Below are 115,343 nucleotides of genomic sequence, written 5' to 3'. Positions count from 1 at the left end.
GAACGGATCTCACCGGTCTGGATACTGTGAGTATTCGTTGGATCGTTCGGATCCGCCGTCAGGTTTTTATCCTTCGTCAGCTGGAACAGCGACGCGGTGACCACAACCGGCAGGTCTTTCGGCGCGTATTTCACACCCGTTTCATACTGCTTACCGCGGGAAGGGTCGAACGGTGTGCCGTTACGATCGGCGCCCGATACCGGCTCAAACGACTCGCTGTAGCTGAAGTAAGGTGAAATACCGTTATCAAAGAGATAGTTAATTCCCCCGCGCCAGGTGAAAGCCTGGTCGTGGTTTTCAGCCAGCGAATCGGCCGTACCGCGCGTCAGCGTTGAGGCCATCACGTAGTCGTAGCGTCCGCCCAGCGTCAGCACCCACTTATCCCACTCCGCCTGATCCTGAGCATAGAGCCCGGTCTGTTCATTACGGTTAACGACGGAATAGTTAGACCATGGCAGGTTGGTGTTGATGTTCGCGTTGCCGTAATCCGGGTTCTGGATATCAATAGGGTCGGCGGAACCGTACAGCGCATTGATATCATTACGCATACGCGAGTAATCAACGCCCGTCAGCAACGTGTGGTCTACGGCGCCCGTCGCGAATGTCGACTGCAGCTGAGTATCCACGGTGAACATATTCAGATCTTCATCTGAACGCACATAAGCGCGGTTAATTTTGCCAGGCTCAGCGTAGCCATTGCCGTAAACAGAGCGGTAGAGCGTATGAACTTTTGCGTAACGCAGATTCTGACGCACGGTGAACGTGTCATCAAACTGATGCGAGAAGCTGTAACCAATCAACTGCTGGCGACGAGCCATCTTATTATCCGCTTCACCTTCGTTGAAATCGGTTGGGATCTTATGCTCATTGCCGTTTGCGTCACGGTATGGCACCACGGTCCCTTCCCGTGGCAACCAGCCGTAGTAGCCCGCTTCCGGATCGTTCTGGAAATTGCTCAGGAAGGTGAAATCGGTTTTGTCATCCGGACGCCAGCTAAAGGAGGGCGCAATCGCATAGCGGGTTGATTTTGACATCTCCTGCTGTGCGTTCTGACTACTGCCAAGACCGGTCAGGCGGTACGACCACACGCCATCTTCATCGATTGCATCACTGAAATCGAAGCCCGTTTGCCACAGGTTATTGGTCCCCATTTTAAACTGGACTTCTTTCAGCGGCTCGGTCAGTGGGCGTTTGCTCACCATACTGACGATACCGCCTGGATTGCTGTTGCCGTAGAGCACAGACGTAGGTCCGCGCATCACTTCTACGCGCTCAAGGAAGTACGGATCCATGGAAGCTTCGGAGTAGTTATTCCCCATCAGCTTCATGCCATCGAGATACTGGTTGGTGTTCACCGTCGAAGGCGCGGTAAAACCACGAATTGAGACCACATCATAGGTGGTGGAGCTGCCGCGGGTCGCAAACACGCTCGGCGTATAGCCCAGCGCCTCTTTTACGGTCGCTGGCTGGCGGCGTTCCATTTCATCACGCGTTACCACGGAAATAGACTGCGGGGTCTTTTCAATCGCGGTATCGGTTTTGGTCGCCGTTGCCGTGCGTTTTGCTGCGATCGTTGGCGCAGGCCCCCACGGACTTTCCTGGGCGGCAGGCGCGGCAGTGACGGTGATGGTTTCTTCTTTTTTCTGGGTTTCAGCCGCATGTGCATACGTAGACATGCCGGCAACCGCTGTGGCTACGACGACCGCGATTTTTCGCAGCGACGTGTGAATTGGCTGAGCAGTATTGGAAAGCGCCATGTTTATCTCTGATGGAAAAGTGAATGATAACGTAAACGAGAATTATTATTATGACCGCAGAATAATATGCGAAACGCTGGCTGCATAGCAAGCAGTAAGCAGCCCTACGAGAATTAAGGGTTTAAGAAATAAACAAGAGAAAACGAAGGGTTAATCAGAATGAAAACGAGGGTTAAGGAAATGGAAAGTACAGGTAAAAAAATCCCCCCTTTCGGGGGGATGTGAAGCGTTAGTTACCGCCGAACATATCTTTAATCCAGCCCGCGACACCGTCGCTGTCTTTTTTCTCATTCTGCTGCTGCGGCTGTTGTTGCGGCTGCTGCTGAGGCTGAGAAGACTGCTCGAACGGATTACCCGTCGGTTGCTCTGGCTGGCTTTGCTGGCACAGCGAATCCGGGTTGGTGGTCCAGACAGGCAAGGTACGCATACCACCGCCACAGACAAAGTTACCGGAACCGTCCACGCCCATATCGACGATATCTTCCGGCGCCACCAGATTCAGCGGTACCGGAGACTGATTCGCCAGATAGCGCTGGTAAATCGACATCGCCCCGCTTGCACCATACAGTTTGGTTGGCTGGTTGTTATCGCGACCTACCCAGGTGATCACCACTTCACGGCCATCGATACCGGCGAACCAGGTATCCACGTTGTTGTTGGTGGTCCCGGTTTTACCTGCCAGATGCAGGCCCGGATACTTCGCGCCCAGTTGACGTCCGGTCCCCCGCTGCACAACCTGCTGCATCGTCCACAACGTCATATAGGCCGCCTGCGCTGGCACGGCACGTTCCGCTTGCGGGAAGCTCTGATACAGCACGGAGCCATCCTCAGCAATCACCGAACGCAGAGCAGAGAGCGGTGCACGGTTACCCCCGCTGGCAATGGTCTGGAACGCCTGAGCCACTTCGATCGGCGTCAGGTTAAGCGCCCCCAGGATCATCGCCGGAACAGGATGGAGCTGATCTTTCGGCACACCCAGTTTCTGCCAGGTGTCGACAATCGCCGGCAGACCGAGCGCCATACCCAGGTTCACCGTTGGCACGTTCATCGAGCGGGTCAACGCATCCACCAGCATGACCTGGCCGCTGAACTGTTTATCGTCGTTCTGCGGAGACCATACCTGGCCGTTAGGCTGGCGCAGGGAAATCGGCGCATCGGCAATCCAGGTATTCAGGCGATACTGGTTAGGCTGACTCAGGGCGGTAAGATAGGTTGCCGGTTTTGCCAGTGAACCAATCGAACGTCGCGCCTGCATTGCACGGTTGTAGCCTGCGAACTGCGGCTCAGCACCGCCCACCATGGCGCGAACTTCACCGGTGTTACGGTCAACCACCACCATCGCGGTTTCAAGATCGCTCAGCTTACGCTGTTTCTTCAGCGCCGGGATGCCTTCCACCGCAGCTTTTTCAGCGGCTTCCTGCGCCACGGAATCGAAGGTAGTAAAGATCTTCACGCCGGAGAGATCTTTCACCTTATCACCGAGCTTGCTTTGCAGCTCCTGACGCACCAGCTGCATAAACGCAGGCTGAGGTGAGATCACGCCACCGCGCGGCTGAACGCCGAGTGGACGTGCGCTCAGCATGTCGTAAAGCTCCTGGTCAATCACCTGCTGCTGTTGCAGCAGACGCAGCACCAGGTTACGACGTTCCAGCGCCAGTTTCGGGTTACGCCACGGGTTATAAATGGACGCCCCTTTCACCATGCCCACCAGCAGCGCCTGCTGGTCAAGGCTCAGCTCTTCCACCGGACGACCAAAGTAGTACAGACTTGCCAGCGGGAAGCCGCGGATTTCGTTATCCCCGCTCTGACCGAGGTACACCTCGTTCATGTACAACTCAAGGATACGATCCTTGCTGTAACGCGCATCCATTAATACGGCCATGTACGCTTCGTTGGCTTTACGCCAGTAAGAGCGTTCACTGGAGAGGAACAGGTTCTTCACCAGCTGCTGGGTCAGAGTACTTGCCCCCTGCACCGTCCGTCCGGCGGTCAGGTTAGCCAGCACCGCACGGCCAATCGAGTAAAGGCTGATGCCATCATGCTCATAGAAGTGGCGGTCTTCGGTTGCCAGCAGGGTATCAACCAGCAGGTCCGGGAAGCCGTTACGGGCAACGAACAGACGTTGTTCGCCGTTCGCCGACGAGAGCATGGTGATCAGACGCGGATCGAGACGGAAGAAACCGAACTGACGGTTGTTATCCATGTTCTCGATGGTGTCCAGACGATCGCCGTCAAAGGTCAGACGCGCACGCACCTGGCCCTCTTTGCTGTCCGGGAAATCAAACGGACGGCGGATCATCTCAATGCTTTTCGCCTGCACGGTAAATTCGCCAGGACGCGTCATTTTCGACACCTGACGATACTGGGTGGCTTCCAGCAGTTTCACCATCTCGTTCTTGCTGATGGACATATCTGGCTCAAGGTTCACCATGCGGCCATACACCGCCGCAGGCAGTTGCCAGACTTTTCCGTCGATACGGCTACGGATCTTCTGATCCAGATAGACGCCGTAAATCGCCATCAGCACAACAAATACAATGAACAGCTTCAGCAGCAGCCAGAACCAGCCGCGCTTGCCCCGAGGCTTACGCCCTTTGCCTTTCCCTTTACGCGGCATCGGTTCTTCATCCTCATAATCGTCTTCATAGTCATCGTCATAGTCCTCATCTCTGAGGCGACGACGGCTTACCTTTTCTTTCGCCGGACGCGTTGGTTTTCCCTTACGTCCTATTGGCTCGCGGTCATTCCCCGCCATGCTTTTTCTCCGCAACTTTCAGGCGCAAGGGCCCGATTCTCTTTTCTTCCACTGGCCTGTGAAAGAAGAAATCTCTCAAAGTAAACAGCAAGACCTTCCAGACAGGAACGTCTTTAGTATTTTCTCCCGCACCCTGCGGGTGAGGGCATCAAGCCGCACGTTCCCAGCCACACCCGTCACGAATACTTCTTCGTCCGTCGTGTCGGTGCCGTATTTGCCGGATCCTCCGGCCAGACATGTTTGGGATACCGCCCCTTCATCTCTTTTTGCACGTCACGGTAGCTCCCCGCCCAGAATGCCCCCAGGTCGCGGGTAATCTGTAACGGGCGATGGGCTGGCGACAACAGCTCCAGCACCAGAGAGACGCGCCCTTGCGCCACAGAAGGCGTGGTGGCCTCTCCAAACATTTCCTGCATACGTACCGCCAGCGCCGGAGGATTATCCTCGTGATAACGAATGGCAATCCGGCTTCCGGTCGGCACAGTGTAATGCCCTGGCAGTTCACTATCCAGACGTTGACGTAATGACCAGTCCAGTAAATTCTGTAACGCGACCTTAACATCAAGCGCTTTTAGCGCACGCAGCGAGTGTACACCGTGCATTTGCGGCAGCAGCCAGCGTTCAAGCGAGGCCAACAATGTCTCATCATCGACCGCGGGCCAGTCATACTCTGGTAGCCAGCGCGCGGCACAGTGAAGACGAATACGGTACTGTTCCGCCTCTGGCGTCCAGTTCAACACCCCTAAACCTTTGTCCCGGATGCCGTTCAGCATGGCCAGATGCAGCACCTCTTCCGACGGTTTTGCCAGCGGCGTGGTGCCGAGGATCAGTTTACCTGTCTGGCTGCGACGAAACGCCTTCAGCGTGCCCTGAGCCTCATCCCATTCCACGGTATCGGATTGCTGGACCAACTGCGGACAGGCACGCGTCAGGGCGTCAATATCCACCGCGATAGCCTGTAAAATACGCGCGTCCGGGGAGTGGCTACCCTGTAACAGTAACGGCGCAATCAGCCATTCGTGACGCGTCATGGCGTCATCGCTGTCCAGCATGGCCCCCATGCCATTGGCCAGTTGATATCGCCCGTCCAGACCGCGACGACGTGCGATCCTGTCGGGAAACGCCTGCGCTAACAGAGGCGCGATAGCCGCGCTGTCTGGCGACCCGGCTTTGCCGTTGAGTCGCCGGCAAAGCTGCTGCGCCCGCTGCTGCCAGTTCCCCTGATTGCGGGAAAAGGCCTGCGCCAGATCGCTGCTGCCACCGCGCGGTGGCTCCTCAAGAATAGCCGCCAGTTTCGCCGCCGTAGCAATTTCATCCTCCCCCTGCGCGGCCACCAGCATCGCCGCCAGGCGAGGGTCATTGCCCAGCGCGGCCATTTTTTGCCCGCGGGATGACAATCGCTCACCATCAAGCGCCCCCAGGCGGTTCAGTAAGGCCCGGGCAGCAGCAAGGTTCGCGGCGGGTGGAGGATTAAGCCAGGTCAGCTGTGCCGGATCCGGGCATCCCCACTGCAAAAGATCCATCACCAGCCCCGCCAGATCGCTGTGTAAAATTTCCGGCGTGCTTTGCTGTGCAGCGCGCTCAGCCTGCTCTGCGCTGGTCAAATGCAGGCAGATACCGGGCTCAAGACGTCCCGCACGGCCTGCACGCTGGACCATCGACGCCTGGCTTATGCGCTGCGTCAGCAGTTTAGTCAGCCCGGTGCGCGCGTCAAAGCTCGCCCCCCTCTCCTGCGCACTGTCCACCACCAGGCGAATGCCTTCTATGGTTAAACTGGTTTCGGCAATATTGGTTGCCAGCACCACTTTACGCTGCCCCGCGGGCGCGGGCAGGATTGCTTTACGCTGATCCGCCAGCGACAGCGCGCCGTAGAGCGGGCAAAGCAGCACGTCACTTCCCACCCGGGAAGCCAGTTGGTCCTGCACGCGCTGGATCTCGCCTACGCCTGGCAAAAACAGCAATAGCGATCCTGATTCCTGGCGGAGCAATTCGGCGGTTGCGATGGCTACCGCGTCGTCAAAACGCTGATGGGCAGGCAACGGTTGATAGCGACGCTCAACGGGAAATGCTCTGCCTTCGGAGGCGATAACCGGCGCGTCGGGCAACGTCTGCTGCAGTCGCTCGTTATCCAGCGTAGCGGACATGATAAGCAACCGGAGGTCGTCGCGTAGCCCTTGCTGAACATCAAGTAACAGCGCCAGTGCCAGATCTGCCTGCAGGCTACGCTCGTGGAATTCATCCAGAATCACCAATCCGACGCCGTTTAACTCCGGATCGTTTTGCAGCATGCGGGTCAGGATCCCTTCGGTCACCACCTCAAGGCGCGTGGACGGGCCAACGCAGGTTTCGGCGCGCATACGGTAACCCACCGTCTCGCCCGGCTTTTCACCAAGCAGTTCCGCCAGGCGCTGCGCCACGTTCCGTGCGGCCAGCCTGCGCGGCTCCAGCAGGATAATTTTCCCGCGGACAGTGCCCTCTTTGAGGATCTGCAGCGGCAGCCAGGTAGATTTACCTGCGCCCGTCGGGGCGTTAAGTAAAACCTGCGGGGCATGGTGTAAGGCAGCAAGAAGCTCAGGAAGGACGACGGCGACCGGCAATGAGGACACTAACAACTCCAGAGGGTTAACATTAGTCGGCGTACATTGTAGCATCGGCGCATACCATTACCGAGTCCCCTGTATGTCTGAGTCGAAACGGCTGTTTTTTGCCATAGAATTGCCCTCCACGCTGCAGCGAAAAATCGTTCGCTGGCGAGCCAGCCATTTTCCCCAGGACGCAGGCCGTCCGATCGCGGCGGCAAACCTGCACCTGACGCTGGCCTTTCTGGGCGATGTCAGCGCCGAAAAACAGCGCGCGCTGGCAGCAATGGCTGGCCGCATTTCTCAGCCAGCGTTTACGCTGCACCTCGATGACGCGGGCCAGTGGCTGCGCTCACGCGTGGTCTGGTTGGGCACGCGCCAGCCGCCCCGCGGACTTTTACAGCTTGCCAGTATGTTGCGCGCCCAGGCGGCTCGCAGCGGGTGTTACCAGAGTCCGCAGCCGTTTCATCCGCATATCACCCTGCTGCGCGATGCCGGTCAGGCCGTTGCCATTCCGCCACCCGGCTTTCACTGGGACGTTGAGGTCAATACCTTCGCGCTTTACGAATCGGTCTTTACCCAAGGACGCACCCGTTACACGCCGCTACAGCGCTGGTCGCTGGGCGATACCCTAAGGAATTCTGATGAAGTTTAGTCCTGCCCTGCAGCACGCCACGCTGGTTCAGCGCTACAAACGCTTTCTCGCTGATGTGATCACCCCCGAAGGTGAACAGCTCACGCTGCACTGCCCGAACACCGGTGCCATGACCGGCTGTGCGACGCCGGGTGACACGGTCTGGTATTCCACTTCAGAAAATACTAAACGCAAATATGCCCATACCTGGGAAATGACCGAGACGCAAAACGGGGCATTTATTTGCGTGAATACCCTGCGCGCCAATCAATTAGTTAAGGAAGCATTGACCCTTGGCACCCTGCCCGAACTGGTGGGATATGGCACGCATAAAAGTGAAGTTAAATATGGCGATGAAAGCAGCAGAATTGACTTCATGTTACAGGCGGAAGACCGGCCCGAGTGCTATATTGAAGTAAAATCAGTGACGTTAGCGGAACAGGAAAACGGCTACTTCCCGGATGCGGTCACGCTACGGGGGCAGAAGCATCTGCGAGAGCTGATGAGTGTTGCGGCGGCGGGCAAACGCGCCGTATTGCTGTTTGCGGTTTTACATTCAGCCATTGAACGATTTTCTCCAGCCCGCCATATTGATCTCAAATACGCGCAATTGTTGAATGAGGCACAAAAGCAGGGGGTGGAGGTTTTGGCTTATAAAGCGGAACTTTCTGCCGATAATATGACTCTGAGATCCTCTCTTCCCATTGTCTTATAAGGGATTAGACGATTGACTATTAAGTGTTCTGGCCGCGTGCGCAAATACGCTTTTCCTCACAGGCTTGTCAAGTGTTACGTTTAGATAATTGCCATACGGAAAAGCATCTGCTATTTATAGCGACCTGATTTTTCCCCCAACACGGGGATCGATAGTGCGTGTTAAGGAGAAGCAACATGCAAGAAGGGCAAAACCGTAAAACATCGTCCCTGAGTATTCTCGCCATCGCTGGGGTGGAGCCGTATCAAGAGAAGCCGGGCGAAGAGTATATGAACGAAGCCCAGCTGTCGCACTTCAAGCGTATTCTTGAAGCATGGCGTAATCAACTCAGGGATGAAGTCGATCGCACCGTTACTCATATGCAGGATGAAGCTGCTAACTTCCCGGACCCGGTAGACCGTGCCGCTCAGGAAGAAGAGTTCAGCCTCGAACTGCGTAACCGTGACCGCGAACGCAAACTGATCAAAAAGATCGAAAAAACGCTGAAAAAAGTCGAAGACGAAGATTTTGGCTACTGCGAATCCTGCGGTGTTGAAATCGGAATTCGTCGCCTGGAAGCGCGTCCAACCGCCGATCTGTGCATCGACTGTAAAACGCTGGCAGAAATCCGCGAAAAACAGATGGCCGGTTAATACCAGCGCTGTTTACACACTCCAAAGGCGGGAGTTTCTCCCGCCTTGTTACTGTTGATATGTCTGAATCACACTATATTGGGCGCTTCGCGCCATCCCCTTCTGGTGAATTACACTTCGGCTCATTAATTGCCGCCCTCGGCAGCTACCTGCAGGCTCGCGCCCGTCACGGTAAATGGCTGGTCCGCATTGAAGATATTGATCCTCCGCGTGAAGTTCCCGGTGCAGCAGATACCATTCTGCGTCAGCTGGAACATTACGGTCTTCACTGGGACGGTGACGTCCTCTGGCAGTCAAGGCGACATGATGCCTACCGGGAACGCCTGGCGTGGCTCCACGCACAAGGGCTCTCCTACTACTGCACCTGCACCCGCGCGCGTATTCAGAGCGTGGGTGGCGTCTATGACGGCCACTGCCGCACGCGCAATAACGGCCCAGAATTGGCCGCCGTGCGCATAAAGCAGCATGCCCCGGTGATGCACTTTACTGATTTACTCTCCGGCGAGATCCAGGCGGATGAACGTCTTGCACGCGAAGATTTTATTATCCACCGCCGTGACGGCCTGTTCGCCTATAACCTGGCGGTAGTGGTTGATGACCATTTCCAGGGCGTGACGGAAATTGTGCGCGGGGCTGACCTGGTGGAACCTACCGTGCGACAAATATCGCTCTATCACCAGTTTGGCTGGAACGCGCCGGATTACATTCATCTGCCGCTGGCGCTCAATGAACAGGGCTTTAAACTGTCAAAACAAAATCATGCGCCCGCCCTGCCAGACGGCGATCCGCGCCCTGTTTTGATCGACGCACTGCGATTTCTCAACCAGAATGTAACCAACGAATGGCAGGATTTGCGAATTGACGAACTGCTGAAAATGGCGATCGCCAACTGGACGCTGACGACCGTGCCAAAAATCCAGCATTCTCAAATGCGTTGCGCTGAGCTATGATTAGCCGCTTTTTTCATAACAAAACACACTACGAGGTGTACTATTTTTACCCGAGTCGCTAATTTTTGCCGTAAAGTGCTAAGCCGCGAAGAGAGCATGGCGAACGACGCTATTGCGCAAAACCGCATGTCGGTTATTCCACGTGAGCAGCACAATATTTCCCGCAAAGATATCAGTGAAAATGCCCTCAAGGTGCTCTATCGTCTGAATAAAGCAGGCTACGAGGCCTATCTCGTTGGCGGTGGGGTGCGTGATTTACTGCTGGGCAAAAAACCAAAAGATTTCGACGTGACGACCAGCGCCACGCCAGAGCAGGTGCGCAAATTATTCCGTAACTGTCGCCTTGTTGGCCGTCGTTTTCGTCTTGCTCACGTCATGTTTGGGCCGGAAATTATTGAAGTGGCGACCTTCCGCGGTCACCACGAAGCGGGCGAATCCGATCGCACCACCTCCCAGCGCGGCCAGAACGGCATGCTGCTGCGGGACAATATCTTCGGCTCTATCGAAGAAGATGCCCAGCGTCGCGATTTCACGATCAACAGCCTTTACTACAGCGTGGCAGATTTCACCGTCCGTGATTACGTCGGCGGCATGCAGGACCTGAAAGAGGGTCTGATTCGCCTGATCGGCACGCCGGAAACGCGTTATCGTGAAGACCCGGTGCGTATGCTGCGCGCCGTACGTTTCGCCGCCAAACTCTCAATGCGCATCAGCCCGGAAACCGCAGAGCCGATACCGCGTCTGGCGACGCTGATTAACGACGTGCCGCCAGCCCGTCTGTTTGAAGAGGCGCTGAAGCTGCTGCAGGCCGGTTACGGCTACGAAACCTACAAGCTGCTACGCGAATACAGCCTTTTCCAGCCCCTGTTCCCGACCATTACGCGCTGCTTTACCGAAAACGGTGACAGCCCAATGGAACGCATGATTGCGCAGGTGCTGAAGAATACCGATACCCGCATTCACAACGATATGCGTGTGAACCCGGCGTTCCTGTTTGCTGCGATGTTCTGGTATCCGCTGCTGGAAGCGGCGCAGAGAATTGCGCAGGAAAGCGGTCTGGCCTACTACGATGCGTTTGCGCTGGCCGCAAATGACGTGCTGGATGAAGCCTGCCGCACGCTCGCCATTCCAAAACGTATTACGACGCTGGTGCGTGATATCTGGCAGCTTCAGCTGCGCATGTCTCGTCGTCAGGGTAAACGCGCCTGGAAGCTGATGGAACATCCTAAATTCCGCGCTGCGTTCGATTTACTGTCGCTGCGTGCTGAAATTGAACGGAACCAGGAACTGCAGCGTCTGGCGCAGTGGTGGGGAGAATTCCAGGTTTCCGCACCGCCAGAGCAGAAAGATATGCTCGTCGACCTCGATGACGAACCGACGCCGCGTCGTCGCCACCGTCGTCCGCGCAAACGTGCGCCGCGCCGTGAAGGTACGGCATGACCCTGGCGTACATTGCCATCGGCAGCAATCTGGCCTCTCCGCTGGAGCAGGTTAATGCTGCCGTTCAGGCGCTGGGTGAAATCCCACAAAGCCGTATTGTGGCGGTCTCTTCTTTCTACCGGACACCGCCGCTGGGGCCACAGGATCAGCCTGATTACCTGAATGCCGCCGTGGTGCTGGACACTGCGCTGAATGCCGACACGCTGCTGGATAATACTCAGCGAATCGAACTGCAGCAGGGCCGCGTACGCAAAGCCGAACGCTGGGGGCCGCGCACCCTCGATCTCGACATTATGCTGTTTGGCCACGAGGTGATTAACACCCCCCGTCTCACCGTTCCGCACTACGACATGAAAAATCGCGGCTTTATGCTCTGGCCGCTGTTCGACGTTGCCCCTGACCTCACCTTCCCTGACGGCCTCTCGCTGAAGGCAGTGCTGGATAGCCTCGACGCAGAAAAACCTGCCCGCTGGTGATCCGCGTTTTTACCGGTTAACCCTCACGGAATTGTGGTTAATCGGTTGCCTAAAATCATTGTTCCCTCAAATGTTACTGTTAGAATGCGCAAAGATTCGCTTTTGGGCTATCAGGAAACAGTATGAAACCAACCACCATCTCCTTACTGCAGAAATGCAAACAGGAAAAGAGACGCTTCGCCACCATTACTGCGTATGACTACAGCTTCGCTAAGCTTTTTGCCGAAGAGGGTATCACTGTCATGCTGGTCGGAGATTCGTTAGGGATGACGGTACAAGGCCATGATTCCACCCTGCCGGTGACGGTCGAAGATATTGCCTACCATACCCGTGCCGTGCGCCGCGGAGCACCTGCCTGTCTGCTGCTTTCCGATCTGCCTTTTATGGCCTACGCGACCCCAGAGCAAGCGTTCGAGAATGCGGCAACCGTCATGCGTGCCGGGGCCAATATGGTCAAAATCGAAGGCGGAGCCTGGCTTGCAGAGACCGTGAAAATGCTCACCGAACGTGCCGTGCCGGTCTGCGGTCATCTGGGTCTGACGCCACAATCCGTCAATATTTTTGGCGGCTATAAGGTGCAGGGCCGCGGTGATGCAGCACAAACACTGTTTGAGGATGCCCTGGCGCTGGAAGCCGCTGGCGCACAGCTGCTGGTGCTGGAGTGTGTGCCGGTTGAACTGGCGAAACGCATCACCGAAGCGCTGTCGATTCCGGTGATTGGCATTGGCGCAGGCAACGTTACCGACGGTCAGATTTTAGTGATGCACGACGCCTTTGGTATTACCGGCGGTCATATCCCTAAATTCGCCAAAAATTTCCTGGCAGAAGCAGGCGACATGCGTGCTGCTGTGCGGCAGTATATTGCCGACGTTGAATCCGGTGTTTACCCGGGTGAAGAACACAGTTTCCATTAAGGAGTCTTGTTGTGCTAATCATTGAAACCCTGCCGCTGCTTCGCCAGCATATCCGTCGTGCACGTCAGGAAGGTAAACGTATCGCACTGGTTCCCACGATGGGTAACCTGCATGACGGCCATATGAAGCTTGTCGATGAAGCCAGAGCGCGTGCAGATATCGTGGTGGTCAGTATCTTCGTGAACCCCATGCAATTTGACCGTGCCGACGACCTGGCGCGCTATCCGCGCACCCTGCAGGAAGATTGCGAAAAACTCAAAAAACGCCACGCGGACATCGTCTTCTCTCCGGCACCTGCAGACGTCTACCCGCAGGGGACCGAGGACGCGACCTACGTGGACGTGCCGGGCATTTCAACCATGCTGGAAGGCGCCAGCCGTCCGGGCCATTTCCGCGGCGTTTCAACCATCGTCAGCAAGCTGTTTAACCTGGTGCAGCCCGACGTTGCCTGCTTCGGTGAGAAGGACTTCCAGCAGCTGGCGTTGATCCGTAAGATGGTCGCCGACATGGGTTATGATATCGAGATCGTGGGCGTGCCGATTGTGCGTGCCAAAGACGGTCTGGCGCTCAGTTCCCGTAACGGGTACCTTACCGCGGATGAGCGTAAAATCGCGCCGGGATTGAGCAAGGTCATGAATACCATGGCGGAACAGCTTGTGGCTAAAGAGCTGAGCGCAGAAGAGATCGTTGCCCTCGCCGAACAGGCGCTGAACGACAAAGGCTTCCGCGCTGACGATATCCAAATCCGTGATGCCGATACGCTGCTTGAGCTGACCGATACCAGCAAGCGCGCGGTGCTTCTGGTGGCTGCATGGCTCGGTCAGGCACGCCTTATCGACAATAAAGTGGTTGAGCTGGCATAACTCTCTACCTCCCCTCGTTCGCGGGGGGTTAACGCATGATGATTAAAGGTAAACGTAATGATTCGCAAAATGCTGCAAGGTAAGCTTCACCGTGTGAAAGTCACTCAGGCCGACCTGCACTATGAAGGCTCCTGCGCCATTGATCAGGATTTTCTTGATGCAGCGGGCATCCTTGAAAACGAAGCCATTGATATCTGGAACGTGAATAACGGTAAGCGCTTCTCTACCTATGCGATCGCGGCGGAACGCGGCTCCAGAATTATCTCCGTGAATGGCGCTGCCGCTCACTGTGCTGACGTCGGTGATATCGTTATCATCGCCAGCTTCGTGATGATGTCTGACGAAGAAGCCCGTCGCTGGCAGCCAAAAGTGGCGTACTTTGAAGGCGACAACGAAATGAAACGCACCGCGAAAGCCATTCCGGTCCAGGTTGCCTGATATCCTGAAGGCTGTGAACCGTTCACAGCCTTCTCTCATCTCATCCCTGCGGCTGATTACTGATAAGCCGCGACATCGTCTCCAGCGAATCCGTCCTTAGAATATACAGTCGCTTAAGCAGGAACGGATTGTCCCCGGGTTTCACTTTGCCTTTTACCGTTGTCACCGCCAGGTGGAACCCTGCGTCATTCGCCGCTTTTACCGCTTTGTCGTCATAGGCGCCAAACGGATAAGAGAGATAGAGCACGTGCGGGTTAAATTGCGCCAGCGCCCGGCGTGAACGCGCGAAATCGAACAAAATCACGTGATGGCTACGGCTCAGTAAGATCGGGTGTTTATTGCCGTCCACCCGATGCAAGAAGTGAGTATGGGACTGGATATCAAACACATCCTGGATCTGCTCAAGCTCAGAGACACTCATAAACTGCAGGTATTTCGGCGCCCACTTCTGCGGATGACGTTTTATACGCGACGAGATGATAAACGCCGTCGCCTTGAATCCATACGCTTTGAGGACGGGATACGCATAGCGGCTCACCGACTTCAGCCCGTCATCAAAGGTGATCACCACAGACTTCGCCGGCAGGTTCATTTTGTTACGCACATACCCTTCAAGCTGAGCCATCGTCAGCGTGGTATAGCCCTGATCGCGAAGCCAGGTCATCTGGTTGCTGAACGCACGCACGCTGGTGGTCGTGGAGGTATGTCGGAAACGGGTGTTCTCTTCATCACGCAGGATATGGTGATAGGTCAGGACCGGGATGCCGTTATCTTCCTGCGCATCCAGGCTGCTGATCCACGCCAGACGATTGCCGATGCGGATCTGATACCAGGTCTGGTTCAGACGGTCTTTAAGTTTATTCAGAATCGGGTAGCGAAGGTTAGCGCTCATCGTGCCGAAAGGGGCGCTTCCGCTGCTGGGGGCGTTAAAGACAGGCGTGTCTTTCCAGGTTATCAGGTTCTGGTTACTCAGCGGTTTATTCAAATCGCCAAGACTGTCTTCCACGCGCTGTTTGCCCTGCACGTCTTCCAGGTGCTCTTTATCAATAAAGCCCGTGCCGAAGCCAAAACGAAACTCGTAGTAATCAGCGGATGTGGGGACGACGGCCAGGATCTGCCCGGCACGGATATTGCCGACATTGACCACATTGTTACCTACTTGCGCCCAGATAGCCGCATCTTCGGTGGTTTGCATATATCGGGCGGGAAGCCCTTGCTGAGCGATCAGGCTGGCAGATGCGCCGCCGGAAACCAGCAGCAACAGAAGGAACACAACGCGCATGAACATGGAATATTAATCGACACGAAAAATCAGCCACCATTGTAACAAAAGCAGCATCAATACCAATGTTTAATTCTTATACAAATCATGGAGCAAGACAAAGGGAGGATTTTTTTGCTGCTGATGCCACAGGCTGCTGACGCCGGCCACTTTTTTGTCGACGATCGCATGACGGAATTCAGCGCTGCTTAAGGTTTCCCGGAAGGGATACATGGATTCCAGCAGCAAAAAGTTAATGCCTGATATCACTTCACAGTTGTCGTGCTTGTGGCTCAACAATGCCGCAGAGCGATAAGGTGCCGCGCCGGATTTATCGGTCAGGAAGATGACGCCGTCACCGGTGTCGGTTTCATGCAGGGCATCGCACATCATGCGGCTGAGCATGTTGGTGCTCAATCCACGCCAGTAGTTAACCGCACGGCATTGCGCCAGCGGACCAAATCTGGCCTCCAGTTTATCCAGCATATCCTGCGCCTGTTCATCATGGCAGGCGATCACCCATCCCAGCATCACTCTCTCCTTAGCAGGCAAGTAGTTTAGCGGAGTGAAGGTTAGCGTACGGTGATAACAATCAAAGAAAAGCGCCCGGCAAACAGAATGTCGCCGGGCGGGAGATTAGCTGCGCAGACCGCGTCCACGCTGAATCAGAGACCAGCACAGCAGGTAGAAGGCGATAATAAACACCACCAGCACCGCAACCGTGGTAATCAGTGGCACATCCGTAATGCCGAGGAAACCAAAGCGGAAGCCGCTGATCATATAAACAATCGGGTTCAGGTGTGACAGCGCCTGCCAGAACGGCGGCAGCAGCGTCAGGGAGTAGAACACCCCGCCAAGATAGGTCAGTGGCGTCAGCACAAAGGTCGGGATCAGGCTGATATCATCGAACGTTTTAGCAAACACCGCGTTCAGCAGACCGGCCAGCGAGAACAAGATGGCCGTCAACAGTAACGTGAGCGCCACGAACAGCCATGAATGCACCTGGAACGGCACAAAGAACAGGGAGATCGCCGTCACCAGAATCCCCACGCAGAGACCGCGCGCCACGCCGCCGCCCACATAACCCGCAATGATCACATGCGTTGGTACCGGCGCGACCAGCAGCTCTTCAATGTTACGCTGGAACTTGGCGCTAAAGAATGACGATGCCACGTTAGCATAGGCGTTGGTGATCACCGCCATCATGATCAGGCCCGGCACAATAAACTGCATATAGGTAAAGCCGTGCATTTCACCAATGCGGGAACCGATGAGGTTACCGAAGATGATGAAGTAGAGCGTCATGGTGATCACCGGCGGTACCAGAGTTTGCACCCAGATACGCATAAAGCGGTTAATCTCTTTCGCCCAGATGCTTTTCAGCGCGACCCAATAAAGATGCGTCATGCCTTGTCTCCTTGTTTATCCTGCACCAGAGAGACAAACAGCTCTTCCAGTCGGTTCGCTTTGTTACGCATACTTAATACCTGAACACCCTGCGCGCTCAGCTGTGAGAACACGCTGTTGATGCCCTGCTCGCGCAGCACTTCCACTTCCAGCGTTGAGGTATCCACCAGACGATAGTTATAGCCTTCCAGCGTCGGCAGCGGGCTTTTCGCCGCCAGGTCGAGAATGAAGGTTTCGGATTTTAGCTTGGCGAGCAGGCTCTTCATCGAGGTGTTTTCCACCAGCTCACCGTTCTGAATGATGCCGATATTGCGACACAGCATCTCCGCCTCTTCAAGGTAGTGCGTGGTCAAAATAATGGTCGTGCCTTTGTCGTTGAGGTCCTTCAGGAAGCCCCACATTGAACGACGCAGTTCGATATCCACGCCCGCGGTGGGCTCATCAAGGATCAGCAGCTTTGGCTCATGCATCAGCGCACGGGCAATCATCAGACGGCGCTTCATCCCGCCAGACAACATGCGCGCACGTTCATTGCGTTTTTCCCACAGATCGAGCTGTTTGAGGTACTTTTCGCTGCGCTCCACCGCTTCTTTGCGCTCAACACCGTAGTAACCCGCCTGATTAACCACGATTTGCTGCACTGTCTCGAACGGGTTGAAGTTGAACTCCTGCGGTACCAGTCCGAGCTGGCGCTTGGCATTCACCACATCTTTTTGCAGGTCGTAACCAAACACGCTCACCCGGCCGGACGTTTTGTTGACCAGCGAACTGATAATGCCAATGGTGGTGGATTTCCCCGCCCCATTCGGCCCCAGAAGCGCGTAGAAATCCCCCGCTTCCACTTTGAGATCTATCCCACGCAGCGCCTGAACGCCGCCTGGATAGGTTTTTTTGAGCTGCTCAAGCTCCAGTGCAATCGCCATGAATTAAACTTACCTTAGGTTCTGACACACGTTGTGTGGTTTCATTAAAAGTCGAGTTACCCTATATTAGCGCAACGCAATCACTCGGTTACAGGTCGCTAACCTCCATGAACGACATAGATACACTCATCAGCAACAATGCACTATGGTCAAAAATGCTGGTGGAGGAAGACCCCGGATTTTTTGGAAAGCTCGCGCAGGCGCAAAACCCACGCTTTCTCTGGATTGGATGTTCCGACAGCCGCGTTCCGGCAGAGCGCCTGACAGGTCTCGAGCCTGGCGAACTGTTTGTGCACCGTAATGTTGCCAACCTGGTGATCCATACCGACCTCAACTGCCTTTCGGTTGTTCAGTACGCCGTTGACGTTCTGGAGGTCGAGCACATCATTATTTGTGGCCACTATGGCTGCGGCGGTGTGCAGGCCGCGATTGAAAATACCGAACTCGGGTTAATCGATAACTGGTTGCTGCATATCCGCGATATCTGGTTCAAACATAGCTCACTGTTGGGTGAAATGCCGCAGGAGCGTCGTCTCGATACCCTTTGCGAGCTGAACGTGATGGAGCAGGTTTATAACCTTGGCCATTCCACCATCATGCAATCGGCGTGGAAACGCGGGCAAAAAGTCTCGATCCACGGCTGGGCCTACGGTATTCACGATGGTCTGCTTCGTAACCTGGAAGTGACCGCCACCAACCGTGAAACGCTGGAGCAGCGCTATCGTTCCGGGATCGCCAACCTGAAGCTTAAGCACGTCAACCATAAATAGCTGCCTGTAAGCGGTTCAGATAAAAACAAAACGGCAACCCGGGTTGCCGTTTTTACTGTGTGTCCCCTCGTCAGAGGGCAACAGACCGCACATCACAAACCTTACTCGTCGAGCAGGATCACTTTACCCACATACGGCAGATGGCGGTAACGCTGCGCGTAGTCAATGCCATAGCCCACGACGAACTCGTCAGGGATAGAGAAGCCGACAAACTCTACCGGCACCTGCACTTCACGGCGGCTGGGTTTATCCAGCAGGGTGCAGATCGCCAGGGATTTTGGCTCACGCAGGCTCAGGATCTCGCGCACTTTAGAGAGCGTGTTGCCGGAGTCGATGATGTCCTCAACGATCAACACATCTTTGCCACGAATATCTTCATCCAGATCTTTCAGGATTTTCACATCACGGGTTGTGGACATGCCGCTGCCGTAGCTGGAGGCGGTCATAAAATCGACCTCATGGGACACCTGCACTTCACGGCACAGGTCTGCCATGAACATGAAAGAGCCACGTAAAAGACCGACCAGCACCATTTCGCTGCCGCTGTCCTTGTAATGTTCGGTGATTTGACGACCCAGTTCGGCGATACGCGCTTTGATCTCGGCTTCCGGGATCATCACTTCAACAGTATGTTTCATATTACTAACCATATGATTTTAATGAAAATCTCTCAATGCGGATGAATGTTACTCCGGCATCGATACGCAAGCCAGCCATTATATCAGTAAATGGATACACCTGGCGCATGAGTTATAAAAAGCAAATATTGTGATTCCGATCACACTTGTTAATACCTATAATTAGTTGCTAGCAAATAATTAACAAAACTGACGAGTACACTTTCTATGGCTGAAATAAAAACTCAACAGCCACGTCTACTGGTGACATTAACAGCGCTATTCGCCGCCTTCTGCGGCTTGTATCTGTTAATCGGTGGCGTCTGGCTGGCCGCAATTGGCGGCTCCTGGTACTACCCTATTGCGGGTCTGGTTATGCTTGGCGTAACCGTCCTGTTGTGGCGTAGAAAACAATCCGCGCTATGGCTTTATGCTGCTTTACTCCTCGCAACCATGATCTGGGGCGTCTGGGAAGTCGGTTTCGACTTCTGGGCACTGACGCCGCGCAGTGACATCCTGGTCTTCTTTGGTATCTGGCTGATCCTGCCGTTCGTATGGCGTCGCCTGATTGTTCCTTCAAGCGGTGCCGTTGCGGCGCTGGTGGTTGCCCTGCTGATCAGCGGCGGCATTCTCACCTGGGCCGGTTTTAACGACCCGCAGGAGATTAACGGTACGCTGAATGCCGAATCCACCCCAGCTGCAGCTATCTCGCAGGTCGCGGATGGCGACTGGCCAGCTTATGGCCGTAATCAGGAAGGTCAGCGCTACTCCCCGCTCAAGCAGATCAACGCGGACAACGTTAAGAACCTGAAGGAAGCCTGGGTATTCCGTACCGGCGACCTGAAGATGCCAAACGATCCGGGTGAACTGACCAACGAAGTGACGCCGATTAAAGTCGGTAACATGCTTTATCTGTGCACCGCGCACCAGCGTCTGTTCGCGCTTGACGCGGCCACCGGTAAAGAGAAATGGCACTTCGATCCGCAGCTGAACTCCAACCCGTCGTTCCAGCACATCACCTGCCGTGGCGTCTCTTACCACGAAGCGAGTGCTGATAATGCGAGCCCTGAAGTCATTGCCGACTGTCCTCGCCGCATCATGCTGCCGGTAAACGATGGCCGCCTGTTCGCGATCAATGCCGAAACCGGTAAGCTGTGTGAGACCTTTGCCAACAAAGGTATCCTGAATCTGCAGACCAACATGCCGGACACCACGCCGGGTCTGTATGAGCCAACCTCACCGCCGATCATCACCGATAAAACTATCGTGATTGCCGGCTCGGTAACCGATAACTTCTCCACCCGCGAAACCTCTGGCGTTATCCGTGGTTTTGACGTGAACACCGGTAAACTGCTGTGGGCCTTCGACCCGGGCGCGAAAGATCCAAACGCGATCCCATCGGACGAACACACCTTTACCTTTAACTCACCTAACTCCTGGGCACCGGCGGCGTATGACGCGAAGCTGGACCTGGTCTACCTGCCGATGGGCGTCACCACGCCAGATATCTGGGGGGGTAACCGTACGCCTGAGCAAGAGCGTTATGCCAGCTCTATCGTGGCGCTGAACGCGACCACCGGTAAACTGGCCTGGAGCTACCAGACTGTTCACCACGACCTGTGGGATATGGACATGCCGTCCCAGCCGACGCTGGCAGACATTACCGTTAACGGCAAAACCGTTCCGGTGATTTATGCACCCGCGAAAACGGGCAACATCTTTGTGCTGGATCGCAGCAACGGTAAGCTGGTTGTCCCGGCACCAGAGAAACCCGTTCCGCAGGGCGCTGCCAAAGGCGACTATGTCACCAAAACACAGCCGTTCTCTGAACTGAGCTTCCGTCCGAAGAAAGATCTCAGCGGTGCAGACATGTGGGGTGCCACAATGTTTGACCAGCTGGTGTGCCGCGTGATGTTCCATCAGCTGCGCTATGAAGGTATCTTCACGCCACCTTCTGAGCAGGGCACGCTGGTCTTCCCGGGTAACCTGGGCATGTTCGAATGGGGTGGGATCTCCGTTGACCCTAACCGTCAGGTGGCGATTGCCAACCCGATGGCCCTGCCGTTTGTTTCTAAGCTTATTCCACGCGGTCCAGGCAACCCAATGGAGCAGCCTAAAGATGCTAAAGGCAGCGGTACTGAAGCGGGTATTCAGCCGCAGTATGGCGTGCCATACGGCGTCACGCTGAACCCGTTCCTGTCGCCGTTTGGTCTGCCGTGTAAACAGCCTGCCTGGGGTTATATCTCCGGCCTGGATCTGAAAACTAACCAGATCGTCTGGAAAAAACGTATTGGTACGCCTCAGGACAGCATGCCGTTCCCGATGCCGGTTCCTGTCCCGTTCAATATGGGTATGCCAATGCTGGGTGGTCCAATTTCTACCGCCGGTAACGTGCTGTTCATCGCGGCAACCGCCGATAACTACCTGCGCGCGTACAACATGACCAACGGTGAAAAACTGTGGCAAGGCCGTCTGCCAGCAGGTGGACAGGCAACGCCGATGACCTATGAAGTGAATGGCAAGCAGTACGTTGTCATCTCTGCGGGTGGTCATGGTTCGTTTGGTACGAAGATGGGCGACTACATTGTGGCTTATGCTTTACCCGACGACGCTAAATAACTAACACCGCCAACGGTAAAAAAAACGGCAACTTCGGTTGCCGTTTTTATTGCTTATCCCCTCTGAACCAAGGTCTGGGCATCAGGCCACACGATATTAAACCGTGAACCCCAGCATCATGCCCGTATCTTCATGCTCCAGCAGATGGCAGTGCGCCATATAGGCAAACGCCTTCGGTGCCTCGTGGTCAAATTTCACCAGCACCTCACTGACGCCACCTTCAACCCTGACGGTGTCTTTCCATCCCGCGCGATGCGCCTGTGGCGCGTTACCGTTTTCAGAAAGGATGCGGAACTGGGTACCGTGAATATGGAACGGATGCAGCATCATGTCGCCTTCGCCTGAAATCACCCAGCGTTCAAACTGCCCTTTTGTGGCAGCAAACATTGGCGTGTTCATGTCAAACGCTTTGCCGTTGATCATGTTGGCATTGTGGAAATCGAAATCATGGCCACCGTGCCCCATGCCGCCCATTTTACCGTGGTCCATATTCATATGGCCCATCATCTCTCCGTGGTGCATACCCGCCATCGCCTGATTGCCATATTTCGCCATCAGTGCCTGCATGCCCATCATGTCGAGCATCGGGTTCATGGACAGTTGCAGCTTGCGTTGGGTCAGGCCCTCGAGAGAAGGTAGCGCCGGGAGCGTGGTCAGGGTATCCGGCAACATGCCCGAAGCCGTGACCTGCAGCGGCTGGATCTGCAGCACCGGGTGCGGCTTGTCAAAGGGTGCAACCGCCATTCCCATCTGACTGACCGGTAGCGTGACCAGGTCAAACGGTTTGCCGTCGCTGATATCCACCAGCACCTCAAAACGCTCCCCCATCAGCATCGGTAGCGTATCCACCTTCACCGGTTCAGGCAGCAGCCCCCCGTCGCTTGCGACCACGTACAGAGGGCGTTTATCGCTGGTGGCGAAATTCAGTGAGCGGGCGTTACAGCCGTTGAGCAGGCGTAAGCGCAGCCAGCCTTTCGGTGCCGCATGCTGCGGGTAAATGGCACCGTTGGTCAGCAGGGTGTCGCCAAACCAGCCTACCGCCGCGCTCATGACGTCCAGCTGGTAATCAATTTGCCCGTCAGCGGTGAATTTTTTGTCCTGCACAATGACCGGCACATCGTCGATGCCCCACTGTTTGGGCAGGCGCAGCAAACGGCTTTCGTCATCTTCGATCAGCACCAGCCCCGCCAGCCCCATCGCCACCTGATGGCCCGTTTTGCCATGCTGATGGGGGTGGAACCAGCAGGTCGCGGCGCGCTGGTCCGGGGTAAAGGTCACGCTTCGCTTACCGCCCGGTTTTATGATGCCCTGCGGCCCCCCATCCACCTCGCCCGGCACTTCCAGTCCGTGCCAGTGCAACGTGGTCTCCTCAGCCAGCGTGTTATGGATATCCACCGTCACCGCTTTCCCTTTACGTAACTGAAGTGCCGGGCCGAGAAGATTGCCGTTATAACCCCACGTTGTCGCGCTGTGTGCGCCAAAGGTCGTTTTACCGGACTGGACAACAAGCTGGATGCGGCTACGGGCATCCGCGGTGAGTAAATCAGGGATCGGTAAGGCAGGTCTGTCGGCCGCAAAAGCCGCGCGGCTCCACAGCGGTAAAGCGCTGGCTACGCCAAGCGCAACGGAATATTTTAAAAAATCACGGCGTTGCATGTTCATTTCCTTATTTCCAGCAGGCGATCTTTTGAGCATAAACCCTCCCCTTACCGGAAGGTCAAGTGAAGCGGCAATAATAAAGATCGTCGGCCTGGCATCAAGTATGCTAACGTTAATTTTCCGTGATGCAGTGGTAGAAGCAATGAAGACGTTTTTCAGAACAATTTTGTTCGGTAGCCTGATGGCGATGTGTGCGAACAGTTACGCGCTGAGTGAAAATGAAGCGGAAGATATGGCCGATCTGACGGCAGTTTTTGTCTTTCTGAAAAACGATTGTGGTTACCAGAATTTGCCCAACGGGCAGATTCGTCGCGCACTGGTCTTTTTTGCCCAGCAAAACCAATGGGATCTCAGCAACTACGATAGCTTCGACATGAAGGCGCTCGGCGAAGACAGCTACCGCGATTTAAGCGGTATTGGTATCCCTACCGCCAAAAAATGCAAAGCGCTGGCTCGCGATTCACTCAGCCTGCTCGCCTACGTGAAATAACCTTCCCGACGCCCCCTTGTTGAGCCTATAGCCGTGCAACCACGGTTATAGTTAGCTATCATGTTTCGCTCATTTTTTGTGAGCGTAACGGATGTTAACAAAGGAGGAGTCCGCGTATGGCCGACCACACGTTGTGGCATGAAACACTGCATGACCAGTTTGGTCAGTACTTTGCCGTTGATAACGTGCTCTATCATGAGAAAACCGATCACCAGGATCTGATCATCTTCGAGAATGCCGCCTTTGGCCGCGTGATGGCGCTGGATGGTGTCGTGCAAACGACCGAGCGCGACGAGTTTATCTACCACGAGATGATGACCCACGTTCCGCTGCTGGCACACGGGCATGCGAAGCATGTTCTGATTATCGGTGGTGGTGATGGCGCAATGCTGCGTGAAGTCTCCCGCCATCAATCCATCGAAACCATTACGATGGTGGAAATTGATGCCGGCGTGGTCTCTTTCTGTCGTCAGTACCTGCCGAACCATAACGCCGGTAGCTATGACGATCCGCGCTTCAGTCTGGTCATTGATGATGGGGTTAACTTCGTTAATCAGACGACCCAGACCTTCGACGTTATCATCTCCGACTGTACCGACCCGATCGGTCCCGGCGCGTCGCTGTTTACCTCCGATTTCTACGAAGGCTGCAAGCGCTGCCTGAAGCCGGGCGGGATTTTTGTGGCACAAAACGGCGTCTGCTTCCTGCAGCAGGATGAAGCCCTCGACAGCCACCGCAAACTGAGCACCTATTTTGGCGATGTCAGCTTCTATCAGGCCGCTATTCCGACGTACTACGGCGGGATCATGACCTTTGCCTGGGCAACGGATAACGACGTACTGCGCCATCTTTCCACCGAAATTATTCAGGCCCGCTTCCACCAGGCCGGTCTTACGTGCCGTTACTACAATCCGGCAGTTCATACCGCAGCGTTTGCCTTACCGCAGTACCTGCAAGACGCATTATCCACTAAGGGGGTGAGCTAATTGAAAAAGCTTAAACTGCATGGCTTTAACAACCTGACCAAAAGCCTGAGTTTTTGTATTTACGATATCTGCTATGCCAAAACAGCGGAAGAACGCGATGGTTACATCGCCTATATCGATGAACTCTACAATGCCAACCGCCTGACCGAGATCCTGTCAGAAACCTGTTCGATTATTGGCGCGAATATCCTGAATATCGCCCGTCAGGATTATGAACCTCAGGGTGCCAGCGTCACGATTCTGGTCAGCGAAGAGCCGGTCGACCCTCAACTTATCGATAAAACAGAACATCCGGGCCCGCTGCCGGAAGTGGTCGTCGCCCATCTCGATAAAAGCCACATCTGCGTGCACACCTACCCGGAAAGCCATCCTGAAGGCGGGCTGTGTACCTTCCGTGCCGATATCGAAGTGTCGACCTGCGGTGTGATCTCCCCGCTGAACGCGCTGAACTATTTAATCCACCAGCTGGAATCCGATATCGTGACGATTGATTATCGCGTGCGAGGCTTTACCCGTGACATTAACGGCATGAAGCACTTTATCGATCACGAGATCAATTCCATTCAGAACTTTATGTCCGACGACATGAAGTCGCTGTATGACATGATGGATGTGAACGTGTATCAGGAAAATATCTTCCATACCAAGATGTTACTTAAGGAGTTCGACCTTAAGCACTACATGTTCCATACCCGACCAGAAGATTTAAGCGAAGAAGAGCGCAAGGCCATTACTGACCTGCTCTGGAAAGAGATGCGCGAAATCTACTACGGCCGCAATATTCCGACCATGTAAGCCGCGCTGGGAGCAAGGACGCTCCGGTGTGCTATTTCTGTTTCATGAACGCCCGGTACGCCGTCACGACTTGCAAAAAGTCTTCTACGCCGCACAGCGACAGACTCTCTTCATCGTAGTAGCTCATCCCCTCTTCCATCACATCACCGGAGAATTCAAGCTGGTTGGCACGCACCATCACCTCTTCGCCATCCATCCACAGCGTGTATTCGTGCCCGGCACGTTGCCAGGAGCGTTCACTGCCTTTCACCGTATTTGCCGCCTGTTCAACTTCGTCCAGAAGGGCGAGATTCTCTTTCACCTCTTCGTTGAACCAGTGTCCAACCGCTTCGTGGCCCATCGACATACGCACTTTCACCACTCCGGTGATGTCGCGCAGAAATTCGTAATCCATAGTATTTTCCTCTGCAAAGCCATTACGCTAATTATCGCAGCAGAGAGGAAGAAAAAAAGCGTGGGAGGCAGGAGGAATGAAAATAAAAAGGTGAGAGCAAGACCTTGCGGTCTGATGCCCCCACCCTGTCCCTCTCCAGGGGAGAGGGTGCAAACACAAAACCGCCTCCGCGGAGACGGTTTAGCTGTTTATACTGCCGTCTGGAAGATAACCCCGTCAGCCTTCTCGGTGTACTGAGAGAGCTGGTCGAAGTTCAGATAGCGATAGGTATCTACCGCCGTCTTATCCACCTGAGCCACAAAGGTCTGGTACTCTTCCGGCGTTGGCAGTTTACCAATCAGTGCCGCAACCGCCGCCAGCTCCGCAGAGGCCAGGTAGACGTTAGCACCGGTACCTAAACGGTTCGGGAAGTTACGGGTAGAGGTGGAAACCACCGTCGCACCGTCAGCCACGCGCGCCTGGTTACCCATACACAGGGAACAGCCAGGAATTTCGATACGCGCACCGCTCTTACCGAACACGCTGTAGTAGCCCTCTTCGGTCAGCTGAGCCGCATCCATACGGGTTGGCGGAGCCACCCACAGACGCGTTGGCAGCTGGCCTTTGTGGGTATCCAGCAGCTTACCGGCAGCACGGAAGTGGCCGATGTTGGTCATACAGGATCCGATGAACACTTCGTCGATCTTGTCGCCCTGAACGTCTGAAAGCAGACGCGCATCGTCCGGATCGTTTGGTGCACACAGGATCGGCTCTTTGATATCCGCCAGATCGATGTCGATCACTGCCGCGTATTCTGCGTCAGCATCGGCTTCCAGCAGCTGTGGATCCGCCAGCCATTTTTCCATGCCCTGGATACGGCGCTCCAGCGTACGACGGTCGCCGTAGCCTTCTGCAATCATCCACTTCAGCAGCACGATGTTAGAGGTCAGATACTCAATAATCGGTTCTTTGTTCAGCTTGATGGTACAGCCAGCAGCAGAACGCTCCGCGGACGCATCGGTCAGTTCGAATGCCTGCTCGACTTTCAGATCCGGCAGACCTTCAATTTCCAGAATACGGCCAGAGAAGATGTTTTTCTTCCCTTTCTTCTCAACGGTCAGCAGACCCTGTTTGATGGCATACAGAGGGATAGCATGCACGAGGTCACGCAGGGTGATACCCGGCTGCATTTTGCCTTTGAAGCGCACCAGAACCGATTCTGGCATATCCAGCGGCATCACGCCGGTCGCAGCAGCAAACGCCACCAGCCCCGAGCCCGCCGGGAAGGAGATACCGATTGGGAAACGGGTGTGGGAATCACCACCGGTACCGACGGTATCAGGCAGCAGCATACGGTTCAGCCAGGAGTGAATAACACCGTCACCCGGACGCAGCGACACACCGCCACGGTTCATGATGAAGTCAGGCAGCGTGTGGTGCGTGGTCACGTCAACCGGCTTCGGATACGCGGCAGTGTGACAGAAGCTCTGCATCACCAGGTCAGAAGAGAAGCCCAGGCACGCCAGGTCTTTCAGTTCATCACGGGTCATTGGGCCAGTGGTGTCCTGAGACCCCACAGAGGTCATCTTCGGTTCGCAGTACGCGCCAGGACGGACACCGGCGACGCCGCAGGCGCGACCCACCATTTTCTGCGCCAGGGAGTAACCACGATTGCTTTCCGCCACATCTTTCGCATGACGGAACACGTCGCTGTGCGGCAGACCCAGCGCTTCACGCGCTTTGGTCGTCAGGCCACGACCGATGATCAGCGGAATACGGCCACCGGCACGCACTTCGTCAATCAGCACGTCGGTTTTCAGCTCAAAACTCGCCAGCAGTTCGTTGGTTTCGTGGTTGCGCACTTCACCTTTGAACGGGTAAACGTCAATCACGTCGCCCATATTCAGGTTAGAGACATCCACTTCGATCGGCAGTGCGCCCGCATCTTCCATGGTGTTGAAGAAGATAGGCGCGATTTTGCCGCCCAGCACCAGGCCGCCGCCACGTTTGTTAGGCACATGAGGGATGTCATCGCCCATAAACCACAGTACGGAGTTGGTCGCGGACTTACGGGACGAACCGGTACCCACTACGTCACCGACGTATGCCAGCGGGAAACCTTTTTCCTGCAGGGCTTCGATCTGTTTGATCGGGCCAACGCTGCCCGGCTGATCCGGCTCAATACCTTCACGGGCGTTTTTCAGCATCGCCAGCGCGTGCAGAGGAATATCAGGACGAGACCACGCATCCGGTGCCGGAGAGAGGTCATCGGTGTTAGTTTCACCGGTCACTTTGAAGACGGTAACGGTGATTTTTTCAGCCAGTGCAGGACGGTTCAGGAACCATTCGGCATCGGCCCAGGATTGCATAACCTGTTTCGCGTAGGCGTTGCCGGCTTTGGCTTTTTCTTCCACATCGTAGAAGTTATCGAACATCAGCAGCGTTGAGGAGAGCGCTTTGGCGGCAATCGGTGCCAGCGTGTCGTTATCCAGTGCGTCAATCAGCGGATGAATGTTGTAGCCACCCTGCATGGTACCGAGCAGTTCAATAGCTTTTTCAGGAGTAACCAGTGGGGAGGTTGCTTCGCCTTTGGCGACGGCGGCAAGGAATCCGGCTTTTACGTAGGCAGCTTCATCTACGCCAGGCGGTACACGGTTGATCAACAGATCTAACAGGAATTCTTCTTCGCCCTTAGGCGGGTTCTTCAGCAGCTCGACGAGCGCGGCCATTTGGGTTGCATCTAAAGGTTTGGGTACAATTCCCTCGGCGGCACGTTCTGCTACGTGCTTACGGTATTCTTCTAGCACGACGGTTCTCCTCGCTCTCATTGTCATATGCGGCGGGCGTTCTCTTCACGCTCCTGTGAGACAGCAGTTTGTAGGGTAAATGCCCGATACCGCGTCGGGCAGCATAGCAGGATTTCTGCACAGTGTTAATCCGTTTACAAAAAAGCAACATTAAAAAATTTGCTGAATCGTTAAGCATGGTGTAGCGGGCAGGTGCAACGAATTCTGACTGCAAAAAACCGTGAGTGCGACCTTCTGAATATTCCGGCGGCATTTCAGCCATCCGATATAATTGTGTAATAAATACTCACACTCTTTATCCGGACGTACCGGATGATTCCCCACAAAAGTCAAAACAGTAAAAGACGGGTGATTGATACTCACGCCAACCGTAACGCCTCACGGCACAGCGCTTGTCTCGTTGGAGTCATTTTATGAAGTTGCCCTTTAAGCCACAACTGCTTGTCCTTCTGTGCAGTGCCGGGCTGTTTGCCGCCTCAGGCGTCATGTTCGTTAAAAGCCGCGCAACGGAGCCTGTGTCTCCTGCCCCTGCCCCCGTCGCACAACAACCGGCTGCGCCGCCTGCCGCTCAGCCAGCACCGGTCGTCGCGCCAGCCTACACGGCCGCGCAAATTGATCAGTGGGTTGCCCCCATCGCGCTCTACCCGGATGCCCTGCTATCGCAAATTTTGATGGCTTCGACTTACCCGGCCAACGTCATCCAGGCGGCACAGTGGTCAAAAGACAACCCTAAACTGCAGGGCGATGCCGCCATTCAGGCCGTGGCGAATCAACCCTGGGATCCGAGCGTAAAATCACTGGTGGCGTTTCCTCAGCTGATGTCCCTGATGGGCGAAAATCCACCCTGGGTGCAGAGCCTGGGCGACGCGTTTCTCGCGCAGCCGAAAGATGTGATGGATTCCGTGCAACGTCTGCGTTTGCTGGCGCAGCAAACCGGTGCATTGCAATCAACACCGCAGCAAACGGTCACCACCGAGACAAAACCGGCCCCGGCGAAAACGGCCACCGGCCAGACAACAAGCAACGCCACGACGTCAGCCCCGACGGTCATTAAAATTGAGTCTGCCGACCCGCAGGTGGTTTACGTTCCCACCTACAACCCGAATACCGTGTATGGCACCTGGCCGAACACCGCTTATCCGCCCGTCTATTTACCGCCCTCCCCGGGAGAGCAGTTTACGGACAGCCTGGTCAAAGGCTTAGGGTTCAGCCTGGGCGTGGCGACCACCTACGCTATTTTCAGCAACATCGACTGGGATGATGACGATGACTGGGATCACCACCATGATGACGACTGGGATCACCACGGCGGCTATAACCGCAACGGTGATAACAACATCAATATCAATGTTGAGAACTTTAATAAAATCAGCGGCCAGCGCCTGACGGACGCCAACCGCACCTGGCAGCATAACCCGGCCTATCGTGAAGGAGTGCCCTATCCCACTAACACGCTCAACAATCGCTTCCACTCAACGAACACGGCAACGGGGCTAAGCGCGACGCAGCAAAAACCGGTCAACCGGGACAGCCAACGGCAGGCTGCGCTGAGCCAGATGGAGAAATCAACGGGAAAAACCTTCCCGCAAACCGCGCGTCCGGGCACCAAAGATGCACAGCGTCAGGCGTCAACCGACCAGCTGAAGCAAATTTCCCAGCGCAACAACTACCGGGGCTACGACACCAAACCGCAAACGGCACAGCGGACAGCCGCTAAGACGCGAGACAGCCGCCCGACCACCACGCAAAGGCAAGAGAAACGGGTTTCGCAGCCTGCGCGGAGTAGCCAGCCGCGCGCCAATGCGCTCAGCGGTAACGACAGTCGTTCCGCCAACTGGCAAGCCCAGCAGCAGCGAGGTGCCCAGAGCCGGCAACAGGCTGCCCGCCATCAGCAACCGCGCCAGACGTCTACCGGGCGTGCTGAACACCGTGAATTCCGTCACCGTTAAGGAAGCCGACATGAAAAGCAAATTACTCAGTGGGATCGCGTTATTCATGCTGTCGGCCGCCGCAATGGCGCAGCAATCTTTCAGCACGCCAGACCAGGCAACCGATGCGCTGGCCAGCGCCATCAGTGAGCAAAATGAAAGCGCGATGAACACCCTGCTCGGTGAGAACTGGCGTGATTTTCTGCCGCCGGAAGGGGTGGATCCTGATGCCGTGGATCGCTTCCTGCGCGACTGGAAAGTTCGGCACAATACGGTCGTTGACGGGAATAAGGCACATCTGGTGGTCGGTGCCAGCGACTGGCAGCTACCGATTCCGGTGATCAAAACCGCCTCTGGCTGGCAATTTGATATCAAAGAAGGGGCTGAAGAGATCCTGACCCGCGAGATTGGCCGCAACGAGCTCGCCGCCATCGAGGCGCTGCACGCGTATGTGGATGCACAGCAAAGCTATTTTGCGCTGAACCAGAAATATGCGCAGAGGATTGTCAGCTCAGCCGGCAAAAAAGACGGCTTATACTGGCCGGCCTTGCCCGGCGAAGCCCCCAGCCCACTCGGTCCGGCCTTCAGCCCGAAAGAACCCGGCACTGGCTATCACGGCTACCGCTTTCGCATCCTGCCGGATAAAAACGGTTTTGCCATGGTGGCCTGGCCAGTCAGCTACGGCCAGACGGGCGTGATGAGCTTTGTAATAAACCAGACCGACAAGGTGTACCAGTCGGACCTCGGCAGCGAGTCAGAGAAGAAAGCGCAGGCGTTACCTGCTTATCACCTGGATCACACCTGGCAACCGGTCGCCCCATAACGCAGGCAAAAAAAACGCCTCCGGAGGAGGCGTTTCGCAATCATGAAGAAACTTATTTCTTCTTCGCTTTCGCGTTAGGCAGGTCGGTGATGCTACCTTCGAACACTTCTGCCGCCAGGCCAACAGACTCGTGCAGAGTCGGGTGAGCGTGGATGGTCAGCGCGATGTCTTCAGCGTCACAACCCATTTCGATAGCCAGACCGATCTCACCCAGCAGCTCGCCGCCGTTGGTACCAACAATCGCACCACCGATCACACGGTGAGTCTCTTTGTCGAAGATCAGTTTGGTCATACCGTCTGCGCAGTCGGAAGCGATAGCACGGCCAGAAGCAGCCCACGGGAAGGTGGCGGTTTCGTAGCTGATGCCTTTCTCTTTCGCTTCTTTCTCAGTCAGACCCACCCATGCCACTTCTGGCTCGGTGTAAGCGATAGATGGGATCACTTTCGGATCGAAGTAGTGTTTCATGCCGGCGATAACTTCAGCGGCAACGTGACCTTCGTGAACACCTTTGTGCGCCAGCATTGGCTGACCGACGATATCGCCGATAGCAAAGATGTGCGGCACGTTGGTGCGCAGCTGTTTGTCAACGCGGATGAAGCCACGGTCGTCCACTTCCACGCCAGCTTTGCCCGCGTCGAGGTTTTTACCGTTCGGCACACGGCCGATAGCCACCAGCACGGCGTCGTAACGCTGTGGTTCGGCAGGGGCTTTTTTGCCTTCCATGGAAACGTAAATACCGTCTTCTTTCGCTTCAACGGCAGTCACTTTGGTTTCCAGCATCAGGTTGAATTTCTTGCTGATACGTTTGGTGAAGACTTTAACGATGTCTTTATCGGCCGCCGGGATTACCTGGTCGAACATTTCAACCACGTCGATCTCTGAACCCAGCGCATGGTACACGGTACCCATTTCCAGACCGATGATACCGCCACCCATAACCAGCATACGCTTAGGTACGGATTTCAGCTCCAGCGCATCGGTGGAATCCCACACGCGTGGATCTTCATGTGGAATGAATGGCAGCTGAATTGGACGGGAGCCCGCAGCGATGATCGCGTTGTCGAAGTTAATAACGGTTTTGCCGTTTTCGCCTTCCACTTCCAGGGTGTTCGCGCCGGTGAATTTACCCAGACCGTTTACCACTTTCACTTTACGGCCTTTGGCCATACCTGCCAGACCACCGGTCAGCTGAGTGATAACTTTCTCTTTCCAGGTACGAATCTTGTCGATATCGGTTTTCGGCTCGCCGAAGACGATACCGTGTTCAGCCAGTGCTTTGGCTTCTTCGATAACTTTCGCAACGTGCAGCAGAGCTTTAGAAGGGATACAGCCTACGTTCAGGCAAACACCACCGAGGGTGTTGTAGCGTTCTACGATTACGGTTTCCAGACCTAAATCAGCGCAACGGAAGGCAGCAGAGTAACCCGCCGGGCCTGCCCCAAGTACCACGACCTGAGTTTTGATTTCAGTACTCATCATGACCTCTTATTGATTTCCGGCGGTCCAGGTACTTGTCGCCCTTCATCCACCGGGACGTTCTATCCGCCCGCAGTTTACAAAATTGTTAACAATTTTGAAACAACAAACGGCTCACGAATTGTCGCTTTTCGCCAATAACCTCACAGACCACATGAGATTAACAGAAAAAAGCCGGCCGACTGGCCGGCTTTTCGATTACATCACCAGGCGGCGAATGTCGCTCAGGGTGTTGTTGATGATGGTGATGAAACGCGCACCATCAGCACCGTCGATCACGCGGTGGTCGAAGGACAGAGAGATTGGCATCATCAGACGCGGCACGAACTCTTTGCCATTCCATACCGGTTCCATCGCGGACTTGGACACACCGAGGATAGCCACTTCCGGCGCGTTAACAATCGGTGCGAAGTGGGTAGTACCCAGGCCGCCGATGCTGGAGATAGTGAAGCAGCCGCCCTGCATTTCGCCAGCAGTCAGCTTACCATCACGCGCTTTTTTGGAGATGGTGGTCAGTTCACGGGACAGCTCAGTGATGCTCTTCTTGTTCACGTCTTTAAAGACCGGAACAACCAGACCATTTGGCGTATCAACCGCAACACCGATGTTGATGTATTTCTTCAGCGTCAGCTTCTGCCCATCTTCGGACAGGGAGCTGTTGAAGCGTGGCATCTGCTCAAGCGCCGCAGCAACGGCTTTCATGATGAAGACGACTGGGGTGAATTTCACGTCCAGTTTACGCTTCTCAGCTTCGGCATTCTGCTGTTTACGGAACGCTTCCAGATCGGTGATATCCGTTTTGTCGAAGTGCGTAACGTGCGGGATCATCACCCAGTTACGGCTCAGGTTGGCACCAGAGATTTTCTGGATACGACCCAGTTCCACTTCTTCGATTTCACCGAACTTGCTGAAGTCCACTTTCGGCCATGGCAGCATGCCCGGGATACCGCCGCCAGCGGCAGCAGCAGGGGCAGCTTCAGCGCGTTTCACCGCGTCTTTCACATAGGCCTGAACGTCTTCGCGCAGGATACGACCTTTACGGCCAGTCCCTTTCACTTTCGCCAGGTTTACACCGAATTCGCGCGCCAGGCGACGAATCAGTGGCGTAGCGTGAACGTAAGCGTCGTTCTCAGCGAACTCAGATTTACCTTCTGCTTTTGCAGCAGGGGCAGCAGCAGGTTTAGCCGCCTGAGCCGGTGCAGCGGCAGGTGCTGGTGCAGCAGCGGCTGCCGGAGCAGCAGCTGGCGCAGCGCCTTCCACTTCGAAGACCATGATCAGAGAGCCCGTAGACACTTTGTCGCCGGTGCTAATTTTGATCTCTTTAACGGTACCCGCGAATGGCGCGGGTACTTCCATAGACGCTTTGTCGCCTTCAACGGTGATCAATGACTGTTCAGCAGCAACTTTGTCGCCCACTTTTACCATCACTTCGGTGACTTCAACTTCGTCACCACCGATGTCAGGTACGTTGACATCTTTCGCACCGCCAGCAGCAGGTGCAGCGGCCGGCGCTGGCGCAGCAGCCTGAGCAGGTGCGGCAGCAGGTGCAGCACCTGCCACTTCGAAGATCATGATCAGAGAGCCGGTAGAAACTTTGTCACCGGTGTTGATCTTGATCTCTTTAACCGTACCTGCGAATGGCGCCGGCACTTCCATAGAGGCTTTGTCGCCTTCTACGGTGATCAGGGACTGCTCAGCCGTAACGGTATCGCCCACTTTCACCAGGATTTCAGTGACTTCTACTTCGTCACCGCCGATGTCAGGCACGTTGACTTCTTTTGCCGCAGCAGCTGCTGGTGCAGCAGCCGCAGGAGCAGCTTCTTTCTTCTCTTCCTGCGCAGGTGCAGCAGCTGCTGCACCGTCGGCGGAATCGAAAATCATGATCAGTTTGCCAGTCTCGGTTTTATCGCCAACAGAGACTTTGATCTCTTTAACGATGCCAGCCTGAGGAGACGGAACTTCCATAGAGGCTTTATCGCCTTCTACAGTGATCAGCGACTGTTCAGCTTCAACTTTGTCGCCCACTTTGACCAGGATCTCGGTGATTTCAACTTCATCAGCCCCGATGTCCGGTACTTTGATTTCGATAGCCATTCTTCTTTTACCTCTTACGCCAGACGCGGGTTAACTTTATCTGCATCGATGTTGAATTTGGTGATTGCGTCCGCAACCACTTTCTTATCGATTTCGCCACGTTTAGCCAGTTCGCCCAGTGCTGCTACAACCACGTAAGATGCATCCACTTCGAAGTGGTGACGCAGGTTTTCGCGGCTGTCAGAACGACCGAAGCCGTCAGTACCCAGTACGCGGTAATCATCAGCCGGTACGTAAGTACGAACCTGCTCAGCGAACAGTTTCATATAGTCAGTAGACGCAACCGCAGGCGCGTCGTTCATCACCTGAGCGATGTATGGAACGCGTGGCGTTTCCATTGGGTGCAGCATGTTCCAGCGCTCACAATCCTGGCCATCACGCGCCAGTTCAGTGAAGGACGTTACGCTGTACACGTCAGAGCCAACGCCGTAGTCGTTCGCCAGGATCTGTGCCGCTTCACGTACGTGACGCAGGATAGAACCGGAGCCCAGCAACTGAACTTTACCTTTGCTACCTGCAACGGTTTCGAGTTTGTAGATACCTTTACGGATACCTTCCTCGGCACCTGCTGGCATGGCCGGCATGTGGTAGTTTTCGTTCAGCGTGGTGATGTAGTAGTAAATGTTCTCTTGCGCTTCACCGTACATGCGATGCAGACCGTCATGCATGATGACTGCCACTTCGTACGCGTAAGACGGGTCGTAAGAGATACAGTTAGGGATAGTCAGAGACTGAATATGGCTGTGACCATCTTCGTGCTGCAGACCTTCACCGTTCAGGGTCGTACGACCAGAAGTACCACCGATCAGGAAGCCGCGAGCCTGCTGGTCGCCTGCCTGCCAGCACAGGTCACCGATACGCTGGAACCCGAACATGGAGTAGTAAATGTAGAACGGGATCATCGGCAGGTTGTTGGTGCTGTAAGAGGTCGCAGCAGCCAGCCAGGATGCGCCTGCGCCCAGCTCGTTGATACCTTCCTGCAGGATCTGACCTTTCTCGTCTTCTTTGTAGTAAGCAACCTGCTCACGGTCCTGCGGGGTGTACTGCTGGCCGTTCGGGCTGTAAATACCGATCTGACGGAACAGACCTTCCATACCGAAAGTACGCGCTTCGTCGGCAATGATTGGAACCAGACGATCTTTGATCGACTTGTTCTTCAGCATCACGTTCAGGGCACGAACGAAAGCGATAGTGGTAGAGATCTCTTTGTTCTGCTCTTCAAGCAGCTGAGAGAAATCTTCCAGCGCTGGCAGTTCCAGCTTCTCGGTGAAGTTAGGCTGACGAGCTGGCAGGTAGCCTTTCAGCGCCTGACGACGTTCGTGCAGGTACTTATGCTCTTCAGAACCTTCAGGGAAGGTGATGTAGGACAGGTTTTCTACCTGCTCATCGGTCACTGGAACGTTGAAACGGTCGCGGATATAACGCACGCCGTCCATGTTCATTTTCTTAACCTGGTGAGCGATGTTTTTACCTTCTGCGGTATCACCCATGCCGTAACCTTTGATGGTATGGGCCAGGATTACAGTCGCTTTACCTTTGGTTTCACGCGCTTTTTTCAGTGCAGCGTAAATTTTCTTCGGATCGTGGCCGCCACGGTTCAGAGCCCAGATCTGTTCGTCAGTCCAGTCTGCAACCAGTGCTGCGGTTTCAGGATATTTACCGAAGAAGTGCTCACGAACGTAGGCACCGTCTTTGGATTTGAAGGTCTGGTAGTCACCGTCAACGGTTTCGTTCATCAGCTGGATCAGTTTACCGCTGGTGTCTTTACGCAGCAGTTCGTCCCAACGGGAACCCCACATCACTTTGATCACGTTCCAGCCAGCACCTGCGAAGATGCCTTCCAGTTCGTTGATGATCTTGCCGTTACCGGTTACCGGACCATCCAGACGCTGCAGGTTACAGTTGATGATGAAGCACAGGTTGTCCAGTTTCTCACGGGTCGCAATGGTGATTGCGCCTTTCGATTCTGGCTCATCCATCTCGCCATCGCCCAGGAAGGCGTAGACGGTCTGTTCAGAGGTGTCTTTCAGACCACGGTGTTCCAGATATTTCAGGAATTTAGCCTGATAGATAGCACCGATTGGGCCCAGACCCATGGATACTGTCGGGAACTGCCAGAATTCTGGCATCAGTTTAGGGTGTGGGTAAGAAGACAGACCTTTACCGTGAACTTCCTGACGGAAGTTGTTCATCTGCTCTTCAGTCAGACGACCTTCCAGGAATGCACGTGCATAGATGCCCGGAGAGATGTGGCCCTGGAAGTACACCAGATCGCCGCCGTCTTTCTCGTTAGCTGCACGGAAGAAGTGGTTGAAACACACTTCGTAAACGGTCGCAGAAGACTGGAAGGACGCCATGTGGCCACCCAGCTCCAGGTCTTTCTTGGACGCGCGCAGAACGGTCATGATGGCGTTCCAGCGGATTGCAGAACGGATACGGCGTTCCAGATCCAGATTGCCCGGGTATTCCGGTTCGTCTTCAACGGCAATCGTGTTTACGTAGTTGCTAGCCCCTGCACCTGAAGCAACCTTCACACCGCCTTTGCGGGCTTCAGAAAGCAGCTGATCAATCAGATACTGAGCACGCTCAACACCTTCTTCACGGATGACCGATTCGATCGCCTGTAGCCAGTCGCGAGTTTCGATCGGATCCACGTCATTTTGGAGACGTTCTGACATGGGGGTATTCCTTATCTATCTAATACGTTGATTTGTCTGGAACCTGTCCCATTGTGCTCTTGGGCAAGAACACAATAAGACAGGTTCTGCGTTTAGTTGCCGCGCTCTAAAAAACCCTGGCGCTTAATCCTTTCGTTGCTGTATGCGGCGTAATGAACGTTCGCGACGCGATTGTTCACGGCTGCGGTCCAGCAAGATTTCCTCAATGAAAGCCAGATGTCGGTGCGACGCTTCGCGCGCCTGCTCCGGTTCCCCGGCCATTATCGCCTCGAATACTCGGGTGCGATGGTTGCTTACCAATGGGAGCATGTCCCGACGGGCATACAACAATTCAAAATTCTGACGAACGTTCTGGGCCAGCATCGGCTCCATGCAGCGTAGCAGATGGAGGAGCACAACATTGTGTGCAGCTTCGGTGACGGCGATTTGATACTGGACAACGGCATTGGACTCGGCGTCTAAATCGCCGGATTGCTGTGCCCGTTCAATGGCCTGATGAAGTTCGCGGATACGCACGCGATCTTCATCAGTGCTACGAAGTGCGGCGTAATAGGCCGCGATACCTTCTAGCGCGTGACGGGTCTCAAGCAGATCAAACTGGGATTCTGGGTGGTCAGAGAGAAGTTCTACCAGCGGATCGCTGAAGCTCTGCCACAGGCTGTTTTGCACAAAGGTTCCGCCGCCCTGGCGACGAAGCAGCAAGCCCTTTGCTTCGAGACGTTGAATCGCCTCACGCAGAGAGGGACGTGAAACGTCGAACTGTTTTGCCAGCTCGCGTTCTGGCGGAAGTTTCTCACCCGGGCGCAGTGTCCCTTCGAGGATTAAAAACTCCAGCTGCTGCTCAATCACATCAGATAGTTTTGGTTGGCGAATTTTGCTGTAGGCCATATTCCCTGTCTTACGCCTTTTTGCCCGGAGTCAATTGGTCTTACCAATTTCAAGTTCGTATCGCTAAAGTAACAAAGTATTCACCTTCTGTCCATATTGGTTTTGATTGAAATCAGTAAACCCTGCACATTTTAACAACCTTACAGAAATAACGTTTCAGAAATGTAACTTCGCACAAATGAGTTAGTTACTCCCATAGTGGGAGTTTTAACCTTAATGAAACGAGGGCTTTTGCAATCTGAAGCGATTCAACAACGCAAAATATGAAATTTTGCCCACTTACGGAGCATTTCTATTCTATAGGTTGGGGTAAGAAGGGTTAGCGGGGTGATTTACAAATGCTTTCTTTTTATTCAACTCGTCATCGCCCCGTCATAAAGCAGGTGCATTCGCTGGCGCTTACCACTATTCTGGCGCTTACGGAAGACATCTCCGCTTTTTTCGGTCTCATTGACCGTAAAGAAATAAATACAGAAAACGGATATTCATAATTACACACGCGTCGCGTGAACATAACAACCACACACGAGGTTTCAAATGGAAGCTCAACAGCACGGCGATCAGCTAAAGCGCGGTCTGAAGAACCGCCATATACAGCTAATCGCACTGGGCGGTGCTATTGGCACTGGACTGTTTCTGGGAAGTGCATCCGTTATCCAGTCTGCCGGTCCCGGCATTATTTTGGGTTACGCCATTGCCGGTTTTATCGCTTTTCTGATTATGCGCCAGTTAGGTGAAATGGTCGTTGAAGAGCCGGTTGCGGGCTCTTTCAGCCACTTTGCCTATAAGTACTGGGGCAGTTTCGCCGGTTTCGCGTCAGGCTGGAACTACTGGGTGTTGTACGTTCTGGTTGCCATGGCTGAACTGACCGCCGTCGGGAAATACATTCAGTTCTGGTACCCGGAGATCCCCACCTGGGCTTCTGCTGCGGCCTTCTTCGTCATCATTAACGCCATCAACCTCACCAACGTTAAAGTCTTCGGTGAGATGGAGTTCTGGTTTGCCATCATCAAAGTGGTTGCCGTCGTGGCGATGATCATCTTTGGCGGCTGGCTGCTGTTTAGCGGCAACGGTGGCCCGCAGGCCACGGTACGCAACCTCTGGGAACAGGGCGGCTTCCTGCCTCACGGCATGACGGGCCTCGTGATGATGATGGCAATCATTATGTTCTCCTTCGGTGGTCTGGAGCTGGTCGGCATCACCGCAGCTGAAGCTGACAACCCGGAGCAGAGCATCCCGAAAGCGACCAACCAGGTTATCTACCGTATTCTGATTTTCTATGTGGGCTCACTGGCCGTTCTGCTCTCTCTGCTGCCGTGGACGCGCGTTACTGCCGACACCAGCCCGTTTGTCCTGATTTTCCATGAGCTGGGCGATACCGTCGTGGCGAATGCGCTCAACATCGTGGTGCTGACAGCGGCGCTGTCGGTCTATAACAGCTGCGTATACTGCAACAGCCGTATGCTGTTCGGCCTGGCCCAGCAGGGTAACGCGCCGAAGATGCTGCTCAACGTCGATAAGCGTGGCGTTCCGGTGAACACCATCATCGTTTCGGCGATCGTAACGGCGCTGTGTGTCCTGATTAACTATCTGGCCCCGGAATCGGCGTTTGGCCTGCTGATGGCGCTGGTGGTCTCTGCCCTGGTTATCAACTGGGCGATGATCAGCCTGGCACACATCAAGTTCCGCCGTGCCAAGCATCAGCAGGGCGTGAAGACTCGCTTCCCTGCCCTGCTCTATCCGCTGGGCAACTGGATCTGCCTGCTGTTTATGGCGGGAGTGCTGGTCATCATGCTGCTGACCCCAGGTATGGCAATCTCGGTGTACCTGATCCCAGTCTGGGTTGCCGTTCTTGGCATCGGCTATCTGTTTAGCCAGAAAAGCCGCAACGCCCTGAAAGCTCACTAAGTCTCCCCCGCGGTATCTGCGTTTTGCAGGTACCGCGTGTTGTTACCTCCCTCACAGTTTCACGCCAACAGCGCATTTATCCATATCACCGCCCTGATACTGCAACGCATATATTCGTTTGCCAGCAAATAATTCTCTCCATACCGTAACCCGGAGAGCAGTCTATGGATAACGCTAAACTGTCAGTAAAAGAAAAGATCGGCTATGGGATGGGCGATGCAGGTTGCAACATCATCTTTGGCGCCATCATGTTGTTTGTTAATTATTTTTATACCGATATTTTTGGCCTGGCACCTGCACTGGTCGGCGTACTGCTGCTGTCTGTCCGCGTAATTGATGCCGTAACGGATCCGATTATGGGGGCCATCGCCGACCGTACCCGCAGTAAATATGGCCGGTTTCGTCCATGGCTGCTGTGGATTGCCTTTCCCTATGCGCTGTTCAGCATCCTGATGTTCACCACGCCAGAGTGGAGCTACAATAGCAAAGTTATCTATGCCTTCGTCACCTATTTCCTGCTCTCTTTAACCTATACGGCAATCAACATTCCTTACTGCTCGTTAGGCGGCGTGATTACCAACGATCCGCAGGAACGTGTTGCCTGCCAGTCCTATCGCTTTGTGCTGGTAGGTATCGCCACGCTGCTGCTGTCGCTGACGCTGTTACCGATGGCCGACTGGTTTGGTGGTGACAACAAAGCCAAAGGCTACCAGATGGCAATGACCGTGCTGGCGCTGATTGGTACCGGTATGTTCCTGTTCTGCTTCTATACCGTTCGCGAGCGTGTACGCCCGGCGGTACAGACTCATGACGAGCTGAAAAACGACCTGAAAGACGTGTGGAAGAACGACCAGTGGGTGCGCATTCTGCTGCTGACCCTGTGCAACGTGTGCCCGGGCTTTATCCGCATGGCGGCCACGATGTACTATGTGACCTGGGTTATGGGCCAGAGCACCCATTTCGCCACGCTGTTTATCAGCCTGGGCGTGGTTGGCATGATGCTCGGCAGTATGCTGGCGAAAGTCCTCACCGACCGCTGGTGTAAGCTGAAAGTGTTCTTCTGGACCAACATCGTGCTGGCGATTTTCTCCTGCGCCTTCTATTTCTTCGATCCGAAAGCCACGGTCACCATTGTGGTGCTCTACTTCCTGCTGAACATCCTGCACCAGATCCCGTCTCCGCTGCACTGGTCGCTGATGGCCGACGTCGATGACTACGGTGAGTGGAAAACCGGTAAGCGCATCACCGGAATCAGCTTCTCCGGTAACATCTTCTTCCTCAAACTGGGGCTGGCGATTGCCGGTGCGATGGTTGGTTTCCTGCTCTCCTGGTACGGTTATGACGCGGGGGCGAAAGCGCAAAGTCCGGATGCCATCAACGGCATTGTATTGCTGTTTACCGTGATTCCGGGCGTCGGGTATCTCATTACCGCAGGCGTGGTACGTCTGCTGAAGGTTGACCGCGAAACGATGAAGCAGATCCAGGAAGACCTCGAGAAGCGCCGCAACAATTATCGCGAGCTGAATAATTATCAGGAACTCAAAGCCGCTGAGACGAAATAAGGAAAGCCGAATGCACACCTGGCCAAACCCGTTTATTGAACAACGTGCCGACCCCTATATTCTGCACCACGAGGGGCTGTACTACTTTATCGCCTCCGTGCCGCAGTACGACAGGCTCGAGATCCGCCGCGCCGACTCGCTGGAAGGACTACGCGATGCCGAAGAGGTCGTGGTCTGGCGTAAACCGGAGACCGGGCCGATGAGCCAGCTGATCTGGGCACCGGAACTGCACCACATTGACGGTAAGTGGTATATCTATTTTGCCGCCACCCATACCCAGGCGCTGGACAGCCTCGGTATGTTCCAGCACCGCATGTTTGCGCTGGAGTGTGCGGACCACGATCCCCTCACCGGGACGTGGATCGAGAAAGGCCAGATTACCACCCCGTTCGATACCTTCGCACTGGACGCCACCACGTTCGTTCATCAGGGAAAACGCTGGTATTTGTGGGCACAAAAAGCCCCGGATATCGCCGGAAACTCCAACCTCTATCTGTGCGAAATGGCGAATCCGTGGACGCTCAAAGGCGAGCCGGTGATGCTCAGTAAACCGGAGTATGACTGGGAATGCCGCGGATTTTGGGTCAACGAAGGTCCGGCAGTGCTGTTTCATGAAGATAAGCTGTTTATCAGCTACTCCGCCAGCGCTACAGATGAGAACTATTGCATGGGGTTACTGTGGATAGACATGAACGCCGATCCGCAAAATCCGGCGAACTGGCATAAAGCGTCGCGTCCGGTTTTCCGAACCAGCGTCGAGAATCGTCAGTTTGGGCCCGGGCATAACAGCTTTACGCAAACGCCGGAGGGAGAGGACGTGCTGGTCTACCACGCGCGAAACTACACCGAGATTGAAGGCGACCCGCTCTATGACCCGAATCGTCACACGCGTCTGAAACACGTGCGCTGGGACGAAAACGGGATGCCTGACTTTGGCATCCCGCCTGCTGATACGCTCTGACCGGTACGGTGCGCTGGCTTAGACCAGCGTGCCGTAAATGGTCAGCAACGCCACGACCACGACCACCACAAACGACGTTTTCTTCGCCATGGAGACAGCCGCTTTCGGCGTTTCAATCTTGTCGGTATGCGGCTCACGCGCCAGCGAGAACTGCGCCAGACGTGTTAACACCTGATACTGAGACGTGTGGCGGTCGGCAAGCGAAGTAAACCATGCCGGCAGCGCTTTTTCACCGTGGCCAATTAACGCATAAACGACGCCCACCAGACGTACCGGGAGCCAGTCCAGCACATGCAGAATGGCATCGATTCCCGACAATAAACGTTCATGCGGGGTAAGGTAACGGGCAAGCCAGGTCTGCCAGGCGCGCAGAAACGCATAGCCCATCAGCAGTACCGGCCCCCACGGACCGCCCACCACAAACCAGAACAGCGGTGCCAGGTAGTAACGGAAGTTGATCCACAGCAGCGCATTTTGCAGTTCGCGCAAAAATTCACGCTCATCGCAATCCGGCGGCACGCCGTGGATCATCGTCAGCTCGCTCGCCATGGCGCCCCGCGCATGGGCATCGTCACGAGATGCGGCTTTCAGATAGGCGTGGTAGTGCATACGCACCTTGCCCGCGCCAATACAGAGCACGCCGAGCAGGATCCACACCACCAGCAGCGGCACGTTGAAAAAGAGGCCGTAAAGCGAACGCAGCAGTAAAAACGTTATAACCATCACGCCAGCGGTCATCAGCAGCGTGCGCAGCATGGAAAAATGTTTAATCCGGCGGAAAAGCACCTCCAGCCGGTGATCCAGATGCCAGTGCTCACCGAGTTTGAACAGGCGTTCAGCGATGATAACCAGCAGCATGGTAAACAACGTCATGTTATCTCCTTATTCTGACGACGCGGTAAGCAAGGCGCGAAACCGGGGCCAGTCAAAAGCCGGGCCGGGATCGGTTTTTCTCGCCGGGGCAATATCGCTGTGTCCCGTAATATTCCCGGCTATCGCGGGATAGAGCCCGATCAGCGTTTGGGTTACAGCCACCAACTGTTGATACTGTGAATCGGTGTAGGGGGTGGTGTCAGTGCCTTCCAGCTCAATCCCGATGGAAAAATCATTGCAGCGGTCGCGTCCCTGGTACATCGACACGCCGGCATGCCAGGCACGCTTATCAAAAGGGACGTACTGAACCACTTCGCCGTCGCGACGGATCAGACAGTGAGCCGACACGCGCAGATGCGCAATCTCAGCAAAGAAAGGATGGGCATCAGGATCCAGGTTCCCCATGAATAATGCGTCGATCCACGGGCCGCCAAACTCACCCGGCGGGAGACTGATATTATGAACAACCAGCAGTGTGGGCTTTTCATCCTCCGGGCGGCAGTCGTGGTGCGGCGAGGGCACATGCCGCGCATCCACCAGCCATCCGTTTTCTAACAACATGCTGGAACTCCTTATGTATGGTGCTGTTACTCGGTTCAGAGTAGCATGTTTCAATATTATGATTCGTTACCAATTTGGAGTTTTATCATGCCGCCTCGCCGTTACAACCCCGACAACCGACGTGAAGCGCTTCTGGAACGTATTAATATGGATATTCCGGCAAGCGTTGCCCATGCCCTGAAAGAAGATCTGGGCGGTGACGTCAGCGCCGACAGGGATATTACCGCACAATTATTGCCAAAAGAGACTCGCTCACATGCGGTCATTATTACGCGCGAAGAGGGTATTTTTTGCGGTAAGCGTTGGGTTGAAGAGGTCTTTACCCAACTGGCAGGCGATGAGGTGCAGATCACCTGGCATGTCGACGACGGTGATGCGATTACGGCAAATCAGCCGCTGTTCGAACTTGATGGACCTTCCCGTGTACTGCTGACCGGCGAACGAACCGCGCTGAACTTCGTGCAGACGTTGTCCGGTGTGGCAAGCGAAGTACGTCGCTACGTTGACCTGCTGGCGGGTACCCGCACGCAGTTGCTGGATACCCGCAAAACGCTACCGGGTCTGCGCACTGCGTTGAAATACGCGGTGCTCTGTGGCGGCGGTGCAAACCATCGTCTGGGGTTGTCTGACGCGTTCCTGATTAAAGAGAACCATATCATTGCCTCGGGATCCGTGCGTCAGGCGGTCGAAAAAGCCTTCTGGCTGCATCCGGATGTGCCCGTCGAAGTGGAAGTCGAAAACCTGGAGGAACTGGAGCAGGCTATCAAGGCCGGCGCCGATATCATCATGCTTGATAACTTCGAAACCGGGCAGATGCGCGAGGCAGTAAAACTGACCAACGGCAAAGCCCAGCTTGAAGTATCCGGCAACGTGACGTTCGATACGATCCGTGAATTCGCCGAGACCGGCGTTGATTTCATCTCCGTTGGGGCGCTGACCAAGCACGTTCGCGCCCTCGACCTCTCGATGCGCTTCAAATAATGTCCCTCCCCTCTCGTTGCGGAGAGGGGAAATTCACTCCCGCTCGCAAAAGCATTGCCCTACCCTGCAACACGCCACGAATTCCCTGAAAGCCCCTTCACGTTCCTTTTTTTGCCCCTCGTCTCTGCGCTGTCTCACTGCCAGAGTAGCCCTACTTAACGTAAGGAGCAGACATGGACAGACAACAAGGATTCACACTCATTGAGCTGATGGTGGTGATCGGAATTATTGCCATTCTGAGCGCCATCGGCGTTCCCGCGTACCAGAACTACCTGCGAAAAGCAGCGTTGACCGATATGCTGCAAACCTTCATTCCCTACCGCACCGCCATTGAGCTTTGCGCCCTGGATCACGGCGGCGTGGAGAGCTGTGACGGAGGCAGTAATGGCATCCCGTCCCCCACCACTACCCGCTACGTTTCAGGCATGAACGTGGCGAAAGGCGTCGTGACCTTAACCGGCCAGGAGAGCCTTAACGGGCTGGAGGTAGTCATGACGCCACAATGGAATGATGGCAACGGCATGACGGGGTGGACGCGTGACTGCAACATCGGTACCGACAGCGCGCTCAAGCAGGCCTGTGAAGACGTTTTCCGCTTCGACACCCACTGAGGAGCGGATGATGAATACCGATCAGCTTGTCGCACTTTGTCTGCGTCACCATGCCCTTCTGCTGAGCAGCGATAGCGACATGATTAGCATTGCCGTCGTGGGAAACCCCGGCCCTGAACTGATGGAAGCCCTGCATTTCGCTACCCAGAAACGGATTGATATCGAGTGCTGGAGCGCCGAGCGCATGGAAAAGCACCGGCAGTTAACCACACAAACGCATCTGCCCGTCGTTACGCCGACACACTCAGCGGTGGATATTCTTAACCACACGCTGCAGCAGGCGATAAACCAACGCGCTTCTGATATTCATATTGAACCGATGGAGCAGACTTGCCAGATTCGCCTGCGCATCGACGGCGTGCTTTGCCCGCAGCCCCCACTTTCAGCCGCGCTGGCCACCATGCTCAGCGCCCGGTTAAAAGTGCTGGGTAACCTCGATATTGCGGAGCGCCGCTTACCGCAGGACGGTCAGTTTACGATTGAGCTGGCAAACGAGCCGGTCTCATTTCGCATCGCCACGCTTCCCTGCAGCGGCGGTGAAAAAATTGTACTGCGCCTGCTGCATCAGGTTCAGCAATCTCTTGAGCCAGAAACGTTGGGGATGAATGCTAAACAGCTGGCCGGCTTTAGCGAAGTGCTCCACCAGCCGCAGGGGCTGATTCTGGTTACCGGCCCCACCGGCAGCGGTAAAACCGTGACGCTGTACAGCGCGCTGCAGGCTCGAAACACGCCGGATGTGAACATCTGCAGCGTGGAAGACCCGATAGAGATCCCGCTTGCAGGATTAAACCAGACGCAGATAAACCCGCGTGCGGGCCTCACCTTCCAGACGGTGCTGAGAGCGCTGCTACGTCAGGATCCTGACATCATTATGGTCGGCGAAATTCGTGATGGCGAAACGGCAGAGATTGCCATTAATGCCGCACAAACCGGGCATCTGGTGTTGTCGACGCTACACACCAACTCGACGGCGGAAACCCTGATCCGCCTGCAGCAGATGGGGGTGGCGCGATGGATGATCTCTTCCGCCCTCTCGCTGGTCATCGCCCAGCGGCTGGTGCGCCGTTTATGCCCCCATTGCCGCCAGGAAACCGACAAGCGGGCAGAACTGCCTCGCTCCGTTTGGCCCCGGCCGCTACCGCGCTGGCAACCCACCGGCTGTGAGCGCTGTTATCACGGTTTTTATGGTCGAGTCGCCATTTTTGAAGTGCTCGTCATTGACCAGACACTCCGGCAGGCCATTGCCAGCGGAGCGGGGTCAGAGGTGATTGAGGCCAGCGCCCGTCAGGCAGGAATGACATCCCTTTTCGAACATGGCTGTATGGCTGTTGAACAGGGACTGACCACGCTCGAAGAGTTGCTGCGTATCCTGGGAATGCCCGATGGCTGCTAATCACCTCTGGCGCTGGCGTGCGCTATCCGTTGAAGGAGAGCCCCGAAGCGGGGCTCTGTGGGCCACTGACCGCAATGCGGCTTTCGACAGGCTGATGCGCAAAGCGCTACATCCTCTGACAATCACCCGCTGCACGCAGAGGTATCGCTGGCGACCACATCACCGCTACGAGGTATTTCACCAGCTCGCCACGCTTTTGCAGGCAGGCCTGACACTGTCTGACAGCCTGCAGATGCTGGCGGACCAGCATCCGATAACCCCCTGGCAGGCACTCTTGCAAAGCCTTGCCGATGAGCTGAGTGAAGGATGCCCTTTTTCTGAGGCGCTGAAGCGTTGGCCCGCGGTATTTAGCCCACTGTATGTGTCGATGGTGAAGACCGGCGAGCTAACCGGAAAACTGGAAACGTGCTGCCGTGAACTTGCCCAGCAACAAAAATCACAGCAGCAACTCAGTGCGAAAGTGAAAAAGGCACTGCGTTACCCGATGGTAATCCTGGCTCTGGCAGTACTCGTGGTGCTGGCCATGGTCACTCTGGTCTTGCCCGAATTCGCCGCCATCTACAAAACGTTTAATACCCCGCTCCCGATGCTGACACAAATAGTCATGGGAATGGCAACGTTTATACAGTCCTATGCCCTCGCGCTGTTCGCGGGGCTACTCCTTCCCATGATCATCGCCTGGGGTTTGCGGCAGGATCCGCGCTGGCAACACGTACTGCTGCATATCCCCGTCATGGGCGCGCTGGCTAAAGGACAAAAGCTGGGGCAAATTTTTACCGTGCTGTCGCTCACGCAGCAGGCGGGCATCGCTTTTTTAAAGGGTCTGGAGAGTGCAGAAGAGACGGTTGAGAGCAGGTACTGGCAGGGGATACTCCGCGCCATCCGGGAAGACATTGAAAAGGGTTATCCCCTTTGGGCATCCTTTCAAAAGGCGGCGGTTTTTACTCCGCTGTGTATTCAGCTATTACGAACCGGTGAAACGTCAGGTGCGCTCGATATCATGCTGGTAAACCTGGCGCGTCACCACACGGAGCAAACCTTTCAGTCAGCAGATAACCTGGCTGCCGTGCTGGAGCCTGTGCTGCTGATCGTGACGGGTGTGATTATCGGCACGCTGGTGGTGGCAATGTATCTGCCTATCTTCCATCTCGGGGATGCGATGAGTGCGGGATAACGCTGGCACACGGATGCGCGCCAGCTTACGCGATTACAGGCTATTGAAAACGCGGTTTTCCTGTTCCTGAACGCGGATAAAGGTCGTGCGTTTCGTCAACTCTTTCAGGCGGGATGCCCCCACATAGGTGCAGGCCGAACGCAGGCCACCAAGAATGTCACGTGCGGTATTCTCAACCGGGCCGCGCAGCGGCAGCTTCACGGTTTTGCCTTCTGCCGCACGGTATTTTGCAACGCCACCCACGTGACGGGTCATCGCCGATTCAGAGCTCATACCGTAGAACAGCATAAATTTCTCGCCGTTCTCTTCCACCACGGTACCGCCACTCTCTTCATGACCTGCCAGCATACCGCCAAGCATCACGAAGTCTGCGCCGCCGCCGAAAGCTTTCGCGACATCGCCCGGGGTAGTACAACCGCCGTCACTGATGATCTGGCCGCCCAGGCCGTGCGCAGCATCGGCACATTCAATAACCGCAGAAAGCTGCGGATAACCGACACCGGTTTTCACACGCGTGGTGCACACGGAACCCGGGCCAATGCCCACTTTGACGATATCTGCGCCAGAGAGGATCAGCTCCTCACACATCTCGCCGGTCACTACGTTACCCGCAATGATGGTTTTGTTCGGCCAGGCTTCACGCGCCTTGCTCACGAACTGCACGAAGTGTTCGGAATAACCATTCGCTACATCAATACAGACGAAGTTCAGCGCGGGGTTACTCTTGAGGATTTGTTTGGTCTTTTCGAAATCGGTATCTGAGGTTCCGGTAGAGACCATCACATGCTTCACGACCTCAGCAGAAGCGGATGCCACAAAGGCGTTCCACTCTTCAGGGCTGTAGTGTTTGTGAACTGCCGTGAGGATGTCGAACTGTGCCAGCGCGGTTGCCATCTCGAAGGTTCCCACGGTATCCATATTGGCAGCGATGATCGGCACGCCAGACCAGGTCTGACCGGAATGTTTAAAGGTGAATTGACGTTCGAGTTCAACGTCTGAGCGACTTTTCAGTGTAGAGCGTTTAGGGCGGATAAGAACGTCTTTGAAACCTAACTTCAGATCTTCTTCGATACGCATGTGCGGATTCCTGGGGTTAGAGGCAAATATGTTAAAAGCACAACTCCAGTGACGTTATCATACGCACTAATACCTGCTCCGCAAGACTGCGAAATTCTCTTTTTTTACGCTACAATCCTATAAATTTACCTGGTAAAAAGCCGGTAAAGAGAGCTAAACATTGGCTGGCACACGTTTGAATTTCAACCAACTGATTTTAATAATGAATAATTCCCAGGATTTGATTTAATGGGGTATACCGTCGCATTAACCGGCGGCATCGGTAGTGGCAAAAGTACCGTTGCGGACGCTTTCGCTCGCCTGGGTATCGCGATTATCGATGCCGATATCATTGCCCGTCAGGTGGTAGAACCGAATACACCCGCGTTAAAGGCCATTGAAGAACATTTTGGCCCGGCCATCATCAATGCGGACGGCACGCTAAATCGCCGGCAGCTTCGCGAATGCATTTTTTCCGATTCTGCGGAAAAGGTCTGGCTTAATGCCCTGCTCCACCCCATTATCCACCAGGAAACCCAGCGTCAGATTGCCGCCGCCCGCTCACCGTATGTGCTGTGGGTAGTTCCGTTGCTGGTAGAAAATCAGCTGCAGAAGAAAGCCGATCGGGTTCTGGTCATTGATGTCCTTCCCGAAACGCAAATCCAGCGAACCATGACGCGCGATCGCGTCTCGCGCGTACATGCCGAACAAATTCTTGCCGCTCAGGCCACGCGCGATCAGCGCCTGGCCGTTGCGGATGATGTTATTGATAATAACGGCGCACCAGATGCCATTGCATCGGATGTTGCCCGTCTGCACGCGCAGTATTTGACCTTCGCCGCGCAGGCCGTTGCACAGGAAAAACCATAATGTCGACTCACATCCTTTTTGAGCATCCGCTTAACGAAAAAATGCGTACCTGGCTGCGTATCGAATTTCTTATTCAACAACTCTCGCAACATCTGCCTGTCAACGATCACGCCACTGCGTTGCACTTCTTCCGCAATGTGGGCGACCTGCTGGATGTGATTGAGCGTGGAGATGTTCGCACCGAATTACTGAAAGAACTTGAGCGTCAGCAGCGTAAACTGCAGGCATGGGCGGAAGTCCCGGGTGTTGATCAAAGCCGTATCGATTCCCTGCGTCAGCAGTTAAAAAGCAGTAGCAGCACGTTAATGGCTGCCCCTCGCGTTGGCCAATTTTTGCGTGAAGATCGCTTGATTGCCCTGGTACGCCAGCGCCTGAGTATTCCCGGTGGATGCTGCAGCTTTGACCTGCCGACGCTTCATATGTGGCTGCACATGCCGCAAACGCAGCGTGATGCGCAGGTGAATATCTGGCTGGAAAGCCTGGAGCCGATGCACCGGACGTTATCGCTGATCCTCGATCTTATCCGTAACTCTGCGCCGTTCCGCAAGCAGACCAGCCTGAACGGTTTTTACCAGGATAACGGGGACGATGCCGATCTGCTGCGACTGAATCTTTCGCTCGACGTGCAGCTTTACCCGCAAATCTCCGGGCATAAGAGCCGTTTTGCGATTCGCTTTATGCCGCTGGACAGTGAAAATGGCACCGTGCCGGAACGCCTCGATTTTGAACTGGCCTGTTGTTAAGGAGTGCCAATGTCTGACGTAACCATCGTAAACTGCCCAACCTGTGGCAAAAGTGTTGTCTGGGGCGAAGTGAGCCCATACCGCCCATTCTGCTGTAAACGCTGTCAGTTAATTGACCTGGGCGAATGGGCGGCGGAAGAGAAACGCATTCCGAGTGAAGGCACTCTTTCGGACAGCGATGACTGGAGTGAAGAACAGCAGTAAATTAAACGCCCTGCACTAACCGGGTAATCACAGGTTCATTTGCCGGCGGGAATTTGTCGGCATCGCTTGCCTGCAGTTCAACCCAGTTACCCGGTTGCCCCTCTTTGCCCCAGGGATCCCCCTCCCAGTTTTCCACCAGCCAGAACCAAAGCGTAATGTGACGGTCGGGAAACTGGTATTCGAGCTTGTCAAACAGCGTTGCGCCAAGCGGGGTGATCCCCACTTCTTCCTGAAGCTCACGGATCAGCGCCTGTTCCGGCGTTTCGCCTGACTCGATTTTCCCGCCCGGAAACTCCCATTTGTTCGCCATATGGGCGTCGGCGGCGCGCTGGGTGATAAAGAACTGGTTTTGCGGGTTGCGAATAATCCCGACGGCAATTTGCAGTATTTTCATATTGTCACTTCCATAAAAAAGGCGCAGATTTCTGCGCCTTTTTGTTTTGTTATGAATTTAGCTCAGACGACCGTGGCACGCCTTGTATTTTTTACCGGAACCACACGGGCACGGATCGTTGCGGCCAACTTTACGATCGCCAGTCTGGGCCGCGATCGCTGCCGCAGCTTCGCTCTCGTCAGTCTGGTGGCTCAGCTGTTGCATCTGTGCCAGACGCTCAGCTTCTTCACGGCGCTGTTGCTCCATTGCTTCCACTTCTTCTGGCATGCGTACCTGAACTTTGCTCAGGGTGCTGATCACTTCATACTTCAGTGACTCCAGCATGGACGCAAACATGGCGAAGGATTCACGCTTGTACTCCTGCTTCGGATCTTTCTGCGCGTAACCACGCAGGTGGATACCCTGACGCAGGTAGTCCATCGCCGCCAGGTGCTCTTTCCACAGGGAGTCCAGCGTTTGCAGCATCACGCCTTTTTCGAAGTGACGCATCATCTCAGCGCCAACGACTTCTTCCTTACGCTTGTATACGTCCAGCGCGGTTTCGAAAATACGTTCACGCAGGGTCTCTTCGTGCAGCTCAGGCTCTTTGTCCAGCCACTCTTTGATTGGCAGTTCGAGGTCGAAGTCGTTTTTCAGGCGTTCCTGCAGACCTTCGATATCCCACATTTCTTCCAGAGACTGCGGTGGAATATGCGCGTCGATAGTCGCTTTGAATACGTCTTCGCGAATGCTGTTGATGGTGTCGCTCACGTCGGACACGTCCAGCAGTTCGTTACGCTGGGTATAGATGGCACGACGCTGGTCGTTGGCCACATCATCATATTCCAGCAGCTGCTTACGAATATCGAAGTTGCGGCTTTCCACTTTACGCTGGGCGTTAGCAATCGCTTTGGTGACCCACGGGTGTTCAATGGCTTCGCCAGGTTTCATACCCAGTTTACGCATCATGCCAGAAACACGGTCGGAGGCGAAAATACGCATCAGCGCATCTTCCATAGACAGGTAGAAGCGGGAAGAACCGGCATCGCCCTGACGACCCGCACGGCCGCGCAGCTGGTTATCGATACGACGAGATTCGTGACGTTCGGTACCAATGATATGCAAACCACCGGATGCCAGCACCGCGTCATGGCGTACCTGCCAGTCCGCTTTAATCTGAGCAATCTGCTCCGGCGTTGGGTTTTCCAGCTCGGCAATCTCTGCCTGCCAGCTACCACCCAGCATAATGTCGGTACCACGACCCGCCATGTTGGTGGCGATTGTTACCGCTGCCGGGTAACCCGCCTGCGCAACGATATCCGCCTCTTTGGCGTGGAATTTGGCGTTCAGAACGTTGTGTTTGATGCCCGCTTTGGTCAACTCATTGGAAACCACTTCGGATTTCTCGATGGAGATTGTCCCCACCAGCACCGGCTGGCCATTAGCGGTACGATCGCGAATATCTTCAATGATCGCCTGAATTTTTTCCGCTTCGGTCATGTACACCAGGTCCGGCATATCCTTACGGATCATTGGACGGTTGGTTGGAACGACCACGGTATCCAGTTTGTAGATGGAGCTGAATTCAAATGCTTCGGTATCTGCAGTACCGGTCATCCCCGCCAGCTTCTCGTACAAACGGAAGTAGTTCTGGAAGGTAATAGAGGCCAGCGTCTGGTTTTCATTTTGAATATCAACGCCTTCTTTGGCCTCAACGGCCTGGTGCAGACCGTCAGACCAGCGACGTCCCTGCATGGTACGGCCGGTGTGCTCATCAACGATGATAACTTCACCGTCTTTCACGATGTAGTCGACATCGCGGGTGAACAGCGCGTGGGCACGCAGCGCGGCAGTGACGTGGTGCATCAGCATAATGTTCGTCGGAGAGTACAGAGACTCGCCCTCTTCCATGATGCCTTCAGCCACCAGCAGCTCTTCAATTTTCACCAGACCGCGTTCGGTCAGGTTCACCTGGCGCGCTTTTTCATCGACAGAGAAGTGACCTTCACCCTGGAAGGTGTCGGAATCTTCTTTCTCCTGACGCAGCAGGTGCGGAATGATTTTATCGACTTTACGGTACATCTCGGAGCTGTCTTCGGCCGGGCCGGAGATGATCAGCGGGGTACGCGCTTCATCGATCAGGATGGAGTCCACCTCATCCACCAGCGCATAGTGCAATTTACGCTGCACGCGCTCTTCAGGGCTAAACGCCATGTTGTCACGCAGGTAGTCGAAGCCGTATTCGTTGTTGGTACCGTAGGTGATATCCGCGTTATAGGCTTCACGTTTGGCGGGTGCCGGCAGACCGGACATGTTGATGCCAACGGTCATGCCCAGGAATTCGAACAGGGGACGGTTGTTTTCGGCATCACGCTGTGCCAGATAGTCGTTGACGGTAACGACGTGAACGCCTTTACCGGTCAGTGCGTTCAGGTAGGCGGGCAGCGTTGCGGTCAGGGTTTTACCTTCACCGGTACGCATTTCCGCGATGCAGCGCTCGTTAAGCACCATACCACCCAGCAGCTGAACGTCGAAGTGACGCATGCCAAACACACGTTTACTGGCCTCACGCACAACGGCGAAGGCTTCAGGAATCAGGCTTTCCAGCGTTTCGCCTTTTTCAAGACGCGCGCGGAATTCTACGGTTTTCGCTTTCAGCTCGTCATCAGAGAGCTTCTCCATCGCCGGCTCCATGCCATTGATGACGGTAACAGCTTTGCGCATACGGCGCAGGGTACGATCGTTACGACTACCAAAAACTTTTGTTAACAATTTGATTAGCATAATAAATTCTCAAACGCCCCAGGTTGGGCAGATAAATTAAGGTATTGAAAAAAGGTTAATTTAGCTGAGGCGTTGAGGCCCGGCGCGGATGCCGTGGGCCTGGCTAATCCATGTCGAAACGGAGAAGGTCGCAGGAGGAACGTGCGCGATTTGCGTGGTCTGACGCACCATGACGGGTGGTTGACTGTCCTGCGTAAGCAGCGCGTTAAGCGTGTCCAGCAGAGCAAGATGCTGCGCCTGTACCGGCAGCGTCTCTTCAGCAACAGGCAGTGCCTGCGGAGCCATCGCAAATGACAGATGGCGAATAACGGTACGGATCGCATGCTGGTGCCAGTAATCCACCGAGAAATTCGGGCGGCGATTGGCTTCAAGCCACGCCAGGTTAGTAAAATTAACCCGCGTGTTGAGATCGTGTTTGGTTGTGGAGGTCTTCGTCGGCGTCGCCGCTTCCGCACTGTTGCTGAGCGCAGGCAAGCCGAAACTCGCCGCGACCATCCCTAATAAGAGATGCGGCCAGAAGTAACGTCTGCCAAATTGTCGCCAGCGCGTCAGTATTCCGCTCACTTGCTCCACCACATTAAGCCAGCCTTCAACAGGCTGAATTCAATTATTCTTTTAAGCGCCCAGATATTACCACTAAAGCCAATACACAGCAGCAGGAATGACGTATTGCTGCGGGGAAAAACGGTCAAGAATGCAGCTAACGCACAGATTTTCTGCACCGGGCAAACGAGAAGTGACGCTGGGGCAAATAAATGAAGAGGGGTAAAAATAAAAACGACTGGTCTCCCTGGTCGGAGAGAGTACCAGGTTAACCAGTCGATTTTTTACGAAACGGCTTTAACCGTTACGCCAGTACCGTGTTTGGTGCTTTGAAGGCCAGCGGCAGCTCAGCTTCGTCTTCAAAGGTCACATATTCCCAGGCTTCCTGTTTTGCCAGGACTGCCTGCAACAGTTTGTTGTTCAGTGCATGACCGGATTTAAACGCGGTAAATGCACCAATGATGTTGTGACCACACATAAACAGGTCGCCGATAGCATCCAGCATTTTGTGACGAACGAATTCATCTTCAAAACGCAAACCGTCTTCGTTCAGTACGCGATAATCGTCAACAACGATGGCACAATCGAAGCTGCCGCCCAGGCACAGACCGCGGGACTGCAGATATTCGATATCACGCATGAAGCCAAACGTACGGGCACGGCTGATCTGGCGCATAAACGCATCAGCAGAGAAGTTCATCGCATAGCGTTGGGTGCTGGCATCAATCGCCGGATGGTTAAAATCGATGGTAAAGTCCAACGAGAAACCATTGTACGGTTTGAATTCAGCCCATTTGTCGCCATCTTCGACGCGAACGGTCTCTTTGATACGAACAAATTTTTTCGCGCAGTTCAGTTCTTCGATGCCGGCATCCAGCAACAGATAGACGAACGGAGCAGCACTACCATCCATGATCGGGATTTCTGGCGCATCGACTTCAACCATAATGTTGTCGATACCCAGACCCGCCAGGGCGGCGTTCAGGTGCTCTACGGTAGAAATCCGCACGTCATGCTCGTTCACCAGACAAGTACAGAGCATAGTATCACGCACAGATTTGGCATCGGCCGGAAAGTCTACCGGTGGATTCAAGTCGGTGCGACGATAGATGACCCCGGTATTGGCCGGCGCAGGGCGTAACGTCAGTGTGACTTTCTTGCCGGTATGTAAACCGACACCAGTCGCCTGAACGATACGTTTAAGTGTCCTTTGTTTGATCATCGTATAATCTCGCCAAATTAACTATCCAACCGAAAGTGTATATCACTGACGGTGGGCCAGTTTAGCACAAAGAGCGAAAATCCCCAAATTCCAGCCAATTCTTAGTCAGCTTGCTTGCGCAGGAACGCCGGGATATCCAGATAATCTGGCTCTTTCGCCGTTTGCGGAGTGGGGTCGTTAACCACTTTCGCGGCCGGTTTCTGCTCCTGAGTCAGAGGAGACATACCGTGCTGCTGGTAACGATCCATAACCGGCTGCTGAGTCTGTTTGTTGGTCACCAGGGTGATCTCAGGACGCTTGTCCATACCGATACCGGTAGCAACAACAGTAACACGCAGCTCGTCGTTCATTTCCGGGTCAAGGGAAGTACCGATTACCACGGTAGCGTTGTCAGAGGCGAACGCACGGATAGTGTTACCCACGGTTTCAAACTCATCCAGACGCAGGTCGAAGCCAGCGGTAATGTTGACCAGCACGCCGCGCGCACCAGACAGGTCGATATCTTCCAGCAGTGGAGAAGAGATAGCCATTTCAGCCGCTTCTTCTGCACGGTCTTCACCGCTTGCCACGCCAGAGCCCATCATCGCGTAGCCCATTTCGGACATCACGGTACGAACGTCTGCAAAGTCAACGTTCATCAGACCAGGACGGGTAATCAGTTCAGCGATACCCTGCACCGCGCCTTTCAGCACGTCGTTGGCTGCGCCAAAAGCGTCCAGCAGAGAGATACCGCGACCCAGAACTTTCAACAGTTTGTCGTTCGGGATGGTAATCAACGAGTCCACGTGCTTGGACAGTTCAGTGATACCCTGCTCCGCGAAAGCCATACGCTTCTTGCCTTCAAAGTTGAAAGGCTTGGTCACGACAGCAACGGTCAGGATACCTAAATCTTTCGCTACTTCAGCCACAACAGGTGCTGCGCCGGTACCCGTACCGCCACCCATACCCGCTGCGATAAAGACCATGTCCGCACCTTCCAGTGCAGCGCGCAGGGCCTCACGATCTTCTTCAGCCGCATTACGACCGACTTCCGGGTTAGCCCCAGCGCCCAGCCCTTTGGTGATGCCACCGCCGATCTGGATAGTCTGGCCTACAGCCGTCTTACGCAGTGCCTGTGCATCGGTGTTAACTGCAAAGAACTCAACACCTTCAATGCGTTCACGCACCATATGCTCTACGGCGTTACCGCCGCCGCCACCGACGCCGATGACTTTAATCACCGCGTCGTTGGTCAGTTCCATAGGTTCAAACATAATTTCTCTCTCCGTTGTGCCTGTCGCCCGAGACCGCTAATTCTCTCCGGTCTCTTAAAAAAATTAAAACTCTTTTCGCAACCAGTTGTTCAGTCGTTTGACCCACGACCCAACTGAGACGCGTTTTTCCACTTCTGCTTCACCACTGAGATGAGATTCTTTCCCGTAGTGGAGCAGGCCCACGGCCGTTGAATAGTACGGCTCCTGAGCATAATCCGTTAAACCGGTGATATTCAGCGGAGCACCAATACGCACTTGCGTATGGAACACGCGCTGAGCGCAGGCCGCAAGACCTTCAATTTGCGCTGCCCCGCCGGTTAATACAATCCCCGCTGCAAGATGATGTTTCACGCCCTGCTGGCGAAGCTGTTCCTGTAACTGCAAAATCTCTTCGTTGACCAGGTTAAGCAGCTCGGTATAACGCGGCTCAATGACCTCCGCCAACGTCTGGCGCTGCAGGCTGCGCGGTGGACGTCCGCCCACGCTCGGCACTTCAACGCTCTCATCTTTGCCAACGATAGACCCCAGCGCACAGCCGTGGCGTACTTTAATCGCTTCTGCATCACTCGGTGGCGTACCAAAAGCGTAAGCAATATCGCTGGTCACAACGTTCCCGGCATAGGGGATCACTTTGGTGTGGCGCAGCGCACCGCCGGTATACACGGCCATGTCCATTGTACCACCACCAATATCGACCACACAGACACCCAGTTCACGTTCATCTTCGGTCAGCACGGAATAGCTCGCTGCAAGACCGGCGAAAATGAGTTGGTCAACTTTCAGGCCACAACGTTCAACGGCTTTTACAATGTTCTTCGCCATATCGTTGTGACATGTGATCAAGTGCACTTTTGCCTGCATACGTACGCCGGAAAGACCGACCGGGTTTTTGATCCCTTCCTGGTAGTCAATCGCATACTCCTGCGGGATCACGTGCAGCACGCGATGCTCATCGCGAACGCGCACGGATTTCGCCGTATGCACAACGTTTTCAACGTCTTCCTGCGTCACTTCTTCTTCGGAAATCGGCACCATGCCGATTTCGTTCTGGCAGCTAATGTGCTTACCCGAAAGCGCCAGATAAACAGAGGAAATCTGGCAATCTGCCATCAATTCAGCCTGATCGATGGCGCGCTGTACGCACTTCACCACCGACTCAAGATCGTTAACCCCACCTTTATCCATACCACGGGACGGGCAACTGCCCACGCCAATGATATTGACCATACCGTCGGGCAGAACTTCCCCTACTAAAGCGGCAACCTTCGCGGTGCCAATCTCCAGTCCAACTACCAGTTTTCTGTCCGTCGCCTTGATCATTGTTGTTCTGCCTGTACCTGTGCCTGATTCTGTTGCTGATTAGGTTCCTCGACCGGAGCCGGTTCCCAACCGACTGCTGCGCCTGAGTCATAGCGCAAATCAACGTAGCTTATCCGTTTGCCGTCAGTCTGTGCCTGCTGCTGTAAAACCGGGTAAAGTTCTACAAATCGCGCCAGACGTTTCATTGTGTCCCCGCGACCCAGGTTGAGCTTAATGCCATTCGTTAACGTCAGTTGCCAGGAGCGGCGCGCCGTCATTGCAGCATCTTTTAGCGTAAACCTGTCCTTCGCCAGCACCTGCCCCATTTCACGAAAACCTTGTAACACTTCGTTTTCGCTACCTTCCGGGCCATACAACATCGGTAAATTTTGCTTGTTGACACGATCGGCCGGAACGCTGAAGGAATTTCCGTCTACGTCAACCATGTGCTGATCATTCCAACGCGCAATGGGCACATATTCAACCAGATGAATCTTCAATTCATCAGGCCATTGCTTTCTGACACTCGCCTGTTTTATCCATGGCAGACGTTCAATCTGACTCTGGATAATATTGACGTCCTGCGTCATAAAGGTGCCAGGCGATCCCAGCGCCAGAATTGTCTGGCGAATGTCATCGTTACGGGTGTAATGACGCTCACCGGTGACCACCAGCTTCGAAAGCGGCAACCGTTGCGCATCTTCCATCCAGCCCAAAACCATCCAGCCGCTGATAAACACGGTGCACAGCACCCCGAGCAGGAAAATAATACCTGCAAGACGCGTTCCATTACTCCGGCGTGAAGAAGAGTATTCTTCTTCGTCATCGCGGTTGCGCGTGTTCAATGCAGCCTGAGACATATCAGCCCGCCTGGTCCAGAATACGTACGACTAATTGCGAGAAGCTCATCCCCGCCTGACGCGCTGCCATCGGCACAAGGCTGTGGCTGGTCATTCCCGGAGAAGTATTTGCTTCCAGCAGATAAAATTGTCCATCACTGTCGAGCATCACGTCGATGCGGCCCCATCCACGGCAACCCAGAACATGCCAGGCTTTAACCACCAGGGACTGTAAATCGGTTTCACGCTCAGCTTCAAGACCACTTGGGCAGAAATATTGCGTCTCATCAGAGAGATACTTCGCCTCATAATCATAGAAGGTTCCGGCCGGTTGGATACGAATTGACGGTAAAATTTCTTCGCCAAGCATCGCGACGGTAAATTCCGGCCCGCTGAGCCATTTTTCAATCAGAACTTCTTCATCATGTTGAAATGCCAGGGCTAAAGCGGAAGATAAATCCTCAGCTTTCTCAACTTTGGACATGCCAACGCTCGACCCTTCGCGGCTGGGCTTTACAATAACCGGTAAGCCCAGCTCAGCAATGCGTGCATTAACGCTATCGGAGAGGCCCATTTCAAATTCGCGACGCGTCAGGGCAACCCAGGGGGCAACGGGTAAACCCGCGCCCTGCCACAGCAGTTTGCTGCGCAGTTTATCCATAGAAATGGCGGAGGCCATCACACCGCTGCCGGTGTACGGCATGCCGGTGAGTTCCAGCAGCCCCTGAAGAGTGCCGTCTTCGCCACCACGGCCATGTAACGCGATAAAGACTTTATCGAAGCCCATCGCCTTTAACTGGGTTACGTCAGTCTCTTTCGGATCGACCAGGTGCGCATCCACACCACCTTCACGCAGGCCCGCCAGTACCGCGGCACCTGAATTCAGGGAAACTTCGCGCTCGGCGGATGTGCCGCCAGACAGGACAGCAATCTTATCAGCCATGATGCTCATCCTCCTGAGTTTGCGGCTTCAGTTTGATTTCAGCTAAGGTACGGGCGATTTTGCCGATATTTCCCGCGCCCTGAATCAGAATTAGATCGTTGCCGGTCAGCACCGGGGCCAGAATTTCAGCCACCTGGGCAGGATCGGAAACCAAAATAGGGTCTACTTTACCGCGTCCGCGGATGGTACGACATAAAGAACGGCTGTCTGCACCAGGAATAGGAGTTTCGCCCGCTGCATAAACATCCAGCATCAGGAGCGTATCCACCTGTGACAGGACGCTGGCGAAATCGTCATACAGATCACGGGTACGCGTGAAACGGTGCGGCTGGAAGATCATGACCAGATTTTTTTCTGGCCAGCCTGCACGCGCGGCTTTGATCGTCGCGTCCACTTCCGTCGGATGGTGACCGTAGTCATCAACCAGCATGGCAGTACCGGGTTTACCGTTCACCGCCTCCAGCGGATATTCACCGAGGAAGTCGAAGCGACGCCCGGTTCCCTGGAAGCTTTCCAGTGCACGAAGAATGGCTTCGTCATCAATGCCTTCTTCTGTCGCCACGGCCACTGCCGCTGCGGCATTCAGGGCGTTGTGACGCCCTGGTGCATTCAGGGTGACATGCAGCAGTTCTTTGTCCTGACGCGCCAGGGTGAAATGCCCCTGCGCACCCAGCTGTTTGTAATCTTCCACGCGGACATCAGCGTCTTCGCTGAAGCCGTAAGTCGTGATTTGACGTCCGACACGCGGCAACAGCTCGCGAATCACCGGATCGTCTACACACATTACCGCGCGTCCATAGAACGGCAGGTTGTGCAGGAAATTAATAAAGGTCTGCTTTAAGTTCTCGAAGTCGCCCTGGTAAGTATCCATATGGTCGGCTTCGATATTGGTGACGATGGCGACCATCGGCTGCAGATGCAGGAACGACGCATCGCTCTCATCCGCTTCGGCAATTAAATAACGGCTGTGTCCGAGACGCGCATGCACGCCTGCCGCTTTTACCAGACCACCATTGACGAACGTCGGGTCGAGGCCCGCTTCTGCATAAATGCTGGAGACCATCGCCGTGGTGGTGGTTTTGCCGTGGGTTCCGGCAATCGCAATGCCATGTCGAAAACGCATCAACTCCGCCAGCATTTCCGCACGGCGGATCACCGGAATACGCGCTTCGTGCGCGGCCACGATTTCCGGGTTATCAGAGGAGATGGCGCTCGACACGACCACCACACTCGCATCGCGCACGTTTTCCGGGCGATGATTGAAATAGATAGTCGCCCCAAGCGACGCCAGCTGCTGCGTAACAGGGTTTGGCGCCAGGTCAGACCCGCTGATCTGATAGCCTTCGTTAGCTAACACTTCGGCAATACCGCCCATGCCAGCACCACCGATGCCAACAAAGTGAATGTGCCGGACGCGACGCATCTCGGGCACGATAGAACGCAGTTTTGCCAGTTGTTGTGTATTCATTCTCTAAACGCCATCGACTACTTAAAAAATTCGTGCAGCGCAACACGCGCTGCGAGGGTTAAGCCTGGGCTGCCAGGCTCACTTCTTTTGCCACCCGTTCCGTTGCATCAGGAATAGCGGTCGCGCGTGCGCGTTGCGCCATCTCCAGTAATGCCTCTCTGTTCCAGCCCGCCAGGGTGGTGGCGACCGCATCGGCGGTAAATTGTGGCTGTTCAAATATTTTCGCGGCGCCGGCTTTCTCAAGCGGCAGCGCATTCCAGTACTGCTGTCTGTCTTTGTGCTGGAACGGCACAAACAGAGCCGGCAACCCGGCGGCGGCAATTTCGCTCACCGTCAATGCGCCAGAGCGGCAGACCACGACATCGGCCCAGGCATACGCTGCGGCCATGTCGTCGATAAATTCCGTCACTTTATGCTGCGGCTGGCCTTCATCGGCGTAAGCCTGCTCAACCATCTGCTGAGCACCTTTTCCGCTTTGGTGCCAGATTGTCACCGCATCCCCCAGCTTTGCTGCAACCTGCGGCATCGTCTGGTTTAAAATGCGTGCGCCCTGAGAACCGCCAACGACCAGCACACGGACCGGCCCTTCACGACCCGCCAGGCGCGCATCCGGTAATGGCAGCGCCAGCACGTCTACGCGCACCGGGTTACCCACCACGTCCGCCTTCGGGAAGGCTCCTGGGAAAGCCTGCATCACTTTGGTGGCAATTTTCGCCAGCCATTTATTGGTCAGACCGGCAATGCCGTTCTGCTCATGCAGCACCACGGGGATGCCCAATGACCAGGCCGCCAGCCCACCCGGGCCAGAAACATAGCCGCCCATCCCCAGCACCACATCAGGCTTAAAACGCTTCATGATGGCGCGCGCCTGACGCCAGGCGTTGAAAATACGCACCGGAGCCAGAAGCTGGGCCTTAATGCCTTTTCCGCGTAAGCCGGAAATGCGAATAAAGTCGATCTCGATACCGTGCTTCGGTACCAGGTCGGCTTCCATGCGGTCCGCGGTTCCCAGCCAGCGTACCTGCCAGCCCTGATCCATTAAATGGTGCGCAACTGCGAGCCCCGGGAACACATGTCCACCGGTACCGCCTGCCATCACCATTAACCGCTTCGGTTGATTCATCGTGAACCTCGTGTAAACGCCTGGGCTTTTTCCAGACGCGTTTCATAATCTATGCGTAACAACATCATGATGGCCGTCGACATAATCAGCAGACTGGAACCACCATAACTGATCAACGGCAACGTCAGGCCTTTGGTCGGCAGCATACCCGCTGCGGCCCCGACGTTAACCAATGCCTGGAAACTAAACCAGATACCTATTGAGCAGGCTAAGAAACCTGAAAAGCGGTGATCGATCTCCAGCGCTTTCCGCCCAATCGACATGGCGCGGAAAGCGACGAAGAATACCATTAATAGCGCTAATACCACACCGATATAACCCAGTTCTTCCCCAATAATGGAGAAGATGAAGTCAGTGTGCGCTTCGGGTAAATACTCCAGTTTCTGTACCGAGTTGCCCAGCCCCTGACCCCAGACTTCACCGCGACCAAAAGCCATCAGCGACTGCGTCAGCTGATAACCGCTGCCAAACGGGTCTTCCCACGGGTTCCAGAATGAGGTCACACGGCGGATACGGTAAGGCTCGGCGAGGATCAGCAGCACAACCGCTGAGATACCCATTCCGATGATGGCGATGAACTGCCAAAGCTTCGCCCCGGCCAGGAACAGCATTGCCAGCGTGGTGACAAACAGCACGACCACGGTACCAAGGTCAGGCTGCGCCAGCAGTAAGACCGCCAGCACCAGAATAACGCCCATGGGTTTTAAGAAGCCGCGCAGGTTATTACGCACTTCATCCACTTTACGTACCAGGTAGTTAGCCAGGTAGCAGAACAGGGAGAGCTTGGTAAATTCCGCGGGCTGAATACGCAGTGGGCCAAAGGCAATCCAGCGCGATGCCCCGTTTACGGAGCTCCCCACCACCAGTACGATCAGCAGCATAATGATGGAGGCGATCAGCATCGCGGTACTGTGCCGCTGCCAGAACTCCATCGGCAGACGTAATGTCACCAGCGCCAGACAGAACGCCAGGATGATGTACAGGCCATCACGTTTCGCAAACAGGAACGGATCGTTCGCCAGTCGCTGCCCGACAGGCATTGACGCCGAGGTCACCATGATAAAACCAACCGCCGCCAGTCCCAGCGTGAGCCAGAAGAGCGTACGGTCGTACATGACCAGGCTGTCGTTATCTTTTTGACGAGAGCCCATCACCCAGCCTTTGAGTGCCGCAAACACCCACGCCAGAACGCCAAATCCTGGCAGGCGCGGCATTTTCAGGCGAGGGAGAGATAAACGCATCAGCCTAACTCCTTCGCCAGACGGGTAAAGAGATCGCCACGCTGTTCGAAATTTTTGAATTGATCGAGGCTGGCGCAGGCCGGAGAGAGCAGGACCATATCACCGGGCTTCACGCGAGGGGCAATCAGCCGCATCGCCTGCTCCATGGTCTCGGTTTGCTCGGCAATGTCAGGACGCAGCTCAGCCAGCTCACTGCCGTCGCGACCAAAGCAGTACAAGCGGATATTATTCCCGGCGAGATACGGTTTCAGCGTGGAGAAATCCGCCGATTTACCGTCGCCGCCCAGCAGTAAATGCAGGGTCCCTTCAACGTGCAGGCCGTTCAGGGCGGCCTCGGTACTGCCGACGTTGGTGGCTTTTGAGTCATTAATCCAGCGCACACCGTTGTGCTCCAGCGCCAGCTGGAAACGGTGCGCCAGGCCGTTAAAGGTGGTCAATGCTTGCAGGCTGGACGAACGCGGCAGCCCTACGGCATCCGCCAGCGCCAGCGCCGCCAGAGCATTGGTGTAGTTATGCTGGCCGGTAAGCTTCATCTCTTTCACGTTCAGCACTTTCTCACCCTTCACGCGCAGCCAGGTTTCGCCCAGTTGACGGTTAAGATGATAGTCACCCATGGTAATGCCAAAGCTAATACAGCGATCGTCCGCCCCGCGCACCGGCATGGTCAGGGCGTCATCCGCGTTGACGACGCAGACCTTCGCATTTTCATAAATGCGCAGTTTGGCGGCGCGGTACTGCTGTAGACCAAACGGATAGCGATCCATATGATCTTCAGTAACGTTAAGGATCGTCGCCGCGGCCGCACGAAGGCTGGAGGTCGTTTCCAGCTGGAAGCTGGAAAGCTCGAGGACGTACAATTCACAGCCTTTATCCAGCAGCATTAGCGCTGGCAGGCCAATATTGCCTCCCACGCCCACGTTCATGCCCGCCGCTTTCGCCATCTCACCCACAAGGGTGGTGACGGTGCTTTTACCGTTAGAGCCGGTAATCGCGATAACGGGTGCCTGCGCTTCACGGCAGAACAACTCAATATCACCGACAATCTCAACGCCCGCATCGGCCGCGGCGCTGAGTGAAGGATGTGCCAGCGCCATACCGGGGCTGGCGACAATCAGATCGGCTGCCAGCAGCCAGTCATCATTCAGACCACCAAGGTGGCGTTCAACCTGTTCCGGCAGTTTATCCAGACCCGGCGGAGAAACACGCGTATCCATTACGCGAGGCGTCACGCCGCGCGCGAGGAAAAAGTCCACGCAGGAGAGGCCTGTCAGCCCCAACCCGATGATAACGACTTTTTTGCCCTGGTAATCTGCCATGATTAACGTACCTTCAGCGTTGCCAGGCCAATCAGCACCAGCATCAGCGAAATAATCCAGAAGCGCACAATCACGCGCGGTTCCGGCCAGCCTTTCAGTTCATAGTGATGGTGAATCGGTGCCATACGGAAGATGCGCTGACCGCGCAGCTTGAAGGACCCGACCTGCAAAATCACTGAAAGGGTTTCAACCACAAATACCCCACCCATAATCACCAGCAGGAACTCCTGGCGCAGCAGTACGGCAATAATGCCCAGCGCGCCGCCCAGAGCCAGTGAACCGACGTCACCCATAAAGACCTGCGCCGGGTAGGTGTTGAACCACAGGAAGCCCAGTCCCGCCCCGACAATCGCCGTACAGACGATAACCAGTTCGCCTGCGTGTCGCAGGTATGGAATGTGCAGATAGTTAGCAAAGTTCATATTACCGGTGGCCCACGCCACCAGCGCAAAACCGGCGGCGACGAAGACGGTTGGCATAATCGCCAGGCCATCCAGACCGTCGGTCAGGTTTACGGCGTTACCGGTGCCCACGATGACGAAGTAGGCCAGCAGAATGTAGAACAGCCCCAGTTGCGGCATCACATCTTTAAAGAACGGCACCACCAGCTCGGTGGCGGGGGTGTCTTTTCCTGCCAGATACAGCGCGAAGGCCACGCCCAGCGCAATCACCGACATCCAGAAGTATTTCCAGCGGGCGATCAGGCCCTTGGTGTCTTTACGCACGACCTTGCGGTAATCATCAACAAACCCAATGATGCCGTAGCCCACCAGCACGGTAAGTACGCACCAGACGTACGGGTTAGAGGGATAAGCCCACAGCAGTACGGAAACAACGATCGCGGTCAGGATCATGATCCCGCCCATGGTCGGCGTACCTCGCTTGCTGAAGTGCGACTCCGGACCGTCGTTACGCACAACCTGACCGAAGGAGAGTTTTTGCAGACGGGCAATCATGCGCGGGCCCATCCACAAAGAGATGAACAGCGCAGTCAGCAGGCTGACAATGGCGCGAAACGTCAGATAGGAAAAGACGTTAAAGCCTGAATAATATTTGACCAAATGTTCGGCCAGCCAAACTAACATGTCCCGTTCTCCTGTAATGCGTGCACAACCTCTTCCATGGCGGCACTACGTGAACCTTTCACTAACACAGTCACAATTTGTTTTTCTGTCATCAATGCCTTAAGGCGTTCAATCAGCGCGGCTTTATCGGCAAAGTGCTCGCCAACACCGCTGGCATGGCTAATCGCCTGGCTCAGTTTTCCAGCGCTCAGCACGCAATCAATACCTGCCGCTTTCGCCGCTTCCCCCACCTGGACATGACAGGCTTCGCTTTCATCACCCAGCTCAGCCATATCGCCCACCACCAGCACGCGATAACCTGGCATCTCAGACAACACCTGCACCGCCGCGGTCATTGAGCCGACGTTCGCGTTATAGGAGTCATCCAGAAGCAGTTTGTTTTCCGCAAGCTGGATCGGGAACAGACGCCCCGGCACGGCTTTTAAATTTGCCAGACCGGTTTTAATCGCCTGATGCGACGCACCAACCGCCATCGACAGCGCCGCTGCCGCGAGCGCATTGGCGATATTATGACGACCCGGCAATGGCAGAAGCACCTCAATGCCACCGGTTGGGGTATTAAGGGTGAATTCCGTGCCATGCGAAGTCACATGAATATTGGTCGCGGTAAAATCACTGTTGGCCGCATTCGGCGAGAAGCGCCAGGTCTTGCGGGAACCAATGATCTGTTGCCAGTTCAGCCAGTCATTGTTGTCGGCATTCATAATGGCGATACCGTCTTCCGGCAGGCCGGTATAGATCTCGCCTTTAGCTTTCGCCACGCCTTCCAGCGAACCAAAACCTTCCAGATGTGCAGCGGCCAGGTTATTCACCAGCGCTGCTTCCGGGCGCGTCAGGCTAACGGTCCAGGCGATTTCGCCCTGGTGGTTTGCCCCTAACTCGATCACGGCAAATTCATGCTCTTTGGTCAGGCGAAGTAATGTCATCGGCACGCCGATATCATTGTTAAGGTTGCCTGCCGTATAAAGCGTATTTCCGCACTGGCTCAGGATGGCCGCAGTCATCTCTTTCACAGAGGTTTTGCCTGATGAACCGGTCAGCGCGACGACGCGCGTCGGTACCTGCTGACGAACCCAGGCCGCCAGCTCGCCGAATGCCAGACGGGTATCTTTCACCACGATCTGCGGCAGATCGACAGCGAGTTTACGGCTGACCAGCAGCGCCCCTGCACCATTCTCCCTGGCCTGTTGTGCAAAATCATGCGCGTCAAAACGTTCGCCCTTCAGCGCCACAAACAGACAACCCGGGGTCACTTTGCGGGTATCGGTCGTCACGGCCTCGATGGTCAGATCGTGACCCAGCAGCTCGCCCTGCAGTACCGCAGCGGCCTGACTTAAGGTGATGCTAATCATGCCACGACTCCCAGCAGACGCGCGGCCGTGACGCGGTCCGAATAATCGAGACGACGGTTGCCAACAATCTGATAATCCTCATGGCCTTTCCCGGCCAGCAGCACAACGTCGTTTTCCTGAGCCTGCATGATGGCGTTGGTCACGGCTTCCGCACGGCCTTCCACCACGCGGGCGCGGCCTGCATCCAGCATGCCCGACAGAATGTCGTTAATAATGGCGCGCGGCTCTTCAGTACGCGGGTTGTCATCGGTCACAACCGGAATATCCGCGAACTGTTCAGCAATGGCACCCATCAGTGGACGTTTGCCCTTATCACGGTCGCCACCGCAGCCAAACACACACCAGAGCTTACCGGTGCAGTGCAGACGCGCCGCTTCCAGTGCTTTTTCCAGTGCGTCCGGCGTGTGGGCATAATCGACCACCACGGTCGGTTTGCCCGGCGCGCTGAACACTTCCATACGGCCACATACCGGCTGCAGACGCTCAGCCGTTTCCAGCAGCGCGTTCATCGGATAACCCAGCGCCAGCAGCGTCGCCAGCGCCAGCAGCAGGTTGCTGACGTTAAACGCGCCCATCAGGCGGCTTTCAATTTCACCGTCACCCCATGAGGAGGTAAAACGAATGGTGGCACCACTGTCGTGATAATCCACCGCAACCGCCTTCAGCCAGCGGCCGTGGCAGTTCGGGTTGATATGGTCTTCCATCGACACCGCAACCGCATCCGGCAGCTTCGCCAGCCAGCGGCGACCGACTTCGTCGTCAGCGTTGATGATGGCCTGTCCGCTATGGTGGGTGGAGTAGAGCAGCCATTTCGCTGCTTCGTAATGCTCCATATCACCATGATAATCAAGGTGATCTCGACTCAGGTTAGTGAATACTGAGGCGGCAAACTTCAGCGCCGCCACGCGGTGCTGCACCAGACCGTGGGAAGAGACTTCCATCGCGGCAAAGGTTGCCCCCTGCCCTGCCAGGCCGGCCAGCACGTGCTGTATGTCGACTGCGGAGCCGGTGGTGTTTTCGGTCGGGCTCACTTTGCCCAACAGACCGTTACCGACAGTTCCCATGACCGCACCGGTTTCACCCAGCAGCTGCGCCCACTGCGCCATGAGCTGCGTGGTCGTGGTTTTGCCGTTTGTACCTGTCACGCCCACCAGACGCAGCCGATCGGACGGTTCGTGATAGAAACGTCCGGCCAGCGCAGAAAGACGCTCGTTTAACTGGCTGAGATAGATGACCGGCACCCCGTGCATTTCACGGATTTCACCGTCGGTTGCCTCATCTTTAGCCTCAGCAATAATGGCAGCAACACCTTGCGCAATCGCCTGCGGGATATAACGACGCCCGTCCGCCTGATGACCGACCACCGCCACAAAAAGATCGCCAGAAGCAGCCGCACGGCTGTCCAGTACCATCTCTCGCAGTGCTCGCTCCGGTGCATTAGGCACCCACGGAGCGAGAAGGTCGCGCAAATTACGATCTGCCACCTGTACCCTCGCCTTGATTAATTACAAATTCACTTTTCTCGCCCGTTGCCAGCGCATCCGGTTCGATGTTCATGGTGCGCAACACGCCGCCCATGATGGCCCCGAACACAGGCGCGGAAACGGCGCCGCCGTAGTATTTACCCGCCTGTGGATCGTTAATGACGACCACCAGCGCAAAACGCGGATTACTGGCAGGCGCAACGCCTGCGGTATAGGCAATGTATTTGTTGATGTAACGGCCGTCTGGCCCCACTTTTTTCGCGGTACCGGTTTTGATGGCGATGCGATAGCCTTTGATCGCCGCCTTCACGCCGCCGCCGCCAGGCAGCGCCACGCTTTCCATCATATGAACGACGGTACGAACGATGGATTCCGGGAAGATACGCTCACCCGGAACCGGTGGATCAACTTTGGTAATGGACAGCGGACGATAGACGCCATAGCTGCCAATCGTTGCGTAGACTCGCGCTAACTGTAACGGCGTTACCATTAGCCCGTAGCCGAAAGAGAAGGTGGCCCTCTCTATGTCAGACCACCGTTGTTTTTGAGGATATAAGCCACTGCGTTCTCCGACCAACCCCAAATTGGTCGCCTTTCCAAGCCCAAAACGTGAGTAAGTCTCTACTAACGCTGAGGACGGCATCGCTAACGCCAGCTTTGAAACGCCAACGTTACTCGACTTCTGTAAAACCCCGGTCAGGGTCAATTCGCTGTAGCGCGCCACGTCTTTAATCTCGTGGCCGTTAATACGGTAAGGGATCGTGTTCAGAACCGTGTTTTCATTGACGATGCCACGCTGGAGCGCCGTCATGACCACCATCGGTTTCACCGTGGAGCCCGGTTCGAACACGTCGGTAATCGCCCGGTTACGCATCGCATCTTTTGCGGTGCCGGTAAAGTTGTTCGGGTTATAGGACGGGCTGTTGGCCATCGCCAGCACTTCGCCCGTACTAACATCCACCAGCACGGCGCTGCCGGATTCCGCCTTGTTGAAGGCGACAGCGTTGTTCAGCTCGCGGTAGACCAATGCCTGCAGACGCTCATCAATACTCAGCGCCAGGTTGTGTGCCGCCTGACTGTCCGTGGAAGAGATATCTTCGATAACGCGGCCGTAGCGGTCTTTACGAACAATTCGCTCGCCAGGCTGGCCGGTGAGCCATTTATCGAAGCTTTTTTCAACGCCCTCAATCCCCTGGCTATCAACGTTGGTAAAGCCAATGAGGTGAGCGGTTACTTCGCCGGAAGGATAGTAGCGGCGGGATTCTTCACGAAGGTGAATACCCGGCAGCTTCAGCTTACGAATGTAGTCCGCCATGTCAGGGTTGACCTGACGCGCCAGATAGATAAAACGCCCTTTTGGATTGGCGTTGACGCGGGAAGCGAGCTGATCCAGCGGCATTTTCAGGGCATCCGAGAGCGCCTTCCAGCGGTTATCAAGCGTAATGCCACCCGCATCGTGCAGCTCTTTCGGATCGGCCCAGATGGCTTTAACCGGTACGCTCACGGCCAGTGGACGGCCTGAGCGGTCGGTGATCATCCCGCGGGACGTCGACACTTCCTGAACGCGAAGGGAACGCATGTCGCCCTGTCGAACCAGCATGTCAGGGGCGATGATTTGCAACCATGCCACGCGTCCCAGCAGGAAACCCAGCGCCAGTAAAATGCAGCCGCAAAGCAACGCAAAACGCCAACTGATAAAGTTGGCCTGTTCTTCCTGACGTTTTGGTTTAAGCGTTTTTGCCGCTGCTCTCATGCGTCGCGTTTTCCCTTATTTTTGTACTACAATATTTTCCTGAGAAGGATCAACATGCTGCAATTGCAGCTTTTCCGTTGCGATCCGTTCAACCCGGCTGTGATCGCCGAGCGCATTTTCTTCAAGGATCAGGTTTCGCCATTCAATATCCAGCGCATCGCGTTCCAGTACCATCTGCTCGCGTTGCGCAGTTAATAAGCGTGTGTGGTGGGCAGTCGTGACCACCGTGACGGCCGTGACAATGATGCAAATGAACAGACAGAGTGGCAGTTTCCCAAACCGCAAAAGATCGTCGCCGATCACGCCAGGCAAGGCATGGCGCTCGTTGCTTCCTAACGAATCCTTAACTTTGCTTAGGGTCTCTGTCACTCTGCCGATCATGCGTTCGTCCTCTCTGCAACACGCAGCACTGAACTACGGGCGCGTGGATTCTGTGCCACTTCTTCTTCGCCCGGCATCAACTTGCCTAATGCTCGCAACTGACGACCACCCAGCTTCCTGAGTTGTTCTTCCGTCATCGGCAGCCCCGCTGGAACCTGTGGACCGCGGCTTTGTTCACGCATAAAGCGCTTCACAATGCGGTCTTCCAGCGAATGGAAGCTGATGATGGATAACCGCCCACCCGGGGTCAGCACGTCGAGCGAGCTTTTTAGCGCCAGCTCTATTTCCTCCAGTTCACTGTTTACCCAGATGCGAACCGCCTGGAAGGTACGGGTCGCGGGATGTTTGTGCTTATCCTTCACCGGCGTCGCCGCCGCGATCACCTCGGCCAGCTCTTTCGTGCGGGTCATCGGCTCGATGCGGTTACGCTCAACGATGGCGCGCGCGATACGCTTGCCAAAACGCTCCTCGCCGAAGGTTTTGATCACCCAGGCAATATCCGCTTCGTCCGCGGTCTGTAACCACTCGGCGGCAGACTGACCGCGAGTAGGATCCATGCGCATGTCCAGTGGACCATCGCGCATAAAGGAGAAGCCGCGTTCAGCATCATCAAGCTGGGGTGAAGAGACGCCAAGATCGAGAAGGATTCCGTCGATCTTGCCCGTCAGGCCGCGCTCAGCAACATAATCAGCGAGCGCAGAGAAAGGTCCATGCACGATGGAAAAGCGTGGGTCATCGATGGTTTGCGCAACGGCAATCGCCTGCGGATCGCGATCGATTGCCAGCAGACGCCCTTCCGCTCCAAGCTGGGAGAGGATTAAGCGCGAGTGGCCACCGCGACCAAAAGTGCCATCAATGTAGATGCCGTCCGGACGAATATTCAGGCCGTTAACGGCCTCATCCAGCAGCACCGTTTTATGTTTGTAATTTTCCATCATATTTATAGAGACAAATCCTGCAGCCGTTCCGATAATGTCGCGGAATCAGACTGCTCAGCGTCGATATCTTCCTTGACCTGTTGATACCAGGTCGTTTCATCCCACAGTTCAAACTTGTTGAACTGCCCGACCAGCATCACTTCTTTGGTCAGACCGGCATGTTGCCGTAACACAGGGGCAATCAGTAACCGGCCTGCGCTATCCATCTGACATTCACTGGCATGTCCCAATAACAACCGCTGCACGCGGCGTTCCTGCGGGTTCATGCTCGACAGTCGCGACAGCTTTTGCTCAATAATTTCCCATTCAGGTAAGGGGTAAAGCAGCAGGCAGGGGGAGTTGATGTCAATGGTGCAAACCATTTGACCCGTAGCGTTCTCAATCAGCTGGTCGCGGTATCGGGTTGGTACCGATAAACGCCCTTTGCTGTCGAGATTGACTAACGTAGCTCCACGGAACATGCCAGTCTCACCCCTCCTCACCACTTTAACCCACAAATTCCCACCTAAAGGAGTTTACGGAGCGAGGGAAAAGCTTGTCAAGCCAGGACTCTCCCTATACAGGCCCGAAAGGCCTCTATTTACAGAGATAAACAGTCCTGGTTAATAACTGCACAACTGGCGAGGCAAAATTAACGTTATGAATATTTGTAAGAAAAAAACCGAATATGCACACTAGCGTTAAGGCTCACTCAATATCATCGCAGATAAATATAAAGTGTCAGTTTGCGACGCGGGCAGCATTTTATGACAGATTCTCAGGGGATAACAGCGCCAGATTCACCCCAGGGCTCGCGAAACGCGGCGGTTGCCGTGCAAGCTGGCACAGGAGAAGGAAAAACGTCTGAATATTCATCGCCGGAAGAGGGTTTGTAACAAAATAATACAAAGACAGGCATTTAAAATCGTTTAAACGTCCTTTAAAGGAACCCTTAAACGCCAAAATGAATTAAGAAAAATAGCAGAATGTAAATTCGCAAGAATTATCCTAATTTCTCTACGGGAATTATCCCGGCGAATTATTTCGTCAAAAGGGGGCAGATTTCTCCGCCCCGTCATTTCATTTATGGCGGCTCAAAATTCCGCGATGGTAAAGATTACGTTTAATACGCGTCAGACCCGGCTTCGGTTTACGCGGCTCGTCCAGACTTGCCAGCACAATTTCCAGCACGCGTTCAGCCACATCACGATGGCGTTGAGCCACCGCCAGAACCGGGCACTGGAGGAAGTCGAGCAGCTCGTTATCACCGAAGGTCGCGATGGCCAGGTCGGAAGGCAGCTTACCCTCACGGCGTAAGGTCACATCCATCACCCCCTGCAGCAGAGCAAATGAGGTGGTGAATAGCGCCTGCGGCATCGGGTGCGTTTCCAGCCATTTCTCGAAAAGCTGTGCGGCCGCTTCACGTTCATAGCTGTTGGCATAGAGGTAGTGCACCTCACGGGGATCGTCTTTCCAGGCGGTTCTGAACCCCTGTTCACGCAGGAAGCTGACTGACAGTTCAGGCAGCGCCCCCAGATACAGCACCGTTTCAGCCGGGAAGGTTCTCAGCTCTGCCGCCAGCATCTCGGCATCATCCTGATCGGCACCGACGACGCTCGTGAAATGCTCCCTGTCGAGCGCACGATCCAGCGCCACAATCGGGAATGGGTCGTTCGCCCAGCGCTGATAAAACGGGTGTTCAGGCGGTAAAGAGGTGGAGACGATGATGGCATCGACCTGACGCTGGAGCAGATGCTCAATACAGCGCATCTCGTTGTCGGGCTGGTCTTCCGAGCAGGCAATCAGCAACTGATAACCACGCTGGCGCGCCTGACGTTCAAGATAGTTGGCGATACGGGTATAGCTGGTGTTTTCCAGATCCGGGATCACCAGGCCAATAGAGCGGGTGCGTCCGGCACGCAGGCCAGCTGCGACAGCATTCGGATGGTAGTTATGTTCACGAACCACCGCCATAACTTTTTCAACGGTCTTATCGCTGACACGGTACTGCTTTGCTTTACCGTTAATCACATAGCTGGCCGTTGTTCGTGACACGCCGGCTAGCCGGGCGATTTCATCCAGTTTCACAATTGCCCCTTAAAAAATGAAAAGAGTCCATGGCCTTGGCAAGGTTATGGTTAAATCTTTTAACATCTAAACGCAGAATAGCCTTCGCGGCAACCGCTTTTATCTCTGTTGTCGGCTGATTACACAAAAAAAAGCCCGGCTTTGGTGACCGGGCAGAAAGAGGCGAACCTTTTAGACAACTAACGCATGATCTTATCGCCGCGTGACAGGCCAACAACGCCCGATCTCGCAACCTCAACAATTTTTGCCACATCCCGCACAGATGCCAGGAAGGCATCCAGCTTGTCACTCGTTCCGGCCAGCTGAACCGTATATATAGAAGGCGTGACGTCTATAATCTGCCCACGGAAGATATCCGTGTTACGTTTCACTTCCTCGCGCCCGTAACCGCTGGCCTGGATTTTCACCAGCATGACCTCTCGCTCAACGTAGGCACCCTGCCCCAGCTCGCTGACGCGCAGAACATCGACCAGCTTATGCAGCTGTTTCTCGATCTGCTCAAGCACTTTGGCATCGCCGACGGTCTGGATGGTCATGCGCGACAGCGTCGGATCGTCAGTCGGCGCAACGGTCAGGCTTTCAATGTTATAGCCGCGCTGTGCAAAAAGGCCAATGACGCGCGACAGTGCGCCAGACTCGTTTTCCAGTAAAACAGATAATATCCGGCGCATATCAGGTTCTCTCCGTTTTGCTTAACCACATTTCATCCATACCACCACCGCGAATATGCATCGGGTATACGTGCTCGGTGCCATCAACAATGACATCCATAAAAACGAGGCGGTTATTTTTAACGTGCTCAAGCGCTTCACCGAGCTTCGTTTCGAGCTCTGCCGGATCGGTCACTCGCATCCCAATATGGCCGTAGGCTTCAGCCAGACGAACAAAGTCAGGCAGTGACGTCATGTAGGACTGAGAGTGACGACCAGAGTAGATCATGTCCTGCCACTGCTTCACCATCCCGAGATAACCGTTATTCAGGTTCAGCACCAGTACCGGCAGCTCATACTGAAGGGCCGTCGACAGCTCCTGGATGTTCATCTGAATACTGCCGTCTCCCGTCACGCAGACGACGGTTTCGTCAGGCAGAGCCAGCTTGACGCCCAGTGCGGCAGGCAAGCCAAAGCCCATCGTTCCTAACCCTCCGGAGTTAATCCAGTGGCGCGGTTTATCAAACGGATAATAAAGGGCGGCAAACATCTGATGCTGACCCACGTCAGACGTCACGTATGCCTCGCCTTTCGTCAGCCGCCAGATAGTTTCGATCACCGCCTGCGGCTTAATGCTGTCGCTTTGCGTGTCATACTTCAGGCACTGACGCGCGCGCCATTGTTCGATCTGCTGCCACCAGTCACGGATCTCATCCAGCGGCTGGGAAGGCGGCTCCTGTGCCAGCAGATCCAGCATTTGCTCCAGCACCTGGCGGGCATCACCGACGATCGGCACATCCGCAGACACCGTTTTCGAAATAGAGGTGGGATCGATATCAATATGAAGCACGGTGGCGTTCGGGCAGTATTTCGCCAGATTGTTGGTGGTGCGATCGTCAAAGCGCACGCCGACGGCAAAGATCACATCGGAATGGTGCATCGTCATGTTGGCTTCATAGGTACCATGCATACCCAGCATCCCCAGAGCCTGACGGTGAGTTGCCGGGAAAGCGCCCAGCCCCATCAGCGACGACGCAACGGGAAGATTGAGTTTCTCGATAAGCTCCCGAAGCTGCCCTTCACAGGCAGAATTGATTGCCCCACCACCGACATAGACTACCGGTTTTTTGGCGGCCAGCAGCGTTTGCAAGGCACGTTTGATCTGCCCCTTGTGGCCCTGCGTCGTTGGGTTGTATGAGCGCATGCTCACCGACTCCGGCCAGACATAAGGAAGCTTGTTCGCCGGGTTCAAGATATCTTTCGGCAGATCGACCACCACCGGGCCGGGACGCCCGCTTGCTGCCAGCCAGAAGGCTTTTTTCAATATCCCCGGGATGTCTTCAGTTTGCTTAACCAGGAAGCTGTGCTTCACAACGGGACGCGAAATCCCCACCATGTCGCACTCCTGAAACGCGTCGTAGCCAATCAGTGACGTCGCCACTTGGCCGGAAAGAATAACCAGCGGGATAGAATCCATATACGCCGTGGCAATGCCGGTGATGGCGTTTGTCGCGCCGGGACCGGACGTCACTAATACCACGCCTACTTCACCTGTCGCGCGGGCCAGCCCGTCAGCCATATGCACCGCCGCCTGCTCGTGGCGTACTAAAACATGGTCAATGCCGCCTACCGTATGAAGCGCATCATAAATATCCAGGACTGCGCCTCCGGGATAACCGAACACTTGCTTCACGCCCTGATCGATTAACGATCGGACGACCATTTCCGCGCCAGACAACATCTCCATGCTTTGCCTCCAGGCATTTTGTTATAGACGAGCTGCAGAATTCATTTCCGCACCGTCTTACGACTGGGTTAAACCAATCTTATATTTTGCAGAGTGATCGTTACCTTAACCGCTCGTTATGAGGCAGGCAATTAGCAGACCGGGTGAGCTAAACGGTTCGCAAAGCAGAAAAAACAGGTATTAAGGAAGGATATGGTCAATTCATCTGGTATTAGAGGATGAGATGATTAATCATCGCTGAAAAGCGCGTCGATTCAGGAAATCATCTATTTTTGCGAGCCAGAGAGCAGTAAGAAAAAATTCACAACAGAATAAAATAACAATAACAGAGAAAAAACCAGGATAAATCACACGAGAAGATGCAATTTATCCTGATGCGCTTATCGACGGCAAATACTGATCAGTAACTCTTCCATCCACTGGTGCCCTTTATCCCGACCGGCGGCTTCATGCCAGCAGAGATAGCAGGTACGGCTATTCAGCTTGAGCGGCAACGGCAACATTTGCAATTGTAGTTGACCGGAAAACTCTTCAGCCAGCCAGCGTGGTGCAATAGCCACCAGATGTGTCTGCGAGACCACGTTCAATACGCTGACCATTGCCATTCCCTGATAAGCAACGCTTGCCTGTTTATCCGCCGTGTCATACCACGGCAGGCTAAAGGAAGCATATCTGTCGAGCGCAACAACAGCATGCTGCTCGCTATAAACGTCACTTTCCCGAAGCGGAGAATTGAGTCGGGGGTGTTTTTTACTGGCGACCAACACCATTTCATCTTTAAACAGCGGAACGCAAGAAAATTCAGGACGTCGAAATTCTTCATATCCCAGAACGAACTCGGTCTCCTGGTAGCGTAACTGATGCTCGGTGTTTTGATTTAAGGATGATTTAAAAACCAGATGGATATTGGGAGCGATCTCTTCAACTTTATTATAAATAATCGACGTCAAATAATTATCTAACGGACTGCAAACACAAAGATTGAATACACGCTCACTGCTTAAAGGTTCAAAGCCTGACCCTGGCAGCTCGTTCTGAACCAGCTGCAACGCCTGACGGATAGAGCCGAATAACTGGAATGCCCGTGCGGTAGGCTGTATTCCTCTCCCGTAACGAACGAATAACTCGTCGTTAAACATAACCTTAAGTCTGGCGACGGCATTACTGACCGCGGGCTGAGACATCCCCAACGTATGTGCCGCCCGGGTGATATTCTGCTCCTGCATGACAGCATCAAATACCGTGAGCAGATTAAGGTCCACCGTACGTAACTGCGGTTTAATCCCATCAGTAGTTTGAGGTTGTTTAATATTAATTTCTGGCACTTCTGACTCCACTGTCACGCTACACTCCCTTTGCCAACGTACTGTAATAATTCCGAAGAATATGATTTACCATGCATATACGATCAGCGAAAGAGAATTATTTTAAATTCGGAAAATATAAAGAACAGTTTAGCGAAAATGACTTTTCGCCGCTGACAAACGATAAAATAAACACCACTGCAAATGATATGATTCACTTTAGGATTTGAATGAAACCATAAACTAGACCAATATACAATCGTCAGCGGGTTAATGATGTCTTAAGTATTATTAAACTGTTATTGCAACCCCGATTAAATAAGTTAACAATCTGTAATAACCATAAGACATCCGAAGTGATAAAAAACATTCACCGCATTTATAACTTAATGATATCAAACCCATTTGCGCCCCACACAATTGAGTAGCGAACTTTTAAGTTATTCATCACAATTATATTCAATTATTTCTGCAACCTTTTTCTCAGTCCAAAATTAGACAATTTGTAGGGTCGAAAAAGCAAAACCCAGCACAATTAGCTAAAGCACATATCCTGTCAACCTGGCCAGCCGGGTGCGTTTTTGCCTGCAGGGGTTGACATGCACAGTCGTATCCAGTACCACTAAAAGCATATTGAATTTAACGGAGCACGATTCATGATTCGCACCATTCGTTTCACCGGTCTACTACTACTAAACGCATCCACTGTGCGCGGTAGACTGGCGGGCGAAATTCAGCGTTGAATCGTCACCAGTAAGACTAAAAACCCGCGCCACTGCGCGGGTTTTTTTATGCTCGTAGCAAGGCGCCCTAAGACTGACAAGGACCTAACCCATGAGCCAGCAAGTCATTATTTTCGATACAACTTTACGTGACGGTGAACAGGCATTACAGGCAAGCCTGAGTGTGAAAGAGAAACTGCAGATCGCGCTGGCTCTCGAACGTATGGGTGTCGACGTGATGGAGGTCGGTTTCCCTGTCTCTTCTCCGGGTGACTTCGAATCCGTGCAGACCATAGCGCGTACCATCAAGAACAGCCGCGTCTGTGGCCTGGCACGCTGTGTGGAAAAAGATATCGATGTTGCAGCCGAGTCGTTGAAGGTTGCCGAAGCATTCCGTATTCATACCTTTATTGCTACCTCTCCTATGCACATTGCCACCAAGCTGCGCAGCACGCTGGATGAGGTTATTGAGCGCGCGGTCTACATGGTCAAACGTGCCCGTAACTACACGGATGACGTTGAATTCTCCTGTGAAGATGCTGGCCGTACGCCGATTGAAGATTTGGCGCGCGTGGTGGAAGCTGCCATCAATGCGGGCGCTAAAACCATCAATATCCCGGACACTGTCGGCTACACCATGCCGTTTGAGTTCTCCAACATCATTACCGGTCTGTATGAACGCGTACCAAACATTGATCAAGCGATTATCTCCGTACATACCCACGATGACCTGGGGCTGGCCGTTGGCAACGCCATCGCTGCGGTGCACGCCGGTGCACGTCAGGTAGAAGGCGCGATGAACGGCATCGGTGAACGTGCAGGTAACTGTTCACTGGAAGAAGTGATCATGGCGATCAAAGTGCGCAAAGACATCATGAATGTGCATACCCGCATCAATCACAACGAAATCTGGCGTACCAGCCAGACCGTCAGCCAGATCTGCAACATGCCCATCCCGGCTAACAAGGCGATTGTGGGTACCGGCGCCTTTGCGCACTCCTCCGGTATTCATCAGGATGGCGTGCTGAAAAACCGTGAAAACTACGAAATCATGACCCCGGAATCCATCGGCCTGAACCAGGTTCAGTTGAACCTGACCTCCCGTTCCGGTCGTGCGGCGGTGAAACACCGTATGGAAGAGATGGGTTATAAGGACAGCGATTACAACATGGATCAGCTGTACGACGCCTTCCTGAAGCTGGCCGATAAAAAAGGTCAGGTATTCGACTATGACCTGGAAGCGCTGGCCTTCATCAATAAACAGCAGGAAGAGCCTGAGCACTTCCGCCTCGATTACTTCAGCGTGCAGTCAGGCTCCAGCGACATTGCGACTGCCTCGGTCAAACTGGCCTGTGGCGAAGACATTAAGGCCGAAGCGGCAAATGGCAATGGCCCGGTTGATGCCATTTACCGCGCGATTAACCGCGTCACCGAGTACGACGTAGAGCTGGTGAAATATGACCTGACGGCCAAGGGCCACGGTGAGAATGCCCTGGGTCAGGTTGATATCGTGGTCACCCACAATGGCCGTCGTTTCCACGGTGTGGGCCTGGCGACGGATATTGTTGAATCCTCCGCGAAGGCGATGGTCCACGTGCTGAACAATATCTGGCGCGCCGCTGAAGTTGAAAAAGAGTTGCAACGCAAAGCTCAGAATAAAGAGAACAACAAGGAAACCGTGTAATGTCGAAGAATTACCATATTGCTGTGTTACCGGGTGACGGTATTGGCCCGGAAGTGATGGCACAGGCGCTGAAAGTACTGGAAGCCGTTCGTTCGCGTTTTGCGATGAAAATCTCCACCAGCCACTATGATGTGGGCGGTATCGCCATCGATAATCACGGTACTCCGCTGCCAAAAGCGACCGTTGAAGGGTGTGAAAATGCGGATGCAGTGCTGTTTGGCTCCGTGGGTGGCCCTAAATGGGAACACCTGCCGCCCGCCGGGCAGCCTGAGCGCGGCGCGCTGCTGCCACTGCGTAAACATTTTAAATTGTTCAGCAACCTGCGTCCGGCGAAGCTGTACCAGGGGCTGGAAACGTTCTGTCCGCTGCGTGCAGATATCGCGGCTAACGGCTTTGACATCCTGTGCGTGCGTGAACTGACCGGCGGGATCTACTTCGGGCAGCCTAAAGGGCGCGAAGGCAGCGGTCAGCATGAAAAAGCCTTTGATACCGAGGTCTATCACCGTTTTGAAATTGAACGTATCGCCCATATCGCCTTTGAGTCGGCGCGCAAACGCCGCCATAAAGTGACGTCTATCGATAAAGCGAACGTTCTGCAGTCTTCTATTTTGTGGCGTGAAATCGTCAGTGAAGTCGCGAAACAGTATCCGGATGTCGAACTGTCCCATATGTACATCGACAACGCGACCATGCAGCTGATTAAAGATCCGTCGCAGTTTGACGTTCTGCTGTGTTCCAACCTGTTCGGCGATATTCTCTCGGACGAGTGCGCAATGATCACAGGCTCTATGGGGATGTTGCCATCAGCCAGCCTCAATGAAGAGGGATTTGGCCTGTACGAACCTGCTGGCGGCTCCGCGCCCGATATCGCCGGCAAAAACATTGCCAACCCGATTGCGCAGATCCTCTCTCTGGCCTTGCTGTTGCGCTACAGCCTTGATGCCGGTGATGCAGCAACCGCAATTGAAAACGCCATTAACCGTGCGTTAGAAGAAGGTGTCCGTACCGGTGATTTAGCACGCGGCACGGCGGCAGTCAGTACCGATGAAATGGGCGACATTATTGCCCGCTATGTCGCTGAAGGGGTGTAATCATGGCGAAAACGTTATATGAAAAATTGTTTGATGCGCACGTAGTTTACGAAGCACCAAACGAAACCCCACTGTTGTATATCGATCGCCATCTGGTGCACGAGGTTACCTCCCCTCAGGCATTCGACGGACTGCGTGCGCATAAGCGCCCGGTGCGCCAGCCAGGTAAAACCTTCGCGACAATGGATCACAACGTCTCCACGCAAACCAAAGATATCAATGCGTCGGGTGAAATGGCGCGTATCCAGATGCAGGAGCTGATCAAAAACTGCAATGAATTTGGCGTCGAGCTCTACGATCTGAACCACCCGTATCAGGGTATCGTCCACGTAATGGGGCCAGAACAGGGCATCACCCTGCCCGGCATGACCATTGTCTGCGGTGACTCCCACACGGCCACCCACGGCGCGTTTGGGGCCCTGGCGTTCGGTATTGGTACCTCTGAAGTAGAACATGTTCTGGCGACGCAGACCCTGAAACAGGGCCGCGCCAAAACCATGAAGATTGAAGTGAAAGGCAAAGCGGCCCCGGGCATTACCGCCAAAGACATCGTGCTGGCCATCATCGGTAAAACCGGCAGCGCAGGCGGCACCGGTCACGTGGTTGAATTCTGCGGTGAAGCCATCCAGGCACTGAGCATGGAGGGCCGAATGACGCTCTGCAACATGGCCATTGAGATGGGGGCAAAAGCGGGCCTGGTTGCGCCAGACGAGACAACCTTCAGCTATGTGAAGGGCCGTCTGCACGCGCCGAAAGACCAGGATTTTATTGAGGCGGTTGCGTACTGGAAAACCCTGAAAACCGACGATGGTGCGACGTTTGACACCGTGGTTACGCTGCAGGCGGAAGACATTGCACCACAGGTCACCTGGGGAACCAACCCGGGCCAGGTGATTTCCGTTAACGATAATATTCCTGACCCGGCCTCTTTCAGCGATCCGGTCGAGCGCGCCAGTGCGGAAAAAGCGCTGGCCTATATGGGTCTGAAGCCAGGCATTCCGTTGACTGACGTGACCATTGATAAAGTGTTTATCGGCTCCTGCACCAACTCCCGTATCGAAGATTTACGCGCGGCGGCCGAGATTGCCAAAGGCCGCAAAGTGGCACCGGGCGTTCAGGCGCTGGTTGTGCCGGGCTCTGGCCCGGTGAAAGCCCAGGCGGAAGCTGAAGGCCTGGATAAGATCTTTATCGAAGCGGGCTTCGAATGGCGCCTGCCTGGCTGCTCCATGTGCCTGGCCATGAACAATGACCGCCTGAATCCTGGCGAGCGTTGTGCCTCCACCAGTAACCGTAACTTTGAAGGCCGTCAGGGCCGCGGTGGGCGTACTCACCTGGTCAGCCCGGCAATGGCCGCCGCTGCGGCAGTGACCGGTCATTTCGCCGATATTCGCAGCCTGAAATAAGGAGACAATCATGGCAGAGAAATTTACCCAACATACGGGCCGGGTTGTCCCACTGGACGCCGCTAACGTCGACACTGACGCCATCATTCCAAAGCAGTTTTTGCAGAAGGTGACCCGTACCGGGTTTGGCGCGCATCTGTTTAACGACTGGCGCTTCCTGGACGACAAAGGCGAAGTGCCCAATCCCGAGTTCGTGCTGAACTTCCCGGAATTTAAAGGCGCATCGATTCTGCTGGCGCGTGAAAACTTTGGCTGCGGCTCTTCCCGTGAACATGCACCCTGGGCGCTCACCGACTACGGGTTTAAAGTGGTTATCGCCCCAAGCTTTGCCGATATCTTCTACGGCAACAGCTTCAATAACCAGCTGCTGCCGGTGACGCTGAGCGATGCGCAGGTAGACGAATTGTTCGCCCTGGTGAAGGCAAATCCTGGGATTTCGTTTGAAGTGGATCTGGAAGCGGAAGTGGTGAAAGCGGGTGATAAATCCTACAGCTTCAGCATTGACGCCTTTCGTCGTCACTGCATGCTGAATGGCCTGGACAGTATTGGCCTGACGCTGCAGCACGAAGATGCCATCTCCGCCTATGAGCAAAAACAGCCTGCGTTTATGGGGTAGGCTGCGTACCATCCCGGTGAAGATCAACATCGTCCAACATAATGGTTGCAGTACACCATCAGTGTTAATTGATGTGGGCCTCATCACTGTTTGCCTCTTGCGTCAGCCTGAGGCAAACAGCCTCGGCTGACGCCACGCACTCTATGCGCCTTCTTAGACCCTGTCAGAAAATCGTTTTATTGCGTGAAGCAGCCTTCCAGAATCACACATCTTTTACCCGGCAGGTTAGCACCAGCGTCACCACGGAAATGGCCGCAATCATCCAGTACACTGACGCGTGACCGTAGGTTTGCGACAACGCCCCCTGAATCACCCCTGCCAGAATTACGCCCGTTGAAATGCTGTTGGTAAAGAGCGTAGTGGCAGAGCCTGCCCGTCCCGGCATTAAGTCCTGGAACCAGAGCATCCCAATCCCGGCCACGATGCCAATAAACACGGCGTTAAACAGCTGCAGCGCAAGCAGTGCTTCGCGCGAATGGAAGACGATCAGCCCCAGATAAAAAAGCACTCCCGCCGCCACGGCGACGATCATCATGCGGCGCTTTCCAAAACGCTTAACGTAATAACCCGCCAGGATCATCGCCGGAATTTCCAGGCCGGCAGCCGTCCCCATCAGGATCCCCGCAAGCTTGTCCGGCAACCCCAGATCGCTGCTGATCCACAGCGGCATATCAATGATGTACATGGTGTTGCAGGTCCACATCAGCATGGACGCGATAAACAGCATGCGGACGTTTTTATCCTGCCAGCCACTCACCTGGGTGATGGGTTTATCCGTCGTCTGCTCCACTCGCGCCACTGAGGGTAGCGCAAAGGCAATCAATATCAGACTGATGACAAAAATGCCGGCAGCGATGGAAAACATGGTGGTAAAGCCATAGTTCAGCGCCAGCATAAACGCCAGCGGCGGGCCGATCACCCAGGCCAGAGAGAGCTGCGCACGCATGACCGAGCTGAACATCACCACTTCCCGCGCCGAGTTATCCGCGTATTCACGGGCCAGCGCGAACAGCTGCGGCATGGCGGTATTGGCGAGTGACGCCAGAAGCACGCCGCAGGTAATCAGCGTCAGGTAATGGCGATTGAAGGCAAACAGCAGCGCGTTACCCACGGCCATGGCGCAGCAAAAGAGGATCAGTTTGCGACGATCGCCCCGATTGTCCGATCGTTTTGCCAGTGCCAGACTGACCAGGATCCCGGCGATGGCGTTCACGGTATAAAACAGCCCCACCCAAAACGGCTGCGCCCCCACCTCACGGCTGAGAAACAGACTCAGCGTCGGAGCCTGCAATGCCCCCGCCACGCCCATCATAAAGGCCACCAGCATAAAAGCGGCATACACGCCGTTCAGGCGTCGCCCCATCGTCATCAACCAGAGCATGCGCAAGTCCTTGTGAAAGCGAATCGAAAGTGGGTGAATAGTAAACGAAAAAAGCCAGCAAAAACATTTTGCTGGCGGGTGATAAGCACCAATACTCAGTCACACATGATCGAGGCGAGTTAGCAAGAAGAGGTCAGTTTCGTAACGTCCCACTGCATCAGATCTTCCAGGATTTTCAACCGTTGCTCTGCACACTGGCGGGCCAGCCAGGACGCTCCCTGCGTCGCTGAAAAATAACGCTGATAAAACTGACGTGCGGTAGACCTCTTCATAATTTACCTCCTCACTTCATCGGGAAGAATTATTGGCCTAATATAGGGATTAATAAATTGCTGATTTTTTGTCAGGAGTTCCCCTTTTATGCCATCTGGTCGTCTGCAACAACAATTTATCCGCCTCTGGCAATGCTGCGAGGGGCGATCGCAGGAGACCACGCTGAACGAGCTGGCGGACCTGCTCAGCTGTTCGCGCCGGCACATGCGCACGCTGCTTAATACCATGCAGCAGCAGGGCTGGCTCAACTGGGAGGCCGAGGCGGGTCGCGGAAAACGCTCGCGCCTGACCTTCCTGTATACCGGGCTGGCGTTGCAGCAGCAGCGGGCGGAAGACCTGCTGGAACAGGACCGCATCGACCAGCTGGTGCAGCTGGTGGGGGACAAAGCGGCAGTACGTCAGATGCTGGTGTCGCATCTCGGGCGCAGCTTTCGTCAGGGTCGCCACATTCTGCGGGTGCTCTACTATCGACCGATGAAAAACCTGTTGCCCGGCACGGCGTTACGCCGCTCTGAAACCCATATGGCCCGACAAATATTCAGCGGCCTGACGCGCATAAATGAGGAAAATGGGGAACTTGAAGCGGATATTGCGCACCACTGGCAGCAACTTTCTCCTCTTCACTGGCGCTTTTTTCTACGTCCTGGTATTCATTTCCACCACGGCCGCGAGCTGGAGATGGTCGATGTGATTGCCTCTTTAGAGCGCGCCTGCACGCTACCGCTCTATTCCCATATTTCACGCGTTCACTCCCCTACGGCATGGACACTGGATGTTGAACTGTCTCAGCCGGACAAATGGCTTCCGTGGCTGCTGGGCTATGTACCGTCGATGATTTTGCCCGGTGAATGGGAATCGATGAATAATTTTGCCAGCCTGCCGATTGGCACCGGCCCCTACTCTGTATCGCGCAATAACAACAACCAGCTGAAAATCCGCGCTTTTGATGACTATTTTGGCTACCGGGCGCTGATCGACGAAGTGAACGTGTGGGTATTACCGGATCTCAACGAAGAGCTGAGCGCCGGGCTGACGCTGGAAGGGCCCACTACGGGCGAAAAGGCCGTGGAGAGCCGGCTCGAAGAAGGGTGCTACTATCTTCTGTTCGACAGCCGTACCCATCGCGGGGCAAACCATGAGGTGCGCAAATGGATAAGCCACGTGTTGTCGCCCTCCAGCCTGATTTATCATGCGGAGGAGCAGTACCAGACCTACTGGTTCCCGGCGTATGGTCTGCTTCCTCGCTGGCATCACGCCCGTCCGACATACTGCGACAAGCCCGCCGGGCTGGAGTCCATCACCCTGACCTACTATCGCGAGCACGTTGAGCACCGCTTTATCGCCAGAATCATGACCCGACTGCTGGCCGCCGTTGGGGTGAGGCTGGATGTCAAAGAGGTGGATTACGATGAATGGCATCAGGGAGAGATCGTCAGCGACATCTGGCTCAACAGCGCCAACTTTACCCTGCCGCTTGATTTCTCGCTCTTCTCTCACCTGTATGAGGTCCCGCTTATCCAGCACTGCATAGACCGGGACTGGCAGCAGGACGCGGCACGCTGGCGCGCCGGCGACATGAATCTGGCCTCATGGTGCCAGCAGTTGCTGGCTGAACAAGCGATCGTGCCGTTGATCCACCACTGGCTGATGATCCAGGGGCAGCGTAGTATGCGCGGTGTCAGAATGAATACGCTGGGCTGGTTTGATTTTAAATCCGCCTGGTTTTCGCCGCCGGAGCCATAACACTTTCGTAATATTTGCCAAATCATTACAATAGCGCCGTTCTCAACGGGGTGCTGCATCACTGATGTGCGCTGAGATAATACCCGTCGAACCTGATCCGGATAACGCCGGCGAAGGGATTTGAGGCTGTCACTCAAAATCCTTTGCCACTCAACCTTGAGGTGCAAAGTGTTAAAAAAAGTTCTCCCCCTTCTGGCGCTGTTTGCGCTCCCTGCTGTCGCGAAGCCCGTCCTGACGGTCTACACCTACGATTCCTTCTCAGCCGACTGGGGTCCGGGTCCGGTAGTGAAAAAAGCCTTTGAAGCTGACTGTCAGTGCGAACTGAAGTTCGTGGCGCTGGAAGATGGCGTCTCTCTGCTTAACCGCCTGCGCATGGAAGGCAAAAACAGTAAAGCCGATGTGGTGCTTGGGCTGGATAACAACCTGCTGGAGGCCGCCTCGAAAACCAAACTGTTTGCCAAAAGCGGCGTCGCCACCGATGCCGTCAGCGTCCCGGGCGGCTGGCAGAACGACACCTTTGTGCCGTTCGATTACGGTTACTTCGCGTTTGTTTACGACAAAAACAAGCTTAAAAACCCGCCGAAAAGCCTGAAGGAACTGGTCGAAAGCGAGCAGAAATGGCGCGTTATTTATGAAGATCCTCGTACCAGTACGCCAGGCCTGGGTCTGCTGCTGTGGATGCAGAAAGTCTACGGCGATGACGCTCCGCAAGCGTGGCAGAAGCTGGCCGCCAAAACCGTCACCGTGACAAAAGGCTGGAGCGAAGCCTACGGTCTGTTCCTGAAAGGGGAAAGTGATCTGGTTCTGAGCTACACCACCTCCCCGGCTTATCACATCATCGCCGAGAAAAAAGACAATTACGCCGCCGCCAGTTTTGCTGAAGGGCACTATCTGCAGGTCGAAGTGGCAGCCCGCACGGCATCCAGCAAACAGCCCGAACTGGCCGAGAAGTTCCTGAAATTTATGGTCTCCCCGGCATTCCAGAACGCGATTCCAGCGGGTAACTGGATGTACCCCGTGACCAGCGTGGCGTTGCCAGCGGGCTTTGAGAAACTGACCAAACCGCAAACCTCGCTGGAGTTTACGCCTCAGCAGGTTGCCGCGCAGCGAGCAGCATGGGTAAGTGAATGGCAACGCGCCGTCAGCCGTTAATTCCCGGATGGTTAATTCCTGGGCTGCTCGCCGCCGTATTGATGGTGGCGGTCAGTCTGGGCGCATTCCTTGCCTTGTGGTTTAACGCGCCAGAGAGCGACCTGTTCGCGCTCTGGCACGACAGTTATCTCTGGCACGTTATCCGTTTCTCTTTCTGGCAGGCCTTTCTCTCTGCGCTGCTGTCGGTTATCCCCGCCATTTTCCTGGCTCGCGCGCTTTATCGCCGCCGTTTCCCCGGCAGGCAGGCCCTGCTGCGCCTGTGCGCCATGACGCTGATCCTGCCGGTCCTGGTGGCCGTGTTTGGCATCCTGAGCGTCTATGGTCGTCAGGGGTGGCTGGCTTCACTTTTCAGCCTGCTGGGTCTGGAGTGGCGCTTCTCGCCCTACGGACTGAAGGGCATTCTGCTGGCGCACGTCTTTTTCAATATGCCGATGGCGACCAGACTCTTTCTACAGGCACTGGAAAACATCCCCGGTGAACAGCGCCAGCTTGCCGCCCAGTTGGGCATGCGCGGTATGTCCTTCTTCCGCCTGGTTGAATGGCCGTGGCTGCGTCGTCAGATCCCGCCGGTTGCGGCTCTGATCTTTATGCTCTGTTTCGCCAGTTTTGCCACCGTGCTTTCACTCGGCGGCGGCCCGCAGGCCACCACCATCGAACTGGCAATTTACCAGGCGCTCAGTTACGACTATGACCCCGGCCGCGCCGCGCTGCTGGCGATGGTGCAGATGGTTTGCTGCCTGTGCCTTGTGCTGCTGAGCCAGCGTCTGAGCAAAGCCATCCCGCCGGGCAGTAATCAGATAACCGGCTGGCGCGACCCGCAGGACAGTATGCATAGCCGGATCGCTGACCTGTTGCTTATCACGCTGGCGCTGCTGCTTCTGCTTCCGCCGCTGATGGCCGTCATCGTCGATGGCCTGAACCTGAATCTCGTTACCGTGTTGCAGCAGCCCGTTCTCTGGCAGGCAACGTGGACCTCGTTACGGATCGCGCTGGCCGCCGGGCTGCTGTGTGTCATGCTGACCATGATGCTTTTATGGAGCAGCCGCGAGCTTTACGCGCGTCAGGCCCGTAAAGCCGGGCATGCCCTGGAGCTGACAGGCATGCTGATCCTGGCGATGCCCGGCATTGTACTGGCGACGGGGTTCTTTTTACTGTTCAACAGCACTATTGGCCTGCCGGAAAACGCCGACGGCATCGTGATTTTCACCAATGCCCTGATGGCGATCCCCTACGCGCTGAAGGTGCTGGAAAATCCGATGCGAGACATCAACAGCCGCTACGCGCTGCTGTGCCAGTCGCTCGGTCTGCAGGGCTGGCAGCGGCTAAAGATTATCGAACTGCGTGCGCTGAAACGCCCGCTGGCCCAGGCCCTGGCCTTCGCCTGTGTGCTCTCAATTGGTGATTTTGGTGTCGTGGCGCTCTTCGGTAATGAAGATTTCCGCACCCTCCCGTACTGGCTGTACCAGCAAATTGGCTCCTATCGTAGCCAGGAGGGAGCCGTCACGGCGCTGCTGTTACTGGTGCTCTGCTTTGCCTTATTTACCGTTATCGAAAAACTTCCGGGGCGTAATGTTAAAACTGACTGATGTAACCTGGCTCTACCAGCATCTGCCAATGCGCTTCTCCCTTTCGGTTCGTCAGGGAGAGATGATTGCGGTTCTGGGTCCGAGCGGGGCCGGAAAGAGTACTTTGCTCAATCTGATTGCCGGTTTTCTGCAACCGGCGAGCGGGTCGATAGTGATTGAAAACCGCGACCATACGCGCACGCCACCCGCCCGACGTCCGGTGTCGATGCTGTTCCAGGAAAATAATCTGTTCATGCACCTGACGGTGCGGCAAAACATCGCCCTGGGTATGGATCCTGGCCTGAAACTCAACGACGGTCAGCGCCAGAAGCTGGAGCTGATTGCCGCTCAGATGGGCATTACCGCGTTTATTGATCGCCTCCCCGAAGCCCTCTCCGGCGGGCAGCGTCAGCGGGTGGCGCTGGCGCGCTGCCTGGTGCGCGAGCAGCCCATACTGCTTCTGGATGAGCCCTTCTCTGCACTCGATCCTGCCTTGCGCCAGGAGATGCTTACCCTGGTGCAGGACGTGTGCCAGCGTCAGCAACTGACAATGCTGATGGTTTCGCACAGCATTGAGGATGCCGCGCGGATTGCGCCACGATCGGTGGTCATTGCAGAAGGGCGAATTGCCTGGGATGGCGGCACAGAGGAACTGCTCAGTGGTCACGCAGGGGCGTCTTCATTGTTGGGCATCAGTGCGGGCTGACCCTCTCCCACGGGAGAGGGAAACAGATTAACGGCTCACCACCTTCAAGAGAATTTCACCGTACACCGGCATCAGCGGGTGGCGAATCAGGGCGACCAGCGCCACCACGGCAACCCCCAGCATTAACGGCGCGAGCCACAACAGGCGCGAGCGTGGCAGATAACGCGTCAGGCGATCAACATTCGCTTTCGCGCTGCGCCACAGTCGCCAGCACAGCCAGGCAGCGATCCACAACAGCAGGGCCGTAGCCAGCAACAACCACTTAAACTCGCCACTTTGCATTCCGTCAGGAATATCAACGGTGGCCCCTGCCAGGATCCCCGGCAGAAAGTAGAACGGCGGCCAGAAAACACAGCCGATGATGTTCGGCACCACGAATTTCGCAACAGGCAGATCCAGCATCCCCGCGACCATCGGCACCAGCGGACGCGTTGGTCCAACAAAGCGACCGACGAGGATCGTGAACATGCTGTGCTGATGCAGCGCGTGTTCGGTTTTATCCAGCAAGGCTTTGTTCTTTTTCATGAACGACCAACGGTGCAGCGGTTTCTTAAAGCGCCAGCCCAGCCAGAAGGAGATCCAGTCGCCAAGTAAACAGCCGATAATCCCCGCCATCCACGCCTGCCAGAAATTCACTTCACCGCTGCCAATCAACGCGCCCAGCCCCGCCATCATCACCGTGCCGGGGAGGATCAACCCAACAAGTGCAAGCGATTCCAGAAACGCCACCAGCGCAACGGCGATAAGCGAATATATAACGGACTGGGTGATAAAATGTTCCAGCAATGCCTGCATAACTATTCCGGTCAGAAAACGAATCAGGGATTCTGCTTAGCGCCCTGCACCGCGTCAAGACAACAATTGTCTGAATAGTTTACAGGTTGCTTCCACAGTTCACCTGCTTGTTTATCTTTTTTTACCGTTTATTCACATCCTGCCCGGAATTCACTGGGGCTGGCACCGGTGCATTTTTTAAATACCCGGGAGAAATAGAGCTGATCTTCAAAGCCCACATTGCGCCCCACGGTGGCAATGGGCATGCGGGTGGTGCTGAGCAGGAGCTTCGCCTGGCTGATACGCTGGTCCTCACGCCAGCTCAGGACGCTGACGCCCAGCTGCTGACGGAACAGATGTGACAGCCGCGACGGTGAGAGACACACATGCTGGGCGACGCTGGCGATATCGAACTGGCTGTCGGCCAGATGGTCGCTGATGTACTGGCAGGCGTCGCGCACGCGGTTGTCCAGCGGAGGATTAAGTGACGCGTTTATCGCCTCCATCCGGCGCAACAGCACCTGTTCAAGCAGGTTAATCGCCAGCAGTTCGGCATACCGGCCACCCGCCTGCCCCGCTTCAATAATTTGGGCAAAGAGTTCGCGGAACTGAGCCAGATGAACATCGTCCGGGCGATAAAAACCGGTGTGCGCAAAAATAGCCGGCCACGAGAGCCACTCCTGCCAGTAGGCGCGCGGGCGGAAGTAGACCCACTGGTGATACCACTCTTTGGCCTCCGGGTGACGCCCGTAGTGGTGGATCTCTCCCGGCGGAAACAGCAGCATATCACCCGGACGGCAGACAAACTGCTGATCGTTATTTTTGATAATCCCTTCCCCACGCACCGTCAGGTTCAGAATATACCCTTTCATCCCGAGCGGTCGGTCGACGTAAAAATCGAGATATCCCTCAGCCTCGATAGGGGTCAGCCCCGCCACCAGGTGAGCATTAAACGAGTAGCCCGGTAATAAGGGATCGTTTTGCGTTTCGGCCATAGATTCAGTTCTCCCAAGGGTCCTGAAGGAAACCAATTGTCCATATCGATAAAAGCAGTATAAAAATGGCCCGCGAAAAGATCCAAAAAGCATCACGCCTCTTTTACGTCCGCCATGTTTCAGCCTTTCCCCCTGATTTGTCCGCCCACGGGGGCAGATCAGCAGTAACAAAAGTGTCTATAAGTGCGGCAGAAATGTCCACATTGATTATTTGCACGGCGTCACACTTTCTATTGCAACAGCAATTTAGTCCATAAGATTAGCGGATCCTGCCTGACGATTTTCGCCTCCAGTCTCTAATGTTCTCTCATACCTGTTTTTTGATGGAGCAACACCATGGCAATTGCGATTGGCCTCGATTTTGGCAGCGACTCGGTTCGCGCTCTGGCAGTGGACTGTACAAGCGGCCAGGAAATAGCAACCAGCGTTGAGTGGTACCCGCGCTGGCAAGAGGGGCGCTACTGCGATGCGCCAAATAACCAGTTCCGTCACCATCCACGTGACTACATTGAGTCGATGGAAGCGGCAATCAAAACCGTACTGACTGAACTGACCGACGCCCAGCGGGCAGAAATCGTCGGGATTGGCGTCGACAGTACCGGCTCAACGCCTGCCCCTGTGGATGCCGAAGGCCATGTTCTGGCGCTGCGTCCGGAGTTTGCTGATAACCCGAACGCCATGTTCGTGCTGTGGAAAGATCACACCGCCGTTGAAGAGGCCGAGGCCATTACCCGCTTGTGTCACCAGCCCGGTAAAACGGACTACTCGCGCTACATCGGCGGTATTTACTCCAGTGAATGGTTCTGGGCCAAGATCCTCCACGTAACCCGCGCGGACGCATCCGTTGCGCAGGCCGCGGTATCGTGGATTGAACTGTGTGACTGGGTACCAGCCCTGCTCTCCGGTACCACGCGTCCGCAGGATATCCGCCGCGGACGCTGCAGCGCCGGACACAAATCCCTGTGGCATGAAAGCTGGGGTGGCCTGCCACCGGCGGCGTTCTTCGATGAACTCGATCCCGTCATCAACAAGAGTCTGCAATACCCGCTGTTTACCGACACCTTCACCGCCGATATTCCGGTGGGTACGCTTTGTGAAGAGTGGGCGACGCGCCTGGGTCTGCCGCAAAACGTGGCCATCTCCGGCGGGGCGTTTGACTGCCACATGGGCGCGGTGGGCGCTGGTGCCCAGCCAAACACGCTGGTGAAAGTTATCGGCACCTCCACCTGCGACATTCTCACCGCGGATAAAGCCAGCGTAGGCGATCGGGCGGTAAAAGGCATCTGCGGCCAGGTTGACGGCAGCGTCGTACCGGAGTTTATCGGTCTGGAAGCGGGTCAGTCCGCCTTTGGTGATATCTACGCCTGGTTTGGCCGCGTGCTGGGCTGGCCGCTGGATCAGCTGGCCGCGGCGCACCCTGAGCTGAAGACCCAGATTGCCGAAAGTAAAAAGCAGCTTTTGCCGCAACTCACCGCCGCGTGGGCAAAGAATCCTTCTCTCGATCACCTGCCGGTGGTGCTCGACTGGTTCAACGGTCGCCGTACGCCATTTGCCAACCAGCGCCTGAAAGGGGTGATCACCGATCTTAACCTCGCCACCGACGCGCCAGCGCTGTTTGGCGGCCTGATTGCCGCAACTGCCTTTGGGGCGCGCGCCATTATGGAGTGCTTCACCGAGCAGGGCATCGACGTCAACAACGTGATGGCACTGGGCGGCATCGCCCGTAAAAACCCGGTAATCATGCAGGCCTGTTGTGACGTGCTGAACCGTCCGCTGCAGATTGTCGCCTCCGATCAGTGCTGTGCCCTCGGTGCAGCGATCTTCGCGGCCGTTGCGGCAGGCGTTCATGCCGATATCCCGACCGCGCAGCAGCACATGGCGAGCGCTGTCGAAAATACCCTCCAGCCGCGTGCTCAGCAGGCGCAGCGTTTTGAACAGCTTTATCAGCGCTATCAGCAATGGGCAAAAAGCGCCGAACTTCACTATCTCCCTGTCGCCGCCCCGGCCAAACACACCGCGGACACTACGGCAACCCTGACACATTAAGGACACAATAATGACCATTTTTAATAATTATGAAGTGTGGTTTGTCATTGGCAGCCAACATCTGTACGGGCCGGAAGCGCTGCAACAGGTGACGAAACATGCTGAGCACGTGGTCAACGCGCTCAATGCAGAGGCTAAACTGCCGTGCAAACTGGTGCTCAAACCGCTCGGCACGACCCCGGATGAGATCACGAACATCTGCCGCGACGCGAACTACGACGATAAATGCGCCGGCATGGTAGTGTGGCTGCACACCTTCTCACCGGCCAAAATGTGGATCAACGGTCTGGCCATCCTCAATAAACCACTGATGCAGTTCCATACCCAGTTCAACGCGTCCCTGCCGTGGGACAGCATTGATATGGACTTTATGAACCTGAACCAGACCGCGCACGGCGGCCGCGAGTTCGGCTTTATCGGCGCACGTATGCGCCAGCAGCATGCGGTCGTCACCGGCCACTGGCAGGATCAGCATGCGCAAAAACGTATCGGCTCCTGGATGCGCCAGGCGGTGTCCCGACAAGATACTCGTCACCTGAAAGTGGTGCGTTTCGGCGACAACATGCGTGAAGTGGCGGTCACCGACGGCGATAAAGTTGCCGCACAGATTAAATTTGGTTTCTCGGTGAATACCTGGGCCGTGGGTGACCTGGTGCAGGTGGTGAATGAAATCAGCGATGGCGACGTAAGCGCGCTGGTCGACGAATACGAAAGCAGCTACCGTCTGACCCCTGCGGCACAAATTCACGGTGGCAAACGCCAGAACGTGCTGGATGCAGCACGTATCGAACTGGGCATGAAACGCTTCCTGGAACAGGGTGGCTTCCATGCCTTTACCACCACTTTTGAAGACCTCCACGGCCTCAAACAACTGCCCGGCCTGGCGGTACAACGTCTGATGCAGCAGGGCTACGGCTTTGCCGGCGAAGGCGACTGGAAAACTGCCGCTCTGCTTCGCATTATGAAAGTGATGTCAACCGGTCTGCAGGGCGGCACCTCCTTTATGGAGGACTACACCTACCACTTCGAAAAAGGCAACGACCTGGTACTGGGCTCGCATATGCTGGAAGTGTGTCCTTCCATTGCCGTTGAAGAGAAACCGATCCTCGACGTGCAGTACCTTGGCATTGGCGGAAAAGCCGACCCGGCACGTCTGATCTTCAACACCCGTACCGGCCCTGCCATCAACGCCAGCCTGATTGACCTGGGCGACCGTTTCCGCCTGCTGGTGAACTGTGTGGATGCGGTTGAAACCCCGCATTCTCTGCCAAAACTGCCGGTCGCCAACGCCCTGTGGAAAGCGCAGCCTGACCTGCCAACCGCCTCGGAAGCCTGGATCCTGGCCGGTGGCGCGCACCACACCGTCTTCAGCCACGCGCTGGATCTGAACGACATGCGTCAGTTCGCCGAACTGCACGACATCGAACTGACCGTCATTGATAACGATACCCGCCTGCCCGCGTTCAAAGACGCGCTGCGCTGGAACGAAGTCTATTACGGTTCAAAACGTTAACAGGGGAACCTTTGGCCTGCCGCAGGGCGGGCCTCTTTTCCTGGAGGATTGCATGTTAGAAGATCTCAAACGTCAGGTACTTGAAGCCAACCTGGCGCTGCCCAAACACAATCTGGTGACGCTGACCTGGGGCAACGTCAGCGCCGTTGACCGCGAGCACGGCGTCTTCGTGATAAAGCCGTCAGGGGTGGATTACACGGTAATGACCGCAGAAGATATGGTTGTCGTCAGCATCGCCACGGGCGAAGTGGTGGAAGGAAAGAAAAAACCCTCCTCGGACACGCCAACGCATCGCCTGCTCTACCAGGCCTTCCCGACCATTGGCGGTATTGTGCATACCCATTCGCGTCATGCGACCATCTGGGCGCAGGCCGGCCAGTCCATTCCGGCGACCGGAACCACGCACGCAGACTACTTTTACGGCACCATTCCCTGCACCCGTTTGATGACTGATGAAGAGATCAACGGCGAGTATGAGTGGGAAACCGGCAACGTTATCGTCGAAACGTTTGAAAAACAGGGTATCGACGCTGCGCAAATGCCCGGCGTGCTGGTGCACTCCCATGGACCTTTTGCCTGGGGCAAAAACGCCGAAGATGCGGTACATAACGCGATTGTGCTGGAAGAGGTCGCGTATATGGGCATTTTCTGCCGCCAGCTGGCACCGCAGCTTCCGGATATGCAGCCAACCCTGCTGGATAAACACTACCTGCGTAAACATGGCGCAAAAGCCTATTACGGACAGTAAACTGTATATATACCCAGCATAAAATATTCAACCAGGCTATAATCAAGCCTGGTTTTGTTTTATGGGATAGCGGCGTGGCGCAGGCGCAAGAAGGTTTTTTACTTACCCGACACTGGCGGGATACTCCTCAGGGCACCGAGGTGGCATTCTGGCTGGCGACGGACAACGGCCCGCTGCACGTGACCCTGCCGCCGCAGGAGTCCGTGACTTTTATCCCGAACGATCACGTTGAGAAAGTAAAGCAACTGCTGCGCGGTGAAAATGGCTGGCGCCTGACGCCGCTTGAACTGAAAGATTTCCACCGTCAGCCCGTACATGGCCTTTACTGCCGCGCCCATCGCCAGCTGATGCGTTATGAAAAACTGCTGCGCGACGCTGGCGTGACGCTGTACGAAGCCGATATCCGCCCGCCAGAACGTTTTCTGATGGAGCGGTTTATTACTGCCCCCGTCTGGGTCGACGGCACCGCGCAAAACGGCAGCCTTATTAACGCCCGTCTCAAACCCAACCCTACCTACCGGCCGCCGTTGAAATGGGTCTCGCTGGATATCGAAACCACTCGCCACGGTGAGCTGTACTGTATCGGCCTTGAAGGCTGCGGGGATCGGGTTGTTTATATGCTTGGCCCCCCGAATGGCAACGCATCCGCGCTGGATTTCCGGCTGGAGTATGTCAACAGCCGGCCACAGCTTCTGGAAAAGCTTAACCAGTGGTTTGCCGATCGCGATCCCGATGTGTTGATCGGCTGGAACGTGGTGCAGTTCGATCTGCGCGTGCTGCAAAAACATGCTGAACGTTACCGCATCCCCCTGATGCTGGGGCGCGGAAACAGCGAGCTGGAATGGCGCGAGCACGGTTTTAAAAACGGTGTGTTTTTTGCGCAGGCCAATGGCCGCCTGATTATCGACGGCATTGAGGCGCTCAAATCTGCCTTCTGGAATTTTTCCTCTTTCTCTCTGGAAGCGGTGGCGCAGGAGCTGCTCGGCGAAGGGAAATCCATCGACAATCCGTGGGACAGGATGGATGAAATCGACCGGCGTTTTAACGAAGACAAACCGGCGCTCGCCACCTACAACCTGAAAGATTGTGAGCTGGTGACGCAGATTTTCCACAAAACAGAGATCATGCCCTTCCTGCTCGAGCGCGCGACGGTGAACGGCCTCGCCGCTGACCGGCACGGTGGCTCCGTGGCCGCCTTTAGCCACCTCTATTTCCCGCGTATGCACCGGGCGGGCTATGTCGCCCCCAACCTCGGTGACGTGCCACCGCAGGCAAGCCCGGGCGGTTACGTGATGGATTCCCGGCCCGGGTTGTATGACTCCGTGCTGGTGCTGGACTACAAAAGCCTCTATCCGTCCATTATTCGCACCTTCCTGATCGATCCCGTCGGGCTGGTGGAAGGGATGGCGCAGCCTGACGATTTGCACAGCACAGAAGGTTTTCTCGGGGCCCGCTTCTCACGGGAAAAGCACTGTCTGCCGGAAATCGTGGGAAACATCTGGCACGGTCGCGACGAGGCTAAGCGTCATGGCAACAAGCCCCTTTCTCAGGCGCTGAAAATTATCATGAACGCGTTTTACGGGGTTCTGGGGACCAGCGCCTGCCGCTTCTTCGACCCACGACTGGCGTCATCTATCACCATGCGCGGGCACGACATCATGCGCCAGACCAAAGCGTTGATTGAATCCCAGGGTTATGACGTTATTTATGGCGATACGGATTCCACCTTTGTCTGGCTTAAGGGCGCGCATTCAGAAGAGGATGCCGCGCGAATCGGCAAATCACTGGTGGCTTTTGTGAACGCCTGGTGGCAGGAAAGTTTGCAAAAAGAGCGGTTAAGCAGCGCGTTAGAACTGGAGTTTGAAACCCATTTCAGCCGCTTTTTAATGCCCACCATTCGCGGTACCGACCAGGGCAGTAAGAAGCGCTACGCCGGACTTATTCAGGAAGGTGACAAGCAGCGAATGGTCTTTAAAGGGCTGGAAACCGTGCGCACCGACTGGACGCCACTGGCACAGCAGTTTCAGCAAACGCTTTATCTGCGTATCTTTCGCAACGAGCCTTATCAGGACTACGTGCGTGAAACAATTGCCAGCCTGATGGCAGGTGAACTCGACGCCCAGCTGGTGTACCGCAAGCGCCTGCGCCGCCCACTGGCGGAATACCAGCGCAACGTTCCGCCGCACGTCCGCGCCGCGCGTCTGGCGGATGAGGAGAACGTGCGCCGGGGGCGTGCCCCGCAGTATCAGAACCGGGGAACCATCAAATACCTCTGGACCACCAGCGGCCCGGAACCCGTGGATTACCAGCACTCGCCTCTGGATTACGAGCACTATCTTACGCGTCAGCTTCAGCCGGTCGCGGACGGAATTTTGCCCTTCATCGACGACGACTTTGCTACACTAGTGACAGGGCAACTTGGCCTATTTTGACACGTGACGAAATGGCTGCCATCCAGTACCATAGCGCCCTTTCCATTCCCGGACCCATTTTTCAATGACTGTCTTTTTTGACGGTGGTTGAACTATTGCCTGCAATTTACGATTAGAGCCGAACAAATATGCCTTTTACACTTGGTCAACGCTGGATCAGCGATACAGAAAGCGAACTTGGATTAGGAACCGTGGTTGCCGTGGATGCACGAATGGTTACCCTCCTTTTCCCTGCTACCGGTGAAAACCGCCTGTACGCCCGCAATGATTCCCCTGTGACCCGCGTGATGTTCAACCCGGGTGACACCGTGACCAGCCACGACGGCTGGCAGCTAAAGGTCGAAGACGTAAAAGAAGAGAATGGACTGCTCGCCTACATCGGGACTCGCCTGGACACCGACGAGGCCAATGTCATCCTGCGTGAGGTGCTGCTCGACAGCAAACTGGTATTCAGTAAGCCACAGGATCGCCTGTTTGCCGGGCAAATCGACCGTATGGATCGCTTCTCCCTGCGCTATCGCGCACGCAAGTTCCAGAGTGAACAGTACCGTATGCCGTGGAGCGGCCTGCGCGGTCAGCGTACCAGCCTTATCCCCCACCAGCTGAACATCGCCCATGACGTGGGCCGCCGTCACGCACCTCGCGTACTGCTGGCAGATGAAGTGGGCCTGGGGAAAACCATTGAAGCGGGCATGATCCTGCATCAACAGCTGCTTTCCGGCGCAGCCGAGCGCGTGCTGATTGTGGTACCCGAAACCCTGCAGCATCAATGGCTGGTCGAGATGCTGCGCCGCTTTAACCTGCGTTTCGCTCTGTTTGATGACGAGCGCTATGCAGAAGCCCAGCACGATGCGGACAACCCGTTTGAAACGGAACAGCTGGTGATCTGCTCTCTGGATTTCGTACGCCGCAGCAAGCAGCGTCTTGAGCATCTGTGCGACGCCGAATGGGACGTGATGGTGGTCGATGAAGCGCACCATCTGGTCTGGAGCGAAGATGCACCAAGCCGGGAATATATGGCTATCGAACAGCTTGCCGAGCGCGTGCCAGGCGTCCTGCTGCTGACCGCAACGCCGGAGCAATTAGGTCTGGAGAGCCACTTCGCCCGTTTGCGCCTGCTCGATCCAAACCGCTTCCATGACTTTGAGCAGTTCGTTGAAGAGCAAAATAACTACCGTCCGGTCGCCGATGCCGTTGCCCTGCTGCTGGCGGGTAAACATCTCTCGAATGACGAGCTCAACACCCTGAGCGATCTGATTGGCGAGCAGGATATTGAGCCTCTGCTGCAGGCGGCCAACAGCGACAGTGACAACGCGGATTCCGCGCGTAAAGAACTGATCGATATGCTGATGGATCGCCACGGCACCAGCCGCGTCCTGTTCCGTAACACCCGTAACGGGGTGAAAGGTTTCCCGAAACGCGAACTGCATACCATCAAATTGCCACTGCCGACGCAGTACCAGACGGCCATTAAAGTTTCCGGCATTATGGGCGCGCGCAAAACTGCAGAAGAGCGTGCACGCGACATGCTCTACCCGGAACAGATTTACCAGGAATTTGAAGGCGATACCGGCACCTGGTGGAACTTCGACCCGCGTGTTGAGTGGCTGATGGGCTATTTGACCGCGCACCGTTCTCAGAAAGTGCTGGTGATCTGCGCCAAAGCAGCCACCGCGCTGCAGCTGGAGCAGGTCCTGCGCGAACGCGAAGGTATTCGTGCCGCCGTGTTCCACGAAGGGATGTCCATCGTCGAGCGGGACCGTGCCGCGGCATGGTTTGCAGAAGAGGACAGCGGTGCCCAGGTTCTGCTGTGCTCTGAAATCGGGTCTGAAGGCCGTAACTTCCAGTTTGCCAGCAACCTGGTGATGTTCGATTTGCCGTTCAACCCGGATCTGCTGGAACAGCGTATCGGCCGTCTGGATCGTATTGGCCAGGCGCATGATATTCAGATCCACGTTCCTTATCTGGAAAAAACCGCCCAGTCCGTTCTGGTGCGTTGGTTCCACGAAGGTCTGGATGCGTTTGAGCATACCTGCCCGACCGGCCGCCCGATTTACGATCAGGTGCACGCCGATCTGATCGGCTATCTGGCCGCGCCAGAGAACACCGACGGGTTTGATGAATTGATCAAAGCCTGCCGTGATAAGCATGAAGCGCTGAAATCACAGCTGGAACAGGGCCGTGACCGCCTGCTGGAGATCCACTCCAACGGCGGTGAAAAAGCCCAGGCGCTCGCTGAAAGCATTGAAGAGCAGGATGATGACACCAGCCTGATCAGCTTCTCCATGAACCTGTTCGACATCGTTGGCATAAACCAGGACGATCGTGGCGAGAATTTGATTGTCCTGACCCCGTCCGACCATATGCTGGTCCCGGATTTCCCTGGCCTGCCGGAAGATGGATGCACCATCACCTTTGAACGTGATGTGGCACTGTCGCGCGAAGATGCGCAGTTCATCACCTGGGAGCACCCGCTGATCCGCAACGGTCTGGATTTGATCCTCTCAGGCGATACCGGCAGCAGCACCATCTCGTTGTTGAAAAACAAAGCGCTGCCAGTGGGTACCCTATTGCTGGAACTGATTTACGTTGTCGAAGCGCAGGCGCCGAAACAGCTGCAGCTCAACCGCTTCCTGCCGTCAACGCCTGTGCGTCTGCTGCTGGACAAAAACGGCACGAACCTCGCCGCTCAGGTTGAATTCGAGAGCTTTAACCGCCAGCTGAGCGCCGTGAACCGCCATACCGGCAGTAAGCTGGTCAATGCGGTACAGCAGGATGTGCACGCTATTCTGCAGCTGGGTGAAACGCAGATCGAAAAAGCGGCCCGGGCGCTGATTGATGCCGCACGTCAAGAAGCCGACGACAAACTGTCCGCGGAACTCTCCCGTCTGGAAGCGTTGAAAGCGGTAAACCCAAACATCCGCGATGACGAGCTGGCAGCGATCGAGAGCAACCGTCAGCAGGTGCTGGAAAGCCTTAATCAGGCAGGCTGGCGTCTGGATGCCCTGCGTCTTATCGTTGTGACGCATCAGTAAACGGAGCGCAAGATGGTGATGGAGCCTTACAATCCACCTCAGGATCCCTGGCTGGTGGTGCTTTATCAGGATGAGCACATTATGGTGGTCAACAAGCCCAGCGGCTTGTTGTCCGTGCCAGGGCGTCTGGATGAGCACAAAGACAGTGTGATGACGCGTATTCAGCGTGATTATCCTCAGGCGGAGTCTGTCCATCGTCTGGACATGGCCACCAGCGGTGTGATTGTAGTGGCGCTGAATAAAGCGGCGGAACGCGAGCTGAAACGCCAGTTCCGCGATCGCGAGCCGAAAAAGCAGTATGTCGCACGTGTCTGGGGGCATCCTCAGCCGGCGGAAGGTCTGGTGGATTTACCGCTGATCTGCGACTGGCCAAACCGACCAAAACAAAAGGTCTGTTACGAAACCGGCAAAGCAGCGCAAACCGAGTATGAAGTGCTGGAGTACGCGCCAGATAACACTGCGCGCGTGCTGCTTAAACCGATTACAGGGCGCTCGCACCAGTTGCGTGTCCATATGCTTGCGCTGGGGCACCCGATTCTGGGGGACAGATTTTACGCGCCGCCCGATGCACTGGCGCTGGCGCCACGCCTGCAGCTGCATGCGCAGACGCTCACCATCACCCATCCGGTTTTTGGCAATGCAATGACGTTTAAAGCCCCAGTCGACTTCTGAAAAAAAGGCCCGACAGTGTCGGGCCTTTTTTTATTTGAAACTTTTCTTCTCTTTAATCAACTCGTACGCTTTCTGAATTTCCTGCGCTTTTTGCTTCGCCATCTCCATCATCTCCGGCGGTAAGCCTTTCGCGACCAGTTTGTCCGGGTGGTGCTCACTCATCAGCTTACGATAGGCACGCTTGATGGTGGTTACATCGTCCGATGGCTGCACCCCCAGCACGTTACAGGCATCCTCCAGCGTCGGACCCCGCTGCGCCTGCTGCCAGGCACCGCCAGAGGACTGCTGGTGATAGCCGCCGCCAAACTGCGCACCGCCCTGCATCATGCGCAGGAACTGGTCGAACTGCATACGGGAGATGCCCAGTTCTTCCGCAATAACGTATAAAACATCGCGTTCATTCGGATGAAGTGAACCATCGGCAAACGCCGCCTGGATTTGGATCTCCAGAAACATCCGAATTAAATCAAAACGGCCGAAGCAGATGCTGCGGAACTGACGCATTTTATCGCGCAGCGGATAGTTATCCGCTTTGCCGATGCGAAACGCATTTTGTGCCGCGAGACGGGAGTCACCATGCAGATTCATGCGGTCCATAAAGACGCTGGCTATCTGAATATCGGCTTCCGTCACACGCCCTTTTGATTTGGTTAAGTGCCCCATCACCTCAAACGTGGTGGAGAAAAAGAGGGACTGACGCTCACGCTGATTGGCAAACCAGGCCATTTTGCGGCTGCGAGCCTTATCAAACATATGGCCGATAATAAGCCCCAGTACGATCCCCCAGAACCCGGCACCCATGATGATGGCGAACGCAACGCCGATTATTTTACCCCAATACTGCATATACTCCCCGGTTAGTCATGTTCCTGGCCGACGCAACGTCATCATCACAGTGTTCAAGCCACGGTCAATTGAAGGACATCGCCTATAATTTGCTTTATCATACTCGTCATTCGATAGCGAGCCTAACACTCTGGCGCGCAAACGGGCAGGATTAACGCTGGTACTGCGCTGATGAGTAAGATAGTCTCTGAGCGTTTGTAAGCCGTAGCCACTGATGACGGAACAATAAAATACAACGTATGAAAAAACGTATCCCCACCCTCCTGGCCACAATGATTGGCACCGCCCTGTACAGCCAACAGGGACTGGCGGCCGATCTCGCCTCGCAGTGTATGCTTGGCGTCCCAAGTTATAATCGTCCACTGGTAAAGGGCGATACGAATAGCTTGCCGGTAACCATTACTGCCGATAGCTCTAAAGGCACATATCCTGACAATGCGACATTTACTGGCAATGTGGATATTAACCAGGGCAACAGCCGTCTGCAGGCAGATGAAGTGCAATTACACCAGAAGCAGCCGGAAGGTGCGGCCGAGCCGGTACGAACGGTGGATGCGCTGGGTAATGTGCACTATGACGACAATCAGGTCATCCTGAAAGGTCCGAAAGCCTGGTCAAACCTGAATACCAAAGACACTAACGTCTGGGAAGGTGATTACCAGATGGTAGGTCGCCAGGGGCGCGGTGATGCAGACCTGATGAAACAGCGCGGTGAAAACCGCTATACGATTCTCGAAAACGGCTCCTTCACGTCCTGTCTGCCCGGGTCTAATACCTGGAGCGTGGTCGGAAGTGAAGTCATCCATGACCGTGAAGAGCAGGTTGCAGAGATCTGGAACGCCCGCTTCAAGCTCGGTCCGGTGCCTGTTTTCTACAGCCCTTACCTGCAGCTTCCTGTGGGTGACAAACGCCGCTCAGGTTTCCTGATCCCGAATGCCAAATACAGCACCACGAACTACTTTGAGTTCTATCTGCCGTATTACTGGAACATCGCGCCCAACATGGACGCCACGATCACGCCGCACTATATCCATAAGCGCGGCAACGTTATGTGGGAAAACGAGTTCCGCTACCTGACGCAGGCGGGTACTGGCCTGATGGAACTGGATTATCTGCCGTCGGATAAAGTCTTCCAGGATGAGCATCCAACAGAAGGCGATAAACACCGCTGGTTGTTCTACTGGAAACATGCAGGGGTGATGGACCAGGTCTGGCGGTTTAACGTCGACTACACCAAAGTCAGCGACCCTTACTATTTCAACGACTTTGACTCCAAATACGGGTCCAGTACCGATGGCTACGCCACGCAGAAATTCAGCGTGGGGTACGCTATTCAGAACTTCGACGCTACGGTCTCTACCAAGCAGTTCCAGGTCTTTAGCAGCCAGAACACAAGTACTTACGGTGCAGAACCGCAGTTGGACGTTAACTGGTACCAGAACGATGTTGGTCCGTTTGACACCCGCGTGTACGCCCAGGCCGTGCACTTCGTTAACACCAACTCGGATATGCCGGAATCCACGCGTGTTCACCTCGAACCAACCATCAATTTGCCGGTGTCAAATGACTGGTCGAGCCTGAATACCGAGGCCAAACTGATGGCCACCCATTACCAGCAGAAGAATCTTGACTGGTATAACAACCGTTACGGCACCGATCTCGAAGAATCCGTGAACCGCGTCCTGCCGCAGTTCAAAATGGACGGCAAACTGATCTTCGAACGCGATATGGGTCTTCTGGCGGAGGGTTATACCCAGACGCTTGAGCCACGTATGCAGTATCTGTACGTCCCGTATCGCGATCAGAGCAACATTCAGAACTATGACTCCTCATTCCTGCAGTCTGACTACAGCGGTCTGTTCCGCGACCGTACCTACGGTGGCCTCGACCGTATTGCGTCAGCAAACCAGTTAACGACCGGCGTCACAACACGCGTTTATGATGATGCCGCCGTTGAACGTTTTAACGTTTCTGTTGGTCAAATCTACTATTTCACCGAGTCCCGGACCGGTGATGACAACATTAACTGGGAGAAAGACGACAAAACAGGTTCTCTGGTGTGGGCGGGTGATACCTACTGGCGTATGACCGATCGCTGGGGTTTACGCGGGGGTGTGCAGTACGATACGCGTCTCAACAACGTTGCGACAAGCAGTGCGGCGATTGAATACCGTCGTGATGAAGACCGTATGCTGCAGTTGACCTATCGTTACGCCAGCCCGGAATATATTCAGGCCACGTTGCCAAACTATGCAACCGCGGATCAGTACAAAGACGGCATCTCGCAGGTGGGTGGCGCAGCGAGCTGGCCAATCGCCGATCGCTGGTCAATCGTCGGTGCTTACTACTTTGACACCAACACCAGTAAACCTGCTGACCAGATGGTTGGTCTGCAATATAACTCCTGCTGCTACGCGCTGCGTGTCGGTTACGAACGTAAGCTTAACGGCTGGAATACTGAAAATAATCAGAGCAAATACGATAACGTGATTGGCTTTAATGTCGAACTGCGCGGCCTGAGCTCCAACTACGGCCTGGGCACGCAGCAGATGCTGCGCTCGAACATTCTGCCGTACCGCAGTTCCTTGTAATGTGCTTAATTTGCAACGTAATCCGCTTTGCGGTTAATTGAAATGGAAAAAGTATGAAGAACTGGAAAACGCTGCTGCTCGGTGTCGCTATGGTTGCGAATACCAGCTTCGCGGCCCCCCAGGTTGTTGATAAGGTCGCCGCTGTGGTTAACAACGGCGTCGTGCTCGAAAGCGACGTTGACGGTTTGATGAAATCTGTGAAGCTCAATTCGGGTGAAGCAGGTCAGCAACTTCCGGATGACGCTACCCTGCGCCATCAGATCCTGGAACGTCTGATCATGGATCAGATTGTCCTGCAAATGGGTCAGAAAATGGGTGTGAAGGTCACTGACGAGCAGCTCGATCAGGCCATTGCTAACATCGCGAAGCAGAATAACATGAGCCTGGACCAGATGCGCAGCCGTCTGGCCTATGATGGCATCAGCTATGCAACGTACCGTAATCAGATCCGTAAAGAGATGCTGATTTCGGAAGTGCGTAACAATGAAGTCCGTCGCCGCGTCACGATCCTGCCTCAGGAAGTGGACGCGCTGGCAAAACAGGTGGGTAACCAGAACGACGCCAGCACCGAACTGAACCTGAGCCACATTCTGATCCCGCTGCCAGAGAACCCAACCTCCGACCAGGCTGCGGAAGCTGAAAGCCAGGCACGTTCGATTGTCGAGCAGGCACGTAACGGCGGTGACTTTGGCAAACTGGCCATCACCTACTCCGCTGACCAACAGGCGCTGAAAGGCGGCCAGATGGGCTGGGGACGTATCCAGGAGCTGCCTTCCATCTTTGCCCAGGCGCTGAGCACGGCGAAGAAAGGTGACATCGTGGGTCCCATCCGTTCAGGCGTGGGCTTCCATATCCTGAAAGTGAACGATCTGCGCGGTCAGAGTCAGAACATTTCGGTTACCGAAGTTCACGCTCGCCATATTCTCCTCAAGCCGTCACCTATCATGACTGACGATCAGGCGCGCGTGAAACTGCAACAGATTGCTGCAGACATCAAGAGCGGAAAAACCTCGTTTGCGAATGCCGCGAAAGAGTTCTCTCAGGATCCCGGCTCTGCTAATCAGGGCGGCGATCTGGGCTGGGCGGCTGCGGATATCTATGATCCTGCGTTCCGTGACGCACTGATGAAGCTGAACAAAGGCCAGATGAGCGCCCCGGTGCACTCCTCCTTCGGCTGGCATCTGATCGAACTGTTGGATACCCGCAATGTTGATAAAACGGACGCGGCGCAGAAAGACAGAGCCTACCGCATGCTGTTTAACCGTAAGTTCTCTGAAGAAGCAGCAACCTGGATGCAGGAACAACGCGCCAGCGCTTATGTGAAAGTACTGAGCAACTAATGAAACAGCATCGTGTTGTGATCACTCCCGGCGAACCTGCTGGGATTGGGCCTGACCTCGTTGTCCAGCTCGCCCAGCGCAGCTGGCCAGTGGAACTGGTTGTCTGCGCGGATGCAACACTGTTACAAGACCGGGCAACGCTGCTCGGTCTGCCTTTAACGCTCATCCCCTACGTTGAAGGCCAGCAGCCTGCACCACAGCAAGCCGGTACGCTTACGCTTCTTCCTGTTCCACTTCGTACTCCCGTCATCCCGGGTCAGCTCAGTACCGAAAACGGCCACTATGTTGTAGAGACGCTGGCGCGTGCCTGCGACGGTTGCCTGAAGGGCGAATTTGCCGCCCTGATCACCGGTCCCGTGCACAAAGGCGTTATCAACGAGGCGGGGATACCGTTTACCGGGCACACGGAGTTCTTTGAAGAGCGCTCGCACAGCCCGAAAGTGGTCATGATGCTGGCGACAGAAGCAATGCGCGTTGCCCTCGTGACGACCCATTTGCCCATCAGGGCCATTCCGGATGCCATTACTCCGTCTCTTTTACGGGAGATCATCGGGATCCTGCATCACGACCTGCAAACCAAATTCGGCATCAAACAGCCGCATGTGCTGGTCTGCGGCCTGAACCCGCACGCCGGTGAAGGCGGACATATGGGTACCGAAGAGATCGACACCATTATTCCGGTGCTTGAAGAAATGCGGGCAAAAGGGATGAACTTAAGCGGGCCGTTGCCTGCCGATACCCTTTTCCAGCCAAAATACCTGGATAATGCGGACGCCGTGCTCGCGATGTACCACGATCAAGGCCTGCCCGTGCTAAAATACCAGGGCTTTGGCCGCGGGGTGAATATCACCCTCGGTTTACCTTTTATTCGAACGTCCGTTGACCACGGTACTGCGCTGGATCTGGCAGGCCAGGGGAAAGCGGATGTCGGCAGTTTTATTACGGCGCTTAATCTCGCCATCAAAATGATTGTTAATACTCAATGACTAATCGAGTCCATCAGGGCCACTTAGCCCGAAAACGCTTCGGGCAAAACTTCCTCAACGATCAGTTCGTGATCGACAGTATCGTGTCTGCCATTAATCCGCAGAAAGGTCAGGCTATGGTCGAAATCGGCCCGGGTCTTGCCGCTCTGACTGAACCCGTAGGCGAACGCCTGGACGAACTGACCGTTATCGAACTCGATCGCGATCTCGCCGCACGCCTGCAAACTCATCCGTTCCTGGGGCCAAAGCTGACGATTTATCAGCAGGATGCCATGACCATGAACTTTGGTGAGCTGTCGGAAAAAATGGGCCAACCGCTGCGCGTGTTCGGTAACCTGCCGTACAACATTTCCACACCGCTAATGTTCCACCTGTTTAGCTATACTGATGCCATTGCCGACATGCACTTCATGTTGCAAAAAGAGGTGGTTAACCGTCTGGTTGCAGGGCCGAACAGTAAAGCGTATGGTCGTTTGAGCGTGATGGCGCAATATTTCTGCAACGTGATCCCGGTGCTCGAAGTACCGCCAACCGCCTTTACGCCGCCACCAAAAGTGGACTCTGCGGTAGTGCGTCTTGTACCGCATAAAATAATGCCGTACCCGGTGAAAGACCTGCGCGTGCTGAGCCGCATTACTACGGAAGCTTTTAACCAGCGCCGTAAAACGATCCGTAACAGCCTGGGCAATCTGTTTACCGTTGAAGTGCTGACTGAGTTGGGTATTGACCCGGCAATGCGTGCAGAAAATATTTCCGTAGAACAGTACTGCAAGCTGGCTAATTACATCAGCGAAAATGCGCCGCCGAAGGAGAGTTAAGCCATGATTGATTCGCCCCGCGTATGTGTCCATGTACAAAGCGTTTATGTTGAATCCCAGTCCTCACCGGATGAAGAACGTTTTGTCTTCGCTTACACCGTGACCATTCGCAATCTGGGGCGGATGCCTGTGCAACTGCTTGGGCGCTACTGGCTTATCACCAACGGCAACGGCCGCGAAATCGAAGTTCAGGGTGAAGGTGTGGTTGGTGAACAGCCCCACATCGCCCCTGGCGAAGAGTATCAATATACCAGCGGTGCCGTGATCGAAACGCCGCTGGGTACCATGCAGGGCCATTACGAAATGGTCGACGTCGATGGCAATGTGTTCCGCGTTGCTATTCCTGTGTTCCGTCTCGCCGTTACAACACTCATTCATTAATCTAATGTCTACATATCTGATTGGCGACGTTCACGGTTGCTACGATGAACTGATCGCATTGTTAAAACAGGTCGACTTTACGCCTGGACAAGATACGCTCTGGCTGACGGGCGATTTAGTGGCGCGTGGCCCTGGCTCGCTGGACGTTCTACGCTTCGTCAAATCACTGGGCGACAGCGTGCGCATGGTACTGGGCAATCACGATCTGCATTTGCTAGCCGTCTTTGCCGGGATCAGTCGCAACAAACCCAAAGATCGTCTCTCGCCTTTGCTGGATGCCCCGGACGCGGATGTTCTCATCAACTGGCTACGCCGCCAGCCGCTGCTGCAGATCGATGAAGAGAAAAAACTGGTCATGGCGCATGCCGGGATCACCCCTCAGTGGGATCTTGAGACGGCGAAAACCTGTGCGCGTGACGTTGAAGCGGTGCTGGCAAGCGACTCGTATCCTTTCTTCCTCGACGCGATGTACGGCGATATGCCGAATCACTGGAGCGAAGATCTTAGCGGTCTGGCCCGCCTGCGCTTTATTACGAACGCTTTCACCCGCATGCGTTTTTGCTTCCCGAACGGGCAGCTGGATATGTATTGCAAAGAGACACCGGAAAGCGCCCCTGCGCCTCTTAAACCGTGGTTTGCCATTCCCGGTCCGGTGACCAACGCCTATAACGTGGTGTTTGGCCACTGGGCGTCGCTTGAAGGAAAAGGCACACCGGAGGGGATCTACGGTCTCGATACCGGTTGCTGCTGGGGTGGAGAGTTAACCTGCTTGCGCTGGGAAGATAAAACGTACTTTGTTCAGCCATCCAACCGACAGCTGGACTTAGGGGAAGACGAGGCCGTTGCCTCCTGATGAGGATTTCCCTCCCCCGGACGGGAGAGGGACATTCACTTAGCGACGTTCCAGAATTTCGAAGCAGTAGCTGTGGGAGTTCTGCGCATCCGCGTCGTGGAATTCACTGAAGACAGATTCCCACTCATCAGGATCGTAGTCCGGGAAATGCGTATCCCCTTCCACTTCCGCATCAATGTGGGTCAGATACAGCTTCTGTGCTTTAGGCAGGAACTGTTCGTACACACGCCCACCGCCAATCACCATGATCTCCTCGGCATTACCGCATGCGGCAATGGCCTCGTCTACGGACTTCACCCATTCGACGCGATCGTCAGTGCCAGGCTGGCTACTGATAACGATATTTTTACGGCCCGGTAATGGACGACCAATCGACTCCCAGGTCAGGCGGCCCATCACTACCGGCTTGTTTAACGTAGTACGTTTAAACCATGCGAGATCGGCAGGCAGGTTCCACGGCATGGCATTTTCCATACCGATAACACGGTCCACCGCCAGCGCTGCAATCAGACTGATCATTGAAAATTTCCCGGATGCAAAAAATTGCCGCCACTATACGGAAAGCTTAATCTTTCGTCGACTGGCGGCTGAGTAAAGATAGAGAAATTTTTTAATATTGCTGGCAACTCCACTTCACGCGGAAGGTTTACTCTCCGGTTCGTCCGCCGGATCGCCGGTATGCTTGCCCTCTTCCGTGCCCTGCCAGCCGTGACGCTGGATAAGCGACAGGTGATTGCGGTCCTCGTTAATGATTTCCGTCAGCATCGCGCTGGTGCGTTTAAACACCGCTGCACGCTCGGTGGCTGTGCTGCCCGCCATCGCCACCATCTCTTCCACCATCTCGGCGTTAAAGCGGCGGAACAGGTCCGCACGTTCACGGGCTTCATAGGCACCTAGCCCCAGATTTTCCAGCGCCATCCGGCCAGACTTGAGCGCACCTTCGAACGTTTCACGCTCTGGCGCCTCCACACCTGCCTGACGCAGCCGGATGTAGTGATCCACATCGCGGGCGCGAGAGATAATGGTCAGCTCGGGGAAGTGTTCCTTGACCAACTCCACCATCTGCATGCTGGTCTCCGGATCGTCGATCGCGTTAATCAACACTTCCGCTTTCGCCGCCCCGGCGGATTCCAGCAGATCGACACGGGTCGCATCCCCGTAAAACACTTTCATGTCGAATTTCCGCAGGGTCTCAACATGGTCGGGATCGTGGTCGAGGATCACCATTTTGACCCCGCTCGACAACAGCAAACGGCCCACGATCTGCCCGAAGCGACCAAACCCGGCGATGATCACCCGCGGCTGCTCCTCGTCGATCTCGTCGGCTTCGCGTTCTTGCTCGCTCCCCGTTTTTTCCAGACGCGCCAGCACCACCAGCAGAACAGGCGTTGCGGCCATCGACAGTGCGACGGCAAGCGTCAGCGCTTTCGCCCACTCAGCATCCAGTACGTTGGCCATCTGCGCCGCGCCAAAGACCACGAATGCAAACTCACTCCCCTGCCCCAGCAGTACGGCAAACCAACGACGCTGCTTGTTGGGCACCGTTAATGGACGCGCTATCAGCCACAACATGCCCATCTTAATGACCAGGAAACCGACCAGCAGGATGAGGATCCGCAGCGGATGCGTTACCAGCGTGCCAAAGTCGATAGACATCCCCACGCCGATGAAAAACAGCCCCAGCAATAATCCCTTAAACGGCTCGATATCACTTTCCAGCGCATGGCGATATTCAGAGCTGGCCAGCAGCACCCCTGCCAGGAACGCCCCCATAGCCATCGATAGGCCGGCTTCCTCGAGCAGCAGACCAAAGCCAAACACCAGGAACAGCGCAACGGCACTGAAAACTTCACGCAGGCCGGAGCGAGCGACAAAGCGCAGCAACGGACGGGTCACGTAGCGGCCAAGCAGAATAACCAGCGCCAGGGCACCAACCACTTTCAGCGCAGAAAGCGCAAAAGCCCCCATGGTCGTTGAGGCACCGCTTGCGGCCAGCAGCGGGATCATCGCCACCAGCGGGATGGCGGCAATATCCTGGAACAGCAGCACCGAAAACGCGCTGCGCCCCATCTGAGAGACCGTCAGGTTGCGCTCGTTCATTGCCTGCATGGCAATGGCCGTAGAGGAGAGTGCCAGCGTCAGGCCGATGAGTGTCGCGACTTTCCAGTCCATGCCCAGCAGGATACAGAACCCACCCAGCAGCAAACCACAGGCCACCATCTGCAACGCTCCCCCACCAAATACCGAAGCGCGCAGTTTCCATAACCGCCGGGGATCCAGCTCCAGGCCAATTACAAACAGCATCAGCACGACGCCGATCTCAGCGAAATGGAGAATCGCCTCGGCATCGGTCACCAGACGGAAGCCCCACGGTCCAATGACACAGCCGGCAATGAGGTAACCCAGCACCGAACCCAGCCCCAGACGTACCGCCACGGGTACAATCAGCGCAGCCGCGCCGAGGTAAATCAGCGCCTGTATCAGCGTATGGCTATCCATTGTTCGCCTCCTGCCACTCAAGTAACCGTTGTTTATAATGGCGTGCCTGCGCCTGCAACGTCTCATCATCGCAAACGAACGTACAGTGCATCGCAAAAGGAGGGAGCCAGTTCAGCCCACAATAGAGCGCCGTCGCCTGCAGCGGCTGTGACAGCACCTCAAAGCCCGGGAAAGCACCAATATCGAAGTGGCTTTCTCCCCCGCCGGTGGTCACGGCCCACATCAGGCTTTTACCTTTAAGCGCGTGACCGTTGTGGCCATACGCCCAGCCGTGGGAAAAGACTTTATCGATCCACAGTTTGAGGAGCGGAGGGGTGCTGTACCATTGCATCGGATGCTGCCAGATAATTAAATCGGCACGAGAGAGCGCCTCCTGTTCGGCGGCGATATCGATATTAAAATCGGGATAAAGTTGATAGAGGGAACGTATCTCTACGTTATCAAGCGTCCTTACCTGCTCAAGCATCCGTTTATTTGCATGCGAGTGATGCGGATACGGATGTGCGTAAATTATCAGAATCATTAATTAGCCTGTTGTTTTACTGCCTTCTTTTACCAAAAGAGTGTAGTCAGTAATTCAACAGGCTAATAGTGAATATTATTGACGGGCTAACGTCAGAAATCTGAACTAGTTATCCAGTTCGCCCATGGATTTCACCTGGTCACGGTTGATCTGTTCAGTTTGACCCGTTTCGGCGTTTTTATAGGAAACCAGACCGGTGTCATCATCGACCTGCGGCTTACCGTCAGTCACTATCGTACGGCCATCCGTGGTTTTTACTGCCTGATTAGATGAACAGCCCGCAACGGTAAACATGGCGGTGGCAGCCAGAACGGACGCGATCAGAAGTTTATTTTGCATGGTGTTTTCCCCTGCTCTCAGTTGAATTTCGTTATCGACCTAACCATTTTAGGCTAACTGACTGAATGCGGTTGGAAAACCAGAAGGTTCTGAAGGTGGGAATAATACCCGGCAGCGAATACTGCCGGGTATGTTGGCTTACTTGTTAATCTGAGCGTGCATTTCCTGAACGGAAATCACCTTCTCGGTGGCATCAGCGTTCAGTGCCATCGCGGTGGCGAAACCACCGTTCAGGGTAGTGTCGTAATGCACTTTGTACTGCAGCGCGCTGCGGCGAATCAGCTTGGAGTCTTCAATCGCCTGACGACCTGCGGTGGTGTTAATGATGTAGGTGTATTCGCCATTCTTGATGCGATCCTGAATGTGCGGACGACCTTCATGCACCTTATTCACCAGACGCGGATTAATGCCCGCTTCACCCAGCACAATGGCCGTGCCGTGGGTTGCATCCAGCTCGAAGCCCTGTTTTAGCAGCTTAGCCGCCAGGTCAACCACGCGCTCTTTATCGCCTTCGCGAACAGAGAGCAGCGCACGGCCAGATTTTTTCATGGTGGAGTTACTGCCTAACTGCGCCTTCGCGAACGCTTCTGCGAAGGTGCGGCCCACGCCCATCACTTCCCCGGTAGAACGCATTTCTGGCCCTAACAGCGGGTCGACGCCCGGGAATTTGTTGAACGGCAGTACCACTTCTTTCACCGAGTAGTACGGTGGGATAATTTCTTTCGTCACGCCCTGCTGTGCCAGCGTCTGGCCCGCCATCACGCGCGCCGCCACTTTCGCCAGCGGAACACCGGTAGCTTTGGAGA

At 55.2% G+C, this 115,343-nt stretch carries 98 protein-coding genes and 1 riboswitch (2 of these 99 cut by a window edge); of the genes, 47 read left to right on the top strand and 51 right to left on the bottom strand.

Features of this window, described 5'->3' with window-relative positions; genetic code table 11:
* From fhuA to hrpB, 3 genes are all read right to left on the bottom strand, one after another.
* Window positions 1-1,757, bottom strand: partial view of a ferrichrome porin FhuA gene (gene fhuA, locus ACN9MQ_RS03780; protein WP_426021221.1) — the 5' portion only. Its footprint begins 463 nt before the window's first position; 1,757 of the gene's 2,220 nt are visible here — the first part of the coding sequence; it begins with the start codon at window positions 1,755-1,757; its stop codon lies off the left edge, out of view.
* A 229-nt stretch (window positions 1,758-1,986) separates the two neighbouring features.
* Complete coding sequence (gene mrcB / locus ACN9MQ_RS03775; protein ID WP_025205202.1) at window positions 1,987-4,512, bottom strand: bifunctional glycosyl transferase/transpeptidase; 2,526 nt, start codon at window positions 4,510-4,512, stop codon at window positions 1,987-1,989.
* Between the two features lie 176 nt (window positions 4,513-4,688).
* Window positions 4,689-7,118: an ATP-dependent helicase HrpB gene (hrpB, locus tag ACN9MQ_RS03770; RefSeq protein ID WP_426021222.1), complete on the bottom strand. Its 2,430-nt coding sequence runs from the start codon at window positions 7,116-7,118 to the stop codon at window positions 4,689-4,691.
* A gap of 73 nt (window positions 7,119-7,191) precedes the next feature.
* Between hrpB and thpR the strand changes: the two genes are divergently transcribed.
* The 9 genes from thpR (at window position 7,192) to panD (ending at window position 14,153) form a co-directional block, all read left to right on the top strand.
* A complete protein-coding gene (gene thpR / locus ACN9MQ_RS03765; RefSeq protein ID WP_014168680.1) occupies window positions 7,192-7,746 on the top strand; it encodes an RNA 2',3'-cyclic phosphodiesterase in 555 nt (184 codons plus the stop codon).
* Window positions 7,736-8,440 carry a DNA/RNA nuclease SfsA gene (gene sfsA, locus ACN9MQ_RS03760; RefSeq protein ID WP_014168679.1) on the top strand — a complete coding sequence of 235 codons (705 nt, stop codon included), beginning with the start codon at window positions 7,736-7,738 and terminating at the stop codon, window positions 8,438-8,440. Before thpR ends, sfsA begins: the two co-directional genes overlap by 11 nt.
* Before the next feature lie 176 nt (window positions 8,441-8,616).
* Window positions 8,617-9,072: an RNA polymerase-binding protein DksA gene (dksA, locus tag ACN9MQ_RS03755; RefSeq protein ID WP_001155232.1), complete on the top strand. Its 456-nt coding sequence runs from the start codon at window positions 8,617-8,619 to the stop codon at window positions 9,070-9,072.
* A gap of 59 nt (window positions 9,073-9,131) precedes the next feature.
* The gene (gluQRS, locus tag ACN9MQ_RS03750) at window positions 9,132-10,022 is read left to right on the top strand and encodes a tRNA glutamyl-Q(34) synthetase GluQRS (RefSeq protein WP_416436068.1); all 891 of its coding nucleotides are present in this window, start codon (window positions 9,132-9,134) and stop codon (window positions 10,020-10,022) included.
* A gap of 42 nt (window positions 10,023-10,064) precedes the next feature.
* A complete protein-coding gene (gene pcnB, locus ACN9MQ_RS03745; RefSeq protein ID WP_071842211.1) occupies window positions 10,065-11,462 on the top strand; it encodes a polynucleotide adenylyltransferase PcnB in 1,398 nt (465 codons plus the stop codon).
* On the top strand, window positions 11,459-11,938 hold the full coding sequence (folK, locus tag ACN9MQ_RS03740) for a 2-amino-4-hydroxy-6-hydroxymethyldihydropteridine diphosphokinase (RefSeq protein WP_020882600.1): 480 nt from the start codon (window positions 11,459-11,461) through the stop codon (window positions 11,936-11,938). Before pcnB ends, folK begins: the two co-directional genes overlap by 4 nt.
* 122 nt (window positions 11,939-12,060) lie before the next feature.
* Complete coding sequence (panB, locus tag ACN9MQ_RS03735) at window positions 12,061-12,852, top strand: 3-methyl-2-oxobutanoate hydroxymethyltransferase (RefSeq protein WP_014168674.1); 792 nt, start codon at window positions 12,061-12,063, stop codon at window positions 12,850-12,852.
* Between the two features lie 11 nt (window positions 12,853-12,863).
* A complete protein-coding gene (panC, locus tag ACN9MQ_RS03730) occupies window positions 12,864-13,715 on the top strand; it encodes a pantoate--beta-alanine ligase (RefSeq protein WP_025205376.1) in 852 nt (283 codons plus the stop codon).
* Window positions 13,716-13,772: 57 nt separating this feature from the next.
* Entirely contained in the window at window positions 13,773-14,153 is a 381-nt protein-coding gene (gene panD, locus ACN9MQ_RS03725) for an aspartate 1-decarboxylase (protein ID WP_014168672.1), read from the top strand.
* Between the two features lie 40 nt (window positions 14,154-14,193).
* On the opposite strand, the gene ACN9MQ_RS03720 is transcribed toward panD, so the two are convergent.
* The 4 genes from ACN9MQ_RS03720 to ACN9MQ_RS03705 all read right to left on the bottom strand — a co-directional run bounded on the left by ACN9MQ_RS03720 (window position 14,194) and on the right by ACN9MQ_RS03705 (window position 17,744).
* Entirely contained in the window at window positions 14,194-15,441 is a 1,248-nt protein-coding gene (locus tag ACN9MQ_RS03720) for a polysaccharide deacetylase family protein (protein ID WP_014168671.1), read from the bottom strand.
* Between the two features lie 63 nt (window positions 15,442-15,504).
* Entirely contained in the window at window positions 15,505-15,945 is a 441-nt protein-coding gene (locus ACN9MQ_RS03715) for a PTS sugar transporter subunit IIA (protein WP_025205377.1), read from the bottom strand.
* 105 nt (window positions 15,946-16,050) lie between these two features.
* Window positions 16,051-16,821, bottom strand: coding sequence for an ABC transporter permease (locus ACN9MQ_RS03710; protein WP_014168669.1), 771 nt, complete (start codon window positions 16,819-16,821; stop codon window positions 16,051-16,053).
* Window positions 16,818-17,744, bottom strand: a complete 927-nt coding sequence (locus tag ACN9MQ_RS03705; protein ID WP_014168668.1) for an ABC transporter ATP-binding protein — start codon at window positions 17,742-17,744, stop codon at window positions 16,818-16,820. Before ACN9MQ_RS03705 ends, ACN9MQ_RS03710 begins: the two co-directional genes overlap by 4 nt.
* A 107-nt stretch (window positions 17,745-17,851) precedes the next feature.
* On the opposite strand from ACN9MQ_RS03705, the gene can reads away from it, so the two are divergent.
* Window positions 17,852-18,514 carry a carbonate dehydratase gene (gene can / locus ACN9MQ_RS03700; RefSeq protein WP_020882596.1) on the top strand — a complete coding sequence of 221 codons (663 nt, stop codon included), beginning with the start codon at window positions 17,852-17,854 and terminating at the stop codon, window positions 18,512-18,514.
* A gap of 101 nt (window positions 18,515-18,615) precedes the next feature.
* On the opposite strand, the gene hpt is transcribed toward can, so the two are convergent.
* The gene (gene hpt / locus ACN9MQ_RS03695) at window positions 18,616-19,152 is read right to left on the bottom strand and encodes a hypoxanthine phosphoribosyltransferase (RefSeq protein WP_025205381.1); all 537 of its coding nucleotides are present in this window, start codon (window positions 19,150-19,152) and stop codon (window positions 18,616-18,618) included.
* A gap of 207 nt (window positions 19,153-19,359) precedes the next feature.
* Here hpt and ACN9MQ_RS03690 point away from each other — a divergent pair, with 207 nt between their 5' ends.
* The gene (locus ACN9MQ_RS03690) at window positions 19,360-21,750 is read left to right on the top strand and encodes a glucose/quinate/shikimate family membrane-bound PQQ-dependent dehydrogenase (protein WP_426021223.1); all 2,391 of its coding nucleotides are present in this window, start codon (window positions 19,360-19,362) and stop codon (window positions 21,748-21,750) included.
* A 96-nt stretch (window positions 21,751-21,846) separates the two neighbouring features.
* Here the strand turns inward: ACN9MQ_RS03690 and cueO are convergent, their stop codons facing one another.
* A complete protein-coding gene (gene cueO, locus ACN9MQ_RS03685) occupies window positions 21,847-23,406 on the bottom strand; it encodes a multicopper oxidase CueO (RefSeq protein WP_032679633.1) in 1,560 nt (519 codons plus the stop codon).
* 145 nt (window positions 23,407-23,551) lie between these two features.
* On the opposite strand from cueO, the gene ACN9MQ_RS03680 reads away from it, so the two are divergent.
* The 3 genes from ACN9MQ_RS03680 (at window position 23,552) to speD (ending at window position 25,680) form a co-directional block, all read left to right on the top strand.
* Window positions 23,552-23,899 carry a YacC family pilotin-like protein gene (locus ACN9MQ_RS03680; RefSeq protein WP_014882582.1) on the top strand — a complete coding sequence of 116 codons (348 nt, stop codon included), beginning with the start codon at window positions 23,552-23,554 and terminating at the stop codon, window positions 23,897-23,899.
* Between the two features lie 116 nt (window positions 23,900-24,015).
* Entirely contained in the window at window positions 24,016-24,885 is an 870-nt protein-coding gene (gene speE / locus ACN9MQ_RS03675) for a polyamine aminopropyltransferase (RefSeq protein WP_014168661.1), read from the top strand.
* Window positions 24,886-25,680 carry an adenosylmethionine decarboxylase gene (gene speD, locus ACN9MQ_RS03670; protein WP_426021224.1) on the top strand — a complete coding sequence of 265 codons (795 nt, stop codon included), beginning with the start codon at window positions 24,886-24,888 and terminating at the stop codon, window positions 25,678-25,680.
* A 31-nt stretch (window positions 25,681-25,711) separates the two neighbouring features.
* Here the strand turns inward: speD and yacL are convergent, their stop codons facing one another.
* Window positions 25,712-26,074, bottom strand: a complete 363-nt coding sequence (yacL, locus tag ACN9MQ_RS03665; protein WP_047743436.1) for a protein YacL — start codon at window positions 26,072-26,074, stop codon at window positions 25,712-25,714.
* Window positions 26,075-26,262: 188 nt separating this feature from the next.
* Window positions 26,263-28,860 (bottom strand): bifunctional aconitate hydratase 2/2-methylisocitrate dehydratase, encoded by a 2,598-nt coding sequence (gene acnB / locus ACN9MQ_RS03660; RefSeq protein ID WP_020882592.1) that lies wholly within the window; start codon window positions 28,858-28,860, stop codon window positions 26,263-26,265.
* A gap of 413 nt (window positions 28,861-29,273) precedes the next feature.
* On the opposite strand from acnB, the gene ACN9MQ_RS03655 reads away from it, so the two are divergent.
* Together ACN9MQ_RS03655 and ACN9MQ_RS03650 are read left to right on the top strand one after the other, a co-directional pair.
* Entirely contained in the window at window positions 29,274-30,809 is a 1,536-nt protein-coding gene (locus tag ACN9MQ_RS03655; protein WP_426021225.1) for a DUF3300 domain-containing protein, read from the top strand.
* Window positions 30,810-30,819: 10 nt separating this feature from the next.
* On the top strand, window positions 30,820-31,611 hold the full coding sequence (locus ACN9MQ_RS03650) for a DUF2950 family protein (protein WP_113656575.1): 792 nt from the start codon (window positions 30,820-30,822) through the stop codon (window positions 31,609-31,611).
* Window positions 31,612-31,663: 52 nt separating this feature from the next.
* Here the strand turns inward: ACN9MQ_RS03650 and lpdA are convergent, their stop codons facing one another.
* The 4 genes from lpdA to pdhR form a co-directional block, all read right to left on the bottom strand.
* Entirely contained in the window at window positions 31,664-33,088 is a 1,425-nt protein-coding gene (gene lpdA, locus ACN9MQ_RS03645; protein WP_020882589.1) for a dihydrolipoyl dehydrogenase, read from the bottom strand.
* A 198-nt stretch (window positions 33,089-33,286) separates the two neighbouring features.
* Entirely contained in the window at window positions 33,287-35,182 is a 1,896-nt protein-coding gene (aceF, locus tag ACN9MQ_RS03640) for a pyruvate dehydrogenase complex dihydrolipoyllysine-residue acetyltransferase (protein ID WP_025205387.1), read from the bottom strand.
* 14 nt (window positions 35,183-35,196) lie between these two features.
* Window positions 35,197-37,860, bottom strand: coding sequence for a pyruvate dehydrogenase (acetyl-transferring), homodimeric type (gene aceE / locus ACN9MQ_RS03635; RefSeq protein ID WP_086463029.1), 2,664 nt, complete (start codon window positions 37,858-37,860; stop codon window positions 35,197-35,199).
* A gap of 123 nt (window positions 37,861-37,983) precedes the next feature.
* Complete coding sequence (pdhR, locus tag ACN9MQ_RS03630; protein WP_013095596.1) at window positions 37,984-38,748, bottom strand: pyruvate dehydrogenase complex transcriptional repressor PdhR; 765 nt, start codon at window positions 38,746-38,748, stop codon at window positions 37,984-37,986.
* Between the two features lie 537 nt (window positions 38,749-39,285).
* Here pdhR and aroP point away from each other — a divergent pair.
* The 3 genes from aroP (at window position 39,286) to ACN9MQ_RS03615 (ending at window position 43,179) form a co-directional block, all read left to right on the top strand.
* Entirely contained in the window at window positions 39,286-40,656 is a 1,371-nt protein-coding gene (aroP, locus tag ACN9MQ_RS03625; protein ID WP_014168651.1) for an aromatic amino acid transporter AroP, read from the top strand.
* A 164-nt stretch (window positions 40,657-40,820) separates the two neighbouring features.
* Complete coding sequence (locus ACN9MQ_RS03620; protein ID WP_014168649.1) at window positions 40,821-42,218, top strand: glycoside-pentoside-hexuronide (GPH):cation symporter; 1,398 nt, start codon at window positions 40,821-40,823, stop codon at window positions 42,216-42,218.
* A gap of 10 nt (window positions 42,219-42,228) precedes the next feature.
* Window positions 42,229-43,179 (top strand): glycoside hydrolase family 43 protein, encoded by a 951-nt coding sequence (locus ACN9MQ_RS03615; protein ID WP_014168648.1) that lies wholly within the window; start codon window positions 42,229-42,231, stop codon window positions 43,177-43,179.
* 18 nt (window positions 43,180-43,197) lie between these two features.
* Here ACN9MQ_RS03615 and ampE read toward each other — a convergent pair whose 3' ends face one another.
* Window positions 43,198-44,052, bottom strand: coding sequence for a beta-lactamase regulator AmpE (gene ampE, locus ACN9MQ_RS03610; RefSeq protein ID WP_426021226.1), 855 nt, complete (start codon window positions 44,050-44,052; stop codon window positions 43,198-43,200).
* 9 nt (window positions 44,053-44,061) lie between these two features.
* Complete coding sequence (ampD, locus tag ACN9MQ_RS03605) at window positions 44,062-44,613, bottom strand: 1,6-anhydro-N-acetylmuramyl-L-alanine amidase AmpD (protein WP_426021227.1); 552 nt, start codon at window positions 44,611-44,613, stop codon at window positions 44,062-44,064.
* Between the two features lie 87 nt (window positions 44,614-44,700).
* Here ampD and nadC point away from each other — a divergent pair, with 87 nt between their 5' ends.
* From nadC to hofC, 4 genes are all read left to right on the top strand, one after another.
* Window positions 44,701-45,594, top strand: coding sequence for a carboxylating nicotinate-nucleotide diphosphorylase (nadC, locus tag ACN9MQ_RS03600; RefSeq protein ID WP_032679628.1), 894 nt, complete (start codon window positions 44,701-44,703; stop codon window positions 45,592-45,594).
* Window positions 45,595-45,767: 173 nt separating this feature from the next.
* A complete protein-coding gene (ppdD, locus tag ACN9MQ_RS03595; RefSeq protein WP_047743422.1) occupies window positions 45,768-46,205 on the top strand; it encodes a prepilin peptidase-dependent pilin in 438 nt (145 codons plus the stop codon).
* A gap of 10 nt (window positions 46,206-46,215) precedes the next feature.
* Complete coding sequence (gene gspE, locus ACN9MQ_RS03590) at window positions 46,216-47,598, top strand: type II secretion system protein GspE (protein ID WP_426021261.1); 1,383 nt, start codon at window positions 46,216-46,218, stop codon at window positions 47,596-47,598.
* Window positions 47,588-48,772 (top strand): protein transport protein HofC, encoded by a 1,185-nt coding sequence (hofC, locus tag ACN9MQ_RS03585; protein WP_228176057.1) that lies wholly within the window; start codon window positions 47,588-47,590, stop codon window positions 48,770-48,772. Before gspE ends, hofC begins: the two co-directional genes overlap by 11 nt.
* Before the next feature lie 33 nt (window positions 48,773-48,805).
* Here the strand turns inward: hofC and ACN9MQ_RS03580 are convergent, their stop codons facing one another.
* Window positions 48,806-49,849, bottom strand: coding sequence for a GMP reductase (locus ACN9MQ_RS03580; RefSeq protein WP_032679625.1), 1,044 nt, complete (start codon window positions 49,847-49,849; stop codon window positions 48,806-48,808).
* Window positions 49,850-50,077: 228 nt separating this feature from the next.
* On the opposite strand from ACN9MQ_RS03580, the gene coaE reads away from it, so the two are divergent.
* From coaE to yacG, 3 genes are read left to right on the top strand one after another with little or no spacing between them, the layout of a single operon-like run.
* Window positions 50,078-50,698, top strand: a complete 621-nt coding sequence (gene coaE / locus ACN9MQ_RS03575; protein ID WP_059305749.1) for a dephospho-CoA kinase — start codon at window positions 50,078-50,080, stop codon at window positions 50,696-50,698.
* Window positions 50,698-51,441 carry a cell division protein ZapD gene (gene zapD, locus ACN9MQ_RS03570; protein ID WP_014168639.1) on the top strand — a complete coding sequence of 248 codons (744 nt, stop codon included), beginning with the start codon at window positions 50,698-50,700 and terminating at the stop codon, window positions 51,439-51,441. Before coaE ends, zapD begins: the two co-directional genes overlap by 1 nt.
* A 9-nt stretch (window positions 51,442-51,450) precedes the next feature.
* Window positions 51,451-51,645: a DNA gyrase inhibitor YacG gene (yacG, locus tag ACN9MQ_RS03565; RefSeq protein WP_020882580.1), complete on the top strand. Its 195-nt coding sequence runs from the start codon at window positions 51,451-51,453 to the stop codon at window positions 51,643-51,645.
* 1 nt (window position 51,646) lies between these two features.
* On the opposite strand, the gene mutT is transcribed toward yacG, so the two are convergent.
* The 23 genes from mutT to leuO all read right to left on the bottom strand — a co-directional run bounded on the left by mutT (window position 51,647) and on the right by leuO (window position 78,831).
* Window positions 51,647-52,039 carry an 8-oxo-dGTP diphosphatase MutT gene (gene mutT, locus ACN9MQ_RS03560; RefSeq protein WP_014168637.1) on the bottom strand — a complete coding sequence of 131 codons (393 nt, stop codon included), beginning with the start codon at window positions 52,037-52,039 and terminating at the stop codon, window positions 51,647-51,649.
* 57 nt (window positions 52,040-52,096) lie between these two features.
* On the bottom strand, window positions 52,097-54,802 hold the full coding sequence (secA, locus tag ACN9MQ_RS03555) for a preprotein translocase subunit SecA (RefSeq protein WP_014168636.1): 2,706 nt from the start codon (window positions 54,800-54,802) through the stop codon (window positions 52,097-52,099).
* A 60-nt stretch (window positions 54,803-54,862) separates the two neighbouring features.
* Window positions 54,863-55,366 carry a secA translation cis-regulator SecM gene (gene secM, locus ACN9MQ_RS03550; protein WP_072126512.1) on the bottom strand — a complete coding sequence of 168 codons (504 nt, stop codon included), beginning with the start codon at window positions 55,364-55,366 and terminating at the stop codon, window positions 54,863-54,865.
* Between the two features lie 283 nt (window positions 55,367-55,649).
* Window positions 55,650-56,567: a UDP-3-O-acyl-N-acetylglucosamine deacetylase gene (lpxC, locus tag ACN9MQ_RS03545; RefSeq protein ID WP_014168633.1), complete on the bottom strand. Its 918-nt coding sequence runs from the start codon at window positions 56,565-56,567 to the stop codon at window positions 55,650-55,652.
* A 101-nt stretch (window positions 56,568-56,668) separates the two neighbouring features.
* Window positions 56,669-57,820 (bottom strand): cell division protein FtsZ, encoded by a 1,152-nt coding sequence (ftsZ, locus tag ACN9MQ_RS03540; RefSeq protein ID WP_008501978.1) that lies wholly within the window; start codon window positions 57,818-57,820, stop codon window positions 56,669-56,671.
* 63 nt (window positions 57,821-57,883) lie between these two features.
* The gene (ftsA, locus tag ACN9MQ_RS03535; RefSeq protein WP_006173845.1) at window positions 57,884-59,140 is read right to left on the bottom strand and encodes a cell division protein FtsA; all 1,257 of its coding nucleotides are present in this window, start codon (window positions 59,138-59,140) and stop codon (window positions 57,884-57,886) included.
* Window positions 59,137-59,979, bottom strand: a complete 843-nt coding sequence (ftsQ, locus tag ACN9MQ_RS03530; protein WP_014168632.1) for a cell division protein FtsQ — start codon at window positions 59,977-59,979, stop codon at window positions 59,137-59,139. Before ftsQ ends, ftsA begins: the two co-directional genes overlap by 4 nt.
* Window position 59,980: 1 nt before the next feature.
* Window positions 59,981-60,901, bottom strand: coding sequence for a D-alanine--D-alanine ligase (locus ACN9MQ_RS03525; protein WP_020882578.1), 921 nt, complete (start codon window positions 60,899-60,901; stop codon window positions 59,981-59,983).
* Window positions 60,894-62,369, bottom strand: coding sequence for a UDP-N-acetylmuramate--L-alanine ligase (gene murC, locus ACN9MQ_RS03520; RefSeq protein WP_014168630.1), 1,476 nt, complete (start codon window positions 62,367-62,369; stop codon window positions 60,894-60,896). The genes ACN9MQ_RS03525 and murC overlap by 8 nt, the downstream gene beginning before the upstream one ends.
* 58 nt (window positions 62,370-62,427) lie before the next feature.
* Window positions 62,428-63,492 (bottom strand): undecaprenyldiphospho-muramoylpentapeptide beta-N-acetylglucosaminyltransferase, encoded by a 1,065-nt coding sequence (gene murG, locus ACN9MQ_RS03515; RefSeq protein WP_049023069.1) that lies wholly within the window; start codon window positions 63,490-63,492, stop codon window positions 62,428-62,430.
* Window positions 63,489-64,733 carry a cell division protein FtsW gene (gene ftsW / locus ACN9MQ_RS03510; protein WP_014168628.1) on the bottom strand — a complete coding sequence of 415 codons (1,245 nt, stop codon included), beginning with the start codon at window positions 64,731-64,733 and terminating at the stop codon, window positions 63,489-63,491. Before ftsW ends, murG begins: the two co-directional genes overlap by 4 nt.
* Window positions 64,733-66,049, bottom strand: coding sequence for a UDP-N-acetylmuramoyl-L-alanine--D-glutamate ligase (murD, locus tag ACN9MQ_RS03505; protein WP_020882576.1), 1,317 nt, complete (start codon window positions 66,047-66,049; stop codon window positions 64,733-64,735). The genes ftsW and murD overlap by 1 nt, the downstream gene beginning before the upstream one ends.
* A 2-nt stretch (window positions 66,050-66,051) precedes the next feature.
* A complete protein-coding gene (gene mraY, locus ACN9MQ_RS03500; protein WP_008501985.1) occupies window positions 66,052-67,134 on the bottom strand; it encodes a phospho-N-acetylmuramoyl-pentapeptide-transferase in 1,083 nt (360 codons plus the stop codon).
* Window positions 67,128-68,486 (bottom strand): UDP-N-acetylmuramoyl-tripeptide--D-alanyl-D-alanine ligase, encoded by a 1,359-nt coding sequence (gene murF / locus ACN9MQ_RS03495; protein ID WP_410377520.1) that lies wholly within the window; start codon window positions 68,484-68,486, stop codon window positions 67,128-67,130. Before murF ends, mraY begins: the two co-directional genes overlap by 7 nt.
* Window positions 68,483-69,970 (bottom strand): UDP-N-acetylmuramoyl-L-alanyl-D-glutamate--2,6-diaminopimelate ligase, encoded by a 1,488-nt coding sequence (gene murE / locus ACN9MQ_RS03490; RefSeq protein WP_410377521.1) that lies wholly within the window; start codon window positions 69,968-69,970, stop codon window positions 68,483-68,485. The genes murF and murE overlap by 4 nt, the downstream gene beginning before the upstream one ends.
* Window positions 69,957-71,723, bottom strand: coding sequence for a peptidoglycan glycosyltransferase FtsI (locus ACN9MQ_RS03485; RefSeq protein ID WP_014168624.1), 1,767 nt, complete (start codon window positions 71,721-71,723; stop codon window positions 69,957-69,959). Before ACN9MQ_RS03485 ends, murE begins: the two co-directional genes overlap by 14 nt.
* Before the next feature lie 15 nt (window positions 71,724-71,738).
* The gene (gene ftsL, locus ACN9MQ_RS03480; RefSeq protein ID WP_008501989.1) at window positions 71,739-72,104 is read right to left on the bottom strand and encodes a cell division protein FtsL; all 366 of its coding nucleotides are present in this window, start codon (window positions 72,102-72,104) and stop codon (window positions 71,739-71,741) included.
* A complete protein-coding gene (rsmH, locus tag ACN9MQ_RS03475) occupies window positions 72,101-73,042 on the bottom strand; it encodes a 16S rRNA (cytosine(1402)-N(4))-methyltransferase RsmH (protein WP_426021228.1) in 942 nt (313 codons plus the stop codon). Before rsmH ends, ftsL begins: the two co-directional genes overlap by 4 nt.
* A gap of 2 nt (window positions 73,043-73,044) precedes the next feature.
* Window positions 73,045-73,503 (bottom strand): division/cell wall cluster transcriptional repressor MraZ, encoded by a 459-nt coding sequence (gene mraZ / locus ACN9MQ_RS03470; protein WP_025205427.1) that lies wholly within the window; start codon window positions 73,501-73,503, stop codon window positions 73,045-73,047.
* 598 nt (window positions 73,504-74,101) lie between these two features.
* On the bottom strand, window positions 74,102-75,109 hold the full coding sequence (cra, locus tag ACN9MQ_RS03465; RefSeq protein ID WP_014168621.1) for a catabolite repressor/activator: 1,008 nt from the start codon (window positions 75,107-75,109) through the stop codon (window positions 74,102-74,104).
* 179 nt (window positions 75,110-75,288) lie between these two features.
* Entirely contained in the window at window positions 75,289-75,780 is a 492-nt protein-coding gene (gene ilvN, locus ACN9MQ_RS03460) for an acetolactate synthase small subunit (RefSeq protein ID WP_003856371.1), read from the bottom strand.
* A 1-nt stretch (window position 75,781) separates the two neighbouring features.
* On the bottom strand, window positions 75,782-77,506 hold the full coding sequence (gene ilvI, locus ACN9MQ_RS03455; protein WP_014168620.1) for an acetolactate synthase 3 large subunit: 1,725 nt from the start codon (window positions 77,504-77,506) through the stop codon (window positions 75,782-75,784).
* A 380-nt stretch (window positions 77,507-77,886) separates the two neighbouring features.
* Window positions 77,887-78,831, bottom strand: a complete 945-nt coding sequence (gene leuO / locus ACN9MQ_RS03450) for a transcriptional regulator LeuO (RefSeq protein WP_426021262.1) — start codon at window positions 78,829-78,831, stop codon at window positions 77,887-77,889.
* Window positions 78,832-79,466: 635 nt separating this feature from the next.
* On the opposite strand from leuO, the gene leuL reads away from it, so the two are divergent.
* The 5 genes from leuL to leuD all read left to right on the top strand — a co-directional run bounded on the left by leuL (window position 79,467) and on the right by leuD (window position 84,326).
* Window positions 79,467-79,553, top strand: a complete 87-nt coding sequence (gene leuL / locus ACN9MQ_RS03445) for a leu operon leader peptide (protein WP_071530973.1) — start codon at window positions 79,467-79,469, stop codon at window positions 79,551-79,553.
* A 91-nt stretch (window positions 79,554-79,644) separates the two neighbouring features.
* Window positions 79,645-81,216, top strand: a complete 1,572-nt coding sequence (gene leuA / locus ACN9MQ_RS03440) for a 2-isopropylmalate synthase (RefSeq protein WP_014168617.1) — start codon at window positions 79,645-79,647, stop codon at window positions 81,214-81,216.
* Window positions 81,216-82,307: a 3-isopropylmalate dehydrogenase gene (gene leuB / locus ACN9MQ_RS03435; RefSeq protein ID WP_020882572.1), complete on the top strand. Its 1,092-nt coding sequence runs from the start codon at window positions 81,216-81,218 to the stop codon at window positions 82,305-82,307. Before leuA ends, leuB begins: the two co-directional genes overlap by 1 nt.
* A gap of 2 nt (window positions 82,308-82,309) precedes the next feature.
* On the top strand, window positions 82,310-83,710 hold the full coding sequence (gene leuC / locus ACN9MQ_RS03430; protein ID WP_020882571.1) for a 3-isopropylmalate dehydratase large subunit: 1,401 nt from the start codon (window positions 82,310-82,312) through the stop codon (window positions 83,708-83,710).
* A gap of 10 nt (window positions 83,711-83,720) precedes the next feature.
* Entirely contained in the window at window positions 83,721-84,326 is a 606-nt protein-coding gene (leuD, locus tag ACN9MQ_RS03425) for a 3-isopropylmalate dehydratase small subunit (RefSeq protein ID WP_014168614.1), read from the top strand.
* 202 nt (window positions 84,327-84,528) lie between these two features.
* Here leuD and ACN9MQ_RS03420 read toward each other — a convergent pair whose 3' ends face one another.
* Window positions 84,529-85,707 carry a sugar efflux transporter gene (locus tag ACN9MQ_RS03420; protein WP_020882570.1) on the bottom strand — a complete coding sequence of 393 codons (1,179 nt, stop codon included), beginning with the start codon at window positions 85,705-85,707 and terminating at the stop codon, window positions 84,529-84,531.
* Between the two features lie 119 nt (window positions 85,708-85,826).
* Complete coding sequence (gene sgrT, locus ACN9MQ_RS03415; RefSeq protein WP_426021229.1) at window positions 85,827-85,979, bottom strand: glucose uptake inhibitor SgrT; 153 nt, start codon at window positions 85,977-85,979, stop codon at window positions 85,827-85,829.
* 88 nt (window positions 85,980-86,067) lie between these two features.
* Here sgrT and sgrR point away from each other — a divergent pair, with 88 nt between their 5' ends.
* The 4 genes from sgrR to thiQ all read left to right on the top strand — a co-directional run bounded on the left by sgrR (window position 86,068) and on the right by thiQ (window position 91,146).
* Window positions 86,068-87,723 (top strand): HTH-type transcriptional regulator SgrR, encoded by a 1,656-nt coding sequence (sgrR, locus tag ACN9MQ_RS03410; protein ID WP_014168611.1) that lies wholly within the window; start codon window positions 86,068-86,070, stop codon window positions 87,721-87,723.
* 36 nt (window positions 87,724-87,759) lie between these two features.
* A riboswitch (TPP riboswitch) is annotated at window positions 87,760-87,860 on the top strand.
* Window positions 87,861-87,891: 31 nt separating this feature from the next.
* The gene (gene thiB, locus ACN9MQ_RS03405) at window positions 87,892-88,875 is read left to right on the top strand and encodes a thiamine ABC transporter substrate binding subunit (protein WP_032679618.1); all 984 of its coding nucleotides are present in this window, start codon (window positions 87,892-87,894) and stop codon (window positions 88,873-88,875) included.
* Window positions 88,851-90,461, top strand: a complete 1,611-nt coding sequence (gene thiP / locus ACN9MQ_RS03400) for a thiamine/thiamine pyrophosphate ABC transporter permease ThiP (RefSeq protein WP_426021230.1) — start codon at window positions 88,851-88,853, stop codon at window positions 90,459-90,461. The genes thiB and thiP overlap by 25 nt, the downstream gene beginning before the upstream one ends.
* Window positions 90,445-91,146, top strand: a complete 702-nt coding sequence (gene thiQ, locus ACN9MQ_RS03395; RefSeq protein WP_020882567.1) for a thiamine ABC transporter ATP-binding protein ThiQ — start codon at window positions 90,445-90,447, stop codon at window positions 91,144-91,146. Before thiP ends, thiQ begins: the two co-directional genes overlap by 17 nt.
* A gap of 27 nt (window positions 91,147-91,173) precedes the next feature.
* On the opposite strand, the gene ACN9MQ_RS03390 is transcribed toward thiQ, so the two are convergent.
* Together ACN9MQ_RS03390 and araC are read right to left on the bottom strand one after the other, a co-directional pair.
* A complete protein-coding gene (locus ACN9MQ_RS03390) occupies window positions 91,174-91,941 on the bottom strand; it encodes a DedA family protein (RefSeq protein ID WP_113656589.1) in 768 nt (255 codons plus the stop codon).
* A 128-nt stretch (window positions 91,942-92,069) separates the two neighbouring features.
* Window positions 92,070-92,915 carry an arabinose operon transcriptional regulator AraC gene (gene araC / locus ACN9MQ_RS03385; protein ID WP_426021231.1) on the bottom strand — a complete coding sequence of 282 codons (846 nt, stop codon included), beginning with the start codon at window positions 92,913-92,915 and terminating at the stop codon, window positions 92,070-92,072.
* 336 nt (window positions 92,916-93,251) lie between these two features.
* On the opposite strand from araC, the gene araB reads away from it, so the two are divergent.
* The 6 genes from araB to rluA all read left to right on the top strand — a co-directional run bounded on the left by araB (window position 93,252) and on the right by rluA (window position 103,361).
* On the top strand, window positions 93,252-94,961 hold the full coding sequence (gene araB, locus ACN9MQ_RS03380) for a ribulokinase (RefSeq protein WP_044867129.1): 1,710 nt from the start codon (window positions 93,252-93,254) through the stop codon (window positions 94,959-94,961).
* 10 nt (window positions 94,962-94,971) lie between these two features.
* On the top strand, window positions 94,972-96,474 hold the full coding sequence (araA, locus tag ACN9MQ_RS03375; protein WP_250369334.1) for an L-arabinose isomerase: 1,503 nt from the start codon (window positions 94,972-94,974) through the stop codon (window positions 96,472-96,474).
* Between the two features lie 52 nt (window positions 96,475-96,526).
* Window positions 96,527-97,222 carry an L-ribulose-5-phosphate 4-epimerase gene (gene araD, locus ACN9MQ_RS03370; RefSeq protein ID WP_032679615.1) on the top strand — a complete coding sequence of 232 codons (696 nt, stop codon included), beginning with the start codon at window positions 96,527-96,529 and terminating at the stop codon, window positions 97,220-97,222.
* A gap of 74 nt (window positions 97,223-97,296) precedes the next feature.
* A complete protein-coding gene (gene polB, locus ACN9MQ_RS03365) occupies window positions 97,297-99,654 on the top strand; it encodes a DNA polymerase II (RefSeq protein WP_151712095.1) in 2,358 nt (785 codons plus the stop codon).
* A gap of 128 nt (window positions 99,655-99,782) precedes the next feature.
* Window positions 99,783-102,689, top strand: coding sequence for an RNA polymerase-associated protein RapA (gene rapA, locus ACN9MQ_RS03360; RefSeq protein ID WP_020882562.1), 2,907 nt, complete (start codon window positions 99,783-99,785; stop codon window positions 102,687-102,689).
* A 12-nt stretch (window positions 102,690-102,701) separates the two neighbouring features.
* Window positions 102,702-103,361, top strand: a complete 660-nt coding sequence (rluA, locus tag ACN9MQ_RS03355; protein ID WP_014168600.1) for a bifunctional tRNA pseudouridine(32) synthase/23S rRNA pseudouridine(746) synthase RluA — start codon at window positions 102,702-102,704, stop codon at window positions 103,359-103,361.
* Window positions 103,362-103,391: 30 nt separating this feature from the next.
* Here rluA and djlA read toward each other — a convergent pair whose 3' ends face one another.
* Window positions 103,392-104,207, bottom strand: a complete 816-nt coding sequence (gene djlA, locus ACN9MQ_RS03350; protein ID WP_426021232.1) for a co-chaperone DjlA — start codon at window positions 104,205-104,207, stop codon at window positions 103,392-103,394.
* Between the two features lie 239 nt (window positions 104,208-104,446).
* Here djlA and lptD point away from each other — a divergent pair, with 239 nt between their 5' ends.
* From lptD to apaH, 6 genes are read left to right on the top strand one after another with little or no spacing between them, the layout of a single operon-like run.
* Complete coding sequence (lptD, locus tag ACN9MQ_RS03345; protein ID WP_063934269.1) at window positions 104,447-106,798, top strand: LPS assembly protein LptD; 2,352 nt, start codon at window positions 104,447-104,449, stop codon at window positions 106,796-106,798.
* A gap of 53 nt (window positions 106,799-106,851) precedes the next feature.
* Complete coding sequence (surA, locus tag ACN9MQ_RS03340; RefSeq protein WP_014168597.1) at window positions 106,852-108,138, top strand: peptidylprolyl isomerase SurA; 1,287 nt, start codon at window positions 106,852-106,854, stop codon at window positions 108,136-108,138.
* Window positions 108,138-109,124 carry a 4-hydroxythreonine-4-phosphate dehydrogenase PdxA gene (gene pdxA / locus ACN9MQ_RS03335; protein WP_020882559.1) on the top strand — a complete coding sequence of 329 codons (987 nt, stop codon included), beginning with the start codon at window positions 108,138-108,140 and terminating at the stop codon, window positions 109,122-109,124. The genes surA and pdxA overlap by 1 nt, the downstream gene beginning before the upstream one ends.
* Window positions 109,121-109,942 (top strand): 16S rRNA (adenine(1518)-N(6)/adenine(1519)-N(6))-dimethyltransferase RsmA, encoded by an 822-nt coding sequence (gene rsmA, locus ACN9MQ_RS03330; RefSeq protein ID WP_014168595.1) that lies wholly within the window; start codon window positions 109,121-109,123, stop codon window positions 109,940-109,942. Before pdxA ends, rsmA begins: the two co-directional genes overlap by 4 nt.
* A 3-nt stretch (window positions 109,943-109,945) precedes the next feature.
* Window positions 109,946-110,323: a Co2+/Mg2+ efflux protein ApaG gene (gene apaG / locus ACN9MQ_RS03325; protein ID WP_277493014.1), complete on the top strand. Its 378-nt coding sequence runs from the start codon at window positions 109,946-109,948 to the stop codon at window positions 110,321-110,323.
* Between the two features lie 4 nt (window positions 110,324-110,327).
* Entirely contained in the window at window positions 110,328-111,176 is an 849-nt protein-coding gene (gene apaH / locus ACN9MQ_RS03320; RefSeq protein WP_014168593.1) for a bis(5'-nucleosyl)-tetraphosphatase (symmetrical) ApaH, read from the top strand.
* 39 nt (window positions 111,177-111,215) lie between these two features.
* Here apaH and folA read toward each other — a convergent pair whose 3' ends face one another.
* The 5 genes from folA to carB all read right to left on the bottom strand — a co-directional run.
* Complete coding sequence (gene folA, locus ACN9MQ_RS03315; RefSeq protein WP_008502023.1) at window positions 111,216-111,695, bottom strand: type 3 dihydrofolate reductase; 480 nt, start codon at window positions 111,693-111,695, stop codon at window positions 111,216-111,218.
* A 114-nt stretch (window positions 111,696-111,809) separates the two neighbouring features.
* The gene (gene kefC / locus ACN9MQ_RS03310; protein ID WP_426021233.1) at window positions 111,810-113,675 is read right to left on the bottom strand and encodes a glutathione-regulated potassium-efflux system protein KefC; all 1,866 of its coding nucleotides are present in this window, start codon (window positions 113,673-113,675) and stop codon (window positions 111,810-111,812) included.
* Window positions 113,668-114,198, bottom strand: a complete 531-nt coding sequence (gene kefF / locus ACN9MQ_RS03305; RefSeq protein WP_020882557.1) for a glutathione-regulated potassium-efflux system oxidoreductase KefF — start codon at window positions 114,196-114,198, stop codon at window positions 113,668-113,670. Before kefF ends, kefC begins: the two co-directional genes overlap by 8 nt.
* A 105-nt stretch (window positions 114,199-114,303) precedes the next feature.
* Window positions 114,304-114,537: a YgdI/YgdR family lipoprotein gene (locus ACN9MQ_RS03300; RefSeq protein ID WP_010427047.1), complete on the bottom strand. Its 234-nt coding sequence runs from the start codon at window positions 114,535-114,537 to the stop codon at window positions 114,304-114,306.
* Window positions 114,538-114,675: 138 nt separating this feature from the next.
* Window positions 114,676-115,343, bottom strand: the 3' end of a protein-coding gene (carB, locus tag ACN9MQ_RS03295; protein WP_014168589.1) for a carbamoyl-phosphate synthase large subunit. The gene runs 2,557 nt beyond the window's last position; 668 of the gene's 3,225 nt are visible here — the last part of the coding sequence; its start codon lies beyond the right edge, outside the window — the gene reads right to left on this strand; it ends in the stop codon at window positions 114,676-114,678.

The sequence above is a fragment of the Enterobacter sp. R-25 genome (assembly GCF_049913205.1).
Lineage (GTDB): Bacteria > Pseudomonadota > Gammaproteobacteria > Enterobacterales > Enterobacteriaceae > Enterobacter > Enterobacter ludwigii.
This window is presented reverse-complemented; position numbering and strand designations above follow the sequence as displayed.

Coding starts and splice junctions, on each gene's coding strand:
- mrcB (WP_025205202.1), bottom strand. CDS start 4,512: ATGGCGGGGAATGACCGCGAGCCAATAGGACGTAAGGGAAAACCAACG.
- thpR (WP_014168680.1), top strand. CDS start 7,192: ATGTCTGAGTCGAAACGGCTGTTTTTTGCCATAGAATTGCCCTCCACG.
- sfsA (WP_014168679.1), top strand. CDS start 7,736: ATGAAGTTTAGTCCTGCCCTGCAGCACGCCACGCTGGTTCAGCGCTAC.
- dksA (WP_001155232.1), top strand. CDS start 8,617: ATGCAAGAAGGGCAAAACCGTAAAACATCGTCCCTGAGTATTCTCGCC.
- gluQRS (WP_416436068.1), top strand. CDS start 9,132: ATGTCTGAATCACACTATATTGGGCGCTTCGCGCCATCCCCTTCTGGT.
- folK (WP_020882600.1), top strand. CDS start 11,459: ATGACCCTGGCGTACATTGCCATCGGCAGCAATCTGGCCTCTCCGCTG.
- panB (WP_014168674.1), top strand. CDS start 12,061: ATGAAACCAACCACCATCTCCTTACTGCAGAAATGCAAACAGGAAAAG.
- panD (WP_014168672.1), top strand. CDS start 13,773: ATGATTCGCAAAATGCTGCAAGGTAAGCTTCACCGTGTGAAAGTCACT.
- ACN9MQ_RS03720 (WP_014168671.1), bottom strand. CDS start 15,441: ATGTTCATGCGCGTTGTGTTCCTTCTGTTGCTGCTGGTTTCCGGCGGC.
- ACN9MQ_RS03715 (WP_025205377.1), bottom strand. CDS start 15,945: ATGCTGGGATGGGTGATCGCCTGCCATGATGAACAGGCGCAGGATATG.
- ACN9MQ_RS03710 (WP_014168669.1), bottom strand. CDS start 16,821: ATGACGCATCTTTATTGGGTCGCGCTGAAAAGCATCTGGGCGAAAGAG.
- ACN9MQ_RS03705 (WP_014168668.1), bottom strand. CDS start 17,744: ATGGCGATTGCACTGGAGCTTGAGCAGCTCAAAAAAACCTATCCAGGC.
- can (WP_020882596.1), top strand. CDS start 17,852: ATGAACGACATAGATACACTCATCAGCAACAATGCACTATGGTCAAAA.
- hpt (WP_025205381.1), bottom strand. CDS start 19,152: ATGAAACATACTGTTGAAGTGATGATCCCGGAAGCCGAGATCAAAGCG.
- ACN9MQ_RS03690 (WP_426021223.1), top strand. CDS start 19,360: ATGGCTGAAATAAAAACTCAACAGCCACGTCTACTGGTGACATTAACA.
- cueO (WP_032679633.1), bottom strand. CDS start 23,406: ATGCAACGCCGTGATTTTTTAAAATATTCCGTTGCGCTTGGCGTAGCC.
- ACN9MQ_RS03680 (WP_014882582.1), top strand. CDS start 23,552: ATGAAGACGTTTTTCAGAACAATTTTGTTCGGTAGCCTGATGGCGATG.
- speE (WP_014168661.1), top strand. CDS start 24,016: ATGGCCGACCACACGTTGTGGCATGAAACACTGCATGACCAGTTTGGT.
- yacL (WP_047743436.1), bottom strand. CDS start 26,074: ATGGATTACGAATTTCTGCGCGACATCACCGGAGTGGTGAAAGTGCGT.
- ACN9MQ_RS03655 (WP_426021225.1), top strand. CDS start 29,274: ATGAAGTTGCCCTTTAAGCCACAACTGCTTGTCCTTCTGTGCAGTGCC.
- ACN9MQ_RS03650 (WP_113656575.1), top strand. CDS start 30,820: ATGAAAAGCAAATTACTCAGTGGGATCGCGTTATTCATGCTGTCGGCC.
- lpdA (WP_020882589.1), bottom strand. CDS start 33,088: ATGAGTACTGAAATCAAAACTCAGGTCGTGGTACTTGGGGCAGGCCCG.
- aceF (WP_025205387.1), bottom strand. CDS start 35,182: ATGGCTATCGAAATCAAAGTACCGGACATCGGGGCTGATGAAGTTGAA.
- aceE (WP_086463029.1), bottom strand. CDS start 37,860: ATGTCAGAACGTCTCCAAAATGACGTGGATCCGATCGAAACTCGCGAC.
- pdhR (WP_013095596.1), bottom strand. CDS start 38,748: ATGGCCTACAGCAAAATTCGCCAACCAAAACTATCTGATGTGATTGAG.
- aroP (WP_014168651.1), top strand. CDS start 39,286: ATGGAAGCTCAACAGCACGGCGATCAGCTAAAGCGCGGTCTGAAGAAC.
- ACN9MQ_RS03620 (WP_014168649.1), top strand. CDS start 40,821: ATGGATAACGCTAAACTGTCAGTAAAAGAAAAGATCGGCTATGGGATG.
- ACN9MQ_RS03615 (WP_014168648.1), top strand. CDS start 42,229: ATGCACACCTGGCCAAACCCGTTTATTGAACAACGTGCCGACCCCTAT.
- ampE (WP_426021226.1), bottom strand. CDS start 44,052: ATGACGTTGTTTACCATGCTGCTGGTTATCATCGCTGAACGCCTGTTC.
- ampD (WP_426021227.1), bottom strand. CDS start 44,613: ATGTTGTTAGAAAACGGATGGCTGGTGGATGCGCGGCATGTGCCCTCG.
- nadC (WP_032679628.1), top strand. CDS start 44,701: ATGCCGCCTCGCCGTTACAACCCCGACAACCGACGTGAAGCGCTTCTG.
- ppdD (WP_047743422.1), top strand. CDS start 45,768: ATGGACAGACAACAAGGATTCACACTCATTGAGCTGATGGTGGTGATC.
- gspE (WP_426021261.1), top strand. CDS start 46,216: ATGAATACCGATCAGCTTGTCGCACTTTGTCTGCGTCACCATGCCCTT.
- hofC (WP_228176057.1), top strand. CDS start 47,588: ATGGCTGCTAATCACCTCTGGCGCTGGCGTGCGCTATCCGTTGAAGGA.
- ACN9MQ_RS03580 (WP_032679625.1), bottom strand. CDS start 49,849: ATGCGTATCGAAGAAGATCTGAAGTTAGGTTTCAAAGACGTTCTTATC.
- coaE (WP_059305749.1), top strand. CDS start 50,078: ATGGGGTATACCGTCGCATTAACCGGCGGCATCGGTAGTGGCAAAAGT.
- zapD (WP_014168639.1), top strand. CDS start 50,698: ATGTCGACTCACATCCTTTTTGAGCATCCGCTTAACGAAAAAATGCGT.
- yacG (WP_020882580.1), top strand. CDS start 51,451: ATGTCTGACGTAACCATCGTAAACTGCCCAACCTGTGGCAAAAGTGTT.
- mutT (WP_014168637.1), bottom strand. CDS start 52,039: ATGAAAATACTGCAAATTGCCGTCGGGATTATTCGCAACCCGCAAAAC.
- secA (WP_014168636.1), bottom strand. CDS start 54,802: ATGCTAATCAAATTGTTAACAAAAGTTTTTGGTAGTCGTAACGATCGT.
- lpxC (WP_014168633.1), bottom strand. CDS start 56,567: ATGATCAAACAAAGGACACTTAAACGTATCGTTCAGGCGACTGGTGTC.
- ftsZ (WP_008501978.1), bottom strand. CDS start 57,820: ATGTTTGAACCTATGGAACTGACCAACGACGCGGTGATTAAAGTCATC.
- ftsA (WP_006173845.1), bottom strand. CDS start 59,140: ATGATCAAGGCGACGGACAGAAAACTGGTAGTTGGACTGGAGATTGGC.
- ftsQ (WP_014168632.1), bottom strand. CDS start 59,979: ATGTCTCAGGCTGCATTGAACACGCGCAACCGCGATGACGAAGAAGAA.
- ACN9MQ_RS03525 (WP_020882578.1), bottom strand. CDS start 60,901: ATGGCTGATAAGATTGCTGTCCTGTCTGGCGGCACATCCGCCGAGCGC.
- murC (WP_014168630.1), bottom strand. CDS start 62,369: ATGAATACACAACAACTGGCAAAACTGCGTTCTATCGTGCCCGAGATG.
- murG (WP_049023069.1), bottom strand. CDS start 63,492: ATGAATCAACCGAAGCGGTTAATGGTGATGGCAGGCGGTACCGGTGGA.
- ftsW (WP_014168628.1), bottom strand. CDS start 64,733: ATGCGTTTATCTCTCCCTCGCCTGAAAATGCCGCGCCTGCCAGGATTT.
- murD (WP_020882576.1), bottom strand. CDS start 66,049: ATGGCAGATTACCAGGGCAAAAAAGTCGTTATCATCGGGTTGGGGCTG.
- mraY (WP_008501985.1), bottom strand. CDS start 67,134: ATGTTAGTTTGGCTGGCCGAACATTTGGTCAAATATTATTCAGGCTTT.
- murF (WP_410377520.1), bottom strand. CDS start 68,486: ATGATTAGCATCACCTTAAGTCAGGCCGCTGCGGTACTGCAGGGCGAG.
- ACN9MQ_RS03485 (WP_014168624.1), bottom strand. CDS start 71,723: ATGAGAGCAGCGGCAAAAACGCTTAAACCAAAACGTCAGGAAGAACAG.
- ftsL (WP_008501989.1), bottom strand. CDS start 72,104: ATGATCGGCAGAGTGACAGAGACCCTAAGCAAAGTTAAGGATTCGTTA.
- rsmH (WP_426021228.1), bottom strand. CDS start 73,042: ATGATGGAAAATTACAAACATAAAACGGTGCTGCTGGATGAGGCCGTT.
- mraZ (WP_025205427.1), bottom strand. CDS start 73,503: ATGTTCCGTGGAGCTACGTTAGTCAATCTCGACAGCAAAGGGCGTTTA.
- ilvN (WP_003856371.1), bottom strand. CDS start 75,780: ATGCGCCGGATATTATCTGTTTTACTGGAAAACGAGTCTGGCGCACTG.
- ilvI (WP_014168620.1), bottom strand. CDS start 77,506: ATGGAGATGTTGTCTGGCGCGGAAATGGTCGTCCGATCGTTAATCGAT.
- leuL (WP_071530973.1), top strand. CDS start 79,467: ATGATTCGCACCATTCGTTTCACCGGTCTACTACTACTAAACGCATCC.
- leuA (WP_014168617.1), top strand. CDS start 79,645: ATGAGCCAGCAAGTCATTATTTTCGATACAACTTTACGTGACGGTGAA.
- leuB (WP_020882572.1), top strand. CDS start 81,216: ATGTCGAAGAATTACCATATTGCTGTGTTACCGGGTGACGGTATTGGC.
- leuC (WP_020882571.1), top strand. CDS start 82,310: ATGGCGAAAACGTTATATGAAAAATTGTTTGATGCGCACGTAGTTTAC.
- leuD (WP_014168614.1), top strand. CDS start 83,721: ATGGCAGAGAAATTTACCCAACATACGGGCCGGGTTGTCCCACTGGAC.
- ACN9MQ_RS03420 (WP_020882570.1), bottom strand. CDS start 85,707: ATGCTCTGGTTGATGACGATGGGGCGACGCCTGAACGGCGTGTATGCC.
- sgrT (WP_426021229.1), bottom strand. CDS start 85,979: ATGAAGAGGTCTACCGCACGTCAGTTTTATCAGCGTTATTTTTCAGCG.
- sgrR (WP_014168611.1), top strand. CDS start 86,068: ATGCCATCTGGTCGTCTGCAACAACAATTTATCCGCCTCTGGCAATGC.
- thiP (WP_426021230.1), top strand. CDS start 88,851: ATGGCAACGCGCCGTCAGCCGTTAATTCCCGGATGGTTAATTCCTGGG.
- thiQ (WP_020882567.1), top strand. CDS start 90,445: ATGTTAAAACTGACTGATGTAACCTGGCTCTACCAGCATCTGCCAATG.
- ACN9MQ_RS03390 (WP_113656589.1), bottom strand. CDS start 91,941: ATGCAGGCATTGCTGGAACATTTTATCACCCAGTCCGTTATATATTCG.
- araC (WP_426021231.1), bottom strand. CDS start 92,915: ATGGCCGAAACGCAAAACGATCCCTTATTACCGGGCTACTCGTTTAAT.
- araB (WP_044867129.1), top strand. CDS start 93,252: ATGGCAATTGCGATTGGCCTCGATTTTGGCAGCGACTCGGTTCGCGCT.
- araA (WP_250369334.1), top strand. CDS start 94,972: ATGACCATTTTTAATAATTATGAAGTGTGGTTTGTCATTGGCAGCCAA.
- araD (WP_032679615.1), top strand. CDS start 96,527: ATGTTAGAAGATCTCAAACGTCAGGTACTTGAAGCCAACCTGGCGCTG.
- rapA (WP_020882562.1), top strand. CDS start 99,783: ATGCCTTTTACACTTGGTCAACGCTGGATCAGCGATACAGAAAGCGAA.
- rluA (WP_014168600.1), top strand. CDS start 102,702: ATGGTGATGGAGCCTTACAATCCACCTCAGGATCCCTGGCTGGTGGTG.
- djlA (WP_426021232.1), bottom strand. CDS start 104,207: ATGCAGTATTGGGGTAAAATAATCGGCGTTGCGTTCGCCATCATCATG.
- lptD (WP_063934269.1), top strand. CDS start 104,447: ATGAAAAAACGTATCCCCACCCTCCTGGCCACAATGATTGGCACCGCC.
- surA (WP_014168597.1), top strand. CDS start 106,852: ATGAAGAACTGGAAAACGCTGCTGCTCGGTGTCGCTATGGTTGCGAAT.
- pdxA (WP_020882559.1), top strand. CDS start 108,138: ATGAAACAGCATCGTGTTGTGATCACTCCCGGCGAACCTGCTGGGATT.
- rsmA (WP_014168595.1), top strand. CDS start 109,121: ATGACTAATCGAGTCCATCAGGGCCACTTAGCCCGAAAACGCTTCGGG.
- apaG (WP_277493014.1), top strand. CDS start 109,946: ATGATTGATTCGCCCCGCGTATGTGTCCATGTACAAAGCGTTTATGTT.
- apaH (WP_014168593.1), top strand. CDS start 110,328: ATGTCTACATATCTGATTGGCGACGTTCACGGTTGCTACGATGAACTG.
- folA (WP_008502023.1), bottom strand. CDS start 111,695: ATGATCAGTCTGATTGCAGCGCTGGCGGTGGACCGTGTTATCGGTATG.
- kefC (WP_426021233.1), bottom strand. CDS start 113,675: ATGGATAGCCATACGCTGATACAGGCGCTGATTTACCTCGGCGCGGCT.
- kefF (WP_020882557.1), bottom strand. CDS start 114,198: ATGATTCTGATAATTTACGCACATCCGTATCCGCATCACTCGCATGCA.
- ACN9MQ_RS03300 (WP_010427047.1), bottom strand. CDS start 114,537: ATGCAAAATAAACTTCTGATCGCGTCCGTTCTGGCTGCCACCGCCATG.